This is a genomic window from Clostridium sp. BSD9I1 (assembly GCF_900185645.1).
GTDB lineage: Bacteria > Bacillota > Clostridia > Clostridiales > Clostridiaceae > Clostridium_AK.
The window spans coordinates 1095022-1200121 of the sequence record NZ_FYAM01000023.1; the positions used below are offsets into that span (position 1 = coordinate 1095022).

Genomic DNA, 105100 nt, shown 5'->3' on the forward strand with positions numbered 1-105100 from the left:
TAGTTTCAGTATTTAATATCTTACATAATCTAACCTTTGCAGCTTCTCCTCCAGATAGAACCATTATCTTTGATTCTAATTGCTTAGTTGTTAATCCACACTTTGCTAGAGCTGCTCTTATTTCATATTGAGTTTTACTTGGGAACTCATTCCATACCTCTTCTATACAAGTATTTGTGTTTCCTGATCTATCTTCTTGTTCAAAGTATCCAATATGTTGATAATCTCCAAGCTCTACTTCACCAGATAGTGGCTTAACTTTTCCTAAAAGACTCTTGAGTAGTGTTGATTTACCAAGACCATTAGCTCCAACTAATGCTATCTTCTGGCCTCTTTCCATATAAAGATTTAATGGTTTAGTTAAAGGACTGTCATACCCTATTACTAAATCCTTAGTTTCAAATATCATCTTTCCTGAAGTTCTTGCGGTTTTAAAATTAAATTCTGGCTTTGGTTTTTCTTTTACTAGCTCTATAACTTCCATCTTATCTAATTTCTTTTGTCTTGATTTAGCCATATTCGCAGTGGCAACATTTGCCTTATTTCTTGCAACGAAATCTTCAAGTCTTTCAATTTCCTTTTGTTGTTTTTCAAAAGCTGCTTCCAGTCTCTTTTTATTTGCTTCATATAATCTCATAAATTCATCATAGTCTCCTACATATCTTGTAAGCTTTCTTTCCTCTACATGATATATTAAGTTAACTACTGAATTTAAAAATGGTATATCATGAGATATCAATATAAATGCATTTTCATATTTATTTAAATATTTCTTAAGCCATTCTACATGCTCTTCATCTAGGTAATTAGTAGGCTCATCTAGAAGCAGAATATCTGGATTTTGAAGTAACAGCTTTCCAAGCAGTATCTTTGTTCTTTGTCCCCCTGATAAATCTTCTACATCTCTATCTAATCCTAAATCTAAAAGTCCTAACCCCTTTGCAACTTCCTCTACTTTAGCATCTATTGTATAAAATCCATTATTATCTAATAAATCTTGAATTAATGCTGTTCTCTCAAGCATTTTTTCTAATTCTTCCGGTTCCACCTCACCCATTTTTTCATATAAAGAATTCATTTCCTTTTCTAAATCAAATAGGTAACTAAAAGCGTCTCTTAGAGCATCTCTAATATTTTGACCTTTAGTTAATGCTGCATGCTGATCCATATATCCAACTCTAACATTATTTGACCAAATAACCTTGCCTTCATCTGGCATAAGCTTATTTGTTACTATATTCATAAAAGTTGATTTACCTTCTCCATTAGCACCAATTAGTCCAACATGCTCCCCTTTTAATAATCTAAAAGACACATCTTCAAATATAGCTCTATCACCAAAACCATGGTTTATATTTTTAACTGTTAATATACTCATAATTTGCTCCTTTACTGTAAAAAATTCATCATATTTAGTCTAATGGGCAGAGTATTTGATGTCAAGAAGAAAATAATGCTGAAGCAACTACAAAATAAGGAAAGATTGCAAATGTAATTTACACATTTACAATCTTTCTATATTTATCAGTGTTTAGTTATTTACTTTACCCTAGTCTATTCTATTTCTCTTAAAAGATTAGCCATTTCAATTGCAGTTACTGCTGCATCATAGCCCTTATTTCCTGCTTTAGTGCCTGCTCTTTCAATTGCTTGCTCAATTGAGTCTGTAGTTAATACTCCAAATATAACTGGAAGCTCTGTATTTAATCCTACATGCGCTATCCCCTTAGTAACTTCAGAAGAAACATAATCAAAATGTGGTGTATTTCCTCTAATAACTGCTCCTAGACATATTACCGCATCATATTTTTTTGACTTTGCCATCTTATTTGCAGCAAGTGGAATTTCAAAAGCTCCTGGTACCCAAGCAATTTCTATTTCATTTTCTTCTGCTCCATGTCTTTTAAGCGCATCTATAGCTCCTCCTAAAAGTTTAGATCCTATAAATTCATTAAATCTTCCTACAACTATACCAAATTTTAATCCTTTAGCAATTAAATTTCCTTCATATGTTCTCATTTTTTCATCCTCCAACTTTCCGTTATATTTTATTTTAGTTTTTATTTTATGTTACAATTTGCTGCAACTTTAAGTTTCAGCTAATATCTTTAATGCCTAATGTCTAATATCTAAATATATGCTACCTAATTATTAAAAAAATTTAGTGACTAGGAACTAGTGATTAGAGATTATTAAGCATATGACCCATCTTTTCTTTCTTGGTTCTTAAGTAAAATTCATTTCTTTCATTATGATTCATTTGGATAGGTACTCTTTCTAATACTTCAATACCATATCCTGAAAGCCCTGAAAGTTTCTTAGGATTATTTGTCATAAGATTTATCTTAGTTACTCCTAAATCAGAAAGTATCTGTGCACCTATTCCGTAATCTCTCATATCTGCTGGGAATCCTAAAGCTATATTAGCCTCTACGGTATCCATTCCTTGGTCTTGAAGTGCATAGGCCTTTAACTTGTTTATAAGTCCTATTCCACGACCTTCTTGCCTCATGTATAAAAGAATTCCTCTTCCTTCTTCAGCTATTTTTTTCATAGCTGATGCGTACTGCTCTCCACAATCACATCTTTTAGAGCCTAGTGCATCCCCTGTCAAGCACTCTGAGTGAACCCTGACAAGTACAGGTTTCTCTCCACTTATATCTCCTTTAACTAGAGCTACATGATGTTCTCCATTTAATTTATTTATATATCCATATATCTCAAAGTCACCATACTTGGTTGGCATTTTAGTTTTTACTACTCTTTCTATAAGCTTTTCACTATGTCTTCTATAAGCAATTAAATCTGCAATAGTAATTATCTTTAGATTATGTGTCTTTGCAAATTCCATAAGCTCAGGAGTTCTTGCCATGGTTCCATCTTCATTCATTATTTCACAAATAACTCCTGCTCCTTTCAGCCCTGCAAGTTTTGCAAGGTCCACTGCTGCTTCAGTATGCCCTGTTCTTTTTAATACTCCGCCTTGTCTAGAAGCTAATGGAAAGATGTGTCCAGGTCTTCTGAAGTCTGATGCTTTAGCTTTAGGATCTAGAGTTTTCTCTATAGTTAAAGCTCTTTCATAAGCTGAAATTCCTGTAGTAGTTTCCATTGCATCTATTGAAACTGTAAAGGCTGTTTCGTGATTATCTGTATTATTTTTAACCATTGGGTGTATGTTTAATTCATTTAATCTTTCTTCTTCCATTGGCATACATATAAGTCCTCTACCGTATTTAGCCATAAAGTTTATAGCCTCTCCCGTGACCTTTTCTGCTGCCATAAGAAGATCACCTTCATTTTCACGATCTTCATCATCTATAACTATTATGATTTTTCCCTCTCTAATATCCTCTATCGCTTCTTCTATACTATTAAATTTATACATTCTTTAAATCCTCCTTAAAATCCATTTTCCCTTAGAAACTCTAAGGTTATGGATGATTTTTTATTTTTTTCCTCTTTGGCCCTTATGCCTAGTAGCTTTTCTACATATTTTCCTAACATGTCACATTCTAAGTTAACTATATCTCCTGGTGATTTTTTCAAAAGTATAGTTTCTTCTCCAGTATGTGGAATTATGGACACTTTAAATACTCCTTCATCCACATAGGCCACAGTTAAGCTAACTCCATCTATTGCAATCGAGCCTTTATGAACTATATACCTTAATATGTCCTCGTTTGCCTTAATGGTAATCCAAAATGCATTATCCTCTTTCTCAAAATTCTCAATAATTCCCGTCCCATCTATGTGGCCGCTTACTATGTGTCCCCCAAATCTTCCATTAGCTTTTAATGCTCTTTCTAAGTTTACATAGCTTCCTCTTTTTAGACTTCCAAGACTGCTGCTTCTTAAAGTTTCAGCCATAACGTCCACTGTAAATGATGATGATGAGTACTCAGTAACAGTTAAACAAACACCATTGGTACTTATGCTATCACCAAGTTGTACTTCTTCTAATATCTTACTAGCTTTTATAGTAAGCCTAGCTGATTTTGTTCCTCTTTGAATATCCTGTATTATCCCTATTTCCTCAACTAATCCAGTAAACATACTTACCCTCCTAACTCCTAGTCCCCTTTGTGTAATATTTATTTCACGTATCCTTCAATTAAAATATCTTCATCAAAGGTTTTAAATATGATATTTTCAAGGATTATACTTTCTCTCATTAATGCTTTTCCTTCTCCACCAATTGGGGTTTTGGCACTTTCCCCTCCAATAATCTTAGGGGCTATATAAGCCTGAACTTTATCAACTATTCCCTGCTCTATTGCTGAATAATTCAATGTGCTGCCTCCCTCTAAAAGTATGCTATCTATACCCATTTCTCCAAGTTTTTTTATCATGGCTTGTAAATTTACTCTGCCATCCATATCTTCAACTATTAAAACTTCTGCTCCCTTAGCTTTTAAAAGCTGTATCTTCTCCTCTGAAGCTTTTTTAGTAGTTGCAATTATAGTTAAAGTTTCGTCCTTTATGTTTAATACATTTGAATTTAAAGGTATTCTTAAATTACTATCTACAATTATTCTCTTTGGACTTATACCGCCCTGGATTCTACAAGTAAGGCTTGGGTTATCTTGAAGTACCGTACCTATTCCCACCATAATTCCTGAAACTTTATTTCTTAATTTATGTACTTCTTCTCTTGCCGCCTCTCCTGTTATCCATTTAGAATCTCCAGTAAAAGCTGCTATTTTACCATCCAGTGTCATAGCATATTTCATGATTACAAAAGGACTTTTAGTTCCTATATATTTTATAAATATCTCATTTGAATTTTTGCATTCTTCCTCTAAAACTCCTGTTATTACCTCAATACCATGCTCTCTTAGAATTTCTACGCCTTTTCCTGCAACCCTTGGGTTAGGATCAAGCATTCCTACTATAACTTTTTTTATATTATTTTTGATTATTGCATTTACACAAGGAGGAGTTTTCCCATAGTGACAACATGGTTCTAATGTCACATACATGGTACTTCCCTCAACATTTTCCTTCGCGCTTGAAAATGCATTTATCTCTGCATGAGGACCACCATAATATTCATGATATCCTTCACCAATTATTTTGTTGTCCTTTACTATAATTGCCCCAACTAGAGGATTGGGATTTACTCTTCCCTCACCTTTTTTAGCAAGTTCAAGAGCAAGCTTCATGTATTTTTCATTCACAATATCACCTTCTCTGCATAGTCTATATAATTTTTTGATTTCCTCATGTTATTTATGCATCATTTCCTAAAGTCTTTTATTTTATTAAAAACAAAAAACCCCAAGCTTTCACTCAGGGCTAATAATCAAATAAATTTATTAATTTATATCTAACAAACAAAAGCTCTGAAACATAAGTTTCAGAGCTGGTAGACACTAAATTAATTTATACTATAAAAATTATACCTTTTATAGTACAACCTGCCTATCTTCTTTCATCCAGACTTTACTGTCGGCCTCGGAATTTCACCGAATCATGCCTTACGGCTCGCGGGCTTTACCGCCGGTAGGGATTCACACCCTGCCCTGAAGATAATTTATTAAGTTTTACAAGTTTATTGTAAACCAGCACATTATATATGTCAATACTAAATTATTTATATCTTCACCTTATCTAATATGGTGACACAACATTCCTCTAAGTTAGTATTGCTCACTTCACAATAGAAATTTCTATCTTTAAAGTTGTACATAGGATCATAATAAGTAATCATTAATTCGCTAATTACCTCATCATATTCATCCTTTAAAATCTTACCTGTAAACTTTTCTATTCTAGATGCAGATATATATTTATTCATATTTTTTAAAGCTTCTATTATCTCATATTTACTGCTTTCATTTATTAGATAATCATTTTTTATATTTTTTATACGATATTCTAAAGGAGCTGTAACATTAATTTGTGTTCCATTTTCGATCGCATTAAACATATACTCTGGCATAACTATCTTATCTATTCTTTTGCTTTCTCCTTCAGTAAACACTAAGTTTGTCTTTCTCTTTGATAGCTCTTCAAATACTAAGGATTCAAACATCTTCTGAGAATTTCCTGAGCCTAGCCCTACTGATCCAAGTAATGATCCTCTATGATTTGCTGCTGCTTCTAAATCTAAAGTATCATAGCCCATTTCCCTTAATTTACTCAACAAATGAGTCTTACCTGTACCTGTATTTCCATATAACACAACAAATTTAATTTCTTCAAATAACCTAGGAAGGCTATGATTTATATATTCTCTATAACCTTTATATCCCTTTGTAACTTTAACAATATCCATTCCCAGTGCAGTAAACAATGATGCTATAGATGAGCTTCTCATACCGCCTCTAGCACAAAATATAGCTGTCTTTTTCTTTTCATCATCAATTGTCTTATAACTCTCATACATTTGGGGTAACTTTTTTGAAACAATTTCTATTCCACGCTTCTTTGCCTTATCTTGCGAATCTTTCACATAAATTGTCCCTATTTCTTCTCTTTCTTCATCAGTGAATAATGGTATATTTACAGCTCCTGGTATAGTAGCTTCTTTAAATTCCTTAGGACTACGTACATCCACAAAAACCATTGGCTTTTTATTTTCTTTAAGTACTTCTTCATATTCTAATGATCTTAACATTTTCATCATCCCAACAATTAGTTTATATTTATTAAAATACTTGCCACATATATAAAATTTAATCCATATATACTTTATAATATCACAAATAAATAAAACATACCAAATTTACTAATTGTCTAGAAAATGCTTAAATCTCAGCAATTACATCTATCTCAACTAAAAACTTATCTAATAATTGACTGCCTATTGTTGTTCTTACAGGATACGGCTCTTTGAAAAATTCAGCATAAATCTTATTAAACTTTTCGAAGTATTTTAAATTTGACAAATGTACCGTAACTTTAACCACATCATCCATAGTTGCACCACCGCATTTTAAGATAGCTTGTATATTTTTTAAAACTTGCCTTGTTTGTTCTTCAATGCCCTTAGGAGCCTTTCCTGTTATAACATCTACTCCTACTTGTCCAGATACATATATAGTGTTTCCAACTATCAAGCCTTGTGAATATGGACCAACTGGCTTAGGTGCTAATGAAGTTTCAATTTTCTTTTTCACTTTTAATCCCCCAATATATTAATTGACCTTACTTAATAAATATGAAATATATTTTATATTATGAGAATTATAAGTTAAATACTGAAACATCTTAGCAAACTGAGATGTGCTAATTTGTATTGAAACCATTATTTACCATAAATTAGCAAAGGTGATGTCATAAAGTATTGAAATTAAATTTCAACATTTTACAACACCACCTTGTAATATTAAAAAGTTAGTTTATTTTATAGATTTCATTACCATAATCCAAATCTTTTTACATGTTCCATTTTGTCATCTCTATGCTGAACCATTTCTATTGAGCCTAAAACTATATGTGCGAGTCCAAATCCTAAAATACCAGCGCCAATTGCTGTAGCTGCTTTTTTCTTAACCATTGTAGCACCTGCTCCAGTTACTGCTGCACCTAAAACTGTAGGTATCATTCCCTCACGCATAACTCATTCCTCCTCTTTTATCCTAATTTTTATTTAAAGAACATAATTATTATTCCACCTATAAACTTATTTATCCTTAATAAAAATAGAAGAAAAGAGTAATTCTATGGTAACTACTTTATTTGTCCTTTTGTGCTTTTCCACCTTCTTCTTCAAAAAATCCATCAAAATAATATTTTTCTCCTTCTTTTACAATCAATATATCATATATAACATTATTCCCATAATCTATAGTAGCCGAAATAAACCCATCAGATACTCTCACTTCAAAAGGCTTATTTTCATATTGTTTCGTATTTTTATAGCCTTCTTCCGTTATAATTTCATCTAAATTATCTTTTATCTTGGAGCTACTTATTTTTTTTATTGTATCCTTGTCACCTCTACTTAATGCCTTCGTAAAGGTTTCTGCAAGTTCTTTCATAGTACTATTTTTCACACCAATATCGTTAATTAATATATAATTAGAAAGTATATTATTTCTACTTTCCTTGTCTATAAGTTCATAATTACTAGGTACAAAGCTGTCGAAATAATACTTTCCATTTTCATCCCTCATCTTTAATGCTACATACTTAGCTTCATTACTATTATTTGTATCAACCTCTACATAAATAATATTATTTTCATTTACATGAGTAAAATCATAAGCAAAATCATCATTATCTTTTCCCTTAAAATATTTTTCACTAATATCTAAAAGAACTTTGGTACTAAATATGTCTTTATTATGATTTATTACGCTTAAAACCTTTTCATTTCCTGATACTAAAGCATCAATTAATGTAAATGTAGCTTCTTCTGCAGTATTATTTTTTATGTTTGCTGTTGATAAATAATTCATATTTATATTTACTTTTGAAGTAGAATTGGAGCACCCTAAAAAGCTCAAAATTATACTTACTGCTAATACTATTAAGATAAATTTTTTCATTTAATTCCCCCCTTTGTATAATTTGTAAGCTACTTATATATATGCCTTTGTTATAAATAGTCGCTTGATATTTCTGGTGCTTTATAGTAATCCTCAGATTAAAAATTATTTTTTTAATTTTTAATACAATACTGGTGGAAATGAATATAAAAAAGATGATATTATATATTTATATAACACATGGGGGGTTGGCAAAAGATGTTTAGTACAAACTATAAAATTGCAGATAAATCAGTTTGGCAAGGAAGAATTGATAGTGATACAAATTTTGATGCATTTAGATGGCATCAATGGGTTGAATTAATAGATTTAAAGAATGAGCATTTAATTCCTTTCGATGGACAATTAGGTTTTGCCTTCATTGGATTTTGTTGTGATGAAGGAATTAATAGAAATAAAGGTAGAACTGGTGCTTCTAAAGGTCCCGAAAGTATTAGAAAGGAGCTTGCACATCTTCCTTGTTGCTTTACACAAGAAGTCAAACTTTTTGATGCTGGAGACATACTTTGCGAAAACATTTCTTTAGAAGAAAGTCAAGACTTACTTTCAAAAGCAGTAGACAAGATTTTAAGCTTAAACTTATTTCCCATAGTCTTAGGTGGAGGACACGAGACAGCTTGGGGACATTATAGTGGTATTTTAGGTAATTTATCTAAAAATAATCCTAAACCTAATATTGGTATAATAAATTTTGATGCTCATTTTGATATTAGACCTTATCCAAATGGTAGTCATTCAGGTTCTATGTTTAGACAAATAGCTGATATTTGTGAAGAAAAAAGCTTAGAATATTCCTACATGTGTCTTGGAATTCAAAAACACAGTAATACTGTAGATTTGTTTAAAACTGCTGACAAATTAGGAGTGGATTATATTTTAGCAAAGGATATTTTAAATAGTGACGATTGGAATGTATTTGAAAGATTAGATGAGTTTATAAAACTTAGAGATCATATTTACATAACTATATGTTCAGATGTATTTTCTTCAGCATTTGCACCAGGAGTTAGTGCATCTCAACCGCTGGGACTTGATCCTGAAAAAGTAATAAAGTTTATTAAATATATTTTAAAATCCAATAAAGTTGTGAGCTTTGATATTGCTGAGGTTTCTCCAAGATTTGATTTGGACAACACCACAGCAAATTTAGCTGCAGTAATCATTTTTTCAGTAATAAATACAATGGCTCATATATGTAATTTATCACTATAGAAATAGCACGACATTTTTAATGTTGAACCGCCTGCAGTGAATTTGCATTTAGGAAGGCGTTCGCTACGGAAAAGAGCTTTTAATTGCTTGCTCAATGCTTTCTACAATGCAAATTCACTGCTTGTGTTCAACATTAAAAACGTCGCAATATCCTTTTTATATGAATAACTGTATGTTAGAATTCAATGCATCTCTCATATAATCTTGAGCTGTTATGATTGTAAATCCTTCAATAAACTCTTCTTCCTTAAACCCCATCACTTCTACAGACATTTTACATCCGTAGAATTTAACTCCCTTTTTTATTGCTCCATTTAAAAATTTTGTTAAAGTAGGTGTTTCTGTATCTTCCATCATCTTTTGAAGCATTGCCTTTCCAACTCCAGCCATATTCATTTTTGATAGTGGAAGCTGCTCAGGTCCTACAGGCGTTACAGAATCAAACATCTTTTCATAGGCTGTTTTATCTTCTAAAGTCATTCTTTCAGGATCTCTTACTAAAAATAGTCCCCAAAAGGCACAAAATATACTCACATCTACTCCAATATCACTTGCTGCATTTGCAATAGTAAGAGCAGCCAAAGCTTTATCATAATCGCCACTAAAAAGAACTAAGCTTAATTTCTTATTGTCTACGTTATTATCCAAATTACTTACCTCCTACATTTATAGTATTTATTAAGTACTTAAATTTTTATATTTTTCTTAATAACACTAACTAACTTATTAATTAAATCAATATAAATGCTGCAATTACTGTAGTCATAATTCCTACTATTACTGGAATCATATTTTTTCTAGCTAAATCAAAGGGTTTAACATCACAAATTGCTGCAACCGATACAACACTCCATGGTATAGCAGTTCCTCCTATCCAAATTGAAAGTACTTGCCCAAAGGCTGCTACCTTTGATGTATCAGTTCCTATTGCTGTATTAAAAGCATGTGCCAATGTTCCCATAAGAGGAAGTCCTCCAAAGGCAGAACCGCTTACTCCAAGTATAACAGCTACAAACCCTTGAATTGAAATCACTGAAAAACTAGATAGTGTTATTTTACTGGATATATACATTGCCATATCTGTTAAAAGCCCTGTAGCATTATTACCCAAAATCTCCTTTGCCGTATTCTCACTTCCTAAAAAGAAAAAAGCACCTATAACTATTACTGGAGCAAAAACTTTTATACCAAACACAAAACCGTCCTTTATGTATCTTGTTACTTCGCCTAAGGACTTTACTACTCCAAAATTTAAAATAGATGTAAATATTAAAATTAAAATAGCAGTTCCTCCTATTAAAGCTGTTGCACCTTGACCCTTTAACTTAAACATGTATATAAAAATTACATCTATTAAAAATACTATAGGGGTAGATATTGCTATGAGCTTTGGATTATGCAGTGGCGGATCTTTATCAATCACCACCTCTTGAATATGCTGTTCCTCATTATAATCATCAACTTTATTTGTTTCTCTTTTCATAATAAAAAATGCAGTTCCTACAGTAAAAACACTCATCGTAATCCAAAAGGGTATACTTTGCCTTACTATTATAAATGTATCATTTATCCCTGCAGTCTTAGCAGTTATTGCAGGTGCACCCTGAATAAAAAAATCACTAGATAGCGCTATTCCCTTGCCAAATAAAGATAAAGCAACTGCTGCCCAAATTTTTGGAAGACCTGCTTTTACAGCAGCAGGCACCATTATTGCGCCAATAAATACGGTTGCAGGAGTTGGCCATATAAACCAAGAGGTTATAGTTACAGTGAGACCTAAAACAAAAAAAGCTACTACCTTGTTTATCATAAATTTTCTTAATGGATTTACAATAAGTTCATCTGCACCTATATCGCTTAAAGACTTTGACATAGCATTTACCATAGAAATTATAAGCACAATTTCTATAAACTCTCTGCCAGATACTAATATGGCCCTATAAATAATTTGCACTGCCTCCAAAACATTCGAAGTTTTTATTAATCCAATTATACCTATCCCTAATATACATGGTATTACAACATCCTTTTTAAAAAATATAATTCCAATAACTAAAATAATTATTGCTAAATATACATAGTGTATCAATCCTAATGTAATCATAGTTTTCTCCTGCCTTCTTATATTGAAAATACAATATATAAAACTATGTTTTGTTTAAATCTCAAATATTATTCTAATTAGGGAATATTATTTCATCGAATGTTTTGTTTTAATTGCATTGACAACAAAGTGTTATTATTGTAAACTTTATTTAAATATTAGGTTTACAATAAATTTAGGAGGTTTTTTAATGAAAATTACTACACGAGATATGATTCTTGTTTCCTTATTTACATCTTTAACTGCTATTGGAACATTTATAAAAATCCCTCTAGAACCTGCACCCATTAATCTTCAATTTTTATTTACAGCACTTGCAGGAATACTACTTGGCTCTAGATTAGGTGCATTATCCCAAATTGTATATGTAACACTAGGATTATTAGGTCTTCCTGTATTTACAAAGCCAGGTGGTTTATCTTATATTTTTCAGCCTACTTTTGGATATTTAATAGGATATATTATTGCAGCTTATATTATAGGTAAACTATCCGAATCACAAAATAGGCCAAGCTTTTTAAAACTTTTAACTGCCTGTATTTCAGGAATAATTATTGTTTACATTATTGGAGTTCCTTATTTATACATTATATTAAAATATGTATCCTCAGTTACTATAACTATTCCTTCTGCATTAAAGACTGGATTTTTGATATTTCTTCCAGGTGATTTGATTAAATGTATATTTACTGCATTTCTTGGAGTTAGAATTATACCTGTTATAAAACGTTATGGATTAGCTAATTCTTAAAGATATAAATATAAAAAAATCAGGGAATACCTCCCTGATTTTATACATATCCATAAAGCCCTCTTACAGAAACTTCTCCTGATATTACTTCATGAATACTTCCATCCTGATATTTTACAATAAGCTTTCCATCATCACTTAAATCCAATGCTTGTGCTTGAATTTCATCATTTCTATTAATTATTCTGACTGACTTCCCAATTAATATTGAATTTTCTCTGCAAATATCTATAGAAGTTTTTATATCTTCGTTTTTTATAAATTCTTTATATAATTCTTCTAAGTTATTTAAAATACTTGCAACCAAGGCTTTTCTCTCAATACTCTTACCTTCTTCAATTTTTAATGAGGTTGCAATTTCCTCAATTTCTTCTGGGAAATCCTCTTTATCAATATTTACATTTATGCCTATTCCCATAACCACATAATTTACATTATTTATTTCCCCACTCATTTCAGTTAGTATTCCGCAAACCTTCTTATTATTTAATACTATGTCATTAGGCCATTTTATGTATGCATTTATCCCCTGCTCTTTTATAGACTTTAGCACCGCCGCAGCTCCAACTTGAGTAATTTTTGCTACATTCATTGGGTCAATATCAGGTCTTAATACTATAGACATCCATATTCCCTTAAATTTTGGAGAAACCCAATTACGTCCAAGCCTTCCCCTACCCATAGTTTGTTCTTCGCTTATTATTACTATTCCTTCTGAGCATCCACTACTTGCTAACTTTTTAGCTTCGTTATTAGTAGAATCTATTGAGTTAAAGTAAACTATTTGTTTACCTATATAGCTTGTATTTAAATAAGGACTTATTTCTTCAAAAGTAAGCAAGTCTGGAGATGAAATTAACTTATATCCTTTTCTAGATACGGACTCTATATTATATCCATCTTCCTTTATTGCCTTCATATATTTCCATACAGCAGCTCTTGAAATCCCCAAAGTACTGCTAATATCCTCTCCAGATATAAATTCATTTTCATTTTTCTTTAGTAATCTGATTATTTCTTCTTTCAATGTGCCGCCTCCTTATCTTTTCATCATTATAACATTTTCATTTAGAAAAAGTACATATCATTAAATCTAAGTCAATCTTTTATTTGATATAATATTAATTTATACTATAAATTGTTGTGATATATTAAATACAATCCAATAATTCAATAAAGAAGGAGTTATCTTTATGAAATTACTATTTATCTCTGATATTCATGGTTCTTTATACTATTTAAATGAAGTTCTTCAATTATGCCAAAACGAAGATCCAAACTATATAATTATATTAGGTGATGAGTTATATCATGGAGCAAGAAATCCACTTCCAAAGGAATATAACCCAAAAGCAGCAACTGAACTGTTAAATTCTTACAAAGATAAAATTATTGCGGTTCGTGGAAATTGTGATAGTGAAGTTGACCAGATGGTTTTAGAATATCCAATGCTTAGTGATTATTCCATAATTCTTTATAATGATAAAAGACTATTCTTAACTCATGGTCATATTTATAATAGTGATAATTTGCCTAATTTAAGTACAGGTGATGTATTAATTTATGGTCACACCCATGTACCTTTAGCTGAAAAACATAAGGATATATTTATATTAAACCCTGGTTCCATAACCTTTCCAAAAGAAAACACACCTAATTCTTATGGTGTGCTTGAAGACCACATATTTAAAATTAAAACTTTAGATGGCGACATTTATAAGGAAATCGAACTAAAATAGTCTTCAATTGTTCCCAAATATGTATTATCCTCGTCACCATTACATATTTGGGAAGTAGAATATCCTTATAAAAACAGTACCCCTACCCCTACAATGGTAATTAGTGATCCAACTATTTCCCTTGAAGTAACCTTTTCCTTCAATATTCTAATTGCAGGCGGAATGATTAAAACAGGAGTTATGGATGTAATTGTTGCAGCTACTCCAGCTGTAGTATGCTGAATTGCTAGCAATGAAAATGACACTCCTAAAAATGGCCCAAAAATCGCTCCAAGAGAGATTCTTTTTAAGGCATAGGCATCTTTAAAAGCTATACTTAAATTTCCCCACTTCTTCATTACAGTAATCAATATAGTAAATCCAAAAATTCCAGCAATTATACGTATTTGCGTAGCTGCAAAAGGATTATAATTCCCCATTCCTACTTTACTTAATATAACGCCACACGCTTGCCCTAAAGATCCCAAAAACGCAAAAGCTAGTCCCTTTGCAGGATGAGCAAATTCAACCTTATTCTCATCTGAATCCTTCTTAAAAACTACTATTGCAATCCCTATTATTGTAATTGCCATTCCTATAATACTTATTTTACTTAATCTCTCACCAAAAACTATATAGCTTATTATTGCAGTAATTGGAGGTGAAGTTGCCATTACAAGCATCGCAATTCTCGAGCCCACTTCAACATAAGCTTGAAACAAAAATAAATCTCCTAAAACAAATCCTATAATTCCTGAGATTAATAGCCATAGCCATGTACTTCCAGTGGCATCTATAGGTAAAAATAAACCTCTAGTTATGAGCGTATATATGCTTATTAACACAAAACCTATCAAAAGTCTTATAAGATTTACAGATAATGATCCAACTTTTTTACCTGCTGACTCAAATGCCAGCGCTGTAACAGTCCAAAACATTGCTGTTAGTAATGCTGCAAATTCGCCAAAATGTGACTGTAACATAAAATCCCCTCCACCAAACCATATTCTTTCCTAATTTTACTAAGTTATATTATACCATAACTATTTCTTAATTATATTTAAAATATAACAACATTCTTATTCACTTAAAGATATTTAACACTCTTTCTATAAATAATATATATTGTTTCTTAATTTTCATATGAAAAAGTTTATATTTTGTTTATAATTAGTTTATGAAAAATAGAGATATACATTTTAAAATAAACTTATGAAGGACCTTCATGAAAACAAACCTAAAGGAGATGTTATTAAAAATGAAATTAAAGAAAAAAACAGCAATGTTTTTAAGCTTTGCTCTAGGAACTGTAATGTTTGCTTCTACAGCTATGGCAGAAGTAATGTCTAAAAGTGGATATGATCAATTAAAGGATTCTATGAAATACACAGCTGAAAGTCTTACCTCAGATGTTTCAAGTTATACTTTAGACATGTCTTTTGCACTAAAGGATAATGGTACTGTTATTTCATCTGAAACCTCACTTAATAAATATGATGTTTCAAAACAAGCTATGGAAAACGTATCAACAAATATTGATGGTAAAGTTAAAAGAGATAATTATTACTACGCTGACAAAAATGGTTATATAAATAAAAACAGTGACCAAAATGTATATTATGTAAGTGAGTATACAAGTCCTCGTGAAGTAAATTCTTTTAAAAATCCATTTAAAGAAAAAGAAGCTAGCGATGTTGAAAAAATAGCAGATGCTCTTGTAGGTAATTTAAAAGATTCTGTTATTGTTACTGAAAATACAGATGGAAGTAAGGTATTATCTGGATCTTTAAAAGAATCACAAATACCAGCACTAGTTAATGCTGTAGTATCCCTACAATCTAAAAATGAATTTGGCAATAGAAATAATAACCAAGATAATATGCCAAAAATCACAAAGGATATCTTTGTTAAAGAAATATCCGGTAAAATGGTAGTAAATAAAGATGGATTAATCCAAAGCATACTTGGAACTGGTGTACTTTCTGGTAAGGACGATAGCGGAAAAGAACATGTTATAACTTTAGAATTATTAGGAAAAGTAACAAATGTAAACTCAACTGTTGTTAAAAAGCCTGATCTTTCTGGCAAGACTGTAGAAAAAAATACAGAAAGAGATTATAACAAGCTAACTAACCCAGAAATATATGTTGGACAATATAAAACTGATATTATAATAGAAAAAAATAATAAGTTTGAAAAAATAGGTGAAAAATTTGTTGATATTACTAATGCAACTGAAACTAGTATTAGCGGAAGATATCATGAAGAATATTTAAAGGGTTATGAAAACTATGCCTCTGATAAGAAAGACTTTGAATTTAGCGCAAAATTCGAAAAAAATAATGGCACTTATGGACCTTTTACTGCTTCTGATAATACTATAAAAGGTGATATATCTGTAAATCCATATTCAGCAAATATATACTTTAATATAAATGAACGTGTAAGAACAAACATTTTATCTGACAGTGAGTACAGCAGAGTATTTAATTAATAATATCTATAATAACTTGTCGGTATTACTATACCGACAGGTTATTTTTAAAGCTTTATTATAATAAGTTTTGGAGGGATTTAAATGGACAAAGTTATAGAAATTCAAGACCTTTCCAAAGTATATAAAAATGGACGAGGTATAACTGACATTAATCTTGATATATATAAGGGTGATATTTTTGGATTTTTAGGACCAAATGGTGCTGGTAAAACCACTGCCATGAAAATCATGGCCGGCCTCATAAAGCCTGATAGTGGTGATGTTAAAATTTTAGGTCATAGTATCTTAAATGATTTTGAGGCAGCTATAGCAAAGGTTGGCTGTATTATAGAAACTGCTGAATCATATCCCTTTTTAACAGCTTTTGAAAACTTAAAACAATTTTCAAGATATTATAAAGATGTTGATTCTAAAAGAATCGAAGAAGTTTTAGAGCTTACTGGTCTTTTAAGATACAAAAATGAAAAGCCAAGAAAATTCTCTCTTGGAATGAAACAAAGACTTGGAATTGCTGCTGCAATTTTATCAAGGCCTGAGGTAGTTATACTAGATGAACCTTTAAATGGTCTTGACGTAGAAGGCATGATTGATATGAGGAACATTATAAAAGATCTTGCAGAAAAAGAAAATACTACATTCTTTATATCAAGTCATCTCATCCATGATGTAGAACTTACCTGTACCCGTATTGGAGTTTTATATAACGGGAAAATGCTTAATGTAGATACAACAAAAAATATATTGAATAACTATGCTTCCCTTGAAAATTATTTTATTAGTGAGGTAGAACGAAATGGTAGGATTTAAAGCAGCTTTAATAAATGAACTTGAAAAACTATATAAAAAGAAAAAAGTTTTAGTGGCAGCTATAATGTCACTTATTTTCATTATATTTGGCCAATTTTCTATCATTGGTCTTAGGAGCGGTTTTGGAGTTCGCGGAACTTCCGGGGTTGACTTCCCTCTACTTGTGCTTTCTGTTGTTGTTAATACAATTCTCCCTCTATTTACAGCACTTGTAACTATAGATAGCTTTTCTGGAGAATTTGCTCAAAACACTATGAAGATTGCACTTACAAGGCCAATTACAAGATTAAAGTTTTTTTCTGCAAAACTCACTGCTGTAATAATATTTGTACTAGTTAATCTTATGTTTGTAATGATTTTTTCAACTATAACTGGTATGATTTTTAATTCTAGTTCATTTACCATGCAAGGAATTGTTAAAATACTTGTTTCTTATTTAGTCACATTGTTTCCAATGATAGTATTGTCATTAGTAATTATACTTTTTACAAATATACTTAAAAGCGGAATAAGTGTATTTTTTATCTCTATCCTTATTTTTATAGTTTTCAAAGCCTTAGGAATTGTTTTTTCAAGCTATTCTGCTTTGTTTTTTACAAGTATGATGGATTGGTACAAACTATGGATTATGAATGACATTTCCTTTTTAAAAATTCTTCGACAGTTTATGATGATGTTTAGTTATGCTATACTATTATTTACAGGTGCCTATTATTTATTTGATAAAAAGGATTTCTAGGCAAATAACATTCTATAAGGTGAGCAAAATGGATATAAAAAGACGTCTACTTATTTCTAATACTATAACTGTTATAACACCGTTTATAATTGCAATTTTATCAGCCTTTATATTTACACTTGTATCTTCAAAAGTTTTTAATAGAAATATTAGCTATGATAAATTCACAAAATTAATGGTTGCAAGATATCAGCTTATAACTGCAGTAAAGGACGTGTCAAAATCTAGCCCGGGGACCATTGAAGATAGTAAATTTCAAAAATATCTATACGATAAGCTTTCAGATATTAATGGAGAAATCATAATAATTAAAAATAACAATGTCATATTTTCATCAAAAAATATAACTAAAATTGATATAGAAAAGTCTTTAGAAGTAATACGAACTAATTCTTTAAAAAATACGGTGAAAATTAGCGATGGTTCTTATATGGTTGACGGTGCTTCACTTGTATTTAAAGATGAATCCATCGGAAATGTAATACTGCTTTCACCAGTTGGAAAAGATACAGATGTTTTCAAAAAGTTTATTATTACTCTGATAAGTGTATTCTTTATATCATTTATAGGAATTAACTTATTTATGTCTTACCTTTTTTCAAAGCGAATATTAACTCCTATTTCACTGCTTAAAAAAGCTGCTGCTGAAATTAGTAGAGGTGATTTAAACTTTGAAATTATAGAAAGTGGTGACGGAGAAATTAGAGAGTTATGTGCTGATTTTGAAGCTATGAGATTACAGCTAAAGGATTCTATTCGCATGAAAATGAAATATGATGATAATAGAAAAATGCTAGTTTCTAGTATATCTCACGACTTAAAAACCCCCATAACTTCCATAAAGGGGTATGTAGAGGGGATTTTAGATGGTGTGGCAAATACTCCTGAAAAGACGGAACGTTATTTAAAAACCATTTATTCAAAATCTGAACAAATCGATGTTATGATCGATGATTTACTTTTATACTCAAAATTAGATTTAAATCAAATTCCTTTTAATTATGAAAAGACGGATATTGTTGAATACTTTGACTATTGCATTTTAGAAAGCTCACCAGAGCTGGAAAAATATAATATACATATTGATTTTCAAAATAATCTAAAGGATTTTCGCTATGTTATGCTTGATAGAGCGAGAATGAAGCGAGTTATAGTTAATATTATTGATAACTCTCGCAAGTATATGGATAAAGAAAACGGCCTAATAACAATAATGCTTAGAGAAACTAATTCTAGCATTATTATTGAAATAAAAGATAATGGCTCTGGTATTGATAAAAGTGATGTAAGTAAAATATTTGATAGATTTTATAGATCAGATTTAGCAAGAAGTGATGCAAAAGGCAGCGGGTTAGGACTTGCAATCGCTAAGCAAATTGTAGAAGGCCACAAGGGTAAAATATGGGCAATAAGCCATGAAGATGAAGGTACCAGTATAATAATTTCACTAGCAAAAACTATTTAAAAATGGAGAGCATTATGAAAAAAATTTTAATTATTGAAGATGATTTAAGTATTGCAGAACTTCAAAAGGATTATTTAGAGCTCAACAACTTTGAAGTTACTATATGTACAGATGGTGTTCAAGGTTTAAATACCTTAAAGGAGACTAGCTTTGATCTCTTGATACTTGATATTATGATTCCTAAAATTGATGGATTAAGCATTTTGCGTAGTATTCAAGACTCTAAGGAGATTCCTGTTTTACTTGTTTCTGCAAAAAAAGAGGAAATTGATAAAATTAAAGGATTAAGTCTTGGGGCAGATGATTATATTACAAAACCATTTAGTCCTGGTGAATTAGTTGCTAGAGTTAAATCTCATATTCAAAATTATGAGAGAATAAGAACTAAGTTCTCTTCGAAAGTTAAAAATGATATTATAACAATACGAGGTTTGGAAATAATTAAAAGTTCACGACAAGCATTTATAAATGGTAATGAAATAAATTTAGCTCAAAAGGAATTTGATTTACTGCTTTGTTTGGCCGAAAATCCAAACAGAGTATTTAGTAGAGAAGAATTATTTGAACGAATTTGGGGGCTTGATGCTCTTGGCGATACTGCCACTATAACTGTTCATATTAGAAGAATAAGGGAAAAAATAGAATCCTCTCCTTCCAACCCTCAATATGTTGAAACTGTTTGGGGTGCTGGGTACAAGCTTAGAGTTTAAAAAGGAACTTTCGCCAAAGCGAAAGTTCCTTTTTAAATGTCTTTTTCACTTATATATCGGATTGCTATAAATCCTATTATAAAAGCTATTAAAGAAGTTACAATGCTAATTCCACCAGGTATACCTGGAAATACAGGTATAATAGAGCCTATAACAAATCCTAAAATCAATAAATATGTTTTGCTTGGATATCTTTTAAGTAAGTTTTCTATCCCCCTAGTAGTTGCTAAAATACCTATAACAACTCCTATGCCTAAAGGTATTAAAAAAGGTACATTTCTATTATTTACAGCATTTAATGTTACATCATACAAATTTAATGTAAGCAGCATAAAAGATGCGCTTATCCCAGGTAAAATCAAGGCTATGGAAACTACCACACCTGCAATTAAAAGAAATACTATGCTTAAAACTCCTTGTGATGTTGCCAGTGTAGTAGCTGCTGCTGGATCTGATCCCATTAAAAGAACTATTACAAAACCAATAAGTAAAAATAATAAATCTCCTTTATTCTTTTTACGTGAAGTTGATTTCTTATATAATACTGGTATTCCACCACAAATAACTCCTATAAATAAAAACCTCATTACAAATGGCTGACTCGCTAAAGCTGATTCTAATATTTTACTAAATAAAATAAGAGCTGTAAGTCCACCTAGTCCAATCTCTAGTAATAGCATAGTATGTGCTTTTATATCTTCAAAAAAATGACCAATTGAATGAATCAAATCATCATAAATTCCAAGTATTATTGCCATTGTTCCACCGCTAACTCCAGGAACTAATGTAGCTATGCCAATAACTATTCCTTTTAAAAAGTTTTTAATGAATTTCATGTTATCCTCCACTAATTAATTATGTAAGTTATTTTTTATTTATTATATCATACATTCAAATACTTTTTAGTTTCTAAGTTCTTAATTTATTCTTACATTTTACACGAGGCCATGCGATTAAATAAAATATTCCAGTTTATATTATTACTAACATTACAACATAAACTGGAATCTAAAGTTTGTTAATATTCTTCTATATCAGCATTCATGGCCAATGTAATATTTAGGTTGCCATTTCTACATCTAAGTGAATCTAAGAATTCTTTTTGACTTATATTATTATCCATTGTTATTGTATAAACAAGCTGAAACAAGCTGCCTAAGTCAGTAGTTTTAACCTTTTTAAGCTCATAACTCTTTGTGTACTTTTCAAATATTTCATCAAAAGCTCCTTCATAATGTAAATTTTCTGGAATAGTTATTTTAAGAATCTTTTGTGATGTTTTATTAGCGCCAAAATTAAATATATTGATTATAAACATAAGCAAGCAAAGGAACACTGTAAAGATAGCTGCATATCCAAAAGCCCCAACTCCACAAGCAAGTCCTGCTGCCATTGTAAATAGTATATAAGAAATTGCCTTCGGATCTCCTGGTTCACTTCTAAATTTAATAATTGAGAAAGCACCTGCTAAGCTGAACGCCCTTGCAAGATTGCTTCCTATTAAAAGTACAATTATAGAAATAACTACGGGTAAAATAACTAAAGTAACTGAAAAGTTTTGAGAATGCCCTCTTTTACTTGAAGTCTTCATATAAGTAAGGCTTATAATTCCTCCTAAAATGAAAGCAACAATTATTGTAAATATCGAATCCATTAAAGGTATTGTTGTACTAGTTGTGGTTGTGTTAGATGCTGTGTTAAATATTGTTTCGAACATAAATTCATTTCTCCCCTCAAGTTCATATTATTTAACAACATTTTTTCATATTCTTTTCCATACTTTGAAAAACTCGTTTTAAAGATCTTATATTCTGAAAGCATTTGTGATAGCCATAATGGCATGCTGCTTCCAACTTTTATCTCCATTAGCCATTTATCATCATCTACTAGACTTTCTCCATGATCTCCACTTTCAAGTCTTAAGTCATATCTTCTTGTCCTTATATTTGTATCAAAGGTTATTCTTATATCTCTATTTTCTTTACAAAATAGTGATTTTCTCTCATAGGCTACATAAACTTTAGGCTCTAAGTCATACATCTTTAGCATATATTGAATTTCATTTATAACCTGTTTATTCATATAATCCTTTATCTCAGGCTTTTCTTTAGTGTATGCAAACTCATAAGCTTCATTTAATTTTAATTTTGTTCTTCTTTTGCTCCCGACCCCAGCGACTTTTTTCTTGACCTCAAAATATATCTTTTCATTTCTTTCAGGAATTCCATATGCTCTAATTCTAAGCTTTTCTTTATATCTTGGCTTTGACAAAGAAGTTCTTATTAAATGATTATCTTTTGTATCTAAGTAAATATTGCTTATGGTGTATAACTCGTGGTTTCTGTTATACTCATCCAACTCCATATATTTTAAAAGTCTTCCTTGAATTTCTTCATATATTGACTTATCAATTAAATACTTAACTTCGTGCCTTTTAAAAACCTCAATAGCCATTATGATTCTCCTTTCATTAATTCATTCATATTTCCTTCGTTGATTTAAGTATATAAAATGAACCTTAAATAAATCTTAAATAACTTATATAAATTTAAAGTTTAGGATTTTGTTTGTATTTAAGAAAAATAAAAACTCACCTGTAAATTCTCAAAAGAATCTACAGGTGAGTTTGCTTTATTCTATACATTTTAAAAGGAAATTGCGACGTTTTTAATGTTAAATCTAGTATAGGTTCTGCATTGTAGAAAGCATTGAACAAGCAATTAGAAGCTCTTTATCTCTGAATTTAAAGCAACGTTAAGAATTTTCTACTGTTTGAACGGTAGTGAGTTTAGAAAATTTAGGTGCTTTAAATTGAGAGATATTAGAGCTTCTTTGAGAAGTGAACGTTTCTTAAATGCAGAACCTATACGGAAGATTTAACATTAAAAACCGTCGCAATATTTCTAACAGTCGCTGCAGCTTGCACAATCCCCACAGGCAATTTCTGTTGTTTCCATATTAAAAATATGCTCTCCTGCGGCATCAATATCCTTGACTTCCTTTATAATTTCTTCTAAACACTTAAATATTTTAAAAGATATTCCCTCAGCTTGTTTACAATAGTTATGTGCATTTTCGTAGTTTTCGCTTTGAATTGCATCCATTACCTTTCTGCCACAGTTATGAAAATCCATATGAACTTTCTCTATTGCCTTCCAGTTAGAAGTAATCTTTGGATGCTCAACATTAATTGCATAATAAAAATGACCAAATGCACATCTGCTTCCATCTAATTGAAGAGGATATACTTTCATTGTATTTACAGATCTTTTTAAATTAGACAGCCACTCTTCATGGGACTTTTTAGCTTTCTCCATGTATGCAATAAAATCTTTATTATTTATTGAATTTGAGCTATTTTTTAAATGCGATAACATTTTTTTTACTATATCTGATAATTCAGAATCAATCTTGGAAATCTTTGTTGCTTCACTGGAACTCTCAACAGCACTTTTATGAATTTCTTCTGTCATATTAGTAAGTTTTTCTGCATCAGAAGTTGATATTTCCATAGCTTTATTAATTTCATCTGCTGAAATGCTAATTCCATTCATGGATTCATTAAGTACTTTTATATCTTTAACTGTAGTGTTTAATAGATTAACATTTTCTTGAATAGTAACTTTAACCGTATCAATTTTTTCACTCATTTTACTTGTTACATTTATTGTCTTATCCATACTGCTTTTACCATCTGCTGCAGCTTGATGAATATTTGTCATAATAGATTTCATGCCAGAAAGATTTACTTTTGTATCATCTGCAAGTTTTCTAATTTCTTCAGCTACTACTGCAAATCCTTTTCCATGTTCTCCCGCTCTTGCTGCTTCTATGGAAGCATTTAGTGCTAATAGATTTGTCTTTCCTGCTATCGCTTCTACAGTTTTTACAATATCACTAACTTTATTAGCCATTTCAACTAGATAATCAATCTTACTACTCATTACATTTGCATTACTTACAACATCTTCCTTAATGTTACCGATTTCATTCATTTGATCAAGAGCTTCAATATTGCTTTTCATAAGATTTTGTGATGAATCTGATACACTATTAAGAGTTTTTGTTGCAACAAAAATGGTGTCATTAACTCCATTCATGCTAGCAGTAGTTTGTTCAACAATAGCTAAATTAGACTGGCTCACATCCGACATTTCTTTAGCAAACTCAATTAACATATTGGATATATATCTCATCTCAGAATCAAAACTGCTTATACTAGCACCTATGTCAATGATTCTTTTAGAAGATTCAGCTAAACTTTCTTCACTCTGAAAAAGTTTATCAAAATAATTAGCTATTTTTATATGTCTGTTATACTGAACAACAGGTTTTTTAATTATTCTACCTTTCATCCGATTATCAACATATTCCATAATATCATCAGCTTCATGGCATGGTGTTCTTCTAGATTTAAAAAACATAAAATCCTCCCCTTATAAATTTTTTATTTAGTTTTGATACTTTTTAACGTTTATGTGCATTCTTTGATATTCTTAGCTTATTTTATCGGTTAAAATCACCAAAACCTTGACTAAGCTATATAAATTTAACACTTTGTTCACATCATTATAAATAAAAAAGACACCCCATATTAGGGATGACTTTTACTCTACACGTAAATTACTATAATTATTAACTTTATGATTCTTCATTCAATTTTTTCAATAGATTAAAAAAGTCTTCTTCAGTTTTTCTGTCCAAATATATATTTAGCAGTGATTGAGTAGACATTTTGCTAAAACCCTTACACCCATTACTTAGCATCTCTGTAAGAATGTTCATAAAGCTTTCATTACTTTTATCTATATTCTTAAGCATTCTATCTGCCATGTCGGTTACTAACTCTTCTTCTATACTATCTCTAAGTCTTTTAGTATATTCTTTCATAAATTCCTGAGTTTCTTCAGGATATGCAGAAAAATCTCCCGATAACAGTTCTTCAATTTTAATCATAATTTCACTCCTTTTGTAAGTAAACAGCTTCCTTTCATTATACTTTGCATATTAGTTTATCTCAAGAATTTATATATTTAACTGAATATAATCATTAACTCTTTGATTTAATAAGTGTACATCTATGAGGAAATTTACAGACTTGACACTTCATTTTAATATATTTTTTTATTAATAATTATTATTTTTTAAAAACACTTGACTTATATCATTAAGTACACTATACTTAACCTACAGCTTAAGGGAAACCTTAGTTGATAATATCGCGGGATGGAGCAGTTGGTAGCTCGTCGGGCTCATAACCCGAAGGTCGTAGGTTCAAGTCCTGCTCCCGCAACCATAGAAAAGACATCCTAATATTTAGGATGTTTTTTTATTTCAACTTTGTTTACCTTATTTAATAGCAATTCTTTAATTTCAATCATAATACTAATTATACCTAGTATCTTTGATATAAGAAACAATTCTTACATAACAATATAAATTTGTATATAATATTTATATCGTGTTACAATAATCTTATATATTTAAATTTCATTAATAAATCAAGTGAACAATTATTATTTAAAAAAACACTTGACTTATATCATTAAGTACACTATACTTAACATACAGCTTAAGGAAAACCTTAGTTGATAATATCGCGGGATGGAGCAGTTGGTAGCTCGTCGGGCTCATAACCCGAAGGTCGTAGGTTCAAGTCCTGCTCCCGCAACCATAGAAAAAACATCCTAATAATTTAGGATGTTTTTTAGCTTATATTTTACTTTCTTAACACCTCTAGCTGTAGCTCTGGGTTGATTTCTGCTATTATATATACCTTTTGTTTTTTTATTCTTTTAATATCAATTCTTTTTTATATGTTGAAAATTTTGTTGTATGTGCCATTATTCATTTGAATAACTGCTATTTTTTACACAAACATTATTTAATTCTTTCACGTCAGTTTCCTAACTTCTTCCAATGTTCATATGCCTCACTTAATTCAGAAAATGAACTAGCTTTATCTTTTGCTTTAATTGCACCGCGAAGACGTGCCAAAGCAAAACCAAAATCATTAATCTCATCCCTTTCTGAACTAAATTGAACTCTTTTAACTATTTTATTCCATGCTTCATTTAACTTTTCAGTATTATTACTAGCTTCTTCCCATTTTTCATTATTAATATTTTCAGTTATAACTTGAATCAGCTCTGGTACATTATCATCTTTATAAAAAGATTTTTTCAAATAACCTCCACTTAGCATTGCTAGTATAAAACAAACTATTGTAATTATTGGTATAGTGACTATCAAAAATTTTCTCATCTTAATTCACCTCTCTTAATAAGGTCCCTTATAATCACCTATATCAGTAATATTTTTCATTTGATCCTTATACTTATCAATATATAAATTTCCTCCTGGGTCTAAAGTTAAAAGATATACCTCTGCTGGGTCATTTATTCCATGCTTTTTTAGCTCTTTTAGTAGCCATTTTGTGTCCTTATTAAGTTGTCTTAAATTTTCTTCTATAATTATTCCTTCATAAATTATTTCTGTGCCTATGCCAGAAGGCCTTGCCTTAATATTCATATCTTTTAACGTTAAAGGCAAATACTCTGGTTTCTTAAGAATTGAAATCTCTCCATTTGGCTCTATTATGGCATAAGCTACCTCATTTACATTAAACACTTCTTTGTTTCTGAGTAATTCTAAAATCTCTGCTGCTGTATATCTTATTTTTTTCAAAACATCTTCCATTATCTTTCCATTCATTATTACAATAACTGGTTCCCCCTCCAAGTACTTAGCTGCATATCTCCACTTCAAACTTAAAAGCTCCATTAAGTATCCTAGGGTAGCCCAAGTTATAAGTCCTACCCAATGCGGCCATGCCCTACTTGATAAATCCGTAGTCAGTGTAGCTGCGATAGACCCAATTGTAATACCTAGAATGTAATCAAAAAATGTCAACTGGCTTATTTGCTCTTTTCCTAAAATTCTTGCACAGATAAGTAGTGAAAAAAAACCTATAATTGCTCTAACAAAAACAACTAATCCTTCATTCAAAGTATTTACCCCCTTATTTTCTGCTCTCTATTTTAATATCTCTAATAACTTCTTTGTCACATTACTCATGAACATATTATTCCATTTATTTGTATAGTATCTCCTCTTAATATAAAATTTATATAATATAACTAAAACTATAAAAATGAGAGCATATATAGATTTTTATACACCTCTATATATGCTCTCTTATTACTTACTTAATATACTATTTGCTCATTCCTGTATAAATGAAAATTGCATCTCTTAAAAATTCTGCTGTCCCTGGTTGTTCCTTATCATAGTATTCCGTAAATCTCTCATCATCAACATACATTTGTGCAAGGCCTGCATGTGCCTCCTTACTGTACTGACTCCAAGAATAAGTTAACCATTTCTTGTGTAAGTCAGCTGCCTTTTGAGCTAGCTCACTTGCTGGATTCCCAGTTTTAAAAGCTTCTGCTAAAGTTGCCATTAATTCCTCTGATAGCGCTGTCACCTCGTTATATTGTTCTTCTGTCATGTTCATTAACTTTGCATTTGACTTATTAACAGTATCATCGCCATATTTCTCTCTTATTTCTTGACCATACTTTTTCTCATTGTCATCAACCATCTTTTGTTTAAATCCTTCAAACTTTTCTCTATCACTCATAATAATTCTCCCTTCAGTTTGTGCAATTGTTTTATCCACATTTGAAATCAACAAATCCAATTGATTTCTCTTTTCAAGAAGCTGGGCGCGATGTTCTTTCAGTGCTTTGGCTCCATCAAAGGATGGTGCAATTACTATATTTTTTATACTTTCTAAACTTACACCTAATTCCCTGTAAAATAATATCTGCTGCAATCTATCAACTTCCGCTTGCCCATATATACGATATCCTGATGAATTAATTCTTGCCGGCTTAAGAATTCCTATTTCATCATAATATCTAAGTGTTCTGGTACTTACACCCGCTATTTTACTTAGTTTTTGCACTGTATATTCCACGTGCTTTCACCTCCTGACAAAATAAATATACACCTTTACGCAACGTTAATGTCAACAACTTTTAAAAACTTTTAATAAATTTTTTTAATAATAAAGAAAGAACAATAAAAGCGTGGTACCTCAAGTATTCCACGCCTTTATTATAAGTTAGTTAGTTATTTATTAGTTACTGGATCATATCCTATCACAGTCCATATTCCTGTATTATCTTGTCTTATAAGTCTTTCTAGGTAGACTCTTCTAATAGGAGTCTTATCTCCAGGTACTTCTATAATTGCAACTTTTCCATTATTCTTTATAACTTTAAGCTCTTCATATTTAATAGGATAATCTCCTTGAATACCTTCTGGAGAAATCTTTAAGCTTACAAAAACCTGAGTTACAAATATCGGATCTAACTTCCATGGTGAATGCCCTGCATCAACGCTTTTCTGATCATTTTTTTCCTTTTCTAAATCAATAGGAACTTTAACTTGTGGTTTATCTACAAATTCACCTACTGATAATTGACCTGCTGCGCTGTTAGTTGGAGTCTTTGTACTCTCTGCTGCATATACAATGTTAGTTTTTTCTATAGGCACTATATTATTTAATATAATACTTAATGTAGATATCATTGCAACAGAAAATATTCCACAAACCCACTTTTTTCTTAATTTGTTCTCTCTATCACTCATAGGCCCATTCCTCCATTATTTAATAATCTCTTTTTAGTTTTTCCAAGGTTTTTATTATAAATTCTTAGGATACCTTGTAAATATCTAAAAGTGTTTTTATTTTATTATTTATTTTATTAACATCTACAGAATTTATTATTTCATCCTTCAAGTTGTACTTTTCTTTTAGCTTCAATATCCTATAAACACTTTCGTCTATTCTTTCTTGTGATATTTCTCCCTTGGATACTGCACTTTTCAAAGCATTAATTACTCCTATTTCATTATTATAACCATGACCAACTAATATAATATCAGTTCCAGCATTTACTGACTTTACCGCAGCCTCATTCAGGCTATAGTTTTTAATTATTGCCCCCATAGTCATCTCATCAGTAATTACCACACCATCAAATTTAAGATTATTTCTTAGTAAATCGGTTATAACAGCTTTTGACATGGAAGAAGGATTTTCACTATCAATCTTAGGAAGAAGTATGTGAGCAATCATTACCATATCAGCGTCATTTTCTATAGCTTTAGCAAAAGGTATCAGTTCAAGACTTTGTAATCTATCTAAATCATTATTTACAGTTGGAAGCCCTACATGTGAATCTACTGAAGTATCACCATGTCCTGGGAAATGCTTAACTACAGGAATAACATTTTCTTCTTGAATCCCCTTCATAGTTTCAACACCTAAACTGCTTACAATATCAGGGTTTGATCCAAATGATCTACTACCTATAACTGGATTTTTAGGATTACTATTAACATCTAGAACTGGTGCAAAGTTCATATTAAATCCAAAGCACTTTATTTCATCAGCAATAGTTCTACCAATCTTGTTTGAAAAATCTTTATCATTTATCTGCCCAATTATTTTATTTGTCGGAAACCTTTTAAATTCCTGAGGCATCCTTGTTACCTTTCCCCCTTCTTCATCTAGAGAAAAAAATAGGGGAATTTTATTATTAACATTTTCCCTTTTCAATGAATTAACTAAACTAAGAAGCTGATTAGTACTCTGAACATTCTCTCCAAATATTATAAATCCTCCAACCTTATGCTCTGTTATTAGCTTTCTTGAATTATCATTTAAATTATATCCTTCAACTCCTACCATAAGCATTTGCCCAATTTTTTCATCTAAAGTCATTGTGTTTATTTTTTCTACTATAGGGTCAACTTGCTCAGTGATTCTGATTATTTTGGCATCAGCTTGAACAGGGTAAGACTCTCTTACTGGTCCTTTAAATATAATCTCTACTTTTGTTCCCTTTTTTAAAGCATTTCTTTCTAATTCTTCTTTTGTATCATTATCATAAATTTTGGTTTTCTCTCCAATGAATACACTAGCTTTATCATGTTGCGTATCCTGTTCAAGTTTTTCTTCTACTAATATACTTGTTATTTTACCATTATCATCTAATGATACATTTGTTATTTCTCCCCTTATGCTTAACTTTTCTTCTGTAATTTCTTTACTGCATCCAACTACGGTAAGTAATAAAAAAATACTAATTAATAATATTATCTTCTTCATCATAAATTTAACCTTCCTATAACTTTTATTTCACTTATATATACGTAAATATAAATAAAAATGTCATTTTACTACATATAACAGTAATTTTAATAACTATTATATTCTTGTCAAATTTCATATTTGTTATAACATCTTTAAATTTAATTACAAAAGTGTATACTATTCTTATGATAAACTTTTCTAAAAGGTGGTGCTACTAATGAAAGATATAAAGGTATTTATAACAAGCTGGTGTCCTCATTGCAAAAGGGCATTAGACTGGATAGATGAAGTAAAAGAAGAAAATTCAAAATACAGAGATATTAAAGTCGAGATAATTGATGAAGAAAAGCATCCTGATATATCTAAGCAGTATGATTATTATTATGTTCCTACTTACTATGTTGGAAATAGTAAAGTTTATGAAGGAGGTACTACTAAAGATATTGTTATACAGGCCTTTGAGGAAGCCGCTAAATAAAAAATTCCAGATATCATAATATGTAGAAAAGCTATGAGTTTTTTCTCAAAACTCATAGCTTTATAATATGCTTTGTTTTAAGAACTATAATTCAGGCTTAGGCATTGGCATTCCAGCCTCAATAAGTTCTTTGTTTTTCATTAAGAAGAAACCTTGAATAACTAGTAGCACTCCAGTTCCAATAAGCATCCATTCTATAGCAACGGCATCAGCCAAAGGCCCAAACACAAGCATAGCAAGAGGCATTGTAATACTTGATATCATCCCTAAAACACTAAATACTCTACCTAGAAAATTCTCTTCTACTTTCTCCTGCAGTAAAACCGTAGCAGGTGTATTAAAGGCTGGCATAACAGCACCAAATAAGCACATAAAACCTAAATATACCCAAAAGTTTGGAACAACTCCAAGTGCAAAGGTACATATTCCCATGATAAGGCTTGACAGCGTCATTGTATGAGTTCTATTTTTAAAGCCACCCCAAGATGCTATAATGATACCGCCTAACATCATACCAATGGAAAAAGTGATTTCAACTGCCGTTAAACGCCAAACATCATCACCAAAACTACGTGCCACCTGCAGAGGTGTTAAAAATGCAGCTGGTGAAACTAATACATAAAAAATAGCACAAAATACAAAGAATCTCTTAACATATCCATGATTTTTAATGTAGTTATAACCTTCAACCATATCACTAAAATAGCTAGTCTTTTGTTTTTCTAATGCTTTTGCATGAGATGGAACCTTTAAAAATAAAAGTAATATAGAAACCGCTATAGCTGCTGTAATAACATCTATAAAAAATATCGATTCTATGGTAGCCATATTTAAAAGGGCTCCACTAATCATAGGTGATACCAACATAACTAGTGATTGTATACTGCTGTTTGTTGCATTGACCTTAGTAAGCTTATCCTCTGGCACAAGCTGTGGAAGAAAGGCTGATATAGCTGGAGACTGGACTCCTGAGCCCACGGAACGCACTGCAGATGCCACAAAAAGCATCCATAATGAATCGTATCCTTTTAAAAATAGTATAGCTAAAATAAGTGTTGATATTGCAATTAAAGAATCTGACAACATTATAAGCACTTTTCGATTATAGCGGTCAGCCCATACCCCAGCAAAGGGTGAAAGAAAAAAGGTAGGCACAAACCCACAAATAATTGATATGGCCATCATTACACCAGATTGTGTTTGCAATGTAATATACCATGTAATTGCATATTGAACCAGCATGGATCCAAAGAGAGATATGGTCTGACTAGCTAAAAAGAGTGTTATGTTCCTTTTCCAATTATTATTCATATTTAAAATATTTCCTCCAATTATTTTTATAAAAAATCATCTATTTTAAAGACTATCCCTTAGCTTTTTTAATTTAGTTAACGTTTCATGATATTCCTTATCTAATGCTATTACATCATCCTTTTTTGATGGCATGGATATTCGTCCTATAACTTCTGAAAGGCGATTTTGTAATACAAAGACTTCCTTTTCAATTTCAGCTTTATTATTATCTACAGTTTTATTTTTACTATCTAAATATTCCTTGTAGTTTCCATTAAACACATTTATTTTATAGTTCTCTATAATCATTATCTGATTCGCAACAGACTCTACAAATCTTCTATCATGAGAGACAAATAGTAACGTTCTATCGTACTCCCTAAGTGTATTTTCTACAACTTCAAGGGAATTTATATCCATATAGTTAGTAGGCTCATCTAATATAATCAAGTTAATATCCTGGAGTAGCATTTTTGCAAAAGAAACCTTAACTCGTTCTCCTCCACTTAATACGTTTATTTTTTTATAAATGTCATCTCTTTTAAATAACAATCTTGCCAATAATATTCTAGCAAAGGTTTCATCATATATGCTACGTTCCATTATATTTTCTATTATGCTTAAATCCTCTTGCAAAATGCTCATGTCCTGACTAAAGTATCCTATCTTTGCTCCCTTGGCAATTTTTATAGAATCATCATTATTCATTATCATTTTAATTAGAGTACTTTTCCCACATCCATTATGTCCAATTAATGCTATCTTTGATTCATTGTATATATTGAATTCAGCATTATTGAATATAACCTTTTTCCCAAAAGATTTATTTATATTGCAGCCTTCTATAATTATTTTACTATGAAGCTTGCTTGAATCTATAATATCCAGTTTAATTCCCTCTTGTTTCTTAGGCTTTTCCTTAACTTCAAGATGATCTATTCTTTTTTCAACATTTTTTACTGCCCTCTCAAGACTTGCTTTTCCCTTTTGGCCACCCATCTTATGGAGCCTTGCTTCGGAATTCCCCATTCGTTTAGGTGTTCTTTTTATACTCTTCACTTTTTGCGTTGTATCCGTAATCACTTCTTCAAGCCGTTTCTTTTCTTTCACATAATCTTCATATTCAAATTCAGCTCGTTCTCTTTCTTGAGTTTTTTGAGCAACATAGCTACTATAATTGCCATTATATATTTTTATTCTTCCATCCTCTACTTCCAATATCTTATTGCAGAGCTTATCTAAAAAGTTTCTATCATGAGATATTAACACTAATGCACCTTTGTACTCACCAAACTTTTTCTCCATAAGCTCAATGCCTTCTATATCCACATTACTGGTAGGCTCATCTGCAAATATCAATAAACTGTTATTGCTTAATCCATCCGCAATCTTAAATCTAGTTTTTTCTCCTCCACTCATATTCTCATCCCAAGTATTTTGAACACCAAACTTTGAAGCCATTTCATTACTAATGTTTCTATTTTCAGGTTCTTCTAACTGAGATATATATGAGTATCTTTCATATAGCTTAATCAAACCTTCATCTGGTTCTAACCTCTTACTTAGTATATTGATTAAGGTGGTCTTACCTATCCCATTTACCCCTATAACTCCTATTCTATCTTTAGAATAAATTTTTAAAGTTTCTACATCTAGTATCAGCCTATCACCAAAATATTTCTTAATATTACTGCATTCCATTAACAACATAAAAAATCCCCTCCTTGCAACTTGGAGAGGATAGCGTAATAACTATATAACAACCTAAATGTACCCTAAATCAAATCTGAACTCATGTAAGCATAAAGTTATAATACAAATATACGATTTACTCCTCTAACAATTAAGAAGATAAGTTTCATATATTGGTACATATCAAGATTTAATTAGCTAATTAAGGCTAAAATTCTATTATATAGACAAACTATCAACAGTTACAAACGACGCTATCCACTCTCAAAATTCAATAAAATGCATGACAATAAAGCCTTCTATTAAGACTTTATTAAATTTTCATTTTACATAATTAAAAGTGAATTACATTCTCATTTCTGCCAATACCTTGCCCTTTCTTAAAATTAAATTTATTGATATTCAATATGATTATATAGGCAACTCATCTGATTGTCAACTTATGGATGACATTTATTTATTTCTAATAAGTATTTCGTCAATGAGTCCATACTCTTTTGCTTGCTTTGAAGTCATAAAGTTATCTCTTTCCATATCATATTGAAGTTTTTCTATAGATTGCCCTGTTTTCTCACTATATATTTCTATAAGTCTTTTTTTAGTTTTAAGTATCCTATCAGCATATATTTTTATATCAGTAGCTTGACCGGTTAATCCCCCTGAAATAGAAGGTTGATGTATCATAATTTCACTGTTTGGTAAGGCAAATCTTTTACCCTTCGCTCCGCCTGCTAATAAAAATGATCCCATACTAGCTGCCATGCCCAAACATATAGTTGACACATCAGGTTTAACATACTGCATAGTGTCATATATAGCAAGCCCTGCTGTAATTACTCCCCCTGGACTATTTATATAAAATACTATATCCTTTTCTGGATCTTCAGCCTCTAAAAATAGCATTTGGGCAATTATAATACTTGCAGTAGAATCGTTAACTTCCTCGCTCAAAACTATAATTCTGTCCTTTAGCAGTCTTGAATAAATATCATAAGATCTTTCTCCTCTATTAGTTTGCTCTACAACCATAGGTACATAACTCATATATTTTCTCCTTTACTTCAAAAATATTAATATATGTTTTTCCACCTATGCAGCCTTGCATATAGAGCTTATTGTTGAAGGTGAGGATATCTTACTATAGGATGTCTCAATCTTTCTATACGATAAAATATCAACTTGTCTCCTTCTAAATTCCCCTGGAGATATATCAAACATCTTCTTAAATGCTCTTGTAAAAGATTCTTGACAACTAAATTGATATTTAAGTGCTATATTTATAATTTTTTCTTCACTTTCTACTAATTCTTTAGCAGCTTCAGTTAAACGCCTCTTTCTAATATAATCCATTACCGTTTCTCCAATAGTCTCATGAAAAATTCTATGATAATGAAATTTAGAAAGAAACGCTATTTTAGCTAAATCCTCAAGCAATATCTTTTCCTTTAAATTATTTTCAATATAATCTATAGACTCTTGAATTACTTCCCTATAATCCATCTCACACCTCACTCTATCAAAGCTACATGCTTTAATTATAGAAGCTTTACAAATAAAAATCTTAACATTTTTTGCTCTATTCATTTTTCAATAAAACTATTTTCTCATATATAAAACACGAGGAATGACAGTAAGATACAAATAATTTATACTTTCACTATGAAAAATAGTTACTACCACTTTAGAACATATAAGCCCTAAAGCAATTCCTGTAATAACATCTAATGGATAATGCACGTTTAGATAAATTCTAGAAAATGCTATTAATGAAGCTAAAACAACTGCCATAATGCTTAATTTATTATCCATCATGATGAGTATGCCTGATGCTGCAAATGAAGATGCGGTGTGTCCTGATGGAAAGGAATAAGTTATAGGCTTGGATATTAATAATTTATTTATCTTCATATGTTCAAAAGGCCTTGTCCTTTTTATAATATGCTTTATTATTCCCTCTCCAATAATAGTAACTAAAACTATAGAAGCAATTACCATATAACCTTCAATTCTATAATTCTCATTTTGTATCAAATATATTGAAATAATTGCCCACACTATGGCGCCATTACCTAGTGCAGTAATCAACGGCATTATTTTATCAAGTACTTTACATCTTATTCTTTTGCTTAATAAATTCAACATTTTTCTATCAATAATTTGCAAGTAAGTTATCATACAGTAATCACTTCCTTTCTATATTTTTATTTAAATTTAAAAACATATTAACTATTATATTATATATATTAATTCTATCATAGTTTTTAATGATGTTTTAGTTATAAAAGCAAAAAATAACTTAAGAAAATCTTAATTTTACTATGATAGTTATTATTTCTCCCTTAAATTTAAAATTTATATTAAATTGGTTAACTGCAAAGATTGAGAATAGGCAAGTATTGTAATTATTTTAGAAAGTACAGCTATGACTATAAATTTCTTAAAACTAATCCCACTAATTCCAGCTCCAACACAAATAACTTCATCTGGAAGTATAGGCAAAATAAATAATCCAATTAAAACAACAATTTCATTTTTAATAATAAATTTTTTATACTTTTCAATTTGCTTAGGCTCTACAAGTTTATTTACTAACTTATTTCCTCCTACTTTGGCTATCCAGAACATGGTAATAACCCCAACTATAGTTCCACTAATTCCAATTATAAATCCATAAGTAGAGCCAAACACAGCACTTCCTGCCATAATTGTAACTGGCTCAGGCAGTGGTAATATTATAGGTTGTAAAAAGCATATAAGAAAATAAATTAATTTGCCTACTGAGCTACTTCTTTTTAAAATGTACTCTAATCCGTTATTATGAATTAACACTATAACTGAACTAATTAAAGTAATTACTGTCCATATACTTATAAAAATAAATAAATACGTAATAGTATTTCTAAATAAATTATAATTCCTTTGTTCTTTTATAAATTGTGAATGTAAAAGTAATATATAAAATAAAATTAACGCTCCTGTTAATGCTGTCTTATATATAGGCAATAGTCCAACTAATATAAACTGTAACATATATATAGAAATTATCGAAAATATCCCTGGCATAATTAAATCAAATTTTTTAAATTCAATATTATTCAGCATAACTACAGCTCCCTTTTATATAATCATTTGCTTCTTTGTCTAGAAAAATAACAAAATGATAAAATTGATATTAATGCCACTCCCAATTCCAAATAAGCCTTAAATACTATAAAAATTAAACTTAAAAATATAAATATAATTAATCTTAAAGCTATTATTTTATTCATCTTCATTCCATCTCCCTGCTAATTTATATCTATATTCTAAGCCTGAAATATTAAAACCTCATTAGAAAAGCATTAATGTTTATTAAGAAAAGTCTTAAGATTTATTAAGAAATCTAATGTATAAATATTTAGGAGCAATATCCCTACTGATACATATTATAAAATGAGTAGCTAAAAAAATATTTTCTTATATTATTTTTAGCTTGTTTGTAATTATATGGAGGGATTAATTACCATGGGGGAACCCAAAAATAAGTCCAAAAAAATCATGATACTTATCGTTACTTTCCTTGCAACTTTACTTAGTATGTACTTAGCTATGTCCGTATATTTTATGAATCGCTTTTATTTTGGATCCTCAGTTAACTGCATTAATGTTTCTGGGAAAACTATACAAGAGGCAAATAAAGAATTAGCAGATGAAATTACAGCATATACGCTTATATTAGAAGGACGCGGTGGTTTAAAAGAAGAAATTAAATCCGCTGATATTTCCCTAAAATATAATCCCGATGCTAAACTTCAAAGTTTAAAAGATAGTCAAAATCCTTTTAAATGGATTTATGGAGTTTTTAACAAAACAAACTTTGACTTATCTGAAGTAGCTTCATACGATGCAGATTTATTAAAAAAATCTATAGATAATCTTTCTTGCTTTAATGCTAATAACATAATCGAATCCAAAAATGCTAGTTTTAAGTATTCAGATAATGGATACAAAATTGTTAAAGAAATCAGTGGAAATAAAGTCAATAAAAATATCTTATATAATCACGTTGTAGATACAATTCTCAAAGGAGAAACAAGAATAAATTTAGAATCAATAAATTGTTATGAAAAACCTCAGTATACTTCAAATTCTAAAGAAATACTTACTATTAAAGATATGCTTGATAAATACACGTCTACAAAAATCACCTATACTTTTGGTCAGCGTATGGAAACTTTAGATGGGAATATAATAAATGCCTGGATTAATGTGGATGAAAATTTGAAAGTAACATTTAATGAAGCAAAAGTTAAAAATTATATAGATACTTTGGCAAAAACTTATGATACATTAGGCAGCACAAGAAACTTTATTACATCTTCAGGAAAGTCAATATCAGTTAGTGGTGGTGATTACGGGTGGTCAATTAACAAATCTAAAGAAGTGCAGGACATAATTGCAGCTGTAAAGAATGCAAAATCTATAACTAAAAAACCAGTGTACAATCAAACTGCACTATCTCATGGCATTAATGATATTGGAAATACTTATGTTGAAATCAATCTATCGAAGCAATATCTATGGTTTTACAAAAGCGGCTCTCTTATTGTAGAGGGCAGTATTGTTACAGGAAATGTAAGTAGCAGCCATTCAACACCTTCAGGTACTTATAAATTGAAATATAAACAAAAGGATACTGTCCTCCGAGGAGCCGATTATGCTGCACCTGTAAGTTATTGGATGCCTTTTAACGGAGGCATTGGTATTCACGATGCAAATTGGAGAAGCACATTTGGTGGAAATATATATTTAACAAATGGTTCTCATGGATGTGTAAATGCTCCCTACTATGTGGCCAAAGCAATATTCAACAATATCGAAGCAGGAACTCCAATTATTTGCTATTATTAATTTAACCCAAATGGACTGTCTCAAAATAATTAAAAATTATTTCAAGATAGCCCTTCTTTGCTATTATTAAATTAGAACTTTAAAATTAGGCAGCCTTATGTTTTAACTCTTTACATTCATTTATTGCTGCTGTATATATCTCTTCAACAATATCATTTGTTTTATTATATTCACTTACAAGCTTTTGGGAATATTCTTGTCTAAATTTCTTGCTAAATAAAATCTTTAATAATCTCATATCTTTATCCTCTCCTCATAAATTCTATATAAATATTCTAAATCTGAATTATGAAGTGATGATGAAGATATGAATTTAACATATTTATTTTTTACTAATAATCATGTACAAGCCTTATCTTATAAAATTCATAAATACTTTATCTTCTCTTTTATTTTCTTCTATATTATCTTTGCCAGAATGGATTAACTTCATAAGCCAAGACATATTTTTACCTAAAACTCTCATAATTTGCATTCCTTCTTCATCTTGGGTTGCTTCACCTGGTTCCGTGCCATGTACTACATTCCAGTAATTTGATGTAGGCATTACCATTTCTGAATAATTAATGTAGTTATTTAGTTGGTCAAAAGTTGGAACCCCTCCAGACCTTCTAACTGCAACTACACTAGCTCCTACCTTATGTCTAAGCATTCCACCATTTACAGATGTTACAAGAAATACACGATCTAAAAATGATTTCATGGTTCCTGCTATAGCTGAATAATGTACAGGAGAGCCTAAAATAATTCCATCAGCTTCTTTCATTTTTTGAATCCATTCATTAACTTCATCATTTTCTATAACACATCTTTCATTCATATTTCTACTGCATCCACCACAAGCTAGGCATCCACGTATTACTTTATTTCCTACATGTATAACTTCTACTTCTATATTTTCTTTTTCTAACTCATTAGCTACAGCCTTTATTGCCTCATAAGTATTTCCATTTTTTCTAGGACTTCCGTTAAAAGCGATTACTTTCATTATATATAATACCTCCATAAAAGTTCTTATATTTAAATCTTTTCAGATCATGCCATTATTATATGGCTCAACACTTTAATTAACAAGTACGCACTTTTTTGTTAGATGACTTACCTTCAGGTAAGATTTATTGTAATATGTATATTTACGCTATGTTATAAATTTTTATTGATAATTTTTTTAGTATATAATATAACTATAATATGTTTTTTAATTTTATTTTTCTCCTATTCACAAAATAACTAAAGGCAGGTACCTTAATGATATATTATAATAAAAAAGAATATATATGTTTACTAGATTTTGCTATGGATCTTATAAGAGGCAAATGGAAAGCCGTTTTATTATGTCATTTATATAACGAACCTAAAAGATTTTTAGAACTTCAGCGAATAACTAAAGGAATAAGTCAAAAGGTATTAAATGAAAAACTTAAGGAATTAGAAAATGATGAATTAATAAGCAAAATAATTTATGCAGAAATTCCCCCTAAAGTTGAATATTATCTTACTGATAAAGGAAAAGAGCTTACCAAAATTATTAAAGAAATTGAAGATTGGTCTATTAAATATTATCCTCACTTAGACAGTGGTTGTGATCAATAATTTATTAAATTGAGGTATACTATTAAAGAAGCACTGAATAATTATTCCAAAAAATTCTTTACATAGTATCACTTCAGCATTATAATGAGTTTAAAGTAATATATTAATTACATAAAAAATTAATATAAATATAATTAACTAGGGGTGCCCTTTGGCTGAGAAGATTTTACTAATCTAACTCTATGAACCTGACGTAGTTAGTACTACCGTAGGAAAGTTATGTACGATTATTATTATAATTGATTTTTATAATATGATTTTGTAAGAAGCTTTGCCGTATGGTAAAGCTTCTTTTTAATTTATTTTTAAAATTTAATAATTAGACCATTTGAAAAATGCAGATAATAAATACTAACGCTTATTTTTTGAAAGGCCTAGCGCAAGGGGAGCTTATATTGATAAGCTGAGAAAGAGATGTTATCTCTGACCCTCATAACCTGATTTGGATAATTCCAACGTAGGGAGCATTTTTCAACTATACATTTGTATTCTTGTTGCAAGCCCTATTAGGCTTGCATTTTATTTTTCTCAAAAATAATTAAATAATAAAGGAGAGTTTAAATTATGTATACAACTCAAATGGATGCAGCTAAAAAAGGTATTATTACAAAAGAGATGGAAATAGTAGCGAAAAAGGAAAATATGCATATTGAAGTTTTAAAAAAGCTTATTGCAGAAGGGAAAGTTGCTATACCAGCTAATAAGAATCATAAATCCATAGATCCAGAAGGTATAGGAGAAGGCTTAAGAACAAAAATAAATGTAAATTTAGGTATATCAAAAGATTGCTGTGATATTGATGAAGAAATGAAAAAAGTACAGCTAGCTTTAGACATGAAGGCTGAGGCTATAATGGACTTAAGCTCCTTTGGAAAAACTGAAGAATTTAGACAAAGACTTGTTACTTCATCATCTGCTATGATAGGAACTGTCCCAATATATGATGCTGTGGGATTTTATGATAAAGAATTAAAGGATATTACTGCAATGGAATTTTTAGATGTTGTAGAAAAGCACGCAAGAGATGGTGTAGATTTTGTAACTATTCATGCTGGTATAAATAGAGAGACTGCAAATGTATTTAAAAGAAATAAAAGACTTACAAACATTGTTTCAAGAGGTGGTTCTCTTCTTTATGCCTGGATGGAGCTTAATAACAAGGAAAATCCTTTTTATGAATATTACGATGAGCTATTAGATATATGTGAAAAATACGATTTAACTTTAAGTCTTGGAGATGCCTGCAGACCTGGTTCTATCAATGATGCTACCGATGCCTGTCAGATAAAAGAACTAATGGTACTAGGAGAATTAACTTTAAGAGCTTGGGAGAGAAATGTTCAAGTTATTATAGAAGGCCCTGGACACATGGCATTAAATGAAATCAAAGCAAATATGCTGCTTGAAAAGAAACTTTGTCATGGTGCTCCATTTTACGTATTAGGCCCTATAGTTACAGATATAGCCCCTGGCTATGACCACATTACAAGTGCTATTGGAGGAGCATTAGCTGCTAGCTGTGGAGCTGATTTTCTATGCTATGTAACTCCGGCAGAGCATCTAAGATTACCTAATCTAGAGGATGTTAAAGAAGGTATCATTGCTTCAAAGATAGCTGCTCATGCTGGTGATATAGCTCAAAATATTCCTGGTGCTAGAAACTGGGATAACGAAATTAGTAAAGCAAGACAAGAACTTAATTGGGAGAAAATGTTTGAGCTTTCTATTGACCCAGAAAAAGCTAGAAGATATAGAAAAGAATCTTCTCCTGAGCATGAGGACAGTTGTACTATGTGCGGAAAAATGTGTTCCATGAGAAATATGAATAAAATAATGCAGGGGAAAGATATCAATATTTTAAGAGAAGATAATTAGGAAGTGATGAAATGCAAATAAATGATGTTGATAAATACAAAGTATAGGGAGCATCCATACCTTATCCTTTAGGCCTTATTAAAAATAATTTTATATTATATGACGAAGCTTTATCGAAGTAAATAGTTTAGGATATATAGGCATAGATGGTTTTTTAAGCACTTTAGGTCATAAAAAAAGTGCATGTTTAAAGTGCTTTATGTAATATATATTGTGAGTGTTGATTTATGAGACTTCATAGACTTTTGGGAATTATTTTGATATATATATCCCGATTAAGTAATTTTTATTATATTTGCTGCATCTTAAAAGGTTGAAAAACTATCTTATGTAATAATAGTTTTTCAACCTTTTTGAAAATCACTATTTATTTAATTAATTCATTCATTGCAATAGCTATATTTTTTAATTCTTCAGCACTAGTAGCTATTTCTTCACTTGTAGCTGCACTTTCACTTACTGAATCACTTACTGTACTAAACATATTTATAGTATTTTGTGTTTTTCCAACTATATCAGAGTTGAGAACCACTACATTTTCTGTTTCATTAAGTAAGTTAGTTGTTAATTTATTAATTTCATCTATATTTTCTCCAGACAACTTTAAATCTTCAATCATACTAATTACATTAGAAACCGTTTCATTAAGAAATTTATTTCCTACACTTATTTTGTCATTATTATCTTCCATTAGTCCTTGTACTTGATTTGTCTTTTCTTTAAATTCATTGACAATAGTACTTATATCACTTAATGACTTTTGACTATTATCTGCAAGTCTTCTAACTTCATCTGCAACAACAGCAAATCCCCTACCTGCTTCCCCTGCCCTTGCAGCCTCAATACTAGCATTTAATGCTAGTAGGTTTGTTTGCTCTGAAATGCTACCTATAACAGATAATATCTCATCCATTTGTCCTGATCTTTCTTCTAAAACTCTTATAGCATTATAAGTTGCTTCTATACTCTTTATTATGCCTTCCATAATATCTAGTACACTTCTTAAAGATTCCTCATTATCATTAGAAACTCTAACCAAGTCTATAGAAACCTCTTTAGTCTCCTTAGCTTTCAAAGATACCATTTTATTTATATCTAATAATATTTCTAAACTATCCTTGCTTTTATATGACTTATCTAACATTTCTTTTGAATCTATACTTATTTCATGACTAGTGTTAGCAATTTCTTGAATCGAATTAGTTTCTTCTTCAAGCATAGTTGATAACAAATCACTTGATTTTAATAACCTATTTGAAAATTCAGCTATCTTAATAAATAAACCCGAAATCCTATCATTTTTTTCTTTAAGCATATCCTCATTAGCTTCTACATCTTTAAGTAACATGGAAGCAAAAAGTGTAAAAATATAAATTCCAGCAGAAATAAGTGTTATAACTATACTTCTTACTATTAGCTCTCTTATAATTACCTGATCATCTGGCAAAATTGAAGGATTAAATTTAAATATTATAAATTGACATATTAAACCTATGATTATAGACAGTATGTTCATTTTATTATCTAAAAATAATGCTCCTATTATTATAAAGTAAAAAACACTTACCCATAATTCCTTTGACGGTATCATTAAAGTAATATAAAGATAATTAACATATGATATTACTAATATAATTGGCTTAAACATATTTAACTGATTCATCCAATTATCATTAGCTTTTAATATTGATTTATAAACGACTCTAAACATTACCACTTCTAATAGCACTAGTACTGTAAATATTACAATATAGCCCCATTTCACTTCTTTATATAAGCCTAAGAGCTTCATACCTGCAAATGTTATACCTGCTAACAAGGCACTTATAGAATAGAGAATTAAAACAAATCTTAAAGTTTTCTTTTGATAATTGCTCACAATCCCATCATTATTAGCCATAAATTATCCTCCGTTTAATTACATATTTTTGTACAATAAGTTTCTTAATATTTAATAATAATTTTGCTAGCATTTATATAATAATGCAGTCATTATATATCCACCAGCTACCGAACAAAATACTAGTATATCGTCTTTATTAAACTTCTCTTTTCTTACTCTGTCATCTAAAGCCATAATAGGGCTTGTACACCCAGTATACCCATATTTATCGCCGACAAATGTTGCCTTATTTAAAGAAGCTTCTAGCTTGTTTAATGTTAATTCTATATCAGATTTAGAAAACTGGGACATGAAATAATGTGAAACGTCCTTTGGTTTGTATTTATTTTCTTTTAATAACTCAGTAATTAATTCTGTCCATTTGTCTGAAAGAAATCCAAAATCAAATGGGTTCCATGCCATTTTTTTATCATGTGCTTTAATAGCACTTGGTACATTAGATAAACCACATGCAGGAAATCTAATGGTTTCATTATATGTATCATCTGTAAATACTCTGGAGCCTAATAACCCTCTTTCTTGATTTTCTTCCTTTACCTCTAATATAACAGCCGCTGCACCATCTGCAAGACATGAATAAACAACCATATCATCTTCACGAGCAAAAGGACTTATAAGCATTGAACCAACAACTAAAATTCTTTTATATTTTTTATCAGTTTTTAAATACTTTGACGCGATATCTATACCAGTAAGCATACCTACACAGTCATTATTTACGTCAAATACATTAGTAACATTTTCTGCTTGTAACTTATTTTTTAATATTAATGCACAACATGGAGTTAAATATTCTGGCGTATCAGAAACTGCTATTATGGCATCAATATCCGATGACGTTAAACCAGCATTTGAAAGAGCATTTTTAGCAGCCTCTACTCCCATGCTTATACTTGTTTCATTTTTACTAGCTAAAGTTCTTGAACTTCTTCCAAGCTTTTTCATGAGTCCAGCTACATGCTTTTCTGACCCATATCGTTTAAAATGGTTAATATAGTATTCATTCTTGACTAGCCTCTTGGGGTGATAACTCCCTATTCCTCTTATATAAACATTTTTAAACATAATTATGGCCTCCCTGATTTTATGATATTTAAAAACAAAAAATGCTAAAGAAGCCTTTGCTACAAGGGCACCTTTAGCACTTTATTATAAACTTTATTCATAAAACACTGTTCTATTAAAATACTTTGGCAACCTGGCAATCATAGGATTGATATTTCATCCATTAGACCCATAGCTTTGCGTCCCAACTTTTCAATAGGTTTGCTATTTTCAATATTTATTTGGATTTCACTAACATATTTTACATGCATTCAATTCACAAGTATATAATCGGCATTATTTACTACTTCTTTAGTATATTTTATTGATTGTACTATTATTATACAACTTCTATACATATCTAATGCCTAACAAAACTTATTAGAATATAATAAAAAACTCATCAGTATCTGTTGAATGGTAGTTTTTCAAGTTTATTTATATTAGAGATTAGAAGATATTGGTGCATACGTATCGTTAGAAATAAATTCAGAATTAATGAGCATTCCATTTTCATATGTTTTTCTTATGACTTTCACTTTATAGACACTATCATTCTTATTCACATCATTTTCAATTACATATACTTTCTTACTTAAATCAGAATTTGAAAAAATATTAATATATAAATTTCCATTCTCAGTATGTCCCTCTATATATATTGGATAGTTAAGCGTATTTACAAATTTAAAATCTATGTTTTGCCAATCAACTGTAGCATCAAGTCCAAGCTCTACATAAGAAGATGGTAATGAATGATTTATTCTCTCTATATTTTGTATTCCTGCTTTTAAGATTGCATTATATAGGGTAGATGACACCTGACAAATACCTCCACCTATCCCTGATTCAATTTTATTATCAATTATAACTGGGGCTTCCATATATCCTCGCTCTTTCGTTCTCTCTCCTACTACATCATTAAAACTAAAAGTCTCACCTGGCATTAAAATTGTACCATTTATAGCATTAATACAAACTTTAATATTATTAACTCTCATAAAAGATGACGATTTAAAACTTGTACTAAACGACGATATGCACGTATTAATACCAGAAAGTTCAGACTTTTTAATTTCAGCTTCTACCTCTTTAACAGGCGCCTTTATATAAATATCACCGCTTGTCCCTGATTCTATCATACTCTTAATATACTCATAAAGTTTTTCTTTTTCAACTATGGAACCTTTTATATCATCTTGTATTTGTATTTTACTTTCAGTATTCATTTTTATTATTGCATTTATAGGATTTTTATTGATTTCTTTTTCAATTTTACTTATGAATGCCCTAATTACTTCGTCATCACAAGTAAAATCTAAATTATATGCCTTATTACTACCAAGCTTTATAAGTTCATGCTGTTTAATTATATTTAAATCCTTTCCAAAGCTAAATGCTTTATCAATGGCACTATCAATACTGTAACTTTTAATTAATTGAAGCTTGTTTATAGAGTAAGTTTTACCATCAATTGTTACATATAGTTTCTTGTTATATATATTATCTATGTATTGAGTATTAATTATATTTCTTGCTTCTTCCTTAGTTTTACCCCCCAGATCAATATCAGCTATTTTTATATCACTATAAATCAACTGACTCCATCTCTCATTTTCCATATTTAATCCCCATACAAAACCAATTATTAAACCTAAAAAACTTGAGATAAACTGGAATACTAAAATCTTAAAACCTAAAGTAACACGATATTTTCCCTTCATCATTCCCTCATAATTCATCCTAAAATTAAAAATATATTACAAATCTATTTTGAAAAAAAGTTTATAATTTCGCCTATTTTTTGGGATTCGTATTTAATTTCATATATTTGCTCTTCTAACATATTTTCATTAATTTTTATTTGTTCTTGGTAATCATTAATTAAACTTGATAGCTTGGCTATCTCTTCTTTATATTTAGTAATATTATTGTTAGTTTGCTTGCAATAGCCGTCTATTACCTCATCCAATAAATTCAATCTTTGATCTCCATCAGAAAGAAGTTTGTTTAAATCCATCTTGGAAGCATCAATAATATTTATAACCGACTGCTTCACTATATCTTTGGGCAGATTTTGTGGTAAAGCATTGATTAAACTTTGCAGCATGAAAACTGTATTAATACTGCTATTTTCAAGTCCATTTAAGGAATATATCTCATCTATCGTCATTTTCTTTTTATATCTATTATTATCAACTATGGAAGACTTATCCTCAATAACTGGCTCGACAATTTTAACTTTTTCTTTGTAATCATTAGCTTCAACATTTACAACGTCATCCCCATTGTTTACCACTCCATCAAGTTTAATATTATTTTTTAACTCTGAATCAGTATATTCTGACTTTTCTTTACTAACTTTTTCTACTAAATTATACTTTTCTAAAACAGACATTATTTTTGACATGGTATACACTCCTCAATATTAAAACTTTATTATAACTATATAATTCGCCAGATAACCATTTTCCCTATTATTATGCCTAATGCAAACATGATTAAACAAAAGAAGATATACTGAAACTTATCTGTAAATCCATATTGTGTTTTAAACAATTTGTTTTCAAAAAATTTGAATATACTTCTACAAAAGAGCAATGAAATTAAAGAAAATACAACTCCAATTAAAAAAAATTTTATTATCACCTATAATCACATCCATATTATATATATCGAAGTCATTCTAGTGATTTTTAATAGTTTTTAATTTTTTTATTAATTTAATTATATATCATATAATAAAACATTATTTTGATTACATGCTAAAAAAGCTTAAACACCTTTCAGTTGGCAGTTTAAGCTTTTTTAGTTAACTTCTACTTATTTTAGAAAACTCACGACTTATAATTTTACTTACTTGATACCTTAAACAATAAAATTGGTATAATGATTATTCCTAGTATGTAGGCGCTTATCATTTCCATTATGGAAGTGAAATACATTATATTACCAACGGGATGCATATCCCCATATCCTACAGTAAAAAAAGTAGTTGCACTAAACCATAGACAATCCGAGAAGGGTTTAGCTACCCTATAATAGTATTTAATGGGGTCTTTAAGAAAATTCCCATCAAATATACCATTAAGCTGACTGGAAGGAAAGTTGTGTATAATAAAGTATACAATGGCATTTGCCACAATTATAAGTAGTACAATTGAAATAAACGTTACCGATGTCTTCATTATTGTAAGTTGCACATTATTTTTATACTGTATTGACATATGATTATTAATTGATAATATTAGTATTATTATAACCATGTATATCATTATCATATATGCAATAGGAGCGTCTTCTATTAAAACAATATTAGTAAATATTATATACTTCTGCATAAAAAATTTTATAGGATAATAATATACAATCCTAAATAGTATATAAGAGGAAATAGCTATATTTATTAAATTAAGTGCAAAAATGCTCACCAATTCATTAGAGCCTATCTTCTTCCTTTTATTATAATATCTATACGATATTATCAATGTAGCTGCAAGACTTACATAAAATAAGGCATAACTTCTAAGTAAAAGTATTAATACAGAGCAAAATAGATTTACAACTACACCACTTATAATATTTACATCAATTAAATACGCTAAACAAAAACATAATAAAGAAATAGCCACAATTATCAAATTATAAGCAATGATATTTATGATGTTACCTCCTTAAAACTACTATTTTATATAATATATAGTTTTAAAGCCTTTCCTATTACTAAAAACTTTCCTAGTGAAATATTCCTGAAAATCCTGATACCCATCCCTCTATGATTGTTGAAGCTGAGCGTGACATTCCAGGAATTATAGCCAAACATTGAAATAATCCTATGAATTTGAAGAGCTAGTTGCAGCAGCATTTGTGGCTATAATTGCAGCTACTGTTGCTTGTTGCTGAGCAATAATAATAGCACTAATAGTATTTCCTAAGGCTATTTGTAGAACTCCCTTTTTAATTTCATCTACATAAAAATCGGAAACCAATGTAGTTGCTAGCATGATTTTCATTGATTTATTAATGCTCCAAAAACTGTATCCTTCCTTTTCAGATATATAATCAAAAACTTCTTTTATCTCGCCGACTATCTTATCCACATCATCAGTTACAAGCGCTAAAAGCCCTAAGGTGGCTAAACCATTGTATTCAATCTTACATTTCGCTTCTTTTAGTTTATTGTATAAATTTACTGCCTTATTACATTTTTCTTCTACCATTTCTTCTCCAATTGCTAAAACATGGGATAAAGTTTGAAGATTATTCCCTTTATAAAAGCCTTCATTATTTAAATACTTGTAACACTGTTCAATCTTTCTTGATGTTTCTTCCACTTGTAAATCCGTTAAGGCTAAAACTGCAGCAAAAACATAATCATCTGCTGATGTTAAGAAGAAGTGATTTTTCTTCATATTATCGAAGAATTCTCTTGTTCTTTTAATTTTATAATCCCATTCATACATTGAAGTTTCTTTTACTATTGTATAAGCAGCTAAAGGAAGCTGTATACTTCTTTTAAACTTTTCCTCTTTCATTTTTTCATAAAGCCCAGTCATGGATTTAAAAAAGCTCTTATAGTCCTCTTCAAAATATAAAAGATTTACTAATAAAAATTCATTTGTTCCTCTAAAGTATGAAGTCCAACTTGTTTCGTTCTTAATATATTTCTTTATTTCTTGAAGTTTTTCTATATTAACTTTCTCATTTTTAGTTGCATGAATCATAGCACCAAAATGTTTCAATAAGTTGTTTTCCCATTTAAATGAGGTTTTTAATTCATGATAGTTCTCTGCCATTAAATCTACCTTTTGTTTTAAATATATATCCATAATTTATCCTCCCATTTAACTTTCTATCACTTATGTATAAGTATATTATATATAATAAATTTATCATATATAATTTCAATTAATTAAATATAACCTTAAGTTATCTTTAGTATAATCTATCTATAAAAAGTAAAAAGCTGTAAATGAACCTAAGCTCACTTACAGCCAAGAATTAACTATTACTTTGTGTTGAATACATTTCCGATGCTGTATAAAGATAATATGAAAGACCAATTTGCTGATTTTCTAACATATTTCTATGAAAATCATCCTGTAAAAAGAACTTTGAAACATTCACAAATGATTTTTCATCCATAGTCGCACCATGATTACTTAAAAATGTTATATGCTGTTTAATTTTATCTTGTAGTTTCTCATCATCTGCTCTCCATCCACTTTTCAGCGCATTGGCAACATAATTCATAAATTCCTGTGCTTCTAAAGCTTGCTCATTTAGTTGTTCCACTTGAATATCTTCAGATTTTAACATGTCATACTCATATTTATCTTTAAGATACTCATTTTGCTGTGTAAGCACCTTACCCCATTCTTCTTTGTTGAGACCTTGAAACATTGATGATTTATCCATATTTTCTCCTTTCTTAGTAAGACGAATCGATTCTCCAATGGTGTTTAATACACAATCCATTCTCTGCTTGCGCGCAATAAGCAGTTTTTGTTGCTCAATCAAACACTCAATTCTACTCGGTTCATCTTCAAGAGCCTTTTTTATATCTTTGAGAGAAAAATCAAGTTCACGATAAAACAATATTTGTTGTAATCTTTGCAGCTCTTCCACTCCATAAAGACGATAGCCGGCTTCTGTCATCTTGTATGGTTCTAATAATCCTATTTTGTGATAGTGATGGAGTGTTTTTACTGTTACTCCTGTTAACTCTGCAATTTCTTTAACCGTGTATTCCATGATTTCTCACCTCGAATATAATGTTAAGCTCTTACCTAAGGTAAGAGTCAATGGTTTATTAAAAAGATTTTTTTATTAATTCTCGAGTAACCGCTGACAATTTTATTTCAGTGGCAATCTCTTTCCCTACCTTTTCTAAAAATTTTAGATAATTATCTATTGTAGCTTGCAATTCTTCTGGCGGATTATTAAGAAGTTTCCCTCGTGTAGAATAAATTTCTCCTATCAAATCCATATGCATCTTTTGAGCAACTCTATTAATCCAAAGTGAAATCACTTGAAACTCAGATTTATCAGAATGGCCACAGCTAGACATCATCATTAGCTTAGGCCCCTGTGCTTCTGTAGGCTTTAAGTCTTGATTTTCTTCTTTCATATCTTTCTGAGAATGAGGACTTCCTATCATTGTCATTCTATCCATAAAAACTTTTAGCATACCAGAAACATTCTCAAAATATACTGGTGTAGCAAATACAATAATATCTGCCCATCCAAGAAGTGAAAGTACACTTAACATATCATCACTAATTACACATTGGCCAGGACCTCTCTCCCAACATGTGTGACAACCTCTACAGTGCTGTATTTCTTTTTCAGCTAAAAATATACTTGCAGTCTCTGCTCCTGCTTCTTTTGCTCCCTTTAGAAATGCACTTACCATTACATTAGTATTACCAGCTTTACCTTTAGGACTACCATTGATTACTACAATCTTCATTGTCACACTCTCCATTTTACTATATTTTTTTATATAACTTAAAATCCTCTCCCTGACTTTCAACCCATATCAGTAAAAGTTCTTTTAAGTCATCCAATTTTTGTTTTTCTGTAGCACCTTCCTGCACCTTAAGCTTTTCCACAATTTCAAATGTAAAGCTGTCTTCTCCATAAATTTTCCAATCATCTTGTAAGTTTTTCACCTTAAATCTTCCCATATTTAACTGAAATTTAATTCCTTCAAAGGGCTTATATAAGTTCTTACATATATCTACATAAGAATATCCTGTAGCTTTATTGTGTATTTCAATTATACCCATTTCTATTTCTTGCTGTTTATACTCATTAATAAGTTCTTTTTTTCCCATCTTATCCATTACATTCTCCTCGCAATTCTTATAATATTTACTTCCATCTTTAGTTCTCTTTATATAACCATACTCTACTAAATAACGGCGTATAATTGCATCGTCTTCATAAATAGTCTTAATAATTTTTTTTACTTCCATTTCCGTATAATCTTTGTTTGGCTCAAATAAATCAGCAAACCTAGGTAATAAAGCTTTTCTTTTCCCTTCTCTAACAGGAAAGTTTCGAAGCTTAGGCTGTGTTACTGTTGGCATTTTTTCATCAGTTAACTCCATAATGGCTAAAAAAGCTCTTGCTTGCCTTGCCCTTTCTCTTAGAGCAAATCTCATGTTTCTTACTGTTGATTCTGCACAATCAAGTTTTACAGCAATTTCTTTATCATTATATTTATTTGATACCATCCCCAAGAATTCTTTTTGGATTTCAGTAAGTCCAGTGTACTTTTTATCTAACAAAAGTAATCTTTCAATGGGATTACCATGTTCTACAATGTGAGAATTTACATCATTATCATCGTTACCTATGTTCACCCCACATATTAAGCAAATAAATTCTGCTTTCTTGCTGTTCCAAACATATCCTCTTTTAAAATCATCTATAGTTGCATTACGAATTAACTCATTCACTTTTTTCTCTCCCGTCTATTGTTTTCATAGACATATTAACATTATTATTTATTATTGTCAATTATACTAAAAAAAGCGACTGGTTTTAACCAATCGCTTTTTTAACTTGCCACTTGCCATGTGGATGGCACTATACTATAAAAGTTCTAAAAGTTTTTCATCTTTAATTTCTTCCGCTTTCCATTCTATTACTGCAAAGTTGCCCTTTGATATTTCATTAACTTTATTAATCCAAACAATCTCATTGCTAGCCTTAGCCTTAAGAATATTATTTGTAGTATTTGCAGCATATAAACTTGAATTTATTATCCACCATTTACTTTTTATACCTGCACGTTTTAGATCTTCCTCAAGCCTCATAGCTTCATAAACAGGTGTCGCTTCAGCTAAAGTTACAATTATTACTTCTGTTTCATCTGAATTTCTAAGTTTAGGCAAAAGTTTCCTAACTGATTCTGGCACATCTCCTTGTGAACGCTGTATTTCTCTATTATAGCTTTCTGTTGAATCTAGTAGTAACAATGTGTGCCCTGTTGGTGCTGTATCTATAACAACTATTTCATTTTGCGATTTCTCAACAATTTGAGCAAATGCTCTAAATACAGCAATTTCTTGAGTACAAGGACTTCTTAAGTCTTCTTCTACATATTCAATATCTTCTTCACTCATTGTTTCTCTAGCTTTGCTTAAAACTTCTTCTCTATATTTTTCTAATTCTATTTTTTCATCTATGCTACTAATTGTAATACCATAGCTTTCATGTAAAACAAACTTCAAATGTGCCGCTGGATCTGTAGTAGTTAAATGAACTTTCTTGCCTTTCTTAGCTAAACTTAATGCAATTGTTGCAGCAATGGTAGTCTTGCCTACCCCACCTTTGCCCATTGTAAAAATAACCTTCTTGTTAGAATTATATAAATCCTCTACAATAGAATTTAACTTTGGGACTTCATTAACTTGTAGTTCTTCATCACTGTACTTAATATTATCTTCTTTCAAAAAGGCTCTTATATTTTCAAGTCCTGTTACATTGTATGGCCTTAGTGGAATTTCAAATGTAACTAATTTTTTTAGATGCTCTGGTATATCCTCAAGCGCCATTTGCTGCTTGTTAAAAATATCTTTTGATAAATTATCATCAGCATTTTTAAGGATACCATTTATAACGAGAATTTGATTGTTAACTCCTATATCTTGTAATTCTTTTGACGCTCTTTCAGCTTCTTTTAATGGGGCTGTTTCTGGCCTTGAAATAAGTATGAGTGTTGTTGCACTTTCATCTGCTAATGTTTTCACTGCACTCTTATAAACTTCTTTTTTACTCTCAAGTCCTGCTAACTGACCTAAACAGGATGCACCATGAGTGCTTTCACTAATAAAGTTACTCCATGCTGATGGTAACTGTAACATTCTAAGTGTATGACCTGTAGGTGCTGTATCAAATATAATATGGTCAAATTTATCCTTAACTTTTTCATCTGTAATAAAATTGGAAAACTCATTAAACGCAGCTATTTCAACAGTACATGAGCCTGAGAGCTGTTCTTCCATATTTTTAATTACTACCTCAGGAAGTTTCCCTCTATATGGACCTACCACGCTTTCTTTATATTCTCTTGCAGCTGCCTCAGGCTCAAAGTTTGCCACTATAAGGTTTGGAACTTCTTTTATCTGAACACCTTTATTGTTTAATTTTGTGTCGAAAACATCCTGTAAATTTGAAGCTGGATCCGTACTTACAAGCATTATTCTTTTCCCTTGATCTGCTAGCATAATAGCAGTTGCACAAGCTGTTGATGTCTTTCCAACTCCACCTTTTCCAGTAAAGAACAAATACTTAGTTAATTTTATATCATTAGGATCGAAACTTTCTAGCATTTCTCCACGCTCCTTTTTTATTAGCAACATCCATCACCACAATTACAACTTTTAGGTTTCATCTTTTTTATTGAAACTTTAAGGTAATCCTCTGGAATATCTAGCATTTTACAAAACTCTTCATTAGTTGGGTATGATTTAGTTTTAACCACTTCTCCATCAACAAGTGTCACTGGTAGTACATCTACTCCTTCACTATTTAACAAATCATTGATAAGCTTATTATCTACAAAGGCTTGTGGGTTATTTGTTAAATTATATCTTTCAACAATAACTCCATTGCTCTTTAAATTATTTAATACAGTTGAAACTCTAAGAAGCTGTGGATCAATAACAGGTCCACACACTCCAGTAGAACAGCACATAGCCGGATCAAAAATAATCATCTTCTTCATAATATACATCTCCTCATCTTTCTTTACATTGACATTTTGATTTATCTTTGCAAATACAATCTTCTGTATCTGTTACAAGATTCATAAGAAATAACATTAACTTACTACAGTTAGAACTATCTAAAGAATAATAACTCCATAATCCTTCTTTTCTACACTGAACAATGCCACAATCAATTAAAACCTTCATATGGTGAGAAAGCGTAGGTTGAGTAAAATTAAAATTCTCTAATATATCACAAGCACATTTTTCTCCACAGGATAATATATCAATTATTCTAAGTCTGCTGGAGTCTGAAAGCGCCTTGAATATTTTTGCATTATCATCATAATTTAAATTCACCTAACCACTCCTTATATAGATATGTATCTATATATAATATAGAACACTATCTATGTATAGTCAATATTTCTTATATAATTTAACATAACATTAACTATTACATCTATTATTCTCTATGTATACCTAATATATGCAGCCACCATTTATTTGCCTTTGTATTATCTGAAAAAATAAAAAGGCGATTGTTTCTAACCAATCACCTCTTTCGGCGTAGATACACTATTTTAAGAGTATAGATTTTTTATTCAATCAAATAAGTTTTTACCCTCGGACTACCGACACAATGCCACCTTATATTTTATACTAATTAGTTATTTCGAGTATTTATGTATTAACTGCAATCCATTGTATAAATCTTCTACACCTATTTGTCCAGGAGCTGATACCTTTTTAGCTGCACCAAATGTCAATGCAGAGCCAAATACTTCTCCTGCTAAACGGCTTATAACTCCTAACTCTGACATAGACATTGTGATAATTGGCCTGTCTGCATATTTTTCTGACATAATAACTGTAGCTTCCAATAATTCCAAAACATCTAATTTTGATTTTGGCATCACTGCAATTTTAGGGATATCCGCTCCTAGCTCTTGTGCTTTACGCAAGCGGTATATCATTTCCTCTTTTGCCGGCGTTTTATAAAAATCATGGTTAGAAATTATAACTGCTATATTATTTGCATGAGCTATACTGACTAGTTCTTTTACATCTTTTTCATCATTAAACAGCTCAACATCAATAATTTCTACAAGCTTTGCTTCAACAATTTTTTTATTTAATTCAATATAGAATTCAGGTGAGACTTCTCTGTGTCCACCTTCTCTACTGCTGCGGAATGTAAATAGAATAGGTTTATTTTCTAAGAATTTTCTAATTGTCTGTAATACTTCTTTAACCTTACTTATATCAGTAACGTCTTCAAAAAAATCCACACGCCACTCTAAAATATCAAAATCTAAATCATTTAAATATTTAGCTTCTTCTATGATTTCACTAAAAATTCTCCCCCCTATAGGCACACAAATTTTAGGCAAACCTTCTCCAATTGTAACATCTTTAATTGTAACTACTTTTTTCATTAATACTCGTCCTCTCAATCATATTAAAACATTTATAAATATAATTAGAACATAACTTATTTAATGTAGTCAATTATAATTTCTTACTCTATCCATATTTTAAAAGCTTTAGCCATTTTCATAATATCATAATTTAATCATATAACTTGAAACTTTTTAGTATATATTTCGTATAAATATTTAAAGAAGTAAAATACTTAATGGAAAAGGGGGTCATAATAATGGCTATAATAAATAAAAATCTATATATTAAATTAATGGTTACATCAGTTATTTCATTAACTCTAATATCAGGATGTGCCACTTTCACTAGTGAACCAAGTAATAAAACTCCTAAGGATAATACCCCTATTTCTAGTGATATTTCTAATAGTAATCTTAATAATAATAATAATAATAATAATGGTGATAATTCTAAAAATACACCCTCCAAGCAAGAAGACTCCGAAAAAATACTTTTATTAAACATTATGAAGTTGGCTAAACAAGGAAAAGTTATAAATTCTGATTATCCAGCTAAGCAGGCTATAATTGACGATGTTAAGAAAACTTTAGGAGAACCTACAAATGAAGATTGGATTGCCGCTGCAAAGGGAATTTATGCCACATATCCAAAACACAATTTAGCTTTTGGATTCAATAAAGGTTCACAAATATTTGAGGTTAGATCCTTCGATAGTAAAATAAAAAAACTATCTCTCTCTAAAGTAAAGAGTGTCTTTGGAACCCCAGCCTATGATGTTAAAGTAAAGGGGGAAGAAATAATTGGTTATGTCGCAGGTGCTGAATTTAAAATACTACTTGTATTTCCCGAACCTACAACAAAAACCCCCGATCCTTTAATGGATCATTATTCTATTTTATACCCCCGTGGGACTGTTAATTCAATGGCAGGCGACCCAGGTAGGCAATGGTAAATAAAATACTTAAAGCGACTGGTTTTCACCAATCGCTTTTTTTGCTATAATGATTATTTATTCTATTTCCAGCTCATCGAGGTCAATATTATTTAAAATTTCTTTAAGTTCTTTTAACTCTTCTTTATTTAATGTGATTCCCTTTCCCATTTTTTCGTGATTTTCATCCCACTCACGAATATCCACTTTTGGTTTTTTCTTATTCCAAGTCATCACATTAACTTCTCTTTTCCAACCTTTTGCACTTTCTGATATGACTCCTAAATTTTGTTTAATATCAAATTTAAAATCTGCCATTATTAACACTCCTCTTAAGTTATTATTTGCTGAACTCTTCCAACTATACCATCTTCAAGCATAACCTTAATTCCATGATGATGATTTGGTGAATTAGTAAGTATTTTTTTAACTATTCCTTCAGTTAGTTTTCCTGTGCGTTGATCTTGCTTTTGCACAACCAAAACCTTTAATCCTATTTTTATATTTGCTCTATTAGTTCCATCCATAATTTTATTCCCTCATATTCTTTGTAGTCTTTTCTTATTTATACCGCTATTCATTATAACATAGTTATCATATAATTGTATCTCTATGGTGTAATTTCCCCCAAATAATAAAGCCCTTGAAAACTCAAGGACTTAACTTTTTGCATTCTATATCTTATTTATACACTGAACAATAGGTTCAATAGCCTTTTTATCTGTCCAATCAACCGGGTTATCATAACATTCTAATAACCCCTTAACATCCTCAGTAATTTCGTCTTCCTTCATTCTTTTTAACTTCATTTTAAGTGCATTCATCATAATTTTATCAACAAAATCCAATTTTTCATAATTAAAAGCACCTCTTAAATAAAAGAAATTTATCTTTTCCCTCATCTCTTCTTTAAAGTTGGCATAGAAAACCTTATTAATATCATTTGCCCTTTCAGGTGTACATCCTACTGCAAATACTATGATTTTCTTTTCCATAAGTTTTTTGATGTTATCAGTAATTATCTTCACTCCACTAATGCCAACCGCATGTAAAGAACCGCCAAAAACTATGGTGTCATGTTTGTTTAAGTCATCAGCTTTTACTTTAGAGCTTTCAAGTAAATCTGCATTTACCACGCTGGCTATCCACTCTGCATAACGTTTTGTGCTTCCATACTTGGATTTATAAATTACAAGGACTCTTTTAGTTTGTTCTGACATAATTTATTCCCCCACCTTTAATATATAATATATTATATATTAAATTACCCAATTCCCCCAATATCTTGATCCTATTTTAAATAATTTGGTTTTGCTTTTTTAAGAAATTATAAAGTATAACTGAACTAATAGAACATAACAATGCACAAACTCCTACAAAGGCATATCCAGCCTCCATCCCTATTATAAGTCCATTTTTTACACCATATATTTTTGTAAAGATATTTCTAAATAAATCTACAATACCGCCTACTAAAAAATTTCCTATAACACTTCCTATTCCCATAAGTGTTACTGTAAAGCTAACGGCTGTGCTGCTATTCTTAGAATATCGCTTAGATAAAATAGCCATCACCGTAGGATAAATTGGTGCTATGCCTACCCCTGCAAGAGCAAATAAAAACGCAGCAGATTGTCCAATAATTATCCCCATAAGAGTAAGAATCCCTGAGGCTCCCGAAAAAATTGCAAGTGATTTTGTAAGTCCAATCTTATCTGTAAATGGTCCAAGTAACAGCCTTGAAAGAGTAAACATAAAAAAGAATGCCGAAAGTAATCCCGAGGAAGCATTTGTATTCCATTTATAAACCTTTTCAAGAAAATTAACTAGCCATCCACCAACTGCAAGTTCTGAAATTACTCCAAATGATAAAATAACTACTATCATCCATGCAGCAGGGTCCTTTGTATATTCTTTAAAGGATATATCTTTATCTTCTTCAATATCATCCTTTGGAAACTTTGTAAATAAAGCCATTATTAGTGGAATTACTGATAATGAAAGCATTATTAAATACACTTCATGCCAACTAAAGCTTCTCCCTAAGGCATATACTCTCATAATTCTAGTAGCAACAATGGGTGCTATAGTTGAACTTAATCCATAGAAAAAATGTGCCAAGTTCATCATCATACCCGTATTTTTAGTAAAGACCTTTGCTGCTAATATTCCAAGAGCTATTTCCAATATTCCATTACCTATATACATTAAGAAATAAGACGCTGAAAGAGTTGGATAATTTACTGATAAAAATATAAAAACTCCCGAAAGAGCCATTGTTCCAAAAGCAAGTAAATTAGAAAACCTTATTCCAAACTTCTTTGTTAGTACTCCAGTAAAACTACATGCAAGAAGATATCCCAATGAATTAAGTGCCAAAAGTAACCCTATTTGCATTTCATCAAGTAAAAAATCCGTCTGTATACGTGGAATAGCTGGTCCCTTTATATTTTCTGAAAATCCAAATACTAAATATCCAACGAATATCACTGCTAATAGTAAATAATAATTTTTGCTGTAAGACTTACTTTTATTAATCTCCAAAACTTTTCCTCCAATTCACTAATTTATTATACAATAGGCATGTCAAATATATTATAATAGTTATTAATCATTATGTATATTATATAAGACATGAAATAAAATAGAGTTATTGAAATTTTCCAAGTATAATTTTTTCTAAATTGGAGGTCTTTAATTATGAATCAAATCAAAATCTTTGATAGTCTTTACATGTTTAATACCTATAACGAACATATAAATTTATCCTTTAATCAATTTCTTCTTTTAGGAGAAGAACCTATACTCATACATACCGGAAGTTATCAAATGACAGATGAACTTATTCCTAAGTTAAAGAGTATTTTAGGCTATAAGAAGTTATCTTATGTTTTTGTTTCTCATTTTGAAAGTGATGAGTGTGGTGGATTAACACTGCTTTTAAAGCATTATCCTGAAGCTATATGCATATGTTCTGCAATAACTGCTCGCCAACTTACTGGCTTTGGCATGGATGTAAAAGTAAAAATAGCAGCTCCTGAAGAATCTTTATCTTTAGCTGGAGCAAATCTTAATTTTATATCTTATCCATCAGAAATGCATCTATGGGAAGGATTATTAGCCTTTGAAACAAATCAAGGCCTTTTATTCAGTAGTGATCTCTTTATTAGAATGGGTAAATTAGAAAATTCAATTATATCCTCAAACTTAAAAAATGAAGTATCAGGAATAGTTGAACATCAAATTCCAAGCCTTGCAGCTCTTAAACCCCTACAGGATACATTATATAATCTTTCTATTAGGTATATAGTACCTGGTCATGGTCCAGTGTTAAAATTATAAGCATCAAGAAATAACTTGCCACGTGCCAGGCACCTGGCACGTTATTTTTTACTACCGCAAATCGGACAGCTCTGAAGGCATAATGGTAATTCAAGAGAACTCTTACTCATTAATTTCTCATTAGATAAAATTTCTTTTGTTAATCCGTCTGCAATAATAATTCCTTCACTAATTATTATCGTTCTTTTACAAGTTTCCCAAACCATATCCATGTCATGAGTTGCAATAATTTTTGTATGAGGAAATTCTTTTAGCAGGGATATTAATCTTCTCCTTGATTTAGGATCCAATGCTGTGGTTGGTTCATCCATTATAAGGATATCCGGCTCCATAGATAGCACAGTTGCAATAGATGCTGCACGCTTTTCTCCGCCAGATAACTTGTAGGGCGGCCTATCTTTAAGATGTGCTATTCCAACGGTTTCAATAGCTTTCATAACTCTTTTATGTACTTCTTTTTCATCTAATTTATAATTACGTGGTCCAAATGCTACATCTTCATATACGGATGGCATAAAAAGCTGATTATCAGCATCTTGAAATACCAATCCTATCTTTTGACGAATTATAGGCAAGGTTCTCTTACATATCGTAGTATCACCAATATCAACTTGACCCTTCATTGGAAAAATAATTCCTAATAGTAAATTCAAAAGTGTTGATTTACCTGCTCCATTGGCTCCTACGATTCCTACAGATTCTCCGTGACTTATTTTAAATGTAATTCCATTTAGCGCCTTCTTTCCATCAGGGTAGGAATAATATACATCCTTACAATTTATAGAATCATGACTCATGTTATCACCCCTGTTATAATCTTTCCTAATAATTCTGGAATATTAAATAACCTCGCTGTAAAAAAAAATGTCACCCATAAAAATAAATATGCTATAGAACCAATTGATAACCTGCTATCTACAGCAAAGAAATATTCTCCATGAAATCCCCTTAATATCATTGCATCATATACCCTATTTGCCCTATCAAAGGCTCGTAATAATATCTGCCCTAAAAGAGACCCTGAAACTTTAAAAGATACGCCCTTCTGCATTGGCGCCCTTAAATGATATGCTTTTATAATTTGTGCCGTTTCTTCTAACAATACAGAAATATATCTATAAGTTAAAACAAACTGAGTGACGAAAATTTTTGGTACAAATAGCTTTCTTAATGCTAATGATATCTTTTCAATTCCAGTTGTAGCTATTAGAAGTAATCCTGCCAAAACTGTTAAACTACTCTTTATTATCAGTGAGGCAAAAGAAATCCATCCATTAGAAACATGAATTCCCCATATTATAATATACGTCTTTGTATCAAATAATGGATTAAATATGCCAACTCCTATAACAAAAGGTAAAACAATAAGAGATCTTCTAAACATAGGCAAAAAGGGTACTTCAGACAAAACAAAAACTATAATTGGATAAAAAACATATGGTAATAGTCCTATAATATCATATTTCCCAAAGGATAATACTACTAATAAATATATTATTGTCACCAGTAACTTTACAATAGGATTTATTTTATGGATTATTGTGTTTCTAGCAGCTAATTCATCTAGTAAACGAATATTATAAATTGATTTAGTTATATTTTCCATATCCTAGATCATCCCTTAAATAAAAATATTGGCGAGGTTACTCCCCTCGCCACCTGTTCATTTATATTGGTTTTGCTTTTCTTTTCCTACGTCTAAAGAAAGTAATAACAAGTCCAGTTAAAGCAGCAAGAGCTAAAGTCATAATTCCACCTAAAATACCTGACACACTTGTTTCAGCATTAATACCTGTCACTACTTCTTCATTCTCTTCATTTTCCTCTTTATCTATATCTTTTGAAGCTTTAAAACTATAATCAGGTAAAAAAGCTAATTTATTTTGTATTTCAGAAAGTTTTGCATGAATACTTTCTGTAGTTTTTAGTTCTGACGTACCTGACGTTTTAATCATTGCCCATTCTAATCCATCTGGATTACTAGAAGCAAATGATGAAAGAATACCACCTATTATTATAACACTTGTTATTATGATAATAAAAACCTTTTTTATTGAAACATTACCTAAGGGTTGTCTTAATGAAGACTTTTCAATAATTTCAGGACGTGCCTTCCAAACAAATGAAACTACTGCTGCTGTTACAAGGCCTTCTACAATTCCAATAGCAAGATGGATAGGCTGCATTAAAATAACAAAGTTAGAAAAAGGCAACTCAGTCTTTCCAGAAAACAATGTTTCAAGAACAACACTGAAAGCTCCCATTTGAAGTCCAATTATTGACGCAATTATAGATGCACTAAAAATCTTCTTAGAACTATAGCCCTTTTTCATGATACCTTTATAAATTAATGGATATGCAATAAAGCATGTGTAAAATCCAAGGTTAAATACATTAGCACCAAAAGCTAATAATCCTCCATCAGCAAAGAAAAGTGCTTGAATTAATAGTACTGACGCCATTGTTAAAAATCCAGCATATGGCCCAAGTAAAATAGCAAGAAGTAATCCTCCTCCAATGTGCCCACTTGATCCAGTACCTGGAATCGAAAAATTAATCATTTGAGCTGCAAAAACAAAAGCTCCCATAACACCCATCAAAGGTATCTTTTTATCATCTAACTCATTTTGCAATTTTTTCACTGAATAAGTAGCAATACCAGCTGTTGCACTAAACATTGTTCCACCAACAATTGGCGAAATCAAGGCATCTGCCATGTGCATATCATCACACTCCTAATAAAACAATAACTCATAAAGGGCAACTTTAATTGCAACCCTCTATGAGTTTTATTCTCATATATACAAGTTGTCCTTATATCTTTTATTTGAATTGTAAATAATTGTATCATATTTTTTTACAATTGTCAATTTTCACTTTAATCTTGTAGTAATTTTAAGAGTGCTTTGCCTAGTTATCTATACGAAGCGTTTAAGGCTTTTAGCAAAGTACGAATATCATATTTATGAGGAGTAACTGGGCAAATTTTCTTATTTACACCAAGCAAAGTATATACTGCAACTCTCGCGGCACGGATTGAGTACTCTTCAGTAAAAACCATATCCTCTGGTATTTCAACAAATTGACTAATCATTGCAAGATTTGTTGAACCTTCAGGCACTACCTTAGGACGATCGCTCATTGCACGCGGCTGAAACTGTGCATCAATATAAGGCATCATACATGGAATAACATTAACTATAGTATCCATAATTTCATCACTGTCCTTTTCAAAATGTAAATGTCCTAAAAGTTCAATTAACATTTCTTCACCTGTACAATCTCTCATAGGCTTCTTTACATAGTTGCCTTCCTTGTCGGTATACAAACCATATCCCCAGAAAATTGTAGTGTCTTTTGGTTGATTCTTGAAATGAGGCTGTGCTGCAACTACGATAGACATAAGCCAATTGGAATCCTTAAATGTCATCAATGCTCCGCTGCCAGGTTTATTACGGGAATATCTTTCAATCATTTTAAGAAATTTATCACCTTTACATGTTACAGTAAAAGACTCCCAGTTTGTTTGTTCTGCATTACCAAAGAAAGGTTTTGGATTTCCAAGTCCTTCTTTCTTTGATGCAATTTTAGCCCAAAGCTCCCCAGAGATAGGATTTTCTATTTTCATTTCTGCGGGGGTATTAAAATTTCCTAAACTTGCATTGTCAGTCATACAACCATTTGTTACAATGCATAAATCACCTTTATTAAGTTTAATTACATCTTCTTTTCCATTCTGCTCATAATGAATTGCTGTAACAGTAATTCCTTCCCCCTCTTCAAAATCTAAATCTTTAACAGTGTATTTCAAGGTAAAATCAACGCCGAAATTCTCTAAGTAAGTTTTTATAGGCAATATAATAGAGTCATATTGATTGTAAGGAGTTCTCGTTACACCCTCAAGAGTTTGGATACGTGAGAACTCAAATATCATACGATTCATATAACGTTTCAGCTCAAATAAACTTGACCATTTCTGAAATGCAAAGGTTGTTTGCCACATATACCAAAAGTTTGTTTCAAAAAAATGAGGTGTTTTTGCAAACCAATCGCATATGCGTAAATTATCTAGCTTTTCCTCTGGAGTAATCATTAGTTTCAATAGTGCCATACGATCAGCATCATCAAATCCCATAGATATAACATCAGTTACTTCTCCATCTTTATTTATAAGTCTTGCATTTGCATGAGTTGGATGTGCATGATCAAAATCAAGAATTTCATCACAAACTGACATCGCTTCTCTTTCTAAGGATGGTATAGAAGCAAGTAGATTCCATGTATTCTCATAAGTTTCTTCATTAAGCATTCTTCCACCACGACAAACAAATCCATCAATTGCATTGCCTGCTCCGTCATTACTTCCTCCGAGAATATTCATTCCTTCTAAAATGTGAATATTCTTGCCCGGGAAATCACAATCTCTAACTAAATATACAGCTCCAGCAAGTGATGCTAATCCACCACCCACAAAATATATTTGTTTGTTTTCATATTCTCTTCTCATATAGATCCCCTCCATAAATTTTTAATTTTCTATGAAACACTTTATCTAACTTTCCAATAACATAAATATAATACTTCTGATTTCGGATAGGTATAATCAAAAAATATAGCCTGTATAATTTTTATACATTCCGCTTTAAATGTATAAAAAAATAAGTCGTGACAAGTTTAAAAATTTATCACGACTTATTTTCGTATCTTTCCAAAGCTCTTATAAAATTTCCTTCAATTAATTCACTAAGCTTATCAATTATAACTTTAGGATTTTCCTTCATTCCTTCTTTCATCCATTGGATAACTAAGCCAGTAAATGCATGTGTATAAAAGTTGCCAATAAACTCCTTATCCTTTTTCTTAGCATTCATATTATGAGAAACTTCATCAACTACTCCCATAAGTAATTCATTTGTAACTGAATAGAGATATGTATCTAAATGATTTCTTCCTAAAGAATTTAAAGTATTGAGACAAAACGATTTATTATTTTCTATATAAATAAAAATTCTATAAAATCCGTCTGTCCATGTGTCATAACTCCTATATTGAGATATACTTTCAACTGCTTCTGTCCTATAAATCCACTCGGTTAAATCATATATATCCTGAAAGTGATAATAAAATGTTTGTCTGTTAAGTCCACAACTTTCTACAATCTGCTTAACAGATATTTTATTTAAAGGAATATCCTTCATTAACTCCTTTAAGGAATTGGCAAGGGCCTTTTTCGTTATTAAAGAACTAGACAATTAATCACCTACTATTTTCAAAGTTAATATATAATCCCACTTGAAATTATACCTAAATGAAAGATTTTACTCAATAAAATAGGATAAACTTTAAAGTTCATCCTATAATTTGTTATGTATTTTTACGATTATAAACTTGTTAATTAAACAATAAACTTTGACATTTCTGCTTTTAGATTGTTTACAATTCCAATAGATTCCCTTGTGCTTTCGACTATTCCATTAGTTTTTTCATTTACATGTATTATTTTCTCTGCTATATTAGTTGTTCCAGAAGCCCCCTCACCTGCTGCTTCTGCTACTTGTTCAATTGTTTGTAAAACATTTTGAACGGATACTAATAATTCTTCTGAAGTAGAACTAAATTCTGTAACTAGGTTATCTACAAAAGATGCATCTTCACTATACTTTTCTGCTACATTTAACATAGATTTATATTCATTAGATACATTCTCTGTCATAAAAATCAGTAGATTATTTGAACTACTTGAAAGACTTCCTACTGATTGTATTACCTTTTCAGTTATGTTCTGTATTTGGATTACAGTTTCTTTTGATTGTTCTGCAAGCTTTCTTATCTCATCTGCAACCACCGAAAATCCCCTTCCAGCTTCACCAGCTCTGGCAGCTTCAATAGCTGCATTTAAGGCTAGCAAATTAGTTTGAGCTGTTATTTCCATTATTGCTTGAGATAAGATGCTAATTTGTTCAACCACCTTAGAGTCACTAATTGCTTTTTCTAATTCTACCTTAGTTTGAATAAATATAGTATTTGCTTTATCTTGAGCTTCAATAACTCTATCCTTTGTTTCAATAGCTCTTATGTTTATTTCCCCAGCTGCCTCTGCACCCGCTTGAGATTTTTGAGATATAGATTGTACTGCTCTTTCAACTTCCTGAGTAGTAGCTGCTATTTCCTCAGCTGATGCGGCTGTTTCTTCCATGCCTGCCGAAAGTTCTTCGGTAGTAGAAGACACTTCTTGTACATTTTCCATAAGTTCACTTGAATTTGCACTAATAACTTCATTTATTTTCAAAGTATTTTCAGCAGTAATCTTAACTTCCTTAATAATAGTCCTTAAATTTGATAAAAATAAGTTTAATGCCTTGGCCAAATCTGCTATTTCGTCTTTAGAGTTAACTTTAATTTCTTGTGTTAAGTCTCCTCCTCTTTCAGCAAGTGCAAAAAGCTCTCTTTTTAAAACATTCAAAGATTTTAAAATCCCAGATATAATAGCACCCGCGAAAACTATTGCAATTACTGTTAAAACTGAAATAATTACTACTGATATCAGTATTGCTTTTGAATAAATATCATTTCCTTCATTACTTGCTGTCCTGGCCATTTCTTTATTAAAATTCACAAGCTCTAATAGAGATACCGCTGCACTGTCAAAGGATTTTTTACCTTCTCCGCTCATAATTTTCATGGCTTCATCAGTTTTTAAATTTCTACTAAGTTCTATTGCAGCTTCATTAGCTATTATATATTCACTCCACTGCTTCTTTACCATTGAGTAAATCTCTTTATCTTTATCCTCATAAAGTGATTTCTCATATAAAGACATTATGTTTTCAATTTCCGCTTTTTTAGCTTCCATTTCCTTTTCCTTTGTACTCATTACACTCTTATCTACTGTTACTATATGTTCATATTCCAAAATTCTGAAATCCGACATCATTGTATTTAAGTCTTCTGAAAATATTATCTTTGGTATTCGATTTTCTGAAATTACAGTAGAGTGGTTATTAATCCTTTTCAAACTATTTATAGAAAAAACTCCTATAAAAATTAATGAAGCTACTAACATTGAAATTAAGATAATCAATTTACCTTTAATAGTTTTTAGCAATTGCTTTCCCCCTAACCTAATAAAATATTTAACTATACTATCGTTCGATATATAATCTACTTTAATTTTATTAATTATATATTAACAATTATATTTTTATAGACATATTGTTGATTAAGAAACTTATAAATATTATAATATTTATAAGTTTCTTAATAATATCAATTAATTTCAAAGTATTACCTTCACAATAGAATGACTATGAAATGAGGAAATATTCTAATGTCAAAAAACTCTAGCGATAAAAGATCACTTCAAACTAAAAAGATAATAAAAGATACTTTATCAGATTTAATTGAAGAAAAGGGTTTTAATGAAATATCAGTTACAGACTTAACTAGAAGAGCTAATATAAATAGAGGTACATTTTATCTACATTATGCTGATAAATATGATTTATTAGAACAGGTCGAAGAAGAATTGATAAAAGAAATTCAAGAGCATACCAAAAATTTAGATTGCCTAGATTTGCTAAATATAAATCTTGTAAGTGACTCTGATCCATTTACAATAAAGCTTCTTGAATATATTAAAGAAAATGCAAGCTTCATTAAGGCTATTTTAGGTCCAAAGGGTGATCCCATGTTTCGCATTAAGCTTAAAAAACTTATAGAAGCTAATTTATTTGAAAAACAACTGTCAAGTGAGTATAATCCAGGAAATATGTTAGTTGAGGAAGAGTATTTTATTTCTTACGTACTTTCAGCTCATTTAGGAGTAATTATGCATTGGCTTGAAAATGACCTAGAAAAATCCCCAAGGGACATAGCACTGATGTTATCGAAACTATCTATGCTTGGAAGTTTTACGGTGTCAGGACTAGGAAATACTAAGAATGAAATTTAATACTAACTCTTAGATTTCATTTCTTAAAATTCATTTTGTTTCTAGAAAATATAGATTATTAAGAGATTTATTAGCTTTAATTTGACTTAATAAATCTCTTATTTAATATTGATATTATAATCTTGTAATTTATGATTTTCCTAGTATTTGTAATGTATTTATCTCAACTTTATATATTTCCATTTTCCTGTTTTAAATCTTATATAAACAAATAGCCATCTTACAAATTGGTCTACAAATACCGCCATCCACGCTCCCGCCAGTCCATATCCACATATGTTGACAAATATATGTGCAAGTGCAACTCTAATTAGTATTGCTCCAAAAAATGTAGCTATTAAAGGCCAAAATGTATCTCCTGCTCCTCTTAGCCCTCCTGCTAATATAAGCTGAGATGACTGAAACGGTTGCACTAACGCTATTATTTTTAAGGCTATAGATGATTTCTTTATAATCTCTGGATCATTTGAATATAATCCTACAAGCTGCGGACCAAAGAAAAAGAATATTACAGCCATAAACGTAGATATCATTGATCCAATTTTTCGTGTTTCTTTTGCATAATTTTCAGCCTGAGAATGTTCGTTAGTTCCAAGGCTTCTACCCACTAAGGATGAGGCTGCTATCCCAAAGGCCTGGCCTGGCTGGAATGAAAGACTTAATATATTTAGTGATATCTGATGCGCTGCGTAAACAACGGTTCCAAGTCCTGCAACTATTTTAACAAATAAAAGCACGCCCACCCTTAAAGCCAGTTGCTCTAAAGAAGCAGGTACACCTATCTTTATTAAATTGTACATTATATTTTTATTAAACTTAAAAGGCTTTTTTAAATTAAGTTTAATGATACTTTCACCTTTTATAACATATCTAAATAAAAGTATACTTGCAACCACATTTGATATAGCAGTTGATATTCCTGCTCCAGTGATGCCAAGGCTTGGAAAGCCTAAAAGACCATATATAAGAATTGCATTACCAATAACATTTAAAAAATTTGCTTTCAGGTTTATCTTCATGGGTATTTTTGTTTCGCCAATTCCTCTAAGTGCTGCTGATATAGACATACTAAATGATTGAAATATAAACCCTATCATAATAATTTTAAAATAAGTTTTACCCACTCCTAAAGTATCAGATTGTGCTCCCATAAACTTCATAATAGGCTCAGTAAACATTATTCCAAGGATTGATAGAGGTATTGCTAGCATCATCAAGCTTAACAACATTACATGCTTTAATGTTGTTTCTATTTTTTCATTTTTACCAGCCCCTAGATACCTGGCAACCATAGCTGTACCACCTACATTTAAAGCCTGAACAAGGGACAATCCTATAAATAAGGGTTGATTTGTTATACCTACAGCTGCAACAGAAGCTGCTGCTACTCCATTATCAGTTATTCTTCCAAGCATCATCATGTCTATCATACTAAAAAGTGATCCTAAAAGAAGTTCTACAAGAACAGGCCATGCAATATTAATAACATCAGCTCTGATTGAATTATTAAACCACAAAAACAATTTACTTTTTTCAGCATTCTTATATTCTAAGTCAGCCATTATCATTCTTCTTTCTATATCTTATTTGTATATCTTTTATTGTACACTACATTATATTCGCTTTAAAAATATATTTCCCAGGATAACAGTCTAAAAAACTTATTTTTATACGTTTACTCTAGGTTTATCTTTGAATAATTTACTTTTTTATACATAATTAATTTATTATAAATTAAAACCCTGAGGATCACTCCTCAGGGTTACAATATTATATTGTATTTATTTAAGATTTTCTAGTTTACTCCAAAGATCTGGATTCTTCTTTTTAACATTTAATATTTTAAAGTTTTCTTTATTTACAAATGCCTGAGTAGTTTTTCCTTCTGCAATAAGTTTATCATCATCATTTCTTATAACCCTATATTGTAACACTACCTTAATTGGAGTTAATTCATCTAAACTAGTTTCAATTATAAGATTTTCAGCATACTTTGCTCCTTGAATATATTTACATTGTGTTTCAATGAGCGGCATCATTATGCCCATATCTTCTATATCCTTATATGAAACACCTGATCCAACAATAAAATCTTCTCTTGCAGTTTCAAAATATACATAATAATTAGAGTGATGCACAATTCCCATTTGGTCTGTTTCTGCATACCTAACCTTTAGCTCTGTTGTACTTTTATACATAAAAAACTCATTCCTTTCATTAGTACTTAAAGTTCACTCTATATTTTTTTAACTTATGTGTTACTCTTATTTAAAACTTCCGTTTTGTCATCTCCCAATACTTCAGTTTTATCATCATTTATAACTTGAGTCTTATCACTATCTAAAATTTCTGTGCTACCACCATTTAAAATTTCCATGAATTCATCACCTGATATAGTTTCTTTTTCCCACAAATACTTTGCCAATTCATGAAGTTTATCTTTATTTTCATTTAAAATATCAACTGCTTTTTTATAAGATTCTTTAATTATTTTTAAAACTTCTGTATCTACCTTTGCTGCAGTTTCAGCAGAACAAGCTAGGGATGCATCTCCCCCAAGATATTGATTTGATACAGTTTCTAGCGCCATCATGCTAAAATCTTCACTCATACCATAACGTGTAACCATTGCTCTAGCGATTCTTGTTGCTTGCTCAATATCATTGGAAGCACCTGTGGTAATAGAATCGAATATAATTTCCTCTGCAGCACGTCCACCAGTAAAAGTAGTAATTTTATTAAGCATTTCTTCTTTAGACATTAAAACACGTTCTCCCTCTTCCACCTGCATAGTATATCCAAGTGCACCAGAGGTTCTAGGGATAATAGTAATTTTATGAACAGGTGCAGTATTTTTTTGCTTTGCTGCAACCAAGGCATGCCCAATTTCATGATAAGCAACAATAAGTTTTTCTTTTGTTGGAACAACAGCTCCCTTTCGTTGATATCCAGCAATAACTGTTTCAATAGATTCATCAAAGTCAGATTGATTTACCTCTATTCTGTTGCTTCTTACAGCTCTTAATGCCGCCTCATTTGCAATGTTTGCAAGCTCAGCACCTGATGCTCCAGAGGTTGCTCTTGCTACTTTATTATAATCAATATTTTTATCTACTTTAATTTTTTTAGTATGCACCTTTAAGATTTCTTCTCGTCCTTTTAAATCAGGAAGCTCTACCGGAACACGTCTGTCAAATCTACCAGGTCTTAAAAGAGCCTTATCTAGTATTTCAGGACGATTAGTTGCAGCAAGAATTACAACTCCTTTGCCACCATCAAACCCATCCATTTCAGTTAATAATTGATTAAGTGTTTGTTCTCGTTCGTCATTTCCAGTCATGCCGGAATTGTCACGCTTTTTTCCAATAGCATCAATTTCATCTATGAATACAATACAAGGAGCCTTTTCTTGCGCCTGCTTAAATAAATCTCTTACCCTTGCTGCACCCATACCTACAAACATCTCAACGAACTCAGATCCTGAAATAGAAAAAAATGGAACTTTCGCCTCACCAGCAACTGCCTGAGCAAGTAGTGTTTTCCCTGTACCTGGAGGACCAACTAGTAATGCTCCCTTTGGAAGTCTTGCTCCAATTTCTTTGTATTTATCAGGTCTATGCAAAAAGTCTACAATCTCAGTAAGTGCTTCTTTTGCCTCGTCTTGGCCAGCAACGTCTCCAAAGGTCTTACCTGTTTGTGCAGCAACATAAACTTTGGCATTACTTTTTCCAAAACTCATTTTATTTCCCATGCCACCCATTTTCTTTTGCATCATTCTTCCAAGTATCTGCCCCATTCCTATGAAAAGAACCATTGGTAAAATCCAATTCATTAAAAAATTAGTAAGTGGAGAATTTTCTTTAGGAATTACTCTAGAGTATTTAATTTCTTTAGCTTTTTTAGCATCTTCCAAACGCTGAACAAAGTCTTTATCCTCTAATCTTCCTGTCTCATATATCTTTTCTTCACCATCTGCTTTAGAATTAAATATAATCTTTGTATCCCTTACCTCCACTGTATCAATTTTTTTCTCATTTATCATTTTTACAAATGTTCCATAATCAACTTCAGAAATACGTTGTTTTTGAAGATTAGGCATAAGCCATGTATTTAGCATCATAAGTCCTATAAATGCCAGTATATAATAATAAAACAAAGGACCTTTAAGTTTCTTTATATTTTTCATTTTTATTAATACTCCTTATCTTAATTAATTTTACTATAAACTCATATCTGAATTATTTATCTTCTGTAATAAAACATTTAGCTTTTGTAATCCTTCAATAATGTCATTTATATTTTCTGTAGATTCGGTTTTTAAAGAAATATCAAACTTTCTCGTAAGCAAATCTTCAATATCTAAAATAGCACTTTCTCCCTTTTCTGACAAGTGAACTTTTACAACTCTTTCATCCATCTTATCTCGCACACGATTTAAAAACCCTTCTTTTTCTAACTTCCTACACATAGCTGAAATATTTGCCCCTGCCACACATAAATTCTTTCCTAAATTTCCAATTGTTTGTTCCTGTTCTCTAACATCTGTAAGTATTCTTACCTGCATAGCAGTTAACCCATGCTTGTCATACATGGGGCGGAAAATACTATCCATATTTACCGATATATCTCTAAGCAAATTCCATATAGTATTATTAAAATCCATAACCTCCATATTCTATTCCTCCAAACTTTTTGTAAACATTCATTAAATTATATATACAATATAGATAATATGTTTTATAATTTATATTGTCAATACACAGAACAGTTAATTAATAAATTAGTCATAAATGTTTATTAAAGTTTTCATATATTGTATAAATTATAGTTCAAAAGGAAGTCATGCTTATGAAAAAATTATTAAAATTACTTTTTAGCAGAGCATTTTTAATTGGATGTGCTATTCTTGTTCAGATTTTTACTCTTGTTATTATGATTTGGAAGTTTGGAGAATATTTCATTTATTTTAATACTATCAGCTCTCTACTCAGCGCTATTGCAGTACTGTGGATTATTAACAATAAAAACAACCCTGCATATAAGATAGCCTGGATAATTCCAATTATGCTGTTTCCTATTTTCGGAGGACTTTTTTATTTAATGTTTGGTGGGAACCAGATTAGCAAGCGTAATAAACAAAAAATGAAATTAATGTATAGTAAAATGTTTAATATTTTAAATAGAGATAAAAATACTTTAAAGGAAATTGAATCTAAAGATAAAAATGCGGCAAATCAAGCACGTTATATAGAAAAGTATTCTTTATGTCCTGTATACCCAAATTTATTTTCAGAGTATTTAACACCTGGGGAAATGAAATTCGAAAGATTAAAACAAGAATTAAAAAAAGCACAGAAATATATATTTTTAGAATATTTTATTATCGAAGAAGGAGTCATGTGGAATTCTATTTTAGATATTCTCATAGAAAAAGTAAATCAAGGCGTAGATGTTCGTGTGATTTATGATGATTTTGGCTGCTTAACAAAACTTCCATATAAATATGATAAACATCTAAAAAATCTTGGCATTAAGTGTTGTGCTTTTAATCCTCTCATTCCAGTACTATCAATAAGAATAAATAATCGTGATCATCGTAAAATTGTTGTGATTGATGGCCATACAGCCTTTACAGGTGGTGTTAACCTTGCAGATGAATATATAAACGCCTGCGAAAAATATGGGCATTGGAAAGACTCTGCCATTATGATTCAAGGTGAAGCAGTTTGGAACTTTACAATTATGTTTCTTTCTCTGTGGAACTATTTGAACAATACAGATGAAGACTATGATAAGTATAAGTGTTTGTTCGCTGATGGAAAAGCATTTGAAAAGGATGGCTATATACTTCCTTTCGCTGATAGTCCTTTAGATGGGGAAGCTTTAGGTGAATCTGTATATATGAACTTAATTAACAATGCAAAGGATTATATCTACATCAATACTCCTTATTTAATTCTTGACCATGAAATGACTATTGCTCTATCTTTGGCAGCAAAACGTGGAGTGGATGTTAAAATCGTAACTCCTTTTATTCCTGATAAAGCCTATGTTCATACAGTAACTCGTTCATATTATAAACCTTTAATTGAAAGTGGCGTAAAGATTTATGAATATACCCCTGGCTTTATTCACGCTAAGTCTATTGTGGCAGACGATGACTTTGCTATAATAGGTACCATTAATCTTGACTACAGAAGCCTTTATCTACACTTTGAATGTGCAGTATGGATGTACAAAACAAGTAGTATTCTTGATATTAAGGGTGATTTTATTGATACACTGAAAAAATGTAAATTTGTTGATTTAAATCAATATAGAAATTTATCCTGGTATAAAAAGATTATGACATTAGTTTTACGTGTGTTTGCACCGCTGATGTAAAAAAGAAGGAATTTCGCTTTTGCGAAATTCCTTCTTTTTTTATTTCATTAGTTTACAAATATTATTAGTAAATTCTACTGGATCACTTATAGGTAATCCTTCAATAAGAAGTGCTTGGTTATATAGAACACTTGTGTATAAGTTAAGTTTATCTTTATCATTTTCATAAGCTTCTTTTAATGATTTAAATACATCATGATTTATATTTATTTCTAAAGCTTTGTCTGCTTTCACATTTTCATTGTTTGGCATGGAATTTAATATTTTTTCCATTTCTATTGTAAGTTCTCCTTCGCTAGAAAGACATACAGGGTGATTTTTCAACCTCTTTGACGCTTTAACACTAGCTACTTTATCAGATAAAATATTTTTCATATATTCAAATATCTCTTTTGTTTCCTTATCATCTACACTTGAAGAATTATTATTTTCCTCTGCTTCTATTCCTAAGTCACCGCTTGATACAGACTTAAATTCTTTATCTTTGTAGCTCATTATCATTCTTACAGCAAATTCATCTATGTCATCAGTAAAGAATAGTATTTCATATCCCTTATCTGATACAAGTTCTGCTTGTGGAAGTTTTTCAATTCTTTCAATTGATTCTCCTGCAGCATAGTAGATATATTTTTGATCTTCAAGCATTCTAGAAACATATTCACCTAAAGTAACCATCTTTTTCTCTTTTGATGAATAGAACATTAATAAGTCCTGAAGTACATCTTTGTTACTTCCAAAATCACTGTATACACCATACTTTAACTGTCTTCCAAAGGACTTATAAAACTCTTCATATTTATCTCTTTCATTTTTTAGAGTATTTTCTAATTCGCTTTTTATTTTAGATTTAATATTTTTAGCAATTAGCTTTAACTGTCTGTCATGTTGAAGCATTTCTCTAGATATATTAAGAGATAAATCTTCTGAATCCACCATACCTTTTACAAAACTAAAGTAATCTGGCAATAAATCGGCACACTTATTCATAATCATAACGCCATTTGAATATAACTCTAAACCTTTTTCATATTCCCTTGTGTAAAAATCATATGGCATTTTTTCTGGAATAAATAAAATTGCATTATAGCTTACAGTACCTTCTGCTTTAATATGGATATGTTTTAATGGCTTATCAAAGCCATAGTGCTTTTCAGCATAAAAATTGCTGTAGTCTTCATCTGCAAGTTCACTTTTATTCTTTTTCCATATAGGAATCATGCTGTTTATAGTTTCTTCTTCTTTATAACTTTCATATTCATTTTCGCTGCCTTCTTTAAGTGTGCTCTTGGTTACATCCATTTTAATTGGGTATCTAATAAAATCAGAGTATTTCTTAATAATAGATCTTAATCTATATTCTTCTAAATATTCATCAAAGTTTTCATCTTCTGTGTTTTCTTTTATCTTAAGTATAATTTCTGTACCAACTGAATCTTTTTCACACTGTTCAATAGTGTAACCTTCTGCGCCTTTAGATTCCCACTTGTAAGCTGTTTCACTTCCAAATGCCTTACTAATAACAGTAACATTATCAGCTACCATAAACGCAGAATAAAATCCTACACCAAATTGACCAATTATATCATAGCCATCTTTAAGTTGATTTTGCTTTTTAAATGCTAAGGATCCACTTTTTGCTATAACTCCAAGATTTTCTTCAAGCTCCTCTTTTGTCATTCCTATACCAGTATCGGAAATCTTGAGTATTCTATCCTCCTTATTTATATCTAATGTAATATAATAATTATCTTTTTCAAATGTTAAAGAATCATCTGTTAATGCTTTGTAATAAATTTTATCAATGGCATCACTAGCATTAGAAATAAGTTCTCTTAAAAAAATTTCCCTATGCGTGTAAATTGAATTAATCATCATGTCTAAAAGTTTTTTAGATTCGGCCTTAAATTCTTTTGTTTCCAATTAAATCTTCTCCCTTCGTAATAAAAATCATATATTCTAGCTTTTATTATTAGCACTTCAGCTCGTCGAGTGCTAACCCCTAATTTTTATATATCACAATTAAAATCTTATGTCAATACCTCTTAAGTTATCCTACTTATTCCATTAAATCCTCTTTGTTGATTGTCATGTATCAATTCACCTTAAAATATCCTAGAACCGCAGTAAAATTTGCCCCCTTTTATCTTCCATATAATTTTGTAATCTTCCGTATCTTTTCTGTCAATTCAGTGGTAAATTCATTTTCTAATAAGCGCCATCTCCAGTTATCTCCAACTGTTGATGGTGTATTAATCCTCCCTTTGTTACCTAACCCCAAGTAATCTTGCATTGGTATCACTGCTAAATCAGCAACACTTGAAAGTGCTAATCTAATAAACTTCCAATTAATGTATTTTTCATTGGTAATATCTAAATAGTCTATGGCAAACTTTTTATCCTGGGGATTAAGGTTTTTATACCACCCTAAAATGGTTTCATTATCATGGGTTCCAGTATAAACTACAGAATTTCTATAATAATTATGTGGTAAATAATCGCTTTCTTCTCTAGAATCAAAAGCAAATTCTAATACTTTCATTCCTGGATATCCAGTTTTCTTAACAAGCTGTAAAACACTTTCTGTTAAAAGTCCTAAATCTTCAGCAATTATGTTCAAACTACCAAGCTTATCTTTTAATTTTTTAAAGATATCATAGCCGGGCCCCTTTCTCCAAATGCCATTTTCTGCTGTGATTTCCCCATAGGGTATAGAATAATATTCATCAAAACCCCTAAAGTGATCTATGCGAACAACATCGTGCAAATTGAACGAATGTGCAATCCTTTGAATCCACCAAGCATAGGAAGTACTTTTGTGTTTCTCCCAATCATAAAGTGGGTTGCCCCATAACTGTCCTGTTTTTGAAAATGCATCTGGTGGACACCCTGCAACTGCAATTGGATTTCTATTTTCATCAAGTTGAAATAATTCTGGATGAGACCATGCATCTGCACTATCAAAAGCAACATAAATTGGGATATCTCCAATAATTTTAATACCGCATTCATTAGCATAGTTTTTTAACTTTGACCATTGCAATGCAAATATAAACTGCAAAAACTCATAAAATATAATTTCATCTGCATACTTGATTCTAAACCTTTCCATTGCATCAGTTTCCCTCATTTTGATATCATTTTCCCACTTACTCCAACTAACACCCAAAAAATGATTTTTAATGGACATATAAAGAGCATAATCATCTAACCAGTAAGAGTTTTTGCTCACAAACTCCTGAAATTCTATTCTTTTACTAATATCACTTCTGACATATGCGGTTTTTAATATTCTAAATCTTGATAAATATATTTTTTCATAGTTTATATATCTATCATCATCCCCAAAGTCATAGGCATTACATTCTTCCTTAGTTAAATACCCTTCATCTATTAATGCTTCTAAATCGATAAAGTAGGGATTACCAGCAAAAGTAGAAAAAGATTGATATGGCGAATCCCCATATCCTGTAGGCCCTAAGGGAAGTACTTGCCAGTAACTCTGCCCTGATTCTTTTAATTTGTCTATAAACTCATATGCATTTTTCGAAAATGATCCTATTCCATACTTTGATGGTAAACTAGCAATTGGTAGTAATATTCCGCTGCTTCTCATTTTCTCCCCCTTACTGCATCATCGCTGTAACAATCTACCCCTTGACAGTCCCTGATACAACACCTTTATAATATATTTCTGACATGCAAAGTAAAATATTACAATTGGAATAATTGCAAGTACTAACATTGCCGTCATAGCTCCCTTATCTATTGAACCATATCCAACCTTACAATATTATATTACTTAAAAATTTCATTATACTGCATTTTATTGAAATCACACTTAACTTTCTAATAGCAAACAGGCTAGTCATTTTTATTTGACTAACCTGTTTTAACTTCGTTTAATTATTTTAAGATGATTTTAAATTTAATGAAGAATCATACCCAATATTGCAGTTGCTTTCAAGAATTAGATCTATAAATGCTCGGGTAATAACTGGATCAAATTGATTACCACTACATCTTTTTAGCTCATCAATAGCTTCATCATAAGTTTTTCTTTTGTTATATGGTCTATTGGATGTCATAGCATCAAAACTATCTACAACTGTTAAAACTCTCGCTAGAAAAGGTATCTGTTCCCCTTTAAGATTACTTGGATATCCCTTCCCGTCATACCTTTCATGATGATGCAGTATGAGGGGGCCAATGTCCCTTAGTGATTCAACAGGTTTTATTATTTCTACTCCATTTAACGGATGACCCTTAAGCATTTCCCATTCTTCATTAGTTAATGACATTCTTTTATTTAATACTTCCTTTGGAATATTTATCTTACCAATATCATGCATATAAGCTCCGTATATAAGTTTTTTCTTATCTTCTTCATCAAGTCCAAGTTTATTTGCCAGCATTTTGCTGTAAATTACAACTCTTTCAACATGTCCATATGTATATCTGTCTTTTGCATTAATAACACTTATCAAAGTTTTTATGGATGTAACAAGATCTATATGTCTTTCTTCTATATCATTTTTTAATTCATCGAGTATTGAAGTATAACATTCAACCCTGTTTTTATTAAAAAACTTAGCTCTATAAAGAGCATCATCTGCACTTTTAATAAGTTCAACATCACTTTTTGCTTTATCTGGATAAATGGAAACTCCCATTGAAACTGTTATCTTCCCATTAGGTTGATTTTCTTCTCCCTCAAAGTAAGTCTTTTCTATTTTATATCTTATGTTTTCTGCAATACTAATTGCATCTTTTTCTGAAGTATTAGGTAATATTATTGAAAATTCTTCTCCCCCGTACCTAGCGACAATATCATCTTCTCTTGCGCTATTTTTGAGTATTGATCCTATACTTTTAAGTACTGCGTCACCCTTTTGATGACCATAAAGATCATTATAATGCTTAAAATAATCTATATCAATGAATATCATAGAAATGGGTTTATTTTCCTTTTCATATGACATCACTTTTTCTCTTAATACATCATGAAAAAATCTATGGTTATATACACCAGTAAGTCCATCCTGATTTACTAACCTTTGTAGTTCTTCAATATGTTCATTTTCTATTTTTACATAAAACCCTAACGGCCATGCTGTAAGAATAAAAACTCCAGATAATATTAAATCATTTTCAAAATATTTATTTACTCCTACATCTTGAAAACATACAATATCCATTGCTAATATCATAATTGAAGAAATACACGCTACTACTATACCCTGTTTCATGCCTGATTCTATAGTAGCAGTTATTATAATAAATAAAAATAGAAACTTATACTGACTTTCATAACCACCAGAAATAAGTATAGTACCAAAAAATACAGCTACAAATACAATATTCTCTATTTCATGACTATAACTACTATTCCTTAAATAATCCTTTCTAGCTGTTGAAAATGACCATATGCCATAAATCAACGACAATAACATTAAAATAGATCCAACAGTTATTACACTATAATAAGCATACTTCATATCGTACATATATCTTTTATCACTAAAAAAGTATTGAAAAAACGATATCCCTGAAAATAATAATGAAGATAATTTTACAACTGATAATATTTCATATATTTTTTTATGTTTATCAACTTCATATGTTGCCATTTTCTATTTCCTCAACTCCATTATAATATAAGGTGGTATAATAACCACCTTATATCTATACTTATTCTTCTTTAAGGCACTTTGGCTCCTCTGGTTGATATGAGAACCAAGTACATGCAGATGTAGCTACAGAAGCAGCAACAATAGTAGTTAGTGTTGCAATTAAAGCTAAAAATTTAGAATTTAGTTTTTTCATCTTATTTTCACTTCCTTCCTATATGTAATAGATATTTTAAAAATATATCTATTTTAGCTAATATTAGGTGCCCTCTTTTAGTAAGAGTAAAAGTTTGCCAAGCTATGCCCCCGGCTAAACATAGAGCGTATACAAGAAGTGCTACTTTATTAAAATTAAAATATACTATCATTATAAATATATCAATTATCAGATAACTATTTAAAATCAGAAACGATCTCTTTTTCATTCGTTTCCTTTTCTCTTGGCTATTAATACGTTTTGATGGATTATCAACAGGTGCTAACTTATAAATCATATAGTAAGACCATATAAAAATCATTAACTCTAAAATTAAAGCAATTTTAAAGTTTATACAAACACTTACTAAAAAAGATATTAATAACGCTTGTCCCACGCATATAATTACTCCAATAGAAGTGCAATTGCCTGGCGAACTTGCATGAGCCCCTCCTGAATATTTTCTAAGTATACTTGCTGTAAATAGTACTACTAATGCTTCAATAGAAACATTAAACATAAAACCAATTATACTTACAAGAAATATAGAAAGAAGAGTCTGTATAAGTGCAAAGGCTCCATAAGCTATGACCTCTCGTTTATTATCATCCATATTTAATTCCGATGCTACTTTATTTGCAATGTTATTTGATAGATTCTCCATTTAAATGTATTTCAACTCTTTTCTTCTTAAAAGTCTTATGTAACATACTAATGAAATAACCCCAAAAATTATAATAGATGGAATTCCATATAAAATTTTGAGAACTGGATGATTAAATACCTGATTCATATCAGCATTAAAAATGTACTGTATTATAAGCACATTAATTCCTTCGCATATAAATTGTAGAATTATCACAGTTATAGCTGATCGTATGGATGAAATTAAATCAATTTTATTTATCTTAACTGTTAATATGATTATTATAAAAACATTAATTATAGTATGTACACCGTAATGAATAGGAAGAAACCTCACAATGTATGCCATAAATCCGTACAAAACACTAGATATTATGTACTTTTTAATATTCACAAACCTTTTTGAAAATGCATATGCTGCAAAAATAAATAAAAATGCCTCTGGTAAACCTCGTGTAAAAAATTCTAGTGGTGTCAGTTTTAACATATTTTATTTCTCCTTAGATAACCATAAATTGCTACATGTTCGTTCACCTCTTTAATTACGGTAAGAATAACTAAAAAAGCAAATCCTCTTATAAATATATCACCAATACTTAAAATACTATACCCAATATCAATTGTGTCTGTTAAAAATTTCAACTTTGTTTGTGAATTCCCTAATATATGTATATCATTTGCTTTAATGAAAGAATTTCCTCTTACATAACCTGTCCAATATGATAACGTAGGAAATACAGGCATACTTCCACCATTTGACTTTATTGCAACATTATTCATAATACTTCCAATAAGAATAAATGCAGATCCAATAATGGCGCTATGATACTTTTTATATACTATAATAGGAATTAAATATAAGTATAAATAAACCGATTTTATTATATTTGCATATTTTACAAATCTATAATCACCGAAAAAAATTGTTGCTTGTAAAAAAACATATATTATTTCATATATAAATATAGGATACATAGCCTGCGATTTAAAAAATGGTTTTAAATTGTATCCTTTTATTTTTGCAACTAATAGTGCTACCAATATAACTTCTATCATATTATTAATCTCACATTTCTATTGTAAATTTATATAATAATTATGTTGTCATCCCGAAATTGTTATTTATATACTTATTATCTCATATTTACCTTACCACTTAACCTTATTATATCAATTTTTTTAATTTTATTCCACTTATTTATTAAAAAGCCTAATTATTTTTATTCAATAATTTATATTTACTATTAACATAAAATGATTGAATGAATATAAAAGTTATAATATAATAAAATATACCTTAATTAACAATTATGTAATATTTAATTAACACTTTGTTAATATATAGCACTGTTTTTGCATTATTTATCATCGATAATTAAACATTAAAAATTTAAAAATATATATTGGAGGATTTAGAATGATTAAAAAACTTGAAAATGGCGATTTAGAAATTTCTGCACTTGAGATCAAGGATGTTATTGATATAAAATTACTTCAAACCTTCCAAGATAACTTTGCTACTGGCATGAATATTGCAAGTGTTACTGTAGATAAGGATGGACAACCTGTAACACGTCCAAGCTGCTATACAAGTTTCTGCATGGATTTTACACACTCCACTAAAATAGGAGATGATAGATGTGCTATATCTCATAAAAAGGCTGGGGAAGAAGCTGCTAAAACAGGAAGGCCTTATGTATTTACTTGCCATGCAGGATTAATAGATTTTGCGGCACCTATATTAGTTAATGGTCATTTAATAGGAACAATCTTAGGCGGCCAAATTTTGACTTCCGCTCCTGTGGAAGACAAATTTAGGAAAACAGCATCTGAAATAGGAGTTGATCCAGAAAAGTATGTTGCTTCAGCTAAAAAAGTCTATATGACAAAGCAAGAAAATGTACAAGCTGCTGCTGAAGTGTTATTTATTATAGCAAATGCTCTTTCAAAGATGGGTTATGAACAACTTAAATTAAGTAATATGTCACAAACCCTTTCAGATAACTTTAGTCAAATTTCTGCTACTATGGAAGAACTTTCTGCATCTTCATCAAATGTAACAACTAATCAACATAATTTAAGTGATGAAATTGTTAATGTAAAGGAAATCTCTATAGAAATAAACTCAATATTAGATTCAATAAAAACCATAGCAGATAAAACAAAAATGCTGGGATTAAATGCTGCAATAGAAGCTGCAAGAGCAGGAGAAGTTGGCAGAGGTTTTGGGGTGGTTGCTACTGAAATTAGGACTTTATCTCAAAACTCAAAAGAGACAGCTTTAAAAATAATGGATCTTACAAAGAAAATTCAAGATTCTGTTGATAAAACAATAGAAACTTCAAATGAAACACTGCAAACTACTGAACAGCAAACTGCAGCAATTCAAGATATTACTTCAAATTTATTAGAATTAACAAGTTTAGCTGATGAGCTAAATACTATGACAAAACATAAATAATAGAGAGTATACATAAATTTCATTTAAATGAATTTATGTATACTCTTTTAATTTCTCATAAGATAATTACATTATTAATTATCTTATAAATCACCACTGTCTTCCTGGATCATCTGCCATATTATTAAGAGTTCCCCTCGGATATAAAACAGAGTAGTGATTCATTAAAGGATCATTATTAGACTTTGTAGGTTGTGGAAATACAAATAAAACTTTAAATTCTTCTCCTACTTTGTAACCTATAATTTCTTCTCCATTGTATTTCACATCGTACTCTGGAGTCCCAAGGGCCTTTTTCACCATTGATAGAGATATTTGTTTTAGTCTGCTATCAAAAGATCTAACTTCAAAAATTTGAGTGCCTTTATTAAATCCAAATACTACGTTGTATTTTGAATAAGTTGCATAATTTCCCTTTGCTTTTGGCACCCAATCTGTTTTATCTGCTTTACCCCATTTTTTTTCTACATCTTCGATAACAGTGGATTTAACTTGAAAATCACAATTAATGATTTTTCCTACCTTTGCTAAATTTCTAATATTGTCAAGTAATATCTTTTGTGAACTATCTTGTTTCATTGGTTTATTGGAGTTATTTTCAGAATTTGTTGTTATACTATTATTGGAAGAAGGTTTATCAATAGTAGTTTCTCCTGATTTAACATTAGTGTTATTTGAAACCTCAGTTTTGTTTGAATCATTATTCTTATTATCGTTTAAAGGCTTTGTTGTACTTGAACATCCTACTATAAGGCTTAAAGATATGGCTAAAATGCTCCATGTAATTGACTTCTTACTAAATAATAAAATCATGATAAGATAACTCTCCTTTTATTATACTTACTAAAAATTATAGAGATTCAGAAAATAAATTTTCAAAGGTACTATAGGCTTAAGTATAAGTAAAAATCAAATACTTTAAATTCACTAAGTTTCATCCACCTTTTACTTTTTCATCCTCCAAATGTAATCTATATTTACAGACTACAACTGTGGGAGTCGTCTGTCAATATACAACTCAACTCCCATATAGGCCCATTACCATATTATTATAATCTTATACCTTTCATAACTTTATAGTTAATTTCTGTCATTCATTTAATTATTAAATTGTATTATAATAGTTATGTAAGTATATAAAATACATTTTTTTAATTAAGGGGCGATAAAATGAATAAACGTTACATAGGCTTACTGGCCTCATCTCATTTTATAGTGGATATATTTCAAGGGGCACTGCCTGCAATGCTTCCATTTTTGATATCCAATCGTAATTTAAGCTATGCTGCTGCTGCAACCTTGGTATTTGCAGCAAATATAAGTTCTTCAGTAATTCAACCATTGTTTGGATTTTATGCTGATAAAATTTCTATTCCTTGGCTAATGCCTATAGGTGTTTTAATGGCAGGAATAGGAGTTGGTCTTGTAGGTGTACTTCCAAGCTATCCACTTATATTAATTGCAGCTGCTATAAGTGGTATAGGTAATGCTGCTTTTCACCCTGAAGGCACCCGTATAGTAAATAGTATGTCTGGCGAAAAAAAGGGGACAGGGGTAAGTACCTTTGCAGCTGGTGGCAATATGGGATTTGCTGTAGGTCCTATACTTACTACTTCAATTATACTTCTATTAGATTTGAATGGTTCTCTACTTCTAATTTTGCCTGCTGTAATAGTTTCTATAATATTATTTGTAAAAAAATCAGACTTATATAAGTATGAAAATACTAAAACTAATAAGATATTAAATTCTTCTGAAACAGTTAAAGATGAATGGAATTCCTTTCTTCGTCTTGGAGCTGCAATTTCCTGTAGGTCCGTTATATTCTTTGGTCTTAATACCTTCCTTCCACTTTACTGGATAAATGTATTTGGCCAATCTAAAACTGCAGGTAGTGCTGCCTTAACTATATTAATTGTTACTGGTGCTATGAGCACTCTTGCTGCTGGTCGTTTAGCAGATAAATTCGGCTACAAAAAAATAATTGTAATAGGTTATGCATCACTTATACCGCTTTTATTTATCTTTATAAATATTCAAAATGTGAAACTAGCAACTTTAATGCTAATACCTATAGCTATAGGATTATATGCACCTTATAGCCCAATGGTAGTTTACGGACAAAAATATTTACCAAATCATATAGGTTTAGCTTCTGGAGTTACTTTGGGACTTGCTGTAAGTGTTGGAGGAGTATTTGCTCCTATACTAGGGTGGATTTCTGATAACTACAGCATTCATACAGCAATTTCTTCTCTTGCAATAATACCTATTATTGCAACAATAATAAGTATTAGTTTACCTATACCTCAAATAGATATAAACACAAAAAAAGTTAATATTGAATTGACTGATTAATGTAAAAACTAAGACTATAGTACAGTATTCCTGGCTATAGTCTTTTGATAATTTTATCATCATTTATACAACTTGTTTTTATAATATCCCTCTGAAAGATACAGTGCTCCTAAAGGATTGTGTGCAAGTACTCTATCCTTAACTGCAAAAACAGTTATAGGTGCATCAGAACATTTTATAAATAGCGAGTCATGTCCTACACATAATCCCAGCATAATATTCAATTCTGTTTTTGCACTATTTAGAAAACTAGCCTGTCCTATAGGATTGCACATCGGCTCATAAGTTCCTGGTCTTACCTTTTCATTATCTTTAATGTTCAAATATTCCTTAGGTATGCTTCCATTTTTGCACACTATTGAATCAACATCAAAGCCATTGTGCCTTAATATTTTACATAACATCTTTGCTTCATTACTTAAACCTATACAAAATGCTACTCCAAGCTTTTTAAATCTGCATTTGTTTGCAAAATCCATTATCTCTTCAAGCCTTGTTTTTTTACAATATCCTTCTGCTTCAACTAATGCAGAATTGTATGCTAATTTATAGTTTTCTTCTGCAAGATATAATTTCTTTATATTTTCCTGTTCTTCTTTTTCATTGCATGGACAATTAGTAGGTAACTTTTGCAGTTCTCCCTTTTTACAGTGATGTTCACTACACATAGCACATGTATACATATCCTACCTCCAACTTTTTCATTTTAAAACTAATCATAACTTTTCATTATTGCTTCTGTATCTTTAAATAATTCTGGAGCAATATCCTTCATATTCATTTCCTTCCAGAATGACATTTTTTCATGATTATCGAAATACTTCGTAGGAATTGGATGAGTTCCAACTACAACTGGTATCTTATAATGATTCTCAATAAATTCTTTGAATTTTTCAATGTTTTGACATGGCGGATATCCAACTACAAAACCTGTAGCTAAATGAATTACTTGTGCTCCATTTTTAATCATCTCTTCTGGAACATATTCTATATTCCCCCCTGGACATCCACCACAATATGAATATCCAACCACTTCAACTTGTTCTTCTATAGGATATATAGAAAAGCCTCCTATACGTTCCCTCAAAGCTCTAAAACATTTTCCTCCACCACAATTTTGATAACGTCCACAAATAATAATTCCTATTTTTTTCATAATAATTCCCCCTTCCCCTATATAATTACTATTCATAGTTATTCATTTATTTTTTATACTGTAATATTTATTATTAAATAAAAGCATAAAAGAGGTCTTGCTTTTAAACGCAACCTCAGTTTGTGCTTTTATTATTATGCTATTTGAGTATTATTTATATATTTTTTATACTATTCTCCTTTATTAACACTTTTCTCAAAATAGTTATTAATAGCACTCTTTAGTGCCTTAACTCCAAGAATTGAACAATGTTTCTTATGTTCAGGTAGTCCTCCAAGAGCGTTTACAATATCATCTTCAGTTAGTTTTAATGCCTCTTCTATTGTTTTCCCCTTTACAAGTTCTGTTGTGATACTACTTGTTGCAATTGCTGCAGGACATCCATATACTAAAAAACTAATATCTTCTATTAAATTATTTTTCACCTTAATGTATATATTTAAAGAGTCACCGCATTCTGGATCTCCACTTCTTCCTTGTCCATTTGCATCCTTTATTATTCCTACATTTCTTGGAAACATAAAATGATTAAATACAAGATCAGTATAATCTTCAGAAAACATAAATTTCACCCCATCAATCCTCTGTTTTACACCATTTGGAACAAAAATCCGCTTTTTTACTACAGATAACCTTATCTGAACCACAAGCAGGGCAAGCATATTTATCCTGCTCATAGTTTATTTCATACACATTGTCACAATTAAAACATTTAAATTTACAAAACGTTGCTCTATAATTTCCTCCACTTATCCTTATTGCATTCCCTTCCGTCAAAGCTATGGCAATTTTTTTTCTTGCACTATCAATAATATTCTGAAAAGTTTGTCTTGATACCTGCATTCTTTCAGCGCACTCTTCTTGATTTAATTCTTCTATATCTTTAAGCCTCATAGCCTCGAGTTCTTCTACTTTTAAAGCTATTTCTTGAATTTCACATTTAGGTTTCCCCCATGGAACAAAATAAGTATCCTCTGGAAAAAACTCTACTCTTCTAAATTTTGTTGGTCTTGGCATCTTAATTCCTCCCTACATCTATTACATAATCCTATAAACATAATATTTGAATCATATATTTCTAAATTATTTTCTACTTCTATTATCCTATTTAATTTCAGATAGTCAAAATTTAAATTTTGACTATCTATATCAATTATACTATTACATTTATAACATTTAAAATGAATATGCAGAGGTTTTCCACTAAATATTTTCATTTCATAATAACTTGTACCATTAATATTTATTTCTTTCACTATGTTTAATTCTTTAAATACCTTTAAAGCCCTATAAACTGTAGCAAGTCCTATATTCTTTTCTTTTATCTTTTCATGTAATTCTTTTACATTTAAGTGAGTATTACTATCTAAAATAATATTTAATATTATTTGCTTTCCTACTGTAAATTTATGTCCATTCTTTTCTATAAGCCTCTTGTAAGGTATTAGATCATTATTCATAGAATCATCCTTTATAATTATTCATTACAATGTCCTTCGTGTTCATGTTCTGTACAAACACTACCTGTTGATTTTAATTCACCATTTATATATTTTTGTGCTACATCATCACTAAATCCTTGTGCACCAACTACTACTTCAATACCATTTTCATTAAATAACTGTTGAGCTGTTTCTCCCATACCGCCTGCAATAATAACATTTACATTTAATCCCTTTAAAAACACTGGAAGAAAACCTGGTCTATGTCCTGGATTTTCAGTAAAACTCTTATTTAAAGATTTGCCTTCTTCTACTTCATATATTGTAAACCCTTCACAATGTCCAAAATGTCCACTTACATACTTTCCTTCACTTGCAACTGCTATTTTCATTTAAAATTCCTCCTAATATTTTCATTTATATTTTAAAAATTTTATATAAAACTTTTTATATTACTCCACATATCTTCAATAGCTTTTTCTGCTATACTTTCTTTATAATAAGTTATAGGTTTTAACTCATTTATAGATTTCATAACAGTATCATCATATGGAATTTTACCTACTAATTTTAAGCCTTTATCCTTAACGAAATTTTCTATTTCTGTAGCTACTTCTTCATTTATGTCATATTTATTTATACAAACCATAGTAAAAACACCAAAGTGTTCACATAAAGTTACTACTCTCATTAAATCTTCAAGGCCTGATTTTGTAGGTTCTGTAATAACTAATACCGCATCACTGCCTGTTATTGATGCTATTACAGGACACCCAATGCCTGGTGAGCCATCTATTATAGTTAACTTGTCGTTATCATTAAACTTTTTACCATTTTTCCTTAAATTGGTTATTAATTTTCCTGAGCCATCACTGCCTATTTCCATTTCTGCCCTTGAAATTATTCCTTTATCTAATTCAGTAATAAATGTATCTGCTGTCTTTTCATCTTTTAACTCTATAGCATTTTGTGCACATACTAGTACGCAAGCGCCACACCCCTCACAGGCAAATGAATTTATTTTAAAATTTTCTATAGCATGAAACCTACATACATTTTCACATTTACCGCACTTAATACAAAGGGATTCATCTATAATAGCTTTTTTCCCACCTGCAAATTCACCTTTTTCTATATCTTTTCCTTTATAAAACAGATATAAATTTGGAGCATCTACATCGCAATCTACTCTTACTACATCCTTAGCAAGTTCAGATAATGCTGTTGCAATGGTAGTTTTTCCTGTGCCACCTTTTCCACTTAAAACTACTAATTCCAAGCTAGCACCTCCTTTGATTTTTGTGAAAGCTTATCAAATAATGCTTTATGATGTAAATCATCATATAGTACTTCTCCCTTGGAATAAAGCACTGCTGTGCCTTTGCTATAAGGTATAGTACCTATTAGTTCTATCTTTTCTTCTCTGCAATATCTTTTTACTATGTTATCTTTTCCATCATCTTTATTTATAACTATACCCAAAGGTATGTTATACATTTTTACAAGTTCTACAGCCATTTTTAAATCATGAAGTCCAAATTCAGATGGTTCTGTAACAAGTATTGCTGCATCAGCATATTTTAAAGCATTTACTACATTACAAGAAGTGCCAGGAGGACAATCAATTAAATTAATCTCCTCCGATAAATTTTTAAGTAATTCTCTAATAACCGGTACTGCTATAGGTTCACTTATATTTAAAATTCCTCTACTGCAATTTATATCTCTTTCTTTACCGCTTTCGATTTTACCTATTTCTCTTTTATTATAAGTTATAGCATTATATTTACATGCAATTTCACAAGCTCCGCATCCATGGCATAACTTTTGAAAAAGCATAATATCATCCTTTACCTTTGCAAGAGCATTGAATTGACATGCATTTACACAAGCTCCACAGGAGGTGCACTTATCATCATCTATAACAGGATAATCTACCATAACTTTTTCTGTTTTATCTACTTTAGGCTTTAAAAACAAGAATCCATTTGGTTCTTCTACATCACAGTCTATATAATTTGCCTTTAATGCAAGAGCAAGATTAGTAGAAACTGTAGTTTTACCTGTTCCTCCCTTTCCACTAAGTACTGCTATGTTCACTATATACTCATCTCCAATCTAATGGCTTCCTCCATGGTGTGCAGGCCCAGAGATTTTTATTTCTTCAAGTTTGCCATCATTATATTTTTCAAGAACTGAACTTATAGCTATATTCCCACACTTATATGCTTTAATTTCTGCTTTTTCAATAAGTTCAAAAGCATTAGGTCCAAGATTTCCTGTGATAATAACATCTACTTTTTCGTCAATTAATTGGTTCGATGCAGCAATACCTGCTCCACCACTAGAATTTTGGCCTTTATTTTCTAAAATTTTAACTTCTCCACTTTCATTATCATGAATTTGGAAATATTCACATCTTCCAAACCTCATATCAAGTAAACTTTCATTGATTTTCCCTGTTGCTGAAATTGCTATTTTCATTGTTAATCCTCCAATTCCTTTATTATATTAGTAACTATAGGGTTAAAGATGAGTTCAAGGCTTTCACTTGCATTTTCATATCCATACTGAGCTAAATTGCTTATGCTGCTTTGCATTGGAAGTTCCCCTAATAGTTTTAAATTCATTTCTTTTAAAAATTCTTCTGTACCTTCTCCATTAAAGACTTTTATTTTTTTGCTACAATCAGGACATGTTATATAACTCATATTTTCAATGACACCTAAGATATTAATGTCCATTTTTCTTGCCATATTTACAGCCTTTGAAACTATCATAGAAACCATATCTTGAGGAACAGACACCATGACTACTCCATTTATTGGAATAGACTGCATTACTGTAAGAGCTACATCACCTGTTCCTGGAGGCATATCTATTATTAAGTAATCAAGCTCTTCCCAAAGAACATCTGTCCAAAATTGCTTAACTACACCAGAAATCACTGGTCCTCTCCAAATCACAGGATCATCTTCATTTTCTATTAAAAAGTTTAATGACATAACTTTTATTCCTTCACTAGTTGTAACAGGTAAAATAACCTGTTCAGTGGTGCTAGCTTTTTTATCTTTTAATCCAAGAAGTCTCGGAACACTTGGTCCTGTTATATCTGCATCTAATATCCCAACACTATATCCAAGCTGTTTTAGGTTTTTTGCAATAAGAACAGAAATTGAAGATTTACCTACCCCTCCTTTTCCACTCATAACTCCAATAATTTTTTTCACGTTGTTTAAAGGATTGTTTTTAACCATACAACTATCCTTATCTTTTGAACATCCCTCACTTGATGGACATGAATTGCATTCTGACATAAAATCATCTCCTATATGTATATTGGCATTTGCCACTTTCATATTACTCCTATTTTTTGTTATTGTCAAATGCCAATTATCGATGTAATAAAAAAGAACCGTTGTTTATCTTTGCTGAGATTTATTGTAGAACTATTTGAAATTGCACACAAAAATGCTCTATATCGAACAAATCGTTCAATATAGAGCATCTTCACATATATTTATGCTTGTAAATGCCTTACCTAAATTAATTTTCTATTCCCCTTCTAACTTTTACTCCCTTATAATAATAATGTTTAATTTCTGCCATCTCGGTAACTAAATCAGCTTTATCTATAATCTCCTGCGGTGCATATCTTCCTGTCAAAATTATTTCAGTACTCTCTAGCTTTTTATCTAATATATCTACAACTTCTTTAACTGTAAATAACTTGTAAAATAATGCTATATTTATTTCGTCCAATATTACTATATCGTACTCTCCTGATGTTATTATTTCCTCACATCTTTTAAGACCTCTTACAGCTCTATCTATATCATCTTGTGTTGGTTCATTATATATAAAACAATTTTTCCCATACTGTTCGATTGTAAAGTTAGGTAGATATTCTACTGCCTTCGATTCGCTATACTTCATACCTTTTACAAATTGACCCATGAAAACTTTTTTACCCGAGCATACAGCTCTTACTGTTAACCCTAAAGCCGCAGTAGTTTTTCCTTTACCGTTACCTGTGTAAACTTGGATATATCCTTTATTGCTCACAAAATATACCTTCTTTCTAAAATAATTTATAACTTTAATGCTTATACATTATTTACTGTGAATTAAGGCCTCCTTAGAAACAACTCCAGGGATAATTATTAAATCATCTCCATTGAGAAGAACCTTTGATGTTCAACTGCTCGGACTAATATTTTTTTATTATATAGTCCACAGTTGAACTAATGAAAAAAGCCTTCTTAACTCTGTAAACGTAAGAAGGGCTTTTATTTATGCAAAACAAAAACACCTTCTCTATTCTCCGTAGAGTTAAGTGTAGCAAAAATATAGGCAGGTCTTCTGACTTCAGTATCACAGTTTTATATAACCTTCCAGAGACTTCCGTGGCAATTTAATAAAACTCCTCTGTTACAGCGGCGGGACCGTGCAGGACTTACACCTGCTTCCCTTTTCACTAATAAAATATTAGCACCTATATTTGATTATTTAATTTTATTTACAATTCTCATTATAGTATATAGATTTCATTTGTCAATAAACTTTTCCAAATTTTGCTTAAATTCATAATAAGATTAAAATAACATCTAGGAAAAATTATATCATCATTATCTAATTGCTATTTTTAAATTTGATATGGTGTTTCTTGATAAACATAGTAATTTAGCCAATTTGAAAATAGCAAACTTGCATGAGCTCTCCACCTTACTACTATATCTTTATTTGGATTATCATGTAAAAAATAATTCTTAGGTACATCTATTTCAAGTCCTCTTGAAATATCTCTATCATATTCTGACTTTAAAGTTAGTGGATCATATTCTGAATGTCCAGTTATAAATATTTGTCTTTCATCTTTTGAAGTTACTATATATACCCCTGCTTCATTTGATTCAGCCAAAATTTCAAGTTCATTGACTCCTTCTATATCTTTTCTTAAAATTTCAGTATGTCTTGAATGCGGAACATAAAATTCATTATCAAATCCTCGCAGGAGTTTAACTTTGTTGTTTAAAACTTTATGACTAAAAACACCAAACATTTTTTTAGAAAGATGATACTTTGGAATGCCAAAATGGTGATAAAGTCCTGCTTGTGCTGCCCAACATATATGAAGAGTTGATGTTACATTAGTTTTAGAAAAATCCATAATTTTCTTTAACTCATTCCAATAATCTACATCTTCAAAATTCAAATGTTCGATAGGAGCTCCTGTTATTATCATTCCATCGAACCTTTCCTCTTTAACATCTTTAAAACAGTAATAGAAGCTCTCTAAGTGTTCTTCTGCTGTATTTTTTGATTTATGTTCCTCTACATGTAAAAGTTTTATATTTACTTGCAGAGGAGTGTTACCTAAAAGTCTTAAAAGCTGATTTTCTGTTTGAATCTTAGTTGGCATTAAATTTAATATTGCTATTTTTAAAGGCCTAATATCTTGATGTAACGCCCTATTTTCATGCATTACAAATATATTTTCCTCTGTAAGAAGCTTTGCTGCTGGAAGATTTTCTGGTATTATAATTGGCATATTAGCATTCCCCTTATCTCATTAATTTTAAAATCACTTTCTCAAATTATATAAAATCAATAATTTAAAAAGTTAGTTTTTAATCTAAACTTCCTAAAGCTTGATTAAAATCCTTTATAATATCTTCAATATCTTCAATTCCTACAGAAACTCTTATCAAATCCGATGTAACTCCTGAAGCTAACTGTTCTTCTTCATTAAGCTGTCTATGAGTGGTACTTGCTGGATGAATTACTGAAGTTCTAGCATCTCCTAAGTGCACAACTAGAGCTGCCAATTTTAATTTTCTAATAAACTGCTTTCCAGCTTCAACTCCACCTTTTATTCCGAAGGTTAAAATACCACTAGCCCCTTTAGGTAAATATTTTTTAGCTAAATCATAGCTAGAATGACTTTCGAGGAAAGGATAACTTACCCAACTAACCTTTTCATGATTTTCTAGGTACTGTCCCAATTTTAAAGCATTATAGCTGTGCCTTTCCATTCTTAAATGAAGTGTTTCAACCCCTAGATTGAACAAAAATGCATTAAAAGGACTTGTGCAAGCCCCTAAATCTCTTAATAATTGAACACGAGCTTTTACTATATATGCTGCACTTTTAAAAGTTTCCACATATTTAATTCCATGATAACTTGGGTCTGGCTCTGTAAGATCGGGATATTTTCCATTTTCCCAGTTGAAATTTCCTCCATCTATGATAATTCCACCTATACTAGTTGCATGCCCATCAATATATTTTGTTGTAGAATGAATAACTATATTTGCTCCATGCTGAATTGGATTACATAAATATGGTGTGGCTAAAGTATTGTCCACAATGAACGGCACTTCTTTTTTCTTTGCAACTGTTGCAAATTTTTCAAAGTCTAATATATTTAATCCTGGATTTCCTATGGTTTCTCCAAAGATTGCTCTAGTATTATCCTTAAAACAGCTTAATATTTCCTCTTCACTAGCATCGGGATTAACAAAGGTTACATTGATTCCAAACTTTTTTAAAGTTGTTGATAACAGCGAAAATGTTCCTCCATAAAGAGTTGATGCAGCTACAATATGCTCACCGTTTTTACAAATATTTAATATAGATAGAGCAGTTGCAGTTTGTCCTGAAGATACTGCAAGAGCTCCAATGCCACCTTCCAATTCATTAACCTTTTCTTCAAAGGCAGCTACCGTTGGATTACTTATTCTTGAATACATATGTCCTTCTGATTTCAAATCAAATAATGCTGCTACTTCATCTGGATCATTGTATTTATATGTTGTACTTTGATAAATTGGTAAAATCCTTGGTTCTCCTGAATTAGGCTTATATCCTCCTTGAACACATATTGTCCCCTTGTTAAAATTATTCTTCATTATGTTTCCCCCTTAAATTTATTTATATAAAAAATAAAAAACCGCTTTAATCTTACGATAAAAAGCGGTTATGTATAACTATACAATAGACTATTAATTTAGATAGTCTACTCCTCTTCTTATCTTCCAGGATATTTCCTGCAGGAATTAGCACATTTCCAGTTTAACGTTTTAAACTAGATGTTGCTGGGTTTCATCGGGCCAGTCCCTCAACCACTCTTGATAAGATTAATTTTTTATTTAATTTTAAATTAATTTAACACACAAATTTATAATATGTCAAGTGTTTTTTACTTTATATCTTATTTAATCCAATATTCTCATCGACTTTATTTGTAACTCTTACAATATATAACTTCAAGTTGCCTAAATCTTAAACTTTTGAACTATTTCATTTAATCTTTGAGCAAGTTCTGCTTGACTTTGTGCTGTTATTGCTACTTGATCTATAGCTTTTGTGTTTTCATCCATACTTATCTTTATTGTTTCTGCTTCTGAACTTGATTTTTGTGAAGCCTGTGCCATATTCAATACTGCTTCACTGACTTGCTCTACTGTAGCCGTAATTTCTTCTGCCATAGCTGCAATTTCTTCAGACATTTTGCTTACAAAATCCGAGTCGTTATAATACTGATCACCAGTTTGTCCATAGGCATCAAATTGCTCCTGAACCTGTTTATTAATAAATTCTAATATATCGCTGCCTGTATCAATACTACTTTTAAATGCCTGCTGAACTTTAGAAATAGTATCTTGAATATTTATTACCGCTTGTGCTGATTGCTCTGCAAGTTTTCTTACCTCTTCTGCCACTACTGCAAAACCTCTTCCTTGCTCTCCAGCTCTTGCTGCTTCTATAGCGGCATTTAACGCAAGAAGATTAGTTTGTCCTGCTATACTCCCTATAGTATCTGCCATAACTTTTATGCTATCTACTACCTTTCCGTCTTCTATAGCCTTCAGCATATTCTTTTGTTTTTCAATATATATTCTTCGAGTTTCCTCTATAGCTTGCTGACTTTTATTTTTAACTTCTTTAGCTCTTTCTTTAAAGTTATTTGCATTACTGCTCCCTTCCATAGCTTTAGAAGAAAGTACATTAATACTTGAATCTACTTCTTGTGCAGATGCACTTATTTGCTGTGATGTAGCACTAGACTCTTGCATAACTGCAGCAATGCTATCTACTGCTTCATCAATAGTTTCTGCCTTTGTTGCTAATTCTTCAACAGTAGCCGAAAGTTCTTCAGAAGAGGCACTTATATCCTGTGAATTTTCCATAATTACTTTTACTAAGTTACTTACATTTTCCTGTGCTGTATTTAAAGCTACACCTGTTTGTCCAAACTCATCCTTCCTTGTAATATCAATTGGCTCTGTTAAATCATAGTTTGATAATCTTTGTGCCAAATTCTTTATCTTATTCAATGGATTCATTATATTTTTTACTATTACATATGCAATAAAAATTATTATTAAAAATGCTATTAGTGTATAAATTAAAGTGGTATTTCTAACTTTGTTAAATTGAGCTATGTTATCTATGTTATCCTGCTTTGCTAAACTTTCATTTATTTCAACGCACTTTTTTATCTTTTCGAACATACTATCTGTTATTGGTGATACAGCTGAATTATATAATTTAACTGCTTCATCATAGTTATTAGCTTTTGCAAGTTCTATAACTTTACCTCTTGCTTCTCTATATTTTTCTAAATCATTTTTATAGTCAGCATAATTTCTTTCTTCTTCCTCTGATATTTCAGGTAAAGCTTGATATTCTTGTTCTAATAGTATATCTTTATTTGTTAAATCATCTATAGTTTTTATTTGTTCATTTAATTTTGACCTATCCCTCTCATAAACAATTCTAAGAATATTAGCTCTAATCTCATTTAAATTCCCCTTTGTTTCCTCCAAATTTTTGATAGATATTAAGTTATTGCTATACATGTTATTTGCGCTTTTACTTATTTTTGCAGAACTAAATACTCCTTGTGCTCCAATTAAAAGTATGAAAACACATATTATTGTAAATACCATATTAAGTTTTTTCTTTACACCTAAATTATTAAAAAATTTCATTTTATTGCTCCCCTTTTTTGAAAATCTTAACTCTAAAAATCCCATGACAAATAACCCTTTAACCTAATGGTTAAATGGCTATTTATTGAAAATCTACATAAATCATTTCAATCCCCTCCCTCTATTTCTCGTAGAGTTTTTGGCAGCTTAAAATAGGCAGGTATTCTGACTTGAGCGTCAACGCTTTTTCACCCTTCCCAGAGCTATCCAGTGGCAATTGAAAAAACTATTCTCTTACAGCGGCGAGACCATGTGGGATTTTCACCCCTCTTCTCTTTTAATCAATAAGTGAATTACTTATTGAACCTATTTTAAAGTTATTCAATTAATGAGTTTACTAGGTAAAATAGTTTCAAAGCTATCACTCTTTCACCTTAACAAGACTTATCATGATATACTGTATTATCTATCAGATTAATATTTTCTTTATACACAATGCATTAGTCATCAATAGTACATTTTCTCATTTCCATATAAGTTTAACCTTATTTGTTCAAAATTTCAACATTTTTCTATGGTATTTTTAATATTTTTTCACAAATTTTCACAAATATTCGCTGAAGTGTAAAATAAATAATAACTTTACTTAAGAGAAAGACTAGCCTATATATAGGCTAGTCTATATGAAACTACAATCTTAAATTTTCTCACTTACCAGTTAAATGGCACTTATTTTTTATTCTCTTCTTCAAATTTTTTCATAAATCGTACTAAAGCTTTTACACCTTCTATTGGCATAGCATTATATATACTTGCTCTCATTCCTCCGACAGTTCTATGTCCTTTTAAGTTTTCAAATCCAGCTGCTTTAGCTTCCTTTACAAACTTAGCATCCAATTCATCTGATCCAGTTATAAAAGGTACATTCATTAATGAACGATCCTTCTTTACAACTGTTCCTTTAAACATGCTGCTTGAATCAAGATATTCATAAAGTATTGCAGCCTTTTCTTCATTAATTTTCTTCATTGCTTCTAGTCCACCCTTATTTTCAAGCCATTTAAACACTTTCCCACATATATATATTCCATATGCTGGTGGAGTATTATATAATGAATTATTATCTACATGAGTCTTGTATTTTAACATAGTTGGAGTTCCCGGTAGTACATCCTCAGTAATTAAATCCTCGCGAATTATTACTATAACAACGCCTGCAGGGCCTATGTTCTTTTGAGCTCCTGCAAATATAAGACCATATTTAGTTACATCTATTGGTTCAGATAAAATATCTGAGGACATATCCGCAACTAGTATCTTATCTCCTGTATCTGGCAATTGATTATATTTAGTTCCATAAATTGTATTGTTATGACATATATACACATAATCCGAATCTTCAGAAATATTTAACTCTTTTAAATCAGGTATGTATGAGTAATTCTTATCTTCTGAAGAAGCTATAAGATTAACTTTTCCATATATTTTTGCTTCTAACATCGCCCTTTTTGCCCATTGACCTGTATTAATGTAGTCTGCAACCTTATTTTTCATCAAATTCATTGGAATCATTGCAAATTGCTGATGTCCTCCACCTTGAAGAAATAACACTTTATAATTATCAGGTATGTTCATTAGATCTCTTAAAGACTTTTCAGCATCTCCAATAATCTTTTCAAAAGCCTTAGAACGATGACTCATCTCCATAACTGACATACCAGTGCCATTATAATCTAACATTTCCTCTGCTGCTTCTTTAAGTACCTTCTCTGGTAATACAGCCGGACCTGCAGAAAAATTATATACTCTTGACATAAAAAGCCCCCCTTTGTTTTGATAACCTTGATTTATATATTATAGTATAAAATTCATATTATGTACTACTGTAAATATTTAAATTAATTAGAATTGTTACTATTACTTTTATCATGAACAACCTGGTCAATTACAATAACCAACGTCAATAGGAATGCATGATTTTCTTCATCAATAATGTTTACTCCGTAGGTATCTGCAAAAGTAAACCACTTTTTATTAACAATTGCCACTATTCTTTTGTTTTTTATTACTTGAAAGCTATAGGAAAAAATATCTCCATTCACTTCATATTCTCCAAACTTACTTTCTATAGAAAACTTTGGTTTAAAAAAGGTAAACTCCTTTTTCACCTTCGCTACTTGTATATTACTTTGAAAAATATGATATTCCGGTAACAGCTTAAATAGCTTTTGTTCAATATAAAATAACTGATTGCCATCTAGATCTTCTATAGCTAATTTATCTCCAATTGAAAAGAATTTTCCTTTTACAACAAACCAAGGTCTGTCACTTTCATCCTTGATTATAAAATTATCTGCAAAACTAAAAACTTTCTGCCGAATCTTATATTTCATTTAATCTCCCCCTATTTTAGCCCATTAATTATTTTAAACATTATATCATATATGTAGATTTTTAGCCTTATATGATTACACCCACGAAGATTCTATACTCTTGTCACTTCGTCTACACTTTACTATAATATATAATGAAACAACCCTAGGAGGAATTTCAAATATGAAAATGATATTTTTCGATACAGAAACAACAGGTTTAAGACCAGGTAGCATATGTCAGCTCAGCTATATTCTCGTTGACACCAGTTTAAAACCAACCAAAACCATTGGTAAAAATATTTTCTTCACCGTGGAGTATGTAGAGCCAAGTGCAGAAAAAGTTCATGGTTTTAGCGTTGAAAAATTATACGAATTAAGTAATGGTAGATATTTTGAGGATTGTCTTGAAGAATTTCTAGTAGACTTTCAAACTGCAGATGTCATCATAGGTCATAATGTTAATTTTGATATAAATTTTTTAACTTCTGAATTAGAAGGATGTGGAGAAGACTTTAATTATAAACATATATTTTGCACTATGAATTATTACAAAAATATATGTAATTTTAAAAATAATCATAGCGTTATTAAAGCACCTAAACTTGAAGAAGCTTTAAGGTTTCTTAACATAGAAAACTCTCATATAGATGCCTTAAGCAAAAAATTTTTTAATGAAACAGGAAGCTTTCACGATGCTAGATTTGATACCACAGCTACATACTTGTTAGTTACAGAAGGAATAAAAAAAGGATATATCCCACCAAAATATTTTACTAATATGGTTAATGGTATTTAAAATATTCCCCTCTGCCATTAGTCTTAAAAGGTATGAGACAGGCTCTATTACGATGCTTGCCTCATCCCCGTATATAAACTTGTCACTTGTCATGTGGGTGGAACTCAAGATATAGCCATGCTATTTTTCAGAATTTCCATCCACTAAAATAGCCAACTTTTTAACAATTTCTTTCACACTCTCAGCTTGAGAGCTAAGTTCCTCTGATGCCGATGCACTTTCTTCTGCACTTCCTGCATTTTCTTCTATCACTTGATTTATTTGAGCTATTGCTTTATTTATTTGCATAATTCCTTGTGTTTGCTCTTTGCTAGCAGCAACAATTTCATCCATAATCTCATGAATTTTCTTTATTTGTATAGATATTTCTCCTAAAGATTCATTTACCTTTTTTGCAGAAGCTACTCCCTTTTGGGAAAGTTCAATATTACTTTCTATAATAACTGCAGTGTCCTTTGCTGCCTGTGCGCTTCTTTGTGCTAGTTTCCTTACTTCATCGGCAACTACAGCAAACCCCATACCAGCATCTCCTGCCCTAGCTGCTTCAATTGCAGCATTTAACGCAAGTATATTAGTTTGAAAAGCTATTTCGTCTATTACCTTAATAATTTTCGATATTTGGTCACTGGATGTCTTTATTTCTACCATAGCTTCCATCATATCTTTCATCTCTTCATATCCCCTATCAGCTGATTCCTTAGCCTCTGATGATAATTGGGCTGCTTGTCTTGTATTTTCAGTATTTTGTTTAACTGCTGAAGCTGTTTCTTCAAGCGAGGCAGATGTTTCTTGAATTGATGCTGCTTGCTCTGAACTTCCTTCTGCTAGCTGCTCACTACTAGCTGCAAGCTGTCCTGATGCTGCTGCCACTTGATTTGCACTACCAGTAAGCTCTTGAATAATCTGCTCAACTGGCTTTGTAATACCTCGAGTAAGGAATACAGCTATTAAAACACCAATAACAAAAGAACATATACCTATAGCTATAGTAATATTATATCCCCTTTTATAAGCTAATGAAGCTTCCTCTTTATCTATCTGATTTCTTTCATTTTGGTAAACTACATATTTCTCCATTTCTTTTCGAACATTATCATTAGCTGGAGCTGCCTCTTTTACCAAAAGCTCTGTAGCTTCTTTCACTTTATTCTGTAGCCCTAAATTAATTACCTTATTAGTAAGTTGTGTAGATAGGCTAGCAGTTTGTTTTATATTTGCTCGAAGTTGGGTTTCTTTATTATCTGATACTATTTTTTCTAACTCCTCTGAAGCCTTATTATAAACTACCCTTTGTCGTTCTATTTCTTTTTGCTGCTCCTGCTTAGCTGTAAAATCTTCTAATAAAACAACATTTCTCATTCTAATAGCTATTTCATTAGCAGCATCTATCATATCGTTTGATAGCTTAGTCTTGTAAACATTTTGTTCAACTATATTCTCCAGCCTTAACTCCATTGACTTCATACTGGAAAAATTAACAACTAATAATATAAGCACCATTATGAGTATTGCCGCAAATCCTAATCCCAGCTTTAAACTCAACTTAATATTTTTCTTCATTATGCAATATCCCCCTTACACTGATCCATTAAAACTAAATTCCTCAATATTTGCTATCCTATCAACACTTAAAATAAGTATAACCTTATTCTTTAGCTTTCCTATTCCATCTAAGAATTGAACCTAATATTGATTTACACACTCAGGTATATACTCTACTTGTCTCTATATTCCTTCATTTTTATTAATTATTTCAGCATTAATATATCTTTTTTATATGAAGTCTTCGTTTTTTCAATAGAAATATAGGCTCAATAATATATTATGTAATTAGCTAAATTGTGCTATTTTTTAACGATATTTATACTATTAATTAGTGCACTAATATCACAAAACTTCCAACAAATATATAACATATAAAAACACCCTCCATCATTGGAAGGTGTTTTCTATAGCTAAAGTTAATTCATTATTAAATACACTTTAAAACCCCCATGCTCATAATTAGCATAGGGGTTTTTAACACTGAAAACTCAAATGGTAATGCTTTGAGTTAAAATATTTATATATGGAAACTATGGATTTTTCACTCTTGTTGACATAATTATATATTATAAATGCTAGTTTTTAGCTTCTTTTATTTGAGCTATTAGTTCAGGAACAACTTTCTTGAAGTCTCCTACTAATGCTACATCAGCTATCTGCATGATTGGAGCGCTTTCATCTTTGTTTATAGCTATTATAAAGTCAGAATCCTGCATACCAGCTAAATGCTGAATAGCTCCGGAAATACCTACTGCAATGTATATCTTAGGTCTAACTGTTTTACCAGTCTGTCCTACTTGGTAAGCTTTATCTATCCAAGCGTTATCTATAGCAGCACGGGATCCTCCTATGCTTCCTTCTAATACATCAGCTAATTCTTCAAGTAATGCAAAGTTTTCTTTTGCTCCTACTCCTCTACCACCAGATACGATGAATTCAGCTTCAGTTATATCAGCTACAGTCTTAGCTAGTTTAACAACTTCTTCAGTCTTAGTTCTGATGTCAGATTCTTTTACGTCCATAGCTATTGCTTGAACGTCTCCAGTTCTGTTTTCATCTTTTGCAAGCTTTGCAAATACTCCTGGTCTAACTGTTGCCATCTGTGGTCTGTGATCAGCACAGATGATAGTTGCCATTAAGTTTCCACCAAAAGCAGGTCTTGTCATTAGTAAGTGGTTTGTTCCATCTTCTGTTTCAAGTCCTGTACAGTCAGCTGTAAGTCCTGTTGATAATCTTGCAGCAACTCTTGGTCCTAAATCTCTTCCTATGAAAGAAGCACCTACAAGAATTATTTCTGGTTTCTTTTCATTTGCAAGTTCACATATAACTTTTGTATATCCATCAGTTGTGAAGTGCTTTAATAATGGATTGTGAGCATATATAACTTCATCCGCACCAAAAGCTATTAATTCGCGAGTTACGTCTTCCATTCCTTCTCCGCCAACTAATAATGCAGTTAATTTTACTCCTAATTTATCAGCAATTGCTCTTCCTTTTCCTAAAAGTTCTAGAGCAACTTTTTGTAATTCTCCATCTCTTTGTTCAGCAAATACCCATACGCCTTTGTAATCTGCTATATTCATTTAAAAATCCCTCCTAAATTAGATATAGTGTTTTTCTTTTAATTTTGCAACTGCCTGTGCTGCTGCTTCTTTAGGTGGTAGGTTTACTATTTCTCCCTTACCTTTAGCTTCTTTAGTAGTTGACTTCTTAACCTTTGTTGGTGATCCTGGAAGTCCAAGAAGGGATTTATCTACTCCAATATACTCTGCACTCCATACTTCTACTTCTTTATCAAAAGCTCCGAAGATATGTCCTACGCTCATATATCTTGGTACGTTTAATTCTTTTATAGCTGTTAGAAGAACTGGTGTTTGAACTTTTATGTTTTCATAACCATCTTCCCAAGCTCTCTTAACTCTTAAGCCGCCTTCTGCTTTTTCTACAGCTTCTACATAAGTTATTTGTGGTAAGTTTAAGTGTTCAGCTATTTCTGGTCCAACCTGAGCTGTATCTCCATCTATAGCCTGTCTTCCAGCAAATACTATGTCATAGTCTCCCATTTTCTCTATTGCTCCTGCAAGTGCTCTTGAAGTCGCAAGAGTATCTGCTCCAGCAAAAGCTCTGTCAGAAATTAATACTGCTCTGTCTGCTCCCATAGCTAAAGCTTCTCTTAAAGCAACTTCTGCCTGTGGAGGTCCCATGCTTACTACAGCAACATTTGCACCATATTTATCTTTTAGTGCTAAAGCTTCTTCTAAAGCATTTTTGTCATCTGGGTTTATGATTGATGGAACACCTTCTCTTATAAGAGTTCCTGTAACTGGATCTATTTTAACTTCATTTGTATCTGGAACTTGTTTTAAACAAACAATTATATTCATTTAAGTGTACC

General features: G+C 30.6%; 104 protein-coding genes, 2 tRNA genes, 1 pseudogene and 7 riboswitches (1 of these 114 cut by a window edge). Of the genes and pseudogenes, 21 read left to right on the forward strand and 86 right to left on the reverse strand.

All coding sequences use genetic code 11. The features are described 5' to 3' along the window. From BSD9I1_RS12900 to BSD9I1_RS12940, 9 genes are all read right to left on the reverse strand, one after another. Positions 1-1378, reverse strand: partial view of an ABC-F family ATP-binding cassette domain-containing protein gene (locus BSD9I1_RS12900; protein WP_186430653.1) — the 5' portion only. Its footprint begins 179 nt before the window's first position; only the first 1378 of its 1557 coding nucleotides appear in the window; it begins with the start codon at positions 1376-1378; its stop codon lies off the left edge, out of view. Positions 1379-1554: 176 nt separating this feature from the next. Continuing rightward, complete coding sequence (gene ribE / locus BSD9I1_RS12905) at positions 1555-2019, reverse strand: 6,7-dimethyl-8-ribityllumazine synthase (protein ID WP_186430654.1); 465 nt, start codon at positions 2017-2019, stop codon at positions 1555-1557. 163 nt (positions 2020-2182) lie between these two features. After that, on the reverse strand, positions 2183-3385 hold the full coding sequence (locus BSD9I1_RS12910) for a bifunctional 3,4-dihydroxy-2-butanone-4-phosphate synthase/GTP cyclohydrolase II (protein ID WP_186430655.1): 1203 nt from the start codon (positions 3383-3385) through the stop codon (positions 2183-2185). A gap of 14 nt (positions 3386-3399) precedes the next feature. Continuing rightward, positions 3400-4053, reverse strand: a complete 654-nt coding sequence (ribE, locus tag BSD9I1_RS12915; RefSeq protein ID WP_186430656.1) for a riboflavin synthase — start codon at positions 4051-4053, stop codon at positions 3400-3402. Between the two features lie 38 nt (positions 4054-4091). Further along, the gene (gene ribD / locus BSD9I1_RS12920; RefSeq protein ID WP_186430657.1) at positions 4092-5177 is read right to left on the reverse strand and encodes a bifunctional diaminohydroxyphosphoribosylaminopyrimidine deaminase/5-amino-6-(5-phosphoribosylamino)uracil reductase RibD; all 1086 of its coding nucleotides are present in this window, start codon (positions 5175-5177) and stop codon (positions 4092-4094) included. 242 nt (positions 5178-5419) lie between these two features. Then, positions 5420-5534: riboswitch (FMN riboswitch) on the reverse strand. Positions 5535-5593: 59 nt separating this feature from the next. Next, a complete protein-coding gene (gene mnmH, locus BSD9I1_RS12925) occupies positions 5594-6619 on the reverse strand; it encodes a tRNA 2-selenouridine(34) synthase MnmH (RefSeq protein WP_186430658.1) in 1026 nt (341 codons plus the stop codon). 130 nt (positions 6620-6749) lie between these two features. Then, complete coding sequence (locus tag BSD9I1_RS12930) at positions 6750-7121, reverse strand: RidA family protein (RefSeq protein ID WP_186430659.1); 372 nt, start codon at positions 7119-7121, stop codon at positions 6750-6752. 239 nt (positions 7122-7360) lie between these two features. Continuing rightward, entirely contained in the window at positions 7361-7561 is a 201-nt protein-coding gene (locus tag BSD9I1_RS12935) for an asparagine synthase (protein WP_035309204.1), read from the reverse strand. A gap of 118 nt (positions 7562-7679) precedes the next feature. Beyond that, positions 7680-8495, reverse strand: a complete 816-nt coding sequence (locus BSD9I1_RS12940) for a hypothetical protein (protein ID WP_186430660.1) — start codon at positions 8493-8495, stop codon at positions 7680-7682. Positions 8496-8693: 198 nt separating this feature from the next. Between BSD9I1_RS12940 and hutG the strand changes: the two genes are divergently transcribed. Beyond that, positions 8694-9707 (forward strand): formimidoylglutamase, encoded by a 1014-nt coding sequence (hutG, locus tag BSD9I1_RS12945; protein ID WP_186430661.1) that lies wholly within the window; start codon positions 8694-8696, stop codon positions 9705-9707. A 156-nt stretch (positions 9708-9863) separates the two neighbouring features. Here hutG and BSD9I1_RS12950 read toward each other — a convergent pair whose 3' ends face one another. Both BSD9I1_RS12950 and BSD9I1_RS12955 read right to left on the reverse strand, forming a co-directional pair. Continuing rightward, complete coding sequence (locus BSD9I1_RS12950) at positions 9864-10355, reverse strand: DsrE/DsrF/DrsH-like family protein (protein ID WP_035309209.1); 492 nt, start codon at positions 10353-10355, stop codon at positions 9864-9866. An 82-nt stretch (positions 10356-10437) separates the two neighbouring features. Then, positions 10438-11811, reverse strand: coding sequence for a hypothetical protein (locus BSD9I1_RS12955; protein ID WP_186430662.1), 1374 nt, complete (start codon positions 11809-11811; stop codon positions 10438-10440). Between the two features lie 190 nt (positions 11812-12001). On the opposite strand from BSD9I1_RS12955, the gene BSD9I1_RS12960 reads away from it, so the two are divergent. Next, positions 12002-12562, forward strand: a complete 561-nt coding sequence (locus BSD9I1_RS12960) for a biotin transporter BioY (protein ID WP_035309211.1) — start codon at positions 12002-12004, stop codon at positions 12560-12562. A gap of 40 nt (positions 12563-12602) precedes the next feature. Here BSD9I1_RS12960 and BSD9I1_RS12965 read toward each other — a convergent pair whose 3' ends face one another. Beyond that, positions 12603-13589 (reverse strand): biotin--[acetyl-CoA-carboxylase] ligase, encoded by a 987-nt coding sequence (locus BSD9I1_RS12965; protein WP_186430663.1) that lies wholly within the window; start codon positions 13587-13589, stop codon positions 12603-12605. A 166-nt stretch (positions 13590-13755) separates the two neighbouring features. Between BSD9I1_RS12965 and yfcE the strand changes: the two genes are divergently transcribed. Next, on the forward strand, positions 13756-14301 hold the full coding sequence (yfcE, locus tag BSD9I1_RS12970) for a phosphodiesterase (protein ID WP_186430664.1): 546 nt from the start codon (positions 13756-13758) through the stop codon (positions 14299-14301). A 65-nt stretch (positions 14302-14366) separates the two neighbouring features. Here yfcE and BSD9I1_RS12975 read toward each other — a convergent pair whose 3' ends face one another. Further along, on the reverse strand, positions 14367-15263 hold the full coding sequence (locus BSD9I1_RS12975; RefSeq protein WP_186430665.1) for a DMT family transporter: 897 nt from the start codon (positions 15261-15263) through the stop codon (positions 14367-14369). 275 nt (positions 15264-15538) lie between these two features. On the opposite strand from BSD9I1_RS12975, the gene BSD9I1_RS12980 reads away from it, so the two are divergent. The 5 genes from BSD9I1_RS12980 (at position 15539) to BSD9I1_RS13000 (ending at position 20498) form a co-directional block, all read left to right on the forward strand. Then, on the forward strand, positions 15539-16774 hold the full coding sequence (locus tag BSD9I1_RS12980) for a hypothetical protein (RefSeq protein WP_035309215.1): 1236 nt from the start codon (positions 15539-15541) through the stop codon (positions 16772-16774). 84 nt (positions 16775-16858) lie between these two features. Then, positions 16859-17584 carry an ABC transporter ATP-binding protein gene (locus tag BSD9I1_RS12985; protein WP_035309216.1) on the forward strand — a complete coding sequence of 242 codons (726 nt, stop codon included), beginning with the start codon at positions 16859-16861 and terminating at the stop codon, positions 17582-17584. Further along, positions 17571-18323 carry an ABC transporter permease gene (locus BSD9I1_RS12990; protein WP_035309217.1) on the forward strand — a complete coding sequence of 251 codons (753 nt, stop codon included), beginning with the start codon at positions 17571-17573 and terminating at the stop codon, positions 18321-18323. Before BSD9I1_RS12985 ends, BSD9I1_RS12990 begins: the two co-directional genes overlap by 14 nt. A gap of 28 nt (positions 18324-18351) precedes the next feature. Then, the gene (locus BSD9I1_RS12995) at positions 18352-19788 is read left to right on the forward strand and encodes a HAMP domain-containing sensor histidine kinase (protein ID WP_035309218.1); all 1437 of its coding nucleotides are present in this window, start codon (positions 18352-18354) and stop codon (positions 19786-19788) included. Between the two features lie 14 nt (positions 19789-19802). Continuing rightward, positions 19803-20498: a response regulator transcription factor gene (locus BSD9I1_RS13000; RefSeq protein WP_035309219.1), complete on the forward strand. Its 696-nt coding sequence runs from the start codon at positions 19803-19805 to the stop codon at positions 20496-20498. Positions 20499-20530: 32 nt separating this feature from the next. On the opposite strand, the gene BSD9I1_RS13005 is transcribed toward BSD9I1_RS13000, so the two are convergent. From BSD9I1_RS13005 to BSD9I1_RS13025, 5 genes are all read right to left on the reverse strand, one after another. Next, positions 20531-21334, reverse strand: coding sequence for a DUF368 domain-containing protein (locus BSD9I1_RS13005; RefSeq protein ID WP_186430666.1), 804 nt, complete (start codon positions 21332-21334; stop codon positions 20531-20533). Between the two features lie 182 nt (positions 21335-21516). Then, a complete protein-coding gene (locus BSD9I1_RS13010) occupies positions 21517-22215 on the reverse strand; it encodes a DUF4956 domain-containing protein (protein ID WP_186430667.1) in 699 nt (232 codons plus the stop codon). Next, a complete protein-coding gene (locus BSD9I1_RS13015; RefSeq protein WP_186430668.1) occupies positions 22152-22952 on the reverse strand; it encodes a polyphosphate polymerase domain-containing protein in 801 nt (266 codons plus the stop codon). Before BSD9I1_RS13015 ends, BSD9I1_RS13010 begins: the two co-directional genes overlap by 64 nt. 449 nt (positions 22953-23401) lie before the next feature. Beyond that, a complete protein-coding gene (locus tag BSD9I1_RS13020; RefSeq protein WP_186430669.1) occupies positions 23402-24922 on the reverse strand; it encodes a methyl-accepting chemotaxis protein in 1521 nt (506 codons plus the stop codon). Positions 24923-25139: 217 nt separating this feature from the next. Beyond that, positions 25140-25454 carry a hypothetical protein gene (locus tag BSD9I1_RS13025; protein ID WP_186430670.1) on the reverse strand — a complete coding sequence of 105 codons (315 nt, stop codon included), beginning with the start codon at positions 25452-25454 and terminating at the stop codon, positions 25140-25142. 264 nt (positions 25455-25718) lie between these two features. Between BSD9I1_RS13025 and BSD9I1_RS13030 the strand changes: the two genes are divergently transcribed. Further along, positions 25719-25794 (forward strand) — tRNA-Met (locus BSD9I1_RS13030). Positions 25795-26096: 302 nt separating this feature from the next. Beyond that, positions 26097-26172, forward strand: a tRNA-Met gene (locus BSD9I1_RS13035). A 224-nt stretch (positions 26173-26396) separates the two neighbouring features. Here the strand turns inward: BSD9I1_RS13035 and BSD9I1_RS13040 are convergent. From BSD9I1_RS13040 to nagZ, 5 genes are all read right to left on the reverse strand, one after another. Next, positions 26397-26762, reverse strand: a complete 366-nt coding sequence (locus tag BSD9I1_RS13040; RefSeq protein ID WP_186430671.1) for a DUF4363 family protein — start codon at positions 26760-26762, stop codon at positions 26397-26399. A gap of 15 nt (positions 26763-26777) precedes the next feature. Then, a complete protein-coding gene (locus BSD9I1_RS13045) occupies positions 26778-27506 on the reverse strand; it encodes a DUF421 domain-containing protein (RefSeq protein WP_186430672.1) in 729 nt (242 codons plus the stop codon). A gap of 208 nt (positions 27507-27714) precedes the next feature. Next, positions 27715-28479, reverse strand: coding sequence for a MerR family transcriptional regulator (locus tag BSD9I1_RS13050; RefSeq protein ID WP_186430673.1), 765 nt, complete (start codon positions 28477-28479; stop codon positions 27715-27717). A 155-nt stretch (positions 28480-28634) separates the two neighbouring features. Next, positions 28635-29156 carry a hypothetical protein gene (locus BSD9I1_RS18945; protein WP_242966470.1) on the reverse strand — a complete coding sequence of 174 codons (522 nt, stop codon included), beginning with the start codon at positions 29154-29156 and terminating at the stop codon, positions 28635-28637. A 64-nt stretch (positions 29157-29220) separates the two neighbouring features. Beyond that, a complete protein-coding gene (nagZ, locus tag BSD9I1_RS13060; RefSeq protein WP_186430674.1) occupies positions 29221-30684 on the reverse strand; it encodes a beta-N-acetylhexosaminidase in 1464 nt (487 codons plus the stop codon). 199 nt (positions 30685-30883) lie between these two features. On the opposite strand from nagZ, the gene BSD9I1_RS13065 reads away from it, so the two are divergent. Continuing rightward, on the forward strand, positions 30884-31144 hold the full coding sequence (locus tag BSD9I1_RS13065; RefSeq protein WP_186430675.1) for a thioredoxin domain-containing protein: 261 nt from the start codon (positions 30884-30886) through the stop codon (positions 31142-31144). Between the two features lie 84 nt (positions 31145-31228). Here the strand turns inward: BSD9I1_RS13065 and BSD9I1_RS13070 are convergent, their stop codons facing one another. From BSD9I1_RS13070 to BSD9I1_RS13095, 6 genes are all read right to left on the reverse strand, one after another. Further along, positions 31229-32455, reverse strand: coding sequence for an MFS transporter (locus BSD9I1_RS13070; RefSeq protein WP_186430676.1), 1227 nt, complete (start codon positions 32453-32455; stop codon positions 31229-31231). Positions 32456-32500: 45 nt separating this feature from the next. Continuing rightward, entirely contained in the window at positions 32501-34147 is a 1647-nt protein-coding gene (gene abc-f / locus BSD9I1_RS13075; protein ID WP_186430677.1) for a ribosomal protection-like ABC-F family protein, read from the reverse strand. Positions 34148-34582: 435 nt separating this feature from the next. Further along, positions 34583-35173, reverse strand: a complete 591-nt coding sequence (clpP, locus tag BSD9I1_RS13080) for an ATP-dependent Clp endopeptidase proteolytic subunit ClpP (protein ID WP_186430678.1) — start codon at positions 35171-35173, stop codon at positions 34583-34585. A gap of 45 nt (positions 35174-35218) precedes the next feature. Continuing rightward, positions 35219-35629, reverse strand: coding sequence for a helix-turn-helix transcriptional regulator (locus tag BSD9I1_RS13085; protein WP_186430679.1), 411 nt, complete (start codon positions 35627-35629; stop codon positions 35219-35221). 96 nt (positions 35630-35725) lie between these two features. After that, entirely contained in the window at positions 35726-36304 is a 579-nt protein-coding gene (locus BSD9I1_RS13090; protein ID WP_186430680.1) for a phosphatase PAP2 family protein, read from the reverse strand. A 177-nt stretch (positions 36305-36481) separates the two neighbouring features. After that, positions 36482-37231: a TVP38/TMEM64 family protein gene (locus BSD9I1_RS13095; RefSeq protein ID WP_186430681.1), complete on the reverse strand. Its 750-nt coding sequence runs from the start codon at positions 37229-37231 to the stop codon at positions 36482-36484. A 402-nt stretch (positions 37232-37633) separates the two neighbouring features. Between BSD9I1_RS13095 and BSD9I1_RS13100 the strand changes: the two genes are divergently transcribed. Continuing rightward, positions 37634-39019: a peptidoglycan binding domain-containing protein gene (locus BSD9I1_RS13100; protein ID WP_186430682.1), complete on the forward strand. Its 1386-nt coding sequence runs from the start codon at positions 37634-37636 to the stop codon at positions 39017-39019. Positions 39020-39104: 85 nt separating this feature from the next. Here the strand turns inward: BSD9I1_RS13100 and BSD9I1_RS13105 are convergent, their stop codons facing one another. Continuing rightward, positions 39105-39257, reverse strand: coding sequence for a hypothetical protein (locus BSD9I1_RS13105; RefSeq protein WP_186430683.1), 153 nt, complete (start codon positions 39255-39257; stop codon positions 39105-39107). Between the two features lie 114 nt (positions 39258-39371). Then, entirely contained in the window at positions 39372-40007 is a 636-nt protein-coding gene (locus tag BSD9I1_RS13110) for a flavodoxin family protein (RefSeq protein WP_186430684.1), read from the reverse strand. Between the two features lie 260 nt (positions 40008-40267). Here BSD9I1_RS13110 and BSD9I1_RS13115 point away from each other — a divergent pair, with 260 nt between their 5' ends. Together BSD9I1_RS13115 and thiC are read left to right on the forward strand one after the other, a co-directional pair. Then, complete coding sequence (locus BSD9I1_RS13115; RefSeq protein WP_186430685.1) at positions 40268-40612, forward strand: helix-turn-helix domain-containing protein; 345 nt, start codon at positions 40268-40270, stop codon at positions 40610-40612. A gap of 130 nt (positions 40613-40742) precedes the next feature. Then, a riboswitch (TPP riboswitch) is annotated at positions 40743-40844 on the forward strand. Positions 40845-40984: 140 nt separating this feature from the next. Further along, positions 40985-41090: riboswitch (TPP riboswitch) on the forward strand. An 83-nt stretch (positions 41091-41173) separates the two neighbouring features. Further along, positions 41174-42487, forward strand: coding sequence for a phosphomethylpyrimidine synthase ThiC (thiC, locus tag BSD9I1_RS13120; RefSeq protein WP_186430783.1), 1314 nt, complete (start codon positions 41174-41176; stop codon positions 42485-42487). A gap of 367 nt (positions 42488-42854) precedes the next feature. Here thiC and BSD9I1_RS13125 read toward each other — a convergent pair whose 3' ends face one another. The 14 genes and pseudogenes from BSD9I1_RS13125 to aroD all read right to left on the reverse strand — a co-directional run bounded on the left by BSD9I1_RS13125 (position 42855) and on the right by aroD (position 56595). Continuing rightward, the gene (locus tag BSD9I1_RS13125; protein ID WP_186430686.1) at positions 42855-44387 is read right to left on the reverse strand and encodes a methyl-accepting chemotaxis protein; all 1533 of its coding nucleotides are present in this window, start codon (positions 44385-44387) and stop codon (positions 42855-42857) included. 66 nt (positions 44388-44453) lie between these two features. Then, on the reverse strand, positions 44454-45455 hold the full coding sequence (locus tag BSD9I1_RS13130) for a ketoacyl-ACP synthase III (RefSeq protein WP_186430687.1): 1002 nt from the start codon (positions 45453-45455) through the stop codon (positions 44454-44456). A gap of 124 nt (positions 45456-45579) precedes the next feature. Continuing rightward, positions 45580-45671: riboswitch (cyclic di-GMP riboswitch) on the reverse strand. A 206-nt stretch (positions 45672-45877) separates the two neighbouring features. Further along, positions 45878-47161 (reverse strand): VanW family protein, encoded by a 1284-nt coding sequence (locus tag BSD9I1_RS13135; protein ID WP_186430688.1) that lies wholly within the window; start codon positions 47159-47161, stop codon positions 45878-45880. Between the two features lie 41 nt (positions 47162-47202). After that, positions 47203-47844: a hypothetical protein gene (locus BSD9I1_RS13140; protein WP_186430689.1), complete on the reverse strand. Its 642-nt coding sequence runs from the start codon at positions 47842-47844 to the stop codon at positions 47203-47205. A gap of 442 nt (positions 47845-48286) precedes the next feature. Beyond that, entirely contained in the window at positions 48287-49066 is a 780-nt protein-coding gene (locus tag BSD9I1_RS13145; RefSeq protein ID WP_186430690.1) for an ion channel, read from the reverse strand. 112 nt (positions 49067-49178) lie between these two features. Further along, positions 49179-49271 (reverse strand): annotated as a pseudogene (locus BSD9I1_RS13150) (undecaprenyl-diphosphate phosphatase); the annotation flags it as partial. Further along, positions 49268-50263, reverse strand: a complete 996-nt coding sequence (locus tag BSD9I1_RS13155; protein ID WP_186430691.1) for a DUF4003 family protein — start codon at positions 50261-50263, stop codon at positions 49268-49270. The pseudogene BSD9I1_RS13150 and the gene BSD9I1_RS13155, both read right to left, overlap by 4 nt. 172 nt (positions 50264-50435) lie before the next feature. Continuing rightward, positions 50436-51188: a MerR family transcriptional regulator gene (locus BSD9I1_RS13160; protein WP_186430692.1), complete on the reverse strand. Its 753-nt coding sequence runs from the start codon at positions 51186-51188 to the stop codon at positions 50436-50438. Positions 51189-51246: 58 nt separating this feature from the next. After that, positions 51247-51906 carry a flavodoxin family protein gene (locus BSD9I1_RS13165; RefSeq protein WP_186430693.1) on the reverse strand — a complete coding sequence of 220 codons (660 nt, stop codon included), beginning with the start codon at positions 51904-51906 and terminating at the stop codon, positions 51247-51249. Positions 51907-51925: 19 nt separating this feature from the next. Beyond that, positions 51926-52900 (reverse strand): DUF2087 domain-containing protein, encoded by a 975-nt coding sequence (locus tag BSD9I1_RS13170; RefSeq protein ID WP_186430694.1) that lies wholly within the window; start codon positions 52898-52900, stop codon positions 51926-51928. A gap of 135 nt (positions 52901-53035) precedes the next feature. Continuing rightward, positions 53036-54778 (reverse strand): arsenical pump-driving ATPase, encoded by a 1743-nt coding sequence (gene arsA, locus BSD9I1_RS13175; protein ID WP_186430695.1) that lies wholly within the window; start codon positions 54776-54778, stop codon positions 53036-53038. A gap of 20 nt (positions 54779-54798) precedes the next feature. Beyond that, positions 54799-55173, reverse strand: coding sequence for an arsenite efflux transporter metallochaperone ArsD (gene arsD / locus BSD9I1_RS13180; protein WP_186430696.1), 375 nt, complete (start codon positions 55171-55173; stop codon positions 54799-54801). 13 nt (positions 55174-55186) lie between these two features. Next, positions 55187-55516, reverse strand: coding sequence for a metalloregulator ArsR/SmtB family transcription factor (locus BSD9I1_RS13185; protein WP_035309282.1), 330 nt, complete (start codon positions 55514-55516; stop codon positions 55187-55189). Positions 55517-55827: 311 nt separating this feature from the next. Next, positions 55828-56595, reverse strand: a complete 768-nt coding sequence (gene aroD / locus BSD9I1_RS13190) for a type I 3-dehydroquinate dehydratase (protein WP_186430697.1) — start codon at positions 56593-56595, stop codon at positions 55828-55830. A gap of 221 nt (positions 56596-56816) precedes the next feature. Between aroD and BSD9I1_RS13195 the strand changes: the two genes are divergently transcribed. Further along, positions 56817-57512 carry a YjgB family protein gene (locus BSD9I1_RS13195; protein ID WP_186430698.1) on the forward strand — a complete coding sequence of 232 codons (696 nt, stop codon included), beginning with the start codon at positions 56817-56819 and terminating at the stop codon, positions 57510-57512. A 57-nt stretch (positions 57513-57569) separates the two neighbouring features. Here the strand turns inward: BSD9I1_RS13195 and BSD9I1_RS13200 are convergent, their stop codons facing one another. The 4 genes from BSD9I1_RS13200 to BSD9I1_RS13215 all read right to left on the reverse strand — a co-directional run bounded on the left by BSD9I1_RS13200 (position 57570) and on the right by BSD9I1_RS13215 (position 60035). Then, complete coding sequence (locus tag BSD9I1_RS13200; RefSeq protein ID WP_186430699.1) at positions 57570-57809, reverse strand: YdbC family protein; 240 nt, start codon at positions 57807-57809, stop codon at positions 57570-57572. Between the two features lie 14 nt (positions 57810-57823). Further along, entirely contained in the window at positions 57824-58018 is a 195-nt protein-coding gene (locus tag BSD9I1_RS13205; protein WP_186430700.1) for a YwbE family protein, read from the reverse strand. Between the two features lie 147 nt (positions 58019-58165). Further along, on the reverse strand, positions 58166-58711 hold the full coding sequence (locus tag BSD9I1_RS13210; protein ID WP_186430701.1) for a flavodoxin domain-containing protein: 546 nt from the start codon (positions 58709-58711) through the stop codon (positions 58166-58168). Positions 58712-58787: 76 nt separating this feature from the next. Beyond that, positions 58788-60035, reverse strand: coding sequence for a sugar MFS transporter (locus BSD9I1_RS13215; protein ID WP_207653907.1), 1248 nt, complete (start codon positions 60033-60035; stop codon positions 58788-58790). A 156-nt stretch (positions 60036-60191) separates the two neighbouring features. Here BSD9I1_RS13215 and BSD9I1_RS13220 point away from each other — a divergent pair, with 156 nt between their 5' ends. Beyond that, entirely contained in the window at positions 60192-60833 is a 642-nt protein-coding gene (locus BSD9I1_RS13220) for an MBL fold metallo-hydrolase (RefSeq protein WP_186430702.1), read from the forward strand. A gap of 41 nt (positions 60834-60874) precedes the next feature. On the opposite strand, the gene BSD9I1_RS13225 is transcribed toward BSD9I1_RS13220, so the two are convergent. The 6 genes from BSD9I1_RS13225 to BSD9I1_RS13250 form a co-directional block, all read right to left on the reverse strand. Then, positions 60875-61630: an energy-coupling factor ABC transporter ATP-binding protein gene (locus BSD9I1_RS13225; RefSeq protein ID WP_186430703.1), complete on the reverse strand. Its 756-nt coding sequence runs from the start codon at positions 61628-61630 to the stop codon at positions 60875-60877. Beyond that, positions 61627-62439 (reverse strand): cobalt ECF transporter T component CbiQ, encoded by an 813-nt coding sequence (gene cbiQ, locus BSD9I1_RS13230; RefSeq protein ID WP_186430704.1) that lies wholly within the window; start codon positions 62437-62439, stop codon positions 61627-61629. Before cbiQ ends, BSD9I1_RS13225 begins: the two co-directional genes overlap by 4 nt. 61 nt (positions 62440-62500) lie before the next feature. Beyond that, entirely contained in the window at positions 62501-63556 is a 1056-nt protein-coding gene (locus tag BSD9I1_RS13235; protein WP_186430705.1) for an energy-coupling factor ABC transporter permease, read from the reverse strand. A gap of 191 nt (positions 63557-63747) precedes the next feature. Next, on the reverse strand, positions 63748-65340 hold the full coding sequence (locus BSD9I1_RS13240; RefSeq protein WP_186430706.1) for an oleate hydratase: 1593 nt from the start codon (positions 65338-65340) through the stop codon (positions 63748-63750). A gap of 178 nt (positions 65341-65518) precedes the next feature. Next, positions 65519-66085 carry a dihydroxyacetone kinase transcriptional activator DhaS gene (dhaS, locus tag BSD9I1_RS13245; protein ID WP_186430707.1) on the reverse strand — a complete coding sequence of 189 codons (567 nt, stop codon included), beginning with the start codon at positions 66083-66085 and terminating at the stop codon, positions 65519-65521. A 143-nt stretch (positions 66086-66228) separates the two neighbouring features. Continuing rightward, complete coding sequence (locus BSD9I1_RS13250; RefSeq protein ID WP_186430708.1) at positions 66229-67938, reverse strand: methyl-accepting chemotaxis protein; 1710 nt, start codon at positions 67936-67938, stop codon at positions 66229-66231. A gap of 222 nt (positions 67939-68160) precedes the next feature. Here BSD9I1_RS13250 and BSD9I1_RS13255 point away from each other — a divergent pair, with 222 nt between their 5' ends. After that, a complete protein-coding gene (locus tag BSD9I1_RS13255; protein ID WP_035309304.1) occupies positions 68161-68784 on the forward strand; it encodes a TetR/AcrR family transcriptional regulator in 624 nt (207 codons plus the stop codon). A gap of 158 nt (positions 68785-68942) precedes the next feature. On the opposite strand, the gene BSD9I1_RS13260 is transcribed toward BSD9I1_RS13255, so the two are convergent. The 4 genes from BSD9I1_RS13260 to BSD9I1_RS13275 all read right to left on the reverse strand — a co-directional run bounded on the left by BSD9I1_RS13260 (position 68943) and on the right by BSD9I1_RS13275 (position 73456). After that, entirely contained in the window at positions 68943-70346 is a 1404-nt protein-coding gene (locus BSD9I1_RS13260) for an MATE family efflux transporter (RefSeq protein ID WP_186430709.1), read from the reverse strand. Positions 70347-70565: 219 nt separating this feature from the next. After that, a complete protein-coding gene (locus tag BSD9I1_RS13265) occupies positions 70566-70982 on the reverse strand; it encodes a thioesterase family protein (protein WP_186430710.1) in 417 nt (138 codons plus the stop codon). A 53-nt stretch (positions 70983-71035) separates the two neighbouring features. Further along, positions 71036-72970 carry an ATP-dependent zinc metalloprotease FtsH gene (gene ftsH, locus BSD9I1_RS13270; RefSeq protein WP_186430711.1) on the reverse strand — a complete coding sequence of 645 codons (1935 nt, stop codon included), beginning with the start codon at positions 72968-72970 and terminating at the stop codon, positions 71036-71038. A gap of 33 nt (positions 72971-73003) precedes the next feature. Next, on the reverse strand, positions 73004-73456 hold the full coding sequence (locus tag BSD9I1_RS13275; RefSeq protein WP_035309308.1) for a MarR family winged helix-turn-helix transcriptional regulator: 453 nt from the start codon (positions 73454-73456) through the stop codon (positions 73004-73006). A 176-nt stretch (positions 73457-73632) separates the two neighbouring features. On the opposite strand from BSD9I1_RS13275, the gene cls reads away from it, so the two are divergent. Continuing rightward, complete coding sequence (cls, locus tag BSD9I1_RS13280; protein WP_186430712.1) at positions 73633-75168, forward strand: cardiolipin synthase; 1536 nt, start codon at positions 73633-73635, stop codon at positions 75166-75168. 39 nt (positions 75169-75207) lie between these two features. Here cls and htpG read toward each other — a convergent pair whose 3' ends face one another. The 7 genes from htpG to BSD9I1_RS13315 all read right to left on the reverse strand — a co-directional run bounded on the left by htpG (position 75208) and on the right by BSD9I1_RS13315 (position 82692). Next, the gene (htpG, locus tag BSD9I1_RS13285; protein WP_186430713.1) at positions 75208-77088 is read right to left on the reverse strand and encodes a molecular chaperone HtpG; all 1881 of its coding nucleotides are present in this window, start codon (positions 77086-77088) and stop codon (positions 75208-75210) included. A 220-nt stretch (positions 77089-77308) separates the two neighbouring features. Next, entirely contained in the window at positions 77309-78781 is a 1473-nt protein-coding gene (gene malQ, locus BSD9I1_RS13290) for a 4-alpha-glucanotransferase (RefSeq protein ID WP_186430714.1), read from the reverse strand. 295 nt (positions 78782-79076) lie between these two features. Beyond that, positions 79077-80795, reverse strand: a complete 1719-nt coding sequence (locus tag BSD9I1_RS13295; RefSeq protein WP_186430715.1) for a diguanylate cyclase — start codon at positions 80793-80795, stop codon at positions 79077-79079. Positions 80796-80856: 61 nt separating this feature from the next. After that, positions 80857-80991 (reverse strand): cyclic lactone autoinducer peptide, encoded by a 135-nt coding sequence (locus BSD9I1_RS13300; RefSeq protein WP_186430716.1) that lies wholly within the window; start codon positions 80989-80991, stop codon positions 80857-80859. 7 nt (positions 80992-80998) lie between these two features. Further along, positions 80999-81655 carry an accessory gene regulator ArgB-like protein gene (locus BSD9I1_RS13305; protein ID WP_186430717.1) on the reverse strand — a complete coding sequence of 219 codons (657 nt, stop codon included), beginning with the start codon at positions 81653-81655 and terminating at the stop codon, positions 80999-81001. Further along, positions 81656-82123: a hypothetical protein gene (locus BSD9I1_RS13310; protein WP_186430718.1), complete on the reverse strand. Its 468-nt coding sequence runs from the start codon at positions 82121-82123 to the stop codon at positions 81656-81658. Continuing rightward, on the reverse strand, positions 82117-82692 hold the full coding sequence (locus BSD9I1_RS13315; protein WP_186430719.1) for a DUF5317 family protein: 576 nt from the start codon (positions 82690-82692) through the stop codon (positions 82117-82119). Before BSD9I1_RS13315 ends, BSD9I1_RS13310 begins: the two co-directional genes overlap by 7 nt. A 361-nt stretch (positions 82693-83053) precedes the next feature. On the opposite strand from BSD9I1_RS13315, the gene BSD9I1_RS13320 reads away from it, so the two are divergent. Further along, a complete protein-coding gene (locus BSD9I1_RS13320; protein ID WP_186430720.1) occupies positions 83054-84097 on the forward strand; it encodes a PocR ligand-binding domain-containing protein in 1044 nt (347 codons plus the stop codon). Between the two features lie 90 nt (positions 84098-84187). Here BSD9I1_RS13320 and BSD9I1_RS13325 read toward each other — a convergent pair whose 3' ends face one another. Continuing rightward, positions 84188-84910: a YjgB family protein gene (locus tag BSD9I1_RS13325; RefSeq protein WP_186430721.1), complete on the reverse strand. Its 723-nt coding sequence runs from the start codon at positions 84908-84910 to the stop codon at positions 84188-84190. Positions 84911-85267: 357 nt separating this feature from the next. Between BSD9I1_RS13325 and BSD9I1_RS13330 the strand changes: the two genes are divergently transcribed. Continuing rightward, positions 85268-86455, forward strand: a complete 1188-nt coding sequence (locus tag BSD9I1_RS13330; RefSeq protein WP_186430722.1) for an MFS transporter — start codon at positions 85268-85270, stop codon at positions 86453-86455. A 59-nt stretch (positions 86456-86514) separates the two neighbouring features. Here the strand turns inward: BSD9I1_RS13330 and BSD9I1_RS13335 are convergent, their stop codons facing one another. The 16 genes from BSD9I1_RS13335 to BSD9I1_RS13410 form a co-directional block, all read right to left on the reverse strand. Beyond that, positions 86515-87138, reverse strand: coding sequence for a DUF1847 domain-containing protein (locus BSD9I1_RS13335; RefSeq protein ID WP_186430723.1), 624 nt, complete (start codon positions 87136-87138; stop codon positions 86515-86517). 29 nt (positions 87139-87167) lie between these two features. After that, positions 87168-87611, reverse strand: coding sequence for a CGGC domain-containing protein (locus BSD9I1_RS13340; protein ID WP_186430724.1), 444 nt, complete (start codon positions 87609-87611; stop codon positions 87168-87170). A 170-nt stretch (positions 87612-87781) separates the two neighbouring features. Beyond that, positions 87782-88174 carry an iron-sulfur cluster assembly scaffold protein gene (locus BSD9I1_RS13345; RefSeq protein WP_186430725.1) on the reverse strand — a complete coding sequence of 131 codons (393 nt, stop codon included), beginning with the start codon at positions 88172-88174 and terminating at the stop codon, positions 87782-87784. A 13-nt stretch (positions 88175-88187) separates the two neighbouring features. Beyond that, complete coding sequence (locus BSD9I1_RS13350) at positions 88188-88628, reverse strand: DUF134 domain-containing protein (RefSeq protein WP_186430726.1); 441 nt, start codon at positions 88626-88628, stop codon at positions 88188-88190. After that, positions 88598-89071 carry a Fur family transcriptional regulator gene (locus BSD9I1_RS13355; RefSeq protein WP_186430727.1) on the reverse strand — a complete coding sequence of 158 codons (474 nt, stop codon included), beginning with the start codon at positions 89069-89071 and terminating at the stop codon, positions 88598-88600. The genes BSD9I1_RS13350 and BSD9I1_RS13355 overlap by 31 nt, the downstream gene beginning before the upstream one ends. Positions 89072-89088: 17 nt before the next feature. After that, positions 89089-89445 carry a NifB/NifX family molybdenum-iron cluster-binding protein gene (locus tag BSD9I1_RS13360; RefSeq protein WP_186430728.1) on the reverse strand — a complete coding sequence of 119 codons (357 nt, stop codon included), beginning with the start codon at positions 89443-89445 and terminating at the stop codon, positions 89089-89091. 41 nt (positions 89446-89486) lie between these two features. Further along, a complete protein-coding gene (locus BSD9I1_RS13365) occupies positions 89487-90332 on the reverse strand; it encodes an ATP-binding protein (RefSeq protein WP_186430729.1) in 846 nt (281 codons plus the stop codon). Beyond that, the gene (locus BSD9I1_RS13370) at positions 90323-91153 is read right to left on the reverse strand and encodes an ATP-binding protein (RefSeq protein WP_186430730.1); all 831 of its coding nucleotides are present in this window, start codon (positions 91151-91153) and stop codon (positions 90323-90325) included. The genes BSD9I1_RS13365 and BSD9I1_RS13370 overlap by 10 nt, the downstream gene beginning before the upstream one ends. 18 nt (positions 91154-91171) lie before the next feature. Beyond that, positions 91172-91537, reverse strand: coding sequence for a NifB/NifX family molybdenum-iron cluster-binding protein (locus tag BSD9I1_RS13375; RefSeq protein WP_186430731.1), 366 nt, complete (start codon positions 91535-91537; stop codon positions 91172-91174). Between the two features lie 2 nt (positions 91538-91539). Next, on the reverse strand, positions 91540-92370 hold the full coding sequence (locus tag BSD9I1_RS13380) for an Mrp/NBP35 family ATP-binding protein (protein WP_186430732.1): 831 nt from the start codon (positions 92368-92370) through the stop codon (positions 91540-91542). Between the two features lie 229 nt (positions 92371-92599). Then, positions 92600-93118, reverse strand: a complete 519-nt coding sequence (gene cobO / locus BSD9I1_RS13385) for a cob(I)yrinic acid a,c-diamide adenosyltransferase (protein ID WP_186430733.1) — start codon at positions 93116-93118, stop codon at positions 92600-92602. 269 nt (positions 93119-93387) lie between these two features. Beyond that, positions 93388-93567, reverse strand: a riboswitch (cobalamin riboswitch). Positions 93568-93698: 131 nt separating this feature from the next. After that, a complete protein-coding gene (metA, locus tag BSD9I1_RS13390; RefSeq protein ID WP_186430734.1) occupies positions 93699-94604 on the reverse strand; it encodes a homoserine O-succinyltransferase in 906 nt (301 codons plus the stop codon). Between the two features lie 79 nt (positions 94605-94683). Continuing rightward, positions 94684-95964, reverse strand: a complete 1281-nt coding sequence (locus BSD9I1_RS13395; RefSeq protein WP_186430735.1) for an O-acetylhomoserine aminocarboxypropyltransferase/cysteine synthase family protein — start codon at positions 95962-95964, stop codon at positions 94684-94686. 116 nt (positions 95965-96080) lie between these two features. Next, a riboswitch (SAM riboswitch) is annotated at positions 96081-96193 on the reverse strand. A gap of 137 nt (positions 96194-96330) precedes the next feature. Beyond that, positions 96331-98049, reverse strand: a complete 1719-nt coding sequence (locus BSD9I1_RS13400; protein ID WP_186430736.1) for a methyl-accepting chemotaxis protein — start codon at positions 98047-98049, stop codon at positions 96331-96333. Between the two features lie 137 nt (positions 98050-98186). Beyond that, a riboswitch (cobalamin riboswitch) is annotated at positions 98187-98374 on the reverse strand. Positions 98375-98718: 344 nt separating this feature from the next. Next, on the reverse strand, positions 98719-99804 hold the full coding sequence (gene serC, locus BSD9I1_RS13405) for a 3-phosphoserine/phosphohydroxythreonine transaminase (protein WP_186430737.1): 1086 nt from the start codon (positions 99802-99804) through the stop codon (positions 98719-98721). A gap of 83 nt (positions 99805-99887) precedes the next feature. Beyond that, on the reverse strand, positions 99888-100382 hold the full coding sequence (locus BSD9I1_RS13410) for an LURP-one-related/scramblase family protein (protein ID WP_186430738.1): 495 nt from the start codon (positions 100380-100382) through the stop codon (positions 99888-99890). Between the two features lie 163 nt (positions 100383-100545). Between BSD9I1_RS13410 and BSD9I1_RS13415 the strand changes: the two genes are divergently transcribed. Then, positions 100546-101160, forward strand: a complete 615-nt coding sequence (locus BSD9I1_RS13415; RefSeq protein ID WP_186430739.1) for a 3'-5' exonuclease — start codon at positions 100546-100548, stop codon at positions 101158-101160. Positions 101161-101280: 120 nt separating this feature from the next. On the opposite strand, the gene BSD9I1_RS13420 is transcribed toward BSD9I1_RS13415, so the two are convergent. The 3 genes from BSD9I1_RS13420 to BSD9I1_RS13430 form a co-directional block, all read right to left on the reverse strand. Further along, positions 101281-102720: a methyl-accepting chemotaxis protein gene (locus BSD9I1_RS13420; RefSeq protein ID WP_186430740.1), complete on the reverse strand. Its 1440-nt coding sequence runs from the start codon at positions 102718-102720 to the stop codon at positions 101281-101283. A gap of 560 nt (positions 102721-103280) precedes the next feature. Continuing rightward, complete coding sequence (locus BSD9I1_RS13425) at positions 103281-104288, reverse strand: electron transfer flavoprotein subunit alpha/FixB family protein (RefSeq protein ID WP_186430741.1); 1008 nt, start codon at positions 104286-104288, stop codon at positions 103281-103283. A gap of 18 nt (positions 104289-104306) precedes the next feature. Then, positions 104307-105089 carry an electron transfer flavoprotein subunit beta/FixA family protein gene (locus tag BSD9I1_RS13430; RefSeq protein ID WP_035311675.1) on the reverse strand — a complete coding sequence of 261 codons (783 nt, stop codon included), beginning with the start codon at positions 105087-105089 and terminating at the stop codon, positions 104307-104309. Positions 105090-105100: the final 11 nt, after the last annotated feature.

Coding starts and splice junctions, on each gene's coding strand:
- BSD9I1_RS12985 (WP_035309216.1), top strand. CDS start 16,859: ATGGACAAAGTTATAGAAATTCAAGACCTTTCCAAAGTATATAAAAAT.
- nagZ (WP_186430674.1), bottom strand. CDS start 30,684: ATGATGAAGAAGATAATATTATTAATTAGTATTTTTTTATTACTTACC.
- BSD9I1_RS13005 (WP_186430666.1), bottom strand. CDS start 21,334: ATGAAATTCATTAAAAACTTTTTAAAAGGAATAGTTATTGGCATAGCT.
- BSD9I1_RS13400 (WP_186430736.1), bottom strand. CDS start 98,049: ATGAAATTTTTTAATAATTTAGGTGTAAAGAAAAAACTTAATATGGTA.
- BSD9I1_RS13305 (WP_186430717.1), bottom strand. CDS start 81,655: ATGGAGAATCTATCAAATAACATTGCAAATAAAGTAGCATCGGAATTA.
- BSD9I1_RS13410 (WP_186430738.1), bottom strand. CDS start 100,382: ATGAAATATAAGATTCGGCAGAAAGTTTTTAGTTTTGCAGATAATTTT.
- BSD9I1_RS12940 (WP_186430660.1), bottom strand. CDS start 8,495: ATGAAAAAATTTATCTTAATAGTATTAGCAGTAAGTATAATTTTGAGC.
- BSD9I1_RS13225 (WP_186430703.1), bottom strand. CDS start 61,630: ATGAGTCATGATTCTATAAATTGTAAGGATGTATATTATTCCTACCCT.
- BSD9I1_RS13425 (WP_186430741.1), bottom strand. CDS start 104,288: ATGAATATAGCAGATTACAAAGGCGTATGGGTATTTGCTGAACAAAGA.
- BSD9I1_RS12955 (WP_186430662.1), bottom strand. CDS start 11,811: ATGATTACATTAGGATTGATACACTATGTATATTTAGCAATAATTATT.
- BSD9I1_RS13105 (WP_186430683.1), bottom strand. CDS start 39,257: ATGAGATTATTAAAGATTTTATTTAGCAAGAAATTTAGACAAGAATAT.
- BSD9I1_RS13380 (WP_186430732.1), bottom strand. CDS start 92,370: ATGTCAGAATGCAATTCATGTCCATCAAGTGAGGGATGTTCAAAAGAT.
- BSD9I1_RS12990 (WP_035309217.1), top strand. CDS start 17,571: ATGGTAGGATTTAAAGCAGCTTTAATAAATGAACTTGAAAAACTATAT.
- BSD9I1_RS13415 (WP_186430739.1), top strand. CDS start 100,546: ATGAAAATGATATTTTTCGATACAGAAACAACAGGTTTAAGACCAGGT.
- BSD9I1_RS13010 (WP_186430667.1), bottom strand. CDS start 22,215: ATGTTCGAAACAATATTTAACACAGCATCTAACACAACCACAACTAGT.
- BSD9I1_RS13065 (WP_186430675.1), top strand. CDS start 30,884: ATGAAAGATATAAAGGTATTTATAACAAGCTGGTGTCCTCATTGCAAA.
- mnmH (WP_186430658.1), bottom strand. CDS start 6,619: ATGTTAAGATCATTAGAATATGAAGAAGTACTTAAAGAAAATAAAAAG.
- cls (WP_186430712.1), top strand. CDS start 73,633: ATGAAAAAATTATTAAAATTACTTTTTAGCAGAGCATTTTTAATTGGA.
- BSD9I1_RS13095 (WP_186430681.1), bottom strand. CDS start 37,231: ATGCTGAATAATATTGAATTTAAAAAATTTGATTTAATTATGCCAGGG.
- BSD9I1_RS13335 (WP_186430723.1), bottom strand. CDS start 87,138: ATGTATACATGTGCTATGTGTAGTGAACATCACTGTAAAAAGGGAGAA.
- BSD9I1_RS12980 (WP_035309215.1), top strand. CDS start 15,539: ATGAAATTAAAGAAAAAAACAGCAATGTTTTTAAGCTTTGCTCTAGGA.
- BSD9I1_RS13320 (WP_186430720.1), top strand. CDS start 83,054: ATGATTAAAAAACTTGAAAATGGCGATTTAGAAATTTCTGCACTTGAG.
- BSD9I1_RS13330 (WP_186430722.1), top strand. CDS start 85,268: ATGAATAAACGTTACATAGGCTTACTGGCCTCATCTCATTTTATAGTG.
- BSD9I1_RS13310 (WP_186430718.1), bottom strand. CDS start 82,123: ATGTTAAAACTGACACCACTAGAATTTTTTACACGAGGTTTACCAGAG.
- BSD9I1_RS13195 (WP_186430698.1), top strand. CDS start 56,817: ATGGCTATAATAAATAAAAATCTATATATTAAATTAATGGTTACATCA.
- yfcE (WP_186430664.1), top strand. CDS start 13,756: ATGAAATTACTATTTATCTCTGATATTCATGGTTCTTTATACTATTTA.
- BSD9I1_RS13125 (WP_186430686.1), bottom strand. CDS start 44,387: ATGGCTAATAATGATGGGATTGTGAGCAATTATCAAAAGAAAACTTTA.
- BSD9I1_RS13040 (WP_186430671.1), bottom strand. CDS start 26,762: ATGAGAAAATTTTTGATAGTCACTATACCAATAATTACAATAGTTTGT.
- BSD9I1_RS13100 (WP_186430682.1), top strand. CDS start 37,634: ATGGGGGAACCCAAAAATAAGTCCAAAAAAATCATGATACTTATCGTT.
- BSD9I1_RS13300 (WP_186430716.1), bottom strand. CDS start 80,991: ATGAAAAAACTAAATTCTAAATTTTTAGCTTTAATTGCAACACTAACT.
- hutG (WP_186430661.1), top strand. CDS start 8,694: ATGTTTAGTACAAACTATAAAATTGCAGATAAATCAGTTTGGCAAGGA.
- BSD9I1_RS13340 (WP_186430724.1), bottom strand. CDS start 87,611: ATGAAAAAAATAGGAATTATTATTTGTGGACGTTATCAAAATTGTGGT.
- BSD9I1_RS13255 (WP_035309304.1), top strand. CDS start 68,161: ATGTCAAAAAACTCTAGCGATAAAAGATCACTTCAAACTAAAAAGATA.
- arsA (WP_186430695.1), bottom strand. CDS start 54,778: ATGCTAGAAAGTTTCGATCCTAATGATATAAAATTAACTAAGTATTTG.
- cbiQ (WP_186430704.1), bottom strand. CDS start 62,439: ATGGAAAATATAACTAAATCAATTTATAATATTCGTTTACTAGATGAA.
- BSD9I1_RS13420 (WP_186430740.1), bottom strand. CDS start 102,720: ATGAAGAAAAATATTAAGTTGAGTTTAAAGCTGGGATTAGGATTTGCG.
- BSD9I1_RS13025 (WP_186430670.1), bottom strand. CDS start 25,454: ATGATTAAAATTGAAGAACTGTTATCGGGAGATTTTTCTGCATATCCT.
- BSD9I1_RS12975 (WP_186430665.1), bottom strand. CDS start 15,263: ATGTTACAGTCACATTTTGGCGAATTTGCAGCATTACTAACAGCAATG.
- BSD9I1_RS13235 (WP_186430705.1), bottom strand. CDS start 63,556: ATGCACATGGCAGATGCCTTGATTTCGCCAATTGTTGGTGGAACAATG.
- BSD9I1_RS13395 (WP_186430735.1), bottom strand. CDS start 95,964: ATGAAGAATAATTTTAACAAGGGGACAATATGTGTTCAAGGAGGATAT.
- BSD9I1_RS13155 (WP_186430691.1), bottom strand. CDS start 50,263: ATGGATATATATTTAAAACAAAAGGTAGATTTAATGGCAGAGAACTAT.
- BSD9I1_RS13130 (WP_186430687.1), bottom strand. CDS start 45,455: ATGTTTAAAAATGTTTATATAAGAGGAATAGGGAGTTATCACCCCAAG.
- ribE (WP_186430654.1), bottom strand. CDS start 2,019: ATGAGAACATATGAAGGAAATTTAATTGCTAAAGGATTAAAATTTGGT.
- BSD9I1_RS13070 (WP_186430676.1), bottom strand. CDS start 32,455: ATGAATAATAATTGGAAAAGGAACATAACACTCTTTTTAGCTAGTCAG.
- arsD (WP_186430696.1), bottom strand. CDS start 55,173: ATGAAGAAGATGATTATTTTTGATCCGGCTATGTGCTGTTCTACTGGA.
- BSD9I1_RS13000 (WP_035309219.1), top strand. CDS start 19,803: ATGAAAAAAATTTTAATTATTGAAGATGATTTAAGTATTGCAGAACTT.
- clpP (WP_186430678.1), bottom strand. CDS start 35,173: ATGAGTTATGTACCTATGGTTGTAGAGCAAACTAATAGAGGAGAAAGA.
- BSD9I1_RS13295 (WP_186430715.1), bottom strand. CDS start 80,795: ATGGCAACATATGAAGTTGATAAACATAAAAAAATATATGAAATATTA.
- BSD9I1_RS13210 (WP_186430701.1), bottom strand. CDS start 58,711: ATGTCAGAACAAACTAAAAGAGTCCTTGTAATTTATAAATCCAAGTAT.
- BSD9I1_RS13360 (WP_186430728.1), bottom strand. CDS start 89,445: ATGAAAATAGCAGTTGCAAGTGAAGGAAAGTATGTAAGTGGACATTTT.
- BSD9I1_RS13345 (WP_186430725.1), bottom strand. CDS start 88,174: ATGTTTTCTGAAGATTATACTGATCTTGTATTTAATCATTTTATGTTT.
- BSD9I1_RS13325 (WP_186430721.1), bottom strand. CDS start 84,910: ATGATTTTATTATTTAGTAAGAAGTCAATTACATGGAGCATTTTAGCC.
- BSD9I1_RS13265 (WP_186430710.1), bottom strand. CDS start 70,982: ATGTATAAAAGTACAACAGAGCTAAAGGTTAGGTATGCAGAAACAGAC.
- malQ (WP_186430714.1), bottom strand. CDS start 78,781: ATGAGAAGCAGCGGAATATTACTACCAATTGCTAGTTTACCATCAAAG.
- aroD (WP_186430697.1), bottom strand. CDS start 56,595: ATGAAAAAAGTAGTTACAATTAAAGATGTTACAATTGGAGAAGGTTTG.
- BSD9I1_RS18945 (WP_242966470.1), bottom strand. CDS start 29,156: ATGAGTGATAGAGAGAACAAATTAAGAAAAAAGTGGGTTTGTGGAATA.
- BSD9I1_RS13260 (WP_186430709.1), bottom strand. CDS start 70,346: ATGGCTGACTTAGAATATAAGAATGCTGAAAAAAGTAAATTGTTTTTG.
- BSD9I1_RS13135 (WP_186430688.1), bottom strand. CDS start 47,161: ATGATGAAGGGAAAATATCGTGTTACTTTAGGTTTTAAGATTTTAGTA.
- metA (WP_186430734.1), bottom strand. CDS start 94,604: ATGCCAATTATAATACCAGAAAATCTTCCAGCAGCAAAGCTTCTTACA.
- BSD9I1_RS13240 (WP_186430706.1), bottom strand. CDS start 65,340: ATGAGAAGAGAATATGAAAACAAACAAATATATTTTGTGGGTGGTGGA.
- ribE (WP_186430656.1), bottom strand. CDS start 4,053: ATGTTTACTGGATTAGTTGAGGAAATAGGGATAATACAGGATATTCAA.
- BSD9I1_RS13085 (WP_186430679.1), bottom strand. CDS start 35,629: ATGGATTATAGGGAAGTAATTCAAGAGTCTATAGATTATATTGAAAAT.
- BSD9I1_RS13110 (WP_186430684.1), bottom strand. CDS start 40,007: ATGAAAGTAATCGCTTTTAACGGAAGTCCTAGAAAAAATGGAAATACT.
- BSD9I1_RS13275 (WP_035309308.1), bottom strand. CDS start 73,456: ATGGAGGTTATGGATTTTAATAATACTATATGGAATTTGCTTAGAGAT.
- abc-f (WP_186430677.1), bottom strand. CDS start 34,147: ATGTTGTTAATGGAATGCAGTAATATTAAGAAATATTTTGGTGATAGG.
- BSD9I1_RS13115 (WP_186430685.1), top strand. CDS start 40,268: ATGATATATTATAATAAAAAAGAATATATATGTTTACTAGATTTTGCT.
- BSD9I1_RS12910 (WP_186430655.1), bottom strand. CDS start 3,385: ATGTATAAATTTAATAGTATAGAAGAAGCGATAGAGGATATTAGAGAG.
- BSD9I1_RS13160 (WP_186430692.1), bottom strand. CDS start 51,188: ATGGAATACACGGTTAAAGAAATTGCAGAGTTAACAGGAGTAACAGTA.
- BSD9I1_RS13165 (WP_186430693.1), bottom strand. CDS start 51,906: ATGAAGATTGTAGTAATCAATGGTAGTCCTAAAGGTAAAGCTGGTAAT.
- BSD9I1_RS13430 (WP_035311675.1), bottom strand. CDS start 105,089: ATGAATATAATTGTTTGTTTAAAACAAGTTCCAGATACAAATGAAGTT.
- ftsH (WP_186430711.1), bottom strand. CDS start 72,970: ATGAAAAATATAAAGAAACTTAAAGGTCCTTTGTTTTATTATTATATA.
- BSD9I1_RS13020 (WP_186430669.1), bottom strand. CDS start 24,922: ATGTTTTTTAAATCTAGAAGAACACCATGCCATGAAGCTGATGATATT.
- BSD9I1_RS13315 (WP_186430719.1), bottom strand. CDS start 82,692: ATGATAGAAGTTATATTGGTAGCACTATTAGTTGCAAAAATAAAAGGA.
- BSD9I1_RS13015 (WP_186430668.1), bottom strand. CDS start 22,952: ATGGCTATTGAGGTTTTTAAAAGGCACGAAGTTAAGTATTTAATTGAT.
- BSD9I1_RS12935 (WP_035309204.1), bottom strand. CDS start 7,561: ATGCGTGAGGGAATGATACCTACAGTTTTAGGTGCAGCAGTAACTGGA.
- BSD9I1_RS12995 (WP_035309218.1), top strand. CDS start 18,352: ATGGATATAAAAAGACGTCTACTTATTTCTAATACTATAACTGTTATA.
- BSD9I1_RS13220 (WP_186430702.1), top strand. CDS start 60,192: ATGAATCAAATCAAAATCTTTGATAGTCTTTACATGTTTAATACCTAT.
- BSD9I1_RS13205 (WP_186430700.1), bottom strand. CDS start 58,018: ATGGATGGAACTAATAGAGCAAATATAAAAATAGGATTAAAGGTTTTG.
- BSD9I1_RS12960 (WP_035309211.1), top strand. CDS start 12,002: ATGAAAATTACTACACGAGATATGATTCTTGTTTCCTTATTTACATCT.
- BSD9I1_RS13350 (WP_186430726.1), bottom strand. CDS start 88,628: ATGCCAAGACCAACAAAATTTAGAAGAGTAGAGTTTTTTCCAGAGGAT.
- serC (WP_186430737.1), bottom strand. CDS start 99,804: ATGTCAAGAGTATATAATTTTTCTGCAGGTCCGGCTGTATTACCAGAG.
- BSD9I1_RS13375 (WP_186430731.1), bottom strand. CDS start 91,537: ATGAAAATAGCAATTTCAGCAACAGGGAAAATCAATGAAAGTTTACTT.
- BSD9I1_RS13355 (WP_186430727.1), bottom strand. CDS start 89,071: ATGAATAATGATCTAATACCTTACAAGAGGCTTATAGAAAAGAATGGA.
- BSD9I1_RS13140 (WP_186430689.1), bottom strand. CDS start 47,844: ATGTCAAAAATAATGTCTGTTTTAGAAAAGTATAATTTAGTAGAAAAA.
- BSD9I1_RS13200 (WP_186430699.1), bottom strand. CDS start 57,809: ATGGCAGATTTTAAATTTGATATTAAACAAAATTTAGGAGTCATATCA.
- BSD9I1_RS13090 (WP_186430680.1), bottom strand. CDS start 36,304: ATGATAACTTACTTGCAAATTATTGATAGAAAAATGTTGAATTTATTA.